The 114,777-nt window shown below is 52.6% G+C and carries 109 protein-coding genes, 2 pseudogenes and 3 riboswitches (2 of these 114 running past the window's edge); of the genes and pseudogenes, 59 read left to right on the plus strand and 52 right to left on the minus strand.

What is annotated here, in order from left to right; all coding sequences use genetic code 11:
• From moaA to BLQ17_RS00230, 3 genes are all read right to left on the minus strand, one after another.
• Window positions 1–197, minus strand: partial view of a GTP 3',8-cyclase MoaA gene (gene moaA / locus BLQ17_RS00220; protein WP_092218594.1) — the 5' portion only. 817 nt of this gene lie to the left of the window's left edge; only the first 197 of its 1,014 coding nucleotides appear in the window; it begins with the start codon at window positions 195–197; the stop codon falls past the left edge of the window.
• A riboswitch (molybdenum cofactor riboswitch) is annotated at window positions 185–309 on the minus strand. (Overlaps the previous gene by 13 nt.)
• A 59-nt stretch (window positions 310–368) precedes the next feature.
• Window positions 369–1,151, minus strand: a complete 783-nt coding sequence (locus BLQ17_RS00225) for a cyclase family protein (RefSeq protein ID WP_092218596.1) — start codon at window positions 1,149–1,151, stop codon at window positions 369–371.
• Window positions 1,152–1,171: 20 nt separating this feature from the next.
• Entirely contained in the window at window positions 1,172–1,978 is an 807-nt protein-coding gene (locus BLQ17_RS00230; RefSeq protein WP_092218598.1) for a cyclase family protein, read from the minus strand.
• A gap of 381 nt (window positions 1,979–2,359) precedes the next feature.
• On the opposite strand from BLQ17_RS00230, the gene BLQ17_RS00235 reads away from it, so the two are divergent.
• The 5 genes from BLQ17_RS00235 to BLQ17_RS00255 all read left to right on the plus strand — a co-directional run bounded on the left by BLQ17_RS00235 (window position 2,360) and on the right by BLQ17_RS00255 (window position 5,353).
• The gene (locus BLQ17_RS00235; protein WP_092218600.1) at window positions 2,360–3,571 is read left to right on the plus strand and encodes an MFS transporter; all 1,212 of its coding nucleotides are present in this window, start codon (window positions 2,360–2,362) and stop codon (window positions 3,569–3,571) included.
• A gap of 171 nt (window positions 3,572–3,742) precedes the next feature.
• Complete coding sequence (locus tag BLQ17_RS00240; protein ID WP_176761011.1) at window positions 3,743–4,252, plus strand: universal stress protein; 510 nt, start codon at window positions 3,743–3,745, stop codon at window positions 4,250–4,252.
• 4 nt (window positions 4,253–4,256) lie between these two features.
• Complete coding sequence (locus BLQ17_RS00245; RefSeq protein WP_245694904.1) at window positions 4,257–4,529, plus strand: glutaredoxin family protein; 273 nt, start codon at window positions 4,257–4,259, stop codon at window positions 4,527–4,529.
• Window positions 4,529–4,861 carry a ferredoxin-thioredoxin reductase catalytic domain-containing protein gene (locus BLQ17_RS00250; protein WP_092218604.1) on the plus strand — a complete coding sequence of 111 codons (333 nt, stop codon included), beginning with the start codon at window positions 4,529–4,531 and terminating at the stop codon, window positions 4,859–4,861. Before BLQ17_RS00245 ends, BLQ17_RS00250 begins: the two co-directional genes overlap by 1 nt.
• A gap of 54 nt (window positions 4,862–4,915) precedes the next feature.
• Entirely contained in the window at window positions 4,916–5,353 is a 438-nt protein-coding gene (locus BLQ17_RS00255; RefSeq protein WP_092218606.1) for an FKBP-type peptidyl-prolyl cis-trans isomerase, read from the plus strand.
• 143 nt (window positions 5,354–5,496) lie between these two features.
• Here BLQ17_RS00255 and BLQ17_RS00260 read toward each other — a convergent pair whose 3' ends face one another.
• The 4 genes from BLQ17_RS00260 to BLQ17_RS00275 form a co-directional block, all read right to left on the minus strand.
• Window positions 5,497–5,853: a TusE/DsrC/DsvC family sulfur relay protein gene (locus BLQ17_RS00260; protein WP_092218608.1), complete on the minus strand. Its 357-nt coding sequence runs from the start codon at window positions 5,851–5,853 to the stop codon at window positions 5,497–5,499.
• A gap of 97 nt (window positions 5,854–5,950) precedes the next feature.
• Window positions 5,951–6,205, minus strand: coding sequence for a hypothetical protein (locus BLQ17_RS00265; RefSeq protein ID WP_092218610.1), 255 nt, complete (start codon window positions 6,203–6,205; stop codon window positions 5,951–5,953).
• A gap of 258 nt (window positions 6,206–6,463) precedes the next feature.
• Window positions 6,464–7,633: a cyclopropane fatty acyl phospholipid synthase gene (gene cfa / locus BLQ17_RS00270; RefSeq protein ID WP_092218612.1), complete on the minus strand. Its 1,170-nt coding sequence runs from the start codon at window positions 7,631–7,633 to the stop codon at window positions 6,464–6,466.
• Between the two features lie 229 nt (window positions 7,634–7,862).
• Complete coding sequence (locus tag BLQ17_RS00275) at window positions 7,863–8,429, minus strand: thioredoxin fold domain-containing protein (protein ID WP_176761012.1); 567 nt, start codon at window positions 8,427–8,429, stop codon at window positions 7,863–7,865.
• A gap of 302 nt (window positions 8,430–8,731) precedes the next feature.
• Between BLQ17_RS00275 and BLQ17_RS00280 the strand changes: the two genes are divergently transcribed.
• A complete protein-coding gene (locus BLQ17_RS00280) occupies window positions 8,732–9,814 on the plus strand; it encodes a hypothetical protein (protein ID WP_143005400.1) in 1,083 nt (360 codons plus the stop codon).
• A gap of 10 nt (window positions 9,815–9,824) precedes the next feature.
• Here the strand turns inward: BLQ17_RS00280 and BLQ17_RS00285 are convergent, their stop codons facing one another.
• Together BLQ17_RS00285 and BLQ17_RS00290 are read right to left on the minus strand one after the other, a co-directional pair.
• Window positions 9,825–10,988 (minus strand): hypothetical protein, encoded by a 1,164-nt coding sequence (locus tag BLQ17_RS00285; protein ID WP_176761013.1) that lies wholly within the window; start codon window positions 10,986–10,988, stop codon window positions 9,825–9,827.
• Between the two features lie 6 nt (window positions 10,989–10,994).
• Window positions 10,995–12,398, minus strand: a complete 1,404-nt coding sequence (locus BLQ17_RS00290) for a TIGR01777 family oxidoreductase (RefSeq protein WP_342674174.1) — start codon at window positions 12,396–12,398, stop codon at window positions 10,995–10,997.
• 347 nt (window positions 12,399–12,745) lie between these two features.
• Here BLQ17_RS00290 and BLQ17_RS00295 point away from each other — a divergent pair, with 347 nt between their 5' ends.
• The 5 genes from BLQ17_RS00295 (at window position 12,746) to BLQ17_RS00315 (ending at window position 19,434) form a co-directional block, all read left to right on the plus strand.
• Window positions 12,746–13,279, plus strand: coding sequence for a Crp/Fnr family transcriptional regulator (locus tag BLQ17_RS00295; protein WP_092218618.1), 534 nt, complete (start codon window positions 12,746–12,748; stop codon window positions 13,277–13,279).
• 202 nt (window positions 13,280–13,481) lie between these two features.
• On the plus strand, window positions 13,482–14,081 hold the full coding sequence (locus BLQ17_RS00300; RefSeq protein WP_092218620.1) for a TetR/AcrR family transcriptional regulator: 600 nt from the start codon (window positions 13,482–13,484) through the stop codon (window positions 14,079–14,081).
• A 222-nt stretch (window positions 14,082–14,303) separates the two neighbouring features.
• Window positions 14,304–14,915, plus strand: a complete 612-nt coding sequence (locus BLQ17_RS00305) for a DUF6448 family protein (protein ID WP_176761014.1) — start codon at window positions 14,304–14,306, stop codon at window positions 14,913–14,915.
• Window positions 14,916–14,941: 26 nt separating this feature from the next.
• Window positions 14,942–16,312: an efflux RND transporter periplasmic adaptor subunit gene (locus BLQ17_RS00310; RefSeq protein WP_092218622.1), complete on the plus strand. Its 1,371-nt coding sequence runs from the start codon at window positions 14,942–14,944 to the stop codon at window positions 16,310–16,312.
• On the plus strand, window positions 16,309–19,434 hold the full coding sequence (locus tag BLQ17_RS00315; RefSeq protein WP_092218624.1) for an efflux RND transporter permease subunit: 3,126 nt from the start codon (window positions 16,309–16,311) through the stop codon (window positions 19,432–19,434). Before BLQ17_RS00310 ends, BLQ17_RS00315 begins: the two co-directional genes overlap by 4 nt.
• Window positions 19,435–19,860: 426 nt before the next feature.
• Here BLQ17_RS00315 and BLQ17_RS00320 read toward each other — a convergent pair whose 3' ends face one another.
• Window positions 19,861–20,280 carry a hypothetical protein gene (locus BLQ17_RS00320; protein WP_092218626.1) on the minus strand — a complete coding sequence of 140 codons (420 nt, stop codon included), beginning with the start codon at window positions 20,278–20,280 and terminating at the stop codon, window positions 19,861–19,863.
• A gap of 398 nt (window positions 20,281–20,678) precedes the next feature.
• Window positions 20,679–22,046 (minus strand): D-serine ammonia-lyase, encoded by a 1,368-nt coding sequence (locus BLQ17_RS00325; RefSeq protein ID WP_092218627.1) that lies wholly within the window; start codon window positions 22,044–22,046, stop codon window positions 20,679–20,681.
• Window positions 22,047–22,129: 83 nt separating this feature from the next.
• Window positions 22,130–22,360, plus strand: a riboswitch (cobalamin riboswitch).
• 262 nt (window positions 22,361–22,622) lie between these two features.
• Here BLQ17_RS00325 and trpD point away from each other — a divergent pair.
• The 4 genes from trpD to BLQ17_RS00345 are packed head-to-tail and all read left to right on the plus strand — an operon-like array spanning window position 22,623 to window position 26,326.
• Window positions 22,623–23,720 carry an anthranilate phosphoribosyltransferase gene (gene trpD / locus BLQ17_RS00330; protein ID WP_092218915.1) on the plus strand — a complete coding sequence of 366 codons (1,098 nt, stop codon included), beginning with the start codon at window positions 22,623–22,625 and terminating at the stop codon, window positions 23,718–23,720.
• Window positions 23,721–23,729: 9 nt separating this feature from the next.
• The gene (locus BLQ17_RS00335; RefSeq protein ID WP_092218628.1) at window positions 23,730–23,951 is read left to right on the plus strand and encodes a hypothetical protein; all 222 of its coding nucleotides are present in this window, start codon (window positions 23,730–23,732) and stop codon (window positions 23,949–23,951) included.
• Between the two features lie 5 nt (window positions 23,952–23,956).
• Complete coding sequence (gene cobT / locus BLQ17_RS00340; RefSeq protein ID WP_092218629.1) at window positions 23,957–26,068, plus strand: nicotinate-nucleotide--dimethylbenzimidazole phosphoribosyltransferase; 2,112 nt, start codon at window positions 23,957–23,959, stop codon at window positions 26,066–26,068.
• A gap of 36 nt (window positions 26,069–26,104) precedes the next feature.
• Window positions 26,105–26,326, plus strand: coding sequence for a DUF3820 family protein (locus BLQ17_RS00345; RefSeq protein WP_092218631.1), 222 nt, complete (start codon window positions 26,105–26,107; stop codon window positions 26,324–26,326).
• A gap of 23 nt (window positions 26,327–26,349) precedes the next feature.
• Here the strand turns inward: BLQ17_RS00345 and BLQ17_RS00350 are convergent, their stop codons facing one another.
• Window positions 26,350–27,879, minus strand: a complete 1,530-nt coding sequence (locus tag BLQ17_RS00350; RefSeq protein WP_218121685.1) for a dipeptidase — start codon at window positions 27,877–27,879, stop codon at window positions 26,350–26,352.
• Between the two features lie 296 nt (window positions 27,880–28,175).
• On the opposite strand from BLQ17_RS00350, the pseudogene mttB reads away from it, so the two are divergent.
• The 9 genes and pseudogenes from mttB (at window position 28,176) to BLQ17_RS00405 (ending at window position 41,077) form a co-directional block, all read left to right on the plus strand.
• A pseudogene (mttB, locus tag BLQ17_RS00355) lies at window positions 28,176–29,651 on the plus strand ([trimethylamine--corrinoid protein] Co-methyltransferase).
• 103 nt (window positions 29,652–29,754) lie between these two features.
• On the plus strand, window positions 29,755–30,552 hold the full coding sequence (locus tag BLQ17_RS00365; RefSeq protein ID WP_092218640.1) for a methyltetrahydrofolate cobalamin methyltransferase: 798 nt from the start codon (window positions 29,755–29,757) through the stop codon (window positions 30,550–30,552).
• A 113-nt stretch (window positions 30,553–30,665) separates the two neighbouring features.
• Window positions 30,666–31,325 carry a cobalamin B12-binding domain-containing protein gene (locus BLQ17_RS00370; RefSeq protein WP_092218918.1) on the plus strand — a complete coding sequence of 220 codons (660 nt, stop codon included), beginning with the start codon at window positions 30,666–30,668 and terminating at the stop codon, window positions 31,323–31,325.
• 149 nt (window positions 31,326–31,474) lie between these two features.
• Window positions 31,475–32,863: pseudogene (mtbB, locus tag BLQ17_RS00375) on the plus strand ([dimethylamine--corrinoid protein] Co-methyltransferase).
• A gap of 131 nt (window positions 32,864–32,994) precedes the next feature.
• Window positions 32,995–34,308: an aspartate aminotransferase family protein gene (locus BLQ17_RS00385; protein ID WP_092218646.1), complete on the plus strand. Its 1,314-nt coding sequence runs from the start codon at window positions 32,995–32,997 to the stop codon at window positions 34,306–34,308.
• 209 nt (window positions 34,309–34,517) lie between these two features.
• Window positions 34,518–36,110, plus strand: coding sequence for a CoA-acylating methylmalonate-semialdehyde dehydrogenase (locus tag BLQ17_RS00390; RefSeq protein WP_092218647.1), 1,593 nt, complete (start codon window positions 34,518–34,520; stop codon window positions 36,108–36,110).
• A gap of 298 nt (window positions 36,111–36,408) precedes the next feature.
• The gene (locus BLQ17_RS00395; protein WP_092218649.1) at window positions 36,409–37,851 is read left to right on the plus strand and encodes a sigma-54 interaction domain-containing protein; all 1,443 of its coding nucleotides are present in this window, start codon (window positions 36,409–36,411) and stop codon (window positions 37,849–37,851) included.
• 358 nt (window positions 37,852–38,209) lie between these two features.
• A complete protein-coding gene (locus BLQ17_RS00400) occupies window positions 38,210–39,778 on the plus strand; it encodes a BCCT family transporter (RefSeq protein WP_092218650.1) in 1,569 nt (522 codons plus the stop codon).
• A 54-nt stretch (window positions 39,779–39,832) separates the two neighbouring features.
• The gene (locus BLQ17_RS00405) at window positions 39,833–41,077 is read left to right on the plus strand and encodes a trimethylamine methyltransferase family protein (RefSeq protein WP_176761016.1); all 1,245 of its coding nucleotides are present in this window, start codon (window positions 39,833–39,835) and stop codon (window positions 41,075–41,077) included.
• Between the two features lie 63 nt (window positions 41,078–41,140).
• On the opposite strand, the gene BLQ17_RS00410 is transcribed toward BLQ17_RS00405, so the two are convergent.
• The 5 genes from BLQ17_RS00410 to BLQ17_RS00430 form a co-directional block, all read right to left on the minus strand.
• On the minus strand, window positions 41,141–41,554 hold the full coding sequence (locus BLQ17_RS00410) for a PaaI family thioesterase (protein ID WP_176761017.1): 414 nt from the start codon (window positions 41,552–41,554) through the stop codon (window positions 41,141–41,143).
• 99 nt (window positions 41,555–41,653) lie between these two features.
• Window positions 41,654–42,487 carry an NADPH-dependent 7-cyano-7-deazaguanine reductase QueF gene (queF, locus tag BLQ17_RS00415; protein ID WP_092218654.1) on the minus strand — a complete coding sequence of 278 codons (834 nt, stop codon included), beginning with the start codon at window positions 42,485–42,487 and terminating at the stop codon, window positions 41,654–41,656.
• A 38-nt stretch (window positions 42,488–42,525) separates the two neighbouring features.
• Window positions 42,526–43,185, minus strand: coding sequence for a 7-cyano-7-deazaguanine synthase QueC (gene queC / locus BLQ17_RS00420; protein ID WP_092218656.1), 660 nt, complete (start codon window positions 43,183–43,185; stop codon window positions 42,526–42,528).
• Between the two features lie 3 nt (window positions 43,186–43,188).
• Window positions 43,189–43,800, minus strand: coding sequence for a 7-carboxy-7-deazaguanine synthase QueE (locus BLQ17_RS00425; RefSeq protein ID WP_092218920.1), 612 nt, complete (start codon window positions 43,798–43,800; stop codon window positions 43,189–43,191).
• A 28-nt stretch (window positions 43,801–43,828) separates the two neighbouring features.
• A complete protein-coding gene (locus BLQ17_RS00430) occupies window positions 43,829–44,227 on the minus strand; it encodes a 6-pyruvoyl trahydropterin synthase family protein (protein WP_092218657.1) in 399 nt (132 codons plus the stop codon).
• A gap of 697 nt (window positions 44,228–44,924) precedes the next feature.
• Here BLQ17_RS00430 and BLQ17_RS00435 point away from each other — a divergent pair.
• Window positions 44,925–45,722 (plus strand): response regulator, encoded by a 798-nt coding sequence (locus BLQ17_RS00435; RefSeq protein WP_143005401.1) that lies wholly within the window; start codon window positions 44,925–44,927, stop codon window positions 45,720–45,722.
• Between the two features lie 146 nt (window positions 45,723–45,868).
• Entirely contained in the window at window positions 45,869–46,879 is a 1,011-nt protein-coding gene (locus BLQ17_RS00440; RefSeq protein WP_092218660.1) for a rubredoxin-like domain-containing protein, read from the plus strand.
• A 123-nt stretch (window positions 46,880–47,002) separates the two neighbouring features.
• Here the strand turns inward: BLQ17_RS00440 and BLQ17_RS00445 are convergent, their stop codons facing one another.
• Window positions 47,003–47,677: a CBS and ACT domain-containing protein gene (locus BLQ17_RS00445; protein WP_092218662.1), complete on the minus strand. Its 675-nt coding sequence runs from the start codon at window positions 47,675–47,677 to the stop codon at window positions 47,003–47,005.
• A gap of 417 nt (window positions 47,678–48,094) precedes the next feature.
• Here BLQ17_RS00445 and iorA point away from each other — a divergent pair, with 417 nt between their 5' ends.
• The 8 genes from iorA to BLQ17_RS22445 all read left to right on the plus strand — a co-directional run bounded on the left by iorA (window position 48,095) and on the right by BLQ17_RS22445 (window position 55,269).
• The gene (gene iorA / locus BLQ17_RS00450) at window positions 48,095–49,876 is read left to right on the plus strand and encodes an indolepyruvate ferredoxin oxidoreductase subunit alpha (RefSeq protein WP_092218922.1); all 1,782 of its coding nucleotides are present in this window, start codon (window positions 48,095–48,097) and stop codon (window positions 49,874–49,876) included.
• Entirely contained in the window at window positions 49,876–50,457 is a 582-nt protein-coding gene (locus BLQ17_RS00455) for an indolepyruvate oxidoreductase subunit beta (protein ID WP_092218664.1), read from the plus strand. The genes iorA and BLQ17_RS00455 overlap by 1 nt, the downstream gene beginning before the upstream one ends.
• Window positions 50,458–50,473: 16 nt before the next feature.
• Window positions 50,474–51,784, plus strand: a complete 1,311-nt coding sequence (locus BLQ17_RS00460; RefSeq protein ID WP_092218666.1) for a phenylacetate--CoA ligase family protein — start codon at window positions 50,474–50,476, stop codon at window positions 51,782–51,784.
• 14 nt (window positions 51,785–51,798) lie between these two features.
• On the plus strand, window positions 51,799–52,230 hold the full coding sequence (locus tag BLQ17_RS00465; protein WP_092218668.1) for an ACT domain-containing protein: 432 nt from the start codon (window positions 51,799–51,801) through the stop codon (window positions 52,228–52,230).
• Window positions 52,231–52,305: 75 nt separating this feature from the next.
• On the plus strand, window positions 52,306–53,604 hold the full coding sequence (locus BLQ17_RS00470) for a phenylacetate--CoA ligase family protein (protein ID WP_092218670.1): 1,299 nt from the start codon (window positions 52,306–52,308) through the stop codon (window positions 53,602–53,604).
• Between the two features lie 20 nt (window positions 53,605–53,624).
• Window positions 53,625–54,260: a LysE family translocator gene (locus BLQ17_RS00475; protein ID WP_092218672.1), complete on the plus strand. Its 636-nt coding sequence runs from the start codon at window positions 53,625–53,627 to the stop codon at window positions 54,258–54,260.
• A 108-nt stretch (window positions 54,261–54,368) separates the two neighbouring features.
• Complete coding sequence (locus BLQ17_RS00480) at window positions 54,369–54,731, plus strand: cupin domain-containing protein (RefSeq protein ID WP_092218674.1); 363 nt, start codon at window positions 54,369–54,371, stop codon at window positions 54,729–54,731.
• A 367-nt stretch (window positions 54,732–55,098) separates the two neighbouring features.
• On the plus strand, window positions 55,099–55,269 hold the full coding sequence (locus BLQ17_RS22445; protein WP_176761018.1) for a hypothetical protein: 171 nt from the start codon (window positions 55,099–55,101) through the stop codon (window positions 55,267–55,269).
• 72 nt (window positions 55,270–55,341) lie between these two features.
• Here the strand turns inward: BLQ17_RS22445 and BLQ17_RS00485 are convergent, their stop codons facing one another.
• The 4 genes from BLQ17_RS00485 to BLQ17_RS00500 form a co-directional block, all read right to left on the minus strand.
• Window positions 55,342–55,767, minus strand: coding sequence for a universal stress protein (locus tag BLQ17_RS00485; RefSeq protein WP_092218675.1), 426 nt, complete (start codon window positions 55,765–55,767; stop codon window positions 55,342–55,344).
• A 50-nt stretch (window positions 55,768–55,817) separates the two neighbouring features.
• Complete coding sequence (locus BLQ17_RS00490; protein WP_092218677.1) at window positions 55,818–57,104, minus strand: TRAP transporter large permease; 1,287 nt, start codon at window positions 57,102–57,104, stop codon at window positions 55,818–55,820.
• A 2-nt stretch (window positions 57,105–57,106) separates the two neighbouring features.
• The gene (locus BLQ17_RS00495) at window positions 57,107–57,613 is read right to left on the minus strand and encodes a TRAP transporter small permease (RefSeq protein ID WP_092218679.1); all 507 of its coding nucleotides are present in this window, start codon (window positions 57,611–57,613) and stop codon (window positions 57,107–57,109) included.
• Between the two features lie 367 nt (window positions 57,614–57,980).
• Complete coding sequence (locus BLQ17_RS00500; RefSeq protein ID WP_218121686.1) at window positions 57,981–59,021, minus strand: TRAP transporter substrate-binding protein; 1,041 nt, start codon at window positions 59,019–59,021, stop codon at window positions 57,981–57,983.
• A 430-nt stretch (window positions 59,022–59,451) separates the two neighbouring features.
• On the opposite strand from BLQ17_RS00500, the gene BLQ17_RS00505 reads away from it, so the two are divergent.
• The 4 genes from BLQ17_RS00505 (at window position 59,452) to BLQ17_RS00520 (ending at window position 63,197) form a co-directional block, all read left to right on the plus strand.
• Window positions 59,452–60,432 (plus strand): TRAP transporter substrate-binding protein, encoded by a 981-nt coding sequence (locus tag BLQ17_RS00505; RefSeq protein ID WP_218121687.1) that lies wholly within the window; start codon window positions 59,452–59,454, stop codon window positions 60,430–60,432.
• Window positions 60,433–60,649: 217 nt separating this feature from the next.
• Window positions 60,650–61,342 (plus strand): ribonuclease PH, encoded by a 693-nt coding sequence (gene rph, locus BLQ17_RS00510; protein ID WP_092218683.1) that lies wholly within the window; start codon window positions 60,650–60,652, stop codon window positions 61,340–61,342.
• A 48-nt stretch (window positions 61,343–61,390) separates the two neighbouring features.
• Complete coding sequence (locus BLQ17_RS00515) at window positions 61,391–62,182, plus strand: radical SAM protein (RefSeq protein WP_092218685.1); 792 nt, start codon at window positions 61,391–61,393, stop codon at window positions 62,180–62,182.
• A 52-nt stretch (window positions 62,183–62,234) separates the two neighbouring features.
• Window positions 62,235–63,197: a putative transporter gene (locus BLQ17_RS00520; RefSeq protein ID WP_092218687.1), complete on the plus strand. Its 963-nt coding sequence runs from the start codon at window positions 62,235–62,237 to the stop codon at window positions 63,195–63,197.
• 184 nt (window positions 63,198–63,381) lie between these two features.
• On the opposite strand, the gene BLQ17_RS00525 is transcribed toward BLQ17_RS00520, so the two are convergent.
• Window positions 63,382–63,579 (minus strand): heavy-metal-associated domain-containing protein, encoded by a 198-nt coding sequence (locus tag BLQ17_RS00525; protein ID WP_092218689.1) that lies wholly within the window; start codon window positions 63,577–63,579, stop codon window positions 63,382–63,384.
• 617 nt (window positions 63,580–64,196) lie between these two features.
• Between BLQ17_RS00525 and BLQ17_RS00535 the strand changes: the two genes are divergently transcribed.
• Window positions 64,197–64,457: a hypothetical protein gene (locus tag BLQ17_RS00535; protein ID WP_092218693.1), complete on the plus strand. Its 261-nt coding sequence runs from the start codon at window positions 64,197–64,199 to the stop codon at window positions 64,455–64,457.
• A gap of 74 nt (window positions 64,458–64,531) precedes the next feature.
• Complete coding sequence (locus BLQ17_RS00540; protein WP_143005402.1) at window positions 64,532–66,064, plus strand: metal transporter; 1,533 nt, start codon at window positions 64,532–64,534, stop codon at window positions 66,062–66,064.
• A gap of 183 nt (window positions 66,065–66,247) precedes the next feature.
• Here the strand turns inward: BLQ17_RS00540 and BLQ17_RS00545 are convergent, their stop codons facing one another.
• From BLQ17_RS00545 to BLQ17_RS00560, 4 genes are all read right to left on the minus strand, one after another.
• Complete coding sequence (locus BLQ17_RS00545) at window positions 66,248–67,306, minus strand: GAF domain-containing protein (protein WP_092218697.1); 1,059 nt, start codon at window positions 67,304–67,306, stop codon at window positions 66,248–66,250.
• Window positions 67,307–67,333: 27 nt separating this feature from the next.
• Window positions 67,334–68,410 carry a class III poly(R)-hydroxyalkanoic acid synthase subunit PhaC gene (phaC, locus tag BLQ17_RS00550; RefSeq protein ID WP_092218699.1) on the minus strand — a complete coding sequence of 359 codons (1,077 nt, stop codon included), beginning with the start codon at window positions 68,408–68,410 and terminating at the stop codon, window positions 67,334–67,336.
• On the minus strand, window positions 68,407–69,408 hold the full coding sequence (locus BLQ17_RS00555) for a poly(R)-hydroxyalkanoic acid synthase subunit PhaE (RefSeq protein WP_092218701.1): 1,002 nt from the start codon (window positions 69,406–69,408) through the stop codon (window positions 68,407–68,409). Before BLQ17_RS00555 ends, phaC begins: the two co-directional genes overlap by 4 nt.
• A gap of 199 nt (window positions 69,409–69,607) precedes the next feature.
• Entirely contained in the window at window positions 69,608–70,060 is a 453-nt protein-coding gene (locus BLQ17_RS00560) for a polyhydroxyalkanoate synthesis regulator DNA-binding domain-containing protein (RefSeq protein ID WP_092218702.1), read from the minus strand.
• A gap of 377 nt (window positions 70,061–70,437) precedes the next feature.
• On the opposite strand from BLQ17_RS00560, the gene BLQ17_RS00565 reads away from it, so the two are divergent.
• The 4 genes from BLQ17_RS00565 (at window position 70,438) to BLQ17_RS00580 (ending at window position 74,174) form a co-directional block, all read left to right on the plus strand.
• Window positions 70,438–70,704 (plus strand): hypothetical protein, encoded by a 267-nt coding sequence (locus BLQ17_RS00565; RefSeq protein WP_092218704.1) that lies wholly within the window; start codon window positions 70,438–70,440, stop codon window positions 70,702–70,704.
• Between the two features lie 27 nt (window positions 70,705–70,731).
• Window positions 70,732–71,376, plus strand: coding sequence for a hypothetical protein (locus tag BLQ17_RS00570; RefSeq protein ID WP_092218705.1), 645 nt, complete (start codon window positions 70,732–70,734; stop codon window positions 71,374–71,376).
• A 123-nt stretch (window positions 71,377–71,499) separates the two neighbouring features.
• Complete coding sequence (locus BLQ17_RS00575; protein ID WP_092218706.1) at window positions 71,500–72,285, plus strand: SDR family NAD(P)-dependent oxidoreductase; 786 nt, start codon at window positions 71,500–71,502, stop codon at window positions 72,283–72,285.
• Between the two features lie 212 nt (window positions 72,286–72,497).
• Entirely contained in the window at window positions 72,498–74,174 is a 1,677-nt protein-coding gene (locus BLQ17_RS00580) for an AarF/UbiB family protein (RefSeq protein ID WP_092218708.1), read from the plus strand.
• Here BLQ17_RS00580 and BLQ17_RS00585 read toward each other — a convergent pair.
• Complete coding sequence (locus BLQ17_RS00585) at window positions 74,160–74,900, minus strand: methyltransferase domain-containing protein (RefSeq protein ID WP_407919114.1); 741 nt, start codon at window positions 74,898–74,900, stop codon at window positions 74,160–74,162. The two genes, BLQ17_RS00580 and BLQ17_RS00585, sit on opposite strands and share 15 nt — an antisense overlap.
• Before the next feature lie 444 nt (window positions 74,901–75,344).
• Here BLQ17_RS00585 and BLQ17_RS00590 point away from each other — a divergent pair, with 444 nt between their 5' ends.
• From BLQ17_RS00590 to BLQ17_RS00600, 3 genes are all read left to right on the plus strand, one after another.
• Entirely contained in the window at window positions 75,345–76,556 is a 1,212-nt protein-coding gene (locus tag BLQ17_RS00590) for a multidrug effflux MFS transporter (protein ID WP_092218711.1), read from the plus strand.
• A 166-nt stretch (window positions 76,557–76,722) separates the two neighbouring features.
• Window positions 76,723–78,999, plus strand: a complete 2,277-nt coding sequence (locus BLQ17_RS00595; protein ID WP_245694907.1) for a heavy metal translocating P-type ATPase — start codon at window positions 76,723–76,725, stop codon at window positions 78,997–78,999.
• 240 nt (window positions 79,000–79,239) lie between these two features.
• Entirely contained in the window at window positions 79,240–79,458 is a 219-nt protein-coding gene (locus BLQ17_RS00600; protein WP_176761019.1) for a MoaD/ThiS family protein, read from the plus strand.
• A gap of 24 nt (window positions 79,459–79,482) precedes the next feature.
• Here the strand turns inward: BLQ17_RS00600 and BLQ17_RS22450 are convergent, their stop codons facing one another.
• Window positions 79,483–79,644, minus strand: coding sequence for a hypothetical protein (locus tag BLQ17_RS22450; protein ID WP_176761020.1), 162 nt, complete (start codon window positions 79,642–79,644; stop codon window positions 79,483–79,485).
• 229 nt (window positions 79,645–79,873) lie between these two features.
• Between BLQ17_RS22450 and BLQ17_RS00605 the strand changes: the two genes are divergently transcribed.
• Complete coding sequence (locus BLQ17_RS00605) at window positions 79,874–80,275, plus strand: hypothetical protein (protein WP_092218717.1); 402 nt, start codon at window positions 79,874–79,876, stop codon at window positions 80,273–80,275.
• A 51-nt stretch (window positions 80,276–80,326) separates the two neighbouring features.
• Here the strand turns inward: BLQ17_RS00605 and BLQ17_RS00610 are convergent, their stop codons facing one another.
• From BLQ17_RS00610 to BLQ17_RS00645, 8 genes are all read right to left on the minus strand, one after another.
• Window positions 80,327–80,935, minus strand: a complete 609-nt coding sequence (locus BLQ17_RS00610; protein ID WP_092218719.1) for a DUF3786 domain-containing protein — start codon at window positions 80,933–80,935, stop codon at window positions 80,327–80,329.
• Between the two features lie 15 nt (window positions 80,936–80,950).
• Entirely contained in the window at window positions 80,951–81,706 is a 756-nt protein-coding gene (locus BLQ17_RS00615; RefSeq protein ID WP_092218721.1) for an amino acid ABC transporter ATP-binding protein, read from the minus strand.
• Between the two features lie 56 nt (window positions 81,707–81,762).
• The gene (locus tag BLQ17_RS00620; RefSeq protein WP_092218723.1) at window positions 81,763–82,860 is read right to left on the minus strand and encodes an amino acid ABC transporter permease; all 1,098 of its coding nucleotides are present in this window, start codon (window positions 82,858–82,860) and stop codon (window positions 81,763–81,765) included.
• Window positions 82,861–82,867: 7 nt separating this feature from the next.
• Entirely contained in the window at window positions 82,868–84,040 is a 1,173-nt protein-coding gene (locus BLQ17_RS00625) for an amino acid ABC transporter permease (RefSeq protein ID WP_092218725.1), read from the minus strand.
• A 62-nt stretch (window positions 84,041–84,102) separates the two neighbouring features.
• Window positions 84,103–85,122 carry an amino acid ABC transporter substrate-binding protein gene (locus BLQ17_RS00630; RefSeq protein WP_092218727.1) on the minus strand — a complete coding sequence of 340 codons (1,020 nt, stop codon included), beginning with the start codon at window positions 85,120–85,122 and terminating at the stop codon, window positions 84,103–84,105.
• Between the two features lie 268 nt (window positions 85,123–85,390).
• Complete coding sequence (locus tag BLQ17_RS00635) at window positions 85,391–86,002, minus strand: HDIG domain-containing metalloprotein (RefSeq protein ID WP_092218729.1); 612 nt, start codon at window positions 86,000–86,002, stop codon at window positions 85,391–85,393.
• A gap of 27 nt (window positions 86,003–86,029) precedes the next feature.
• Window positions 86,030–87,052: a uroporphyrinogen decarboxylase gene (hemE, locus tag BLQ17_RS00640; protein WP_092218731.1), complete on the minus strand. Its 1,023-nt coding sequence runs from the start codon at window positions 87,050–87,052 to the stop codon at window positions 86,030–86,032.
• Between the two features lie 59 nt (window positions 87,053–87,111).
• Window positions 87,112–88,182, minus strand: coding sequence for a radical SAM/SPASM domain-containing protein (locus BLQ17_RS00645; protein WP_092218926.1), 1,071 nt, complete (start codon window positions 88,180–88,182; stop codon window positions 87,112–87,114).
• Between the two features lie 448 nt (window positions 88,183–88,630).
• Here BLQ17_RS00645 and hisD point away from each other — a divergent pair, with 448 nt between their 5' ends.
• From hisD to lpxA, 5 genes are all read left to right on the plus strand, one after another.
• The gene (gene hisD, locus BLQ17_RS00650; protein WP_092218733.1) at window positions 88,631–89,938 is read left to right on the plus strand and encodes a histidinol dehydrogenase; all 1,308 of its coding nucleotides are present in this window, start codon (window positions 88,631–88,633) and stop codon (window positions 89,936–89,938) included.
• Window positions 89,939–89,947: 9 nt separating this feature from the next.
• Window positions 89,948–90,616, plus strand: a complete 669-nt coding sequence (rsmG, locus tag BLQ17_RS00655; RefSeq protein WP_092218735.1) for a 16S rRNA (guanine(527)-N(7))-methyltransferase RsmG — start codon at window positions 89,948–89,950, stop codon at window positions 90,614–90,616.
• A 91-nt stretch (window positions 90,617–90,707) separates the two neighbouring features.
• On the plus strand, window positions 90,708–91,790 hold the full coding sequence (leuB, locus tag BLQ17_RS00660) for a 3-isopropylmalate dehydrogenase (protein WP_092218738.1): 1,083 nt from the start codon (window positions 90,708–90,710) through the stop codon (window positions 91,788–91,790).
• 73 nt (window positions 91,791–91,863) lie between these two features.
• On the plus strand, window positions 91,864–92,781 hold the full coding sequence (prs, locus tag BLQ17_RS00665) for a ribose-phosphate diphosphokinase (RefSeq protein ID WP_092218740.1): 918 nt from the start codon (window positions 91,864–91,866) through the stop codon (window positions 92,779–92,781).
• A 179-nt stretch (window positions 92,782–92,960) separates the two neighbouring features.
• A complete protein-coding gene (gene lpxA / locus BLQ17_RS00670; protein ID WP_092218743.1) occupies window positions 92,961–93,731 on the plus strand; it encodes an acyl-ACP--UDP-N-acetylglucosamine O-acyltransferase in 771 nt (256 codons plus the stop codon).
• A 26-nt stretch (window positions 93,732–93,757) separates the two neighbouring features.
• Here the strand turns inward: lpxA and BLQ17_RS00675 are convergent, their stop codons facing one another.
• Window positions 93,758–94,651 (minus strand): amidohydrolase family protein, encoded by an 894-nt coding sequence (locus tag BLQ17_RS00675; protein ID WP_092218746.1) that lies wholly within the window; start codon window positions 94,649–94,651, stop codon window positions 93,758–93,760.
• Between the two features lie 207 nt (window positions 94,652–94,858).
• Between BLQ17_RS00675 and BLQ17_RS00680 the strand changes: the two genes are divergently transcribed.
• Both BLQ17_RS00680 and ybaK read left to right on the plus strand, forming a co-directional pair.
• On the plus strand, window positions 94,859–95,626 hold the full coding sequence (locus BLQ17_RS00680; protein ID WP_143005403.1) for an MlaA family lipoprotein: 768 nt from the start codon (window positions 94,859–94,861) through the stop codon (window positions 95,624–95,626).
• 96 nt (window positions 95,627–95,722) lie between these two features.
• Window positions 95,723–96,193: a Cys-tRNA(Pro) deacylase gene (gene ybaK, locus BLQ17_RS00685; RefSeq protein WP_092218928.1), complete on the plus strand. Its 471-nt coding sequence runs from the start codon at window positions 95,723–95,725 to the stop codon at window positions 96,191–96,193.
• Window positions 96,194–96,268: 75 nt separating this feature from the next.
• Here the strand turns inward: ybaK and BLQ17_RS00690 are convergent, their stop codons facing one another.
• The gene (locus BLQ17_RS00690; protein ID WP_092218750.1) at window positions 96,269–97,156 is read right to left on the minus strand and encodes a LysR family transcriptional regulator ArgP; all 888 of its coding nucleotides are present in this window, start codon (window positions 97,154–97,156) and stop codon (window positions 96,269–96,271) included.
• 97 nt (window positions 97,157–97,253) lie between these two features.
• On the opposite strand from BLQ17_RS00690, the gene BLQ17_RS00695 reads away from it, so the two are divergent.
• Window positions 97,254–97,871, plus strand: coding sequence for a LysE/ArgO family amino acid transporter (locus BLQ17_RS00695; protein ID WP_245694908.1), 618 nt, complete (start codon window positions 97,254–97,256; stop codon window positions 97,869–97,871).
• Between the two features lie 47 nt (window positions 97,872–97,918).
• On the opposite strand, the gene BLQ17_RS00700 is transcribed toward BLQ17_RS00695, so the two are convergent.
• The 4 genes from BLQ17_RS00700 to BLQ17_RS00715 form a co-directional block, all read right to left on the minus strand.
• Entirely contained in the window at window positions 97,919–98,593 is a 675-nt protein-coding gene (locus BLQ17_RS00700) for an ABC transporter ATP-binding protein (RefSeq protein ID WP_092218754.1), read from the minus strand.
• On the minus strand, window positions 98,590–99,819 hold the full coding sequence (locus BLQ17_RS00705) for a lipoprotein-releasing ABC transporter permease subunit (protein WP_092218756.1): 1,230 nt from the start codon (window positions 99,817–99,819) through the stop codon (window positions 98,590–98,592). Before BLQ17_RS00705 ends, BLQ17_RS00700 begins: the two co-directional genes overlap by 4 nt.
• A gap of 26 nt (window positions 99,820–99,845) precedes the next feature.
• The gene (gene lysS / locus BLQ17_RS00710; RefSeq protein WP_092218758.1) at window positions 99,846–101,354 is read right to left on the minus strand and encodes a lysine--tRNA ligase; all 1,509 of its coding nucleotides are present in this window, start codon (window positions 101,352–101,354) and stop codon (window positions 99,846–99,848) included.
• Between the two features lie 115 nt (window positions 101,355–101,469).
• Window positions 101,470–102,039, minus strand: coding sequence for an NUDIX hydrolase (locus BLQ17_RS00715; RefSeq protein WP_092218760.1), 570 nt, complete (start codon window positions 102,037–102,039; stop codon window positions 101,470–101,472).
• Between the two features lie 140 nt (window positions 102,040–102,179).
• On the opposite strand from BLQ17_RS00715, the gene BLQ17_RS00720 reads away from it, so the two are divergent.
• Entirely contained in the window at window positions 102,180–102,833 is a 654-nt protein-coding gene (locus tag BLQ17_RS00720) for an HAD family hydrolase (protein WP_092218762.1), read from the plus strand.
• 101 nt (window positions 102,834–102,934) lie between these two features.
• Window positions 102,935–103,549, plus strand: a complete 615-nt coding sequence (locus BLQ17_RS00725; protein ID WP_092218764.1) for an IMPACT family protein — start codon at window positions 102,935–102,937, stop codon at window positions 103,547–103,549.
• A gap of 22 nt (window positions 103,550–103,571) precedes the next feature.
• Here BLQ17_RS00725 and hutH read toward each other — a convergent pair whose 3' ends face one another.
• Window positions 103,572–105,110 (minus strand): histidine ammonia-lyase, encoded by a 1,539-nt coding sequence (gene hutH / locus BLQ17_RS00730; RefSeq protein ID WP_092218766.1) that lies wholly within the window; start codon window positions 105,108–105,110, stop codon window positions 103,572–103,574.
• 307 nt (window positions 105,111–105,417) lie between these two features.
• Between hutH and BLQ17_RS00735 the strand changes: the two genes are divergently transcribed.
• Window positions 105,418–107,412 (plus strand): urocanate hydratase, encoded by a 1,995-nt coding sequence (locus BLQ17_RS00735; RefSeq protein WP_342674175.1) that lies wholly within the window; start codon window positions 105,418–105,420, stop codon window positions 107,410–107,412.
• A 106-nt stretch (window positions 107,413–107,518) separates the two neighbouring features.
• On the opposite strand, the gene BLQ17_RS00740 is transcribed toward BLQ17_RS00735, so the two are convergent.
• From BLQ17_RS00740 to rlmD, 8 genes are all read right to left on the minus strand, one after another.
• Entirely contained in the window at window positions 107,519–108,214 is a 696-nt protein-coding gene (locus BLQ17_RS00740) for a thiamine diphosphokinase (RefSeq protein WP_092218770.1), read from the minus strand.
• A gap of 3 nt (window positions 108,215–108,217) precedes the next feature.
• A complete protein-coding gene (locus tag BLQ17_RS00745) occupies window positions 108,218–109,177 on the minus strand; it encodes a bile acid:sodium symporter (RefSeq protein ID WP_092218772.1) in 960 nt (319 codons plus the stop codon).
• 13 nt (window positions 109,178–109,190) lie between these two features.
• The gene (locus BLQ17_RS22455) at window positions 109,191–109,364 is read right to left on the minus strand and encodes a hypothetical protein (protein ID WP_176761021.1); all 174 of its coding nucleotides are present in this window, start codon (window positions 109,362–109,364) and stop codon (window positions 109,191–109,193) included.
• Window positions 109,365–109,376: 12 nt separating this feature from the next.
• Window positions 109,377–110,027, minus strand: coding sequence for a LysE family transporter (locus BLQ17_RS00750; RefSeq protein WP_092218773.1), 651 nt, complete (start codon window positions 110,025–110,027; stop codon window positions 109,377–109,379).
• Between the two features lie 135 nt (window positions 110,028–110,162).
• The gene (locus tag BLQ17_RS00755; protein WP_092218775.1) at window positions 110,163–111,254 is read right to left on the minus strand and encodes an ABC transporter ATP-binding protein; all 1,092 of its coding nucleotides are present in this window, start codon (window positions 111,252–111,254) and stop codon (window positions 110,163–110,165) included.
• 4 nt (window positions 111,255–111,258) lie between these two features.
• Window positions 111,259–112,941, minus strand: a complete 1,683-nt coding sequence (locus BLQ17_RS00760) for an ABC transporter permease (RefSeq protein WP_218121688.1) — start codon at window positions 112,939–112,941, stop codon at window positions 111,259–111,261.
• A gap of 93 nt (window positions 112,942–113,034) precedes the next feature.
• A complete protein-coding gene (locus BLQ17_RS00765) occupies window positions 113,035–114,075 on the minus strand; it encodes a thiamine ABC transporter substrate-binding protein (RefSeq protein ID WP_092218777.1) in 1,041 nt (346 codons plus the stop codon).
• Between the two features lie 79 nt (window positions 114,076–114,154).
• Window positions 114,155–114,261: riboswitch (TPP riboswitch) on the minus strand.
• A gap of 169 nt (window positions 114,262–114,430) precedes the next feature.
• Window positions 114,431–114,777: the 3' portion of a 23S rRNA (uracil(1939)-C(5))-methyltransferase RlmD gene (rlmD, locus tag BLQ17_RS00770; protein ID WP_092218779.1), read on the minus strand. The gene runs 988 nt beyond the window's last position; the window shows 347 of its 1,335 coding nt (coding positions 989–1,335); the start codon falls outside the window, past its right edge — the gene reads right to left on this strand; it ends in the stop codon at window positions 114,431–114,433.

Below are 114,777 nucleotides of genomic sequence, written 5' to 3' on the forward strand. Positions count from 1 at the left end.
GAGGTCAGCCGGTCCAGTTCCTCGTAGCTGAGTATTTGGTCATGCCTTAAAAAAGACGCGCCCTCCGGCGGCATGCAGTATCTGCATCGCAGGTTACAGCGATCGGTAATCGCAAGGCGGAGATACGTCAGACATCTGCCAAGGTTGTCGATGAGCAGGGGAGGGTTGATAAAACCTGTGGTGATGGGTGCGTTCATGATCACTCCTTTTCAACTATCGGAAGGTTGTCCCGTTTCCAGAACAACCCTGTCGGCCGCAAACCGTAATCAGTATTGTCGTAGGTTTTTTGGCTCGGAGTTTTTTTGCGGAAAAGGGCTTGCCACCCTTTCCCGGTGTATGAAAGAATTTTTTAAAAGGTTGCGGCGCGATTACACTCCTTGTTCAAAACGAAAACTCTGGTCGGGATCAACTACTGCAAGTACCCGGACGATACAGCCGTCACCGCCGGTCCAGCGCCAGGGAAACGCCATGAAGAAACAGCGTTTGCCGGTAACTTTGTCGAGATCGCCGCCAACGTTTTCAATTCCCGGGATGTTTCCCTTGACCATCAGGGTCTTGTGGGCCGGTTCCCAGTCGGGGAAATCAACCTTGGGATCTCTGCCGGTCTCGGCCTTGTATTCGTCGATGAGGTGCGGCTGGGAGGGGCCCAGTCCGTGGTCCACCAATTTGGTGGCGATGGGATGATCGTTGGCCTGACAGCCGTAACCGACGCATTTCACCTTTTTGTCCACGAGCCATTGCGCACCGGCACCGGATATCCCGCATCCGTAGGCAAAGTATTCATCACTGTCCGCCCACTTATGATGGAAGCCGGTGTTGATCATGACGATATCGCCTTCCCGGATGGCTGGTGTCGCCTTTTCCAGGTCTTCGGGAGTGATCACGCCCCATTTTCCTTTCGGGATGGAAACAGCAACTCCGGTACCCGCCAGGCGCCACAGCGGGTATTCGCTGATGCCGGGGGTGTTCTCGGTGACATGAATGGGCGCGTCCATATGGGTGCACCTGTGCATGATGCCTTCCCAGTTTACCTGGTATAAACCGTCCTTGGCATGAAATTTGTCAATGGTGACATTGACGCCGGGACTGGAGGGCCATTCCGGCATATGTTGCTGAAAATCATGGCTTAAGTCGTATATTTCAAGGCTCACTGTCGTTCTCCTTTTCTGTGTTACTTACCGTCTGGGATCCGATAGGTACCGTCGGGATCGGTCATTGCCACCAAGCGAACGGGACAGGCGTCGCCGTGCACGAATTTCCATGGTGTGGCGACAAACGTGGCGCGTTTGCCGATCAACAGATCCACATCTCCGCCGACCTGCTCAATTGTCGGAATATCCGCCTGAAGAATTGTTTTATGGGCAATATTCCAGTGGGGATGCTCTTTTTGCGGATCGAGTCCGGTCGCCTTCTTGTATGCGCCGACCAGCCGGTTCATTGTGGGGCCGCCGCGATGTCCGGCCAGCGAGGTGGCCAGCGGGTGGTCCACCTGGGGGGTGTCCACCGCCACCATCCGGCATTTTTTGGCTACCAGCCAATCGGCAGCATCCCTGGACAACCCCGGAGATTCGCCGTAATATTCCAGTCCATCGGAGTATTTATGGTGCCATCCGGTGACAATGACGACCACGTCTCCTTCCTGTACCGACGGGGTTGCCGATTCGAGATCGCGCGCGGTAATCACCCCGTAACTGGCTTTAGCAATACCAAGCACTACGCCGTTACCGAACAGACGGTCAGGCGCGATGGCGGCAAGATCCTTTGCCCTCTGCACCAGGTGGAGCGGTGCGTTCATATGGGTGCCGGTATGCATCACGGTGTTGATCTTCCACGCGAGAACACCGTGTTGCGCATGCTTGACGCCGCGAAACATCTTGACGTCGGCCTGCCCGGGGTATGATGGCACTCCATGCCCCCATTCATGACTGAGTTCGATAAGTTGCAACCCGCTGTAGGGGTCTTTTGTGACAGCTGTCATAAGAAAATCTCCCGTTGGTTTCTTGTCCCTTGCGGACAAGCCGCAGAGGCCGGTTTGGCGGATTTCATATAAAATTACATACAAATTGCTGGTCAAAATATGATACAAGTCTATAATTACACTCATGGGAGCAGAAGTCAAGAGTTATTACATGCAATTTGGTATGTTTTTGGTGAAGAGATATATCTCGTAAAAACAATTATATATCTGCAAGTTGTTCTGGTGTTTGATCTGTATTGGTGGCAATGTCGTTGACACCGGGTAACCCTTGCCCTATAGTAGGGGAAAACGGTCGACCAATGATGATAGAACGTCAGCGGTCGGCTTTTGCCGCCAGCAACCCCGCAACAAGTTCAGCAACAACCGACAGGAACTAACATTATGGATGATATCGGCCTTTATGACTGTCCGATGCCGGAATCCTTTCGCGACAAAATCGGCCTGACCCTTTCTCTGGCGTGGCTGTTTTACCTCGGATTTGTGACCAGGGTGATCTTTGGTCCCCTGATGCCACAGATTCGGCAGGATCTCGGCCTTGGCAATGGTGATGTCGGGTATCTTTTTCTCATGATCACCATCGGGTACACCATAGCTCCACTGTTTTCGGGGTACATTTCTTCACGGCTGTATCATTCCGGAACGCTGAGGCTTTCGGCTTGGCTGCTGGGGGTTGTCCTGTTACCTTTTATGTTTGTCAACAGTTTCTGGGCCATGAGCCTCGTTTTGATGGTGATCGGGTTTACCGGTTTTCTCCATCTGCCTTCAGCTATTGCCACGATTACCGCGGAAATCCAGAAATCCGACTGGGGAAAGGGGTTGGGAGTTCATCAATGCGCCCCTCCTCTGGCCTTTGTGACGGCTCCTCTGATCGCCGCTCTAATGTTGAACTGGTTCTCATGGCGGGTAATTTTACTGTCATGGGCCGTTTTATCCCTGGTCTCGGCGTTGGTTTTCACCGTGTCCAGTGAAGGGGGGGCTTTTCCCGGCAGGCCTCTTAACCCCGGTAATGTTAAAAGAGTTGTCTCGTTACCGTCGTTCTGGCTGCTTGCTCTGCTGTTGGGCATGGGAATGGCGGGCAATGCCGGGATTCTCTCCATGCTGCCGCTCTTTTTTGTAACCGAGAGGGGATTTGATCTCGGCTTGGCCAATTCGTTAATCGGATTTTCCCAGCTTTCAGGTTTTGTGGTGGTTTTTTTTGCCGGTATCGTCGCAGACAAGGTGGGGCACAGGAAGTTTATGTGTTTTACCCTGTCGTCAGCCGCTCTTTTGACTGTCAGCATCGGGTTTCTTACCGGATGGCCTCTGGTGATCGCCCTGATTATCCAGCCCGCGGTGCTGACACCGTTTTTCCCGGCAGCTTTCGGCGCCCTGGCCAGGGTCGCCCACCCAACGTTGAGATCTGTGACCAGCGCTATTGGACCGCCTCTGGGATTTCTGGTGGGTGCGGGAGGAATACCGATGTTGATAGCTCAGGTCGCAGAACACCGATCATTCGGGTTGGGTATTGTGATTACAGGAATTTTTATGCTGACAGGCGTTCCTCTTGTTTATTTTCTTCGCCTTGGTGATTATGATGATGAAGCCGGATGCTGACAGGGACGTAGGTTCGCGGAAAATCGTCCGGCAAAAGATACCTGAATTATATGTTTATAAAACCTTGGCGCAGGATATTTTGCTGTGCCGTACTTTTTTTTCGTTATAACCACCCGGCGGGGCAGGATACCCCGCCATTTAAAATGGAGAGTTGAAGACATGATCAAGCCAATGAATAAAATTCTTTTTGCAACCGACCTTACGCCTAATTGTCAGCAGGCTTACGACTATGCAATTTCCCTGAGTATGCGTTTTCAGGCAACGGTGTATCTGCTGTATATCATCGAACCGCTGCCGGAAAACGTCGAAGGACGAATCAAGGGGCTGCTCGGTCAACACCGCTGGGAAGATATCACCCACACCAAGGAAGGGGAAGTTCGCAAGTCGCTCACCGGAAAAAGAACATCCGCCCATGTGATGAGCGATATCCAGGAATTCTGCAAGCTGGTTGGCGTTGGCAATGCGGATAGCGACCTGCAGTCCCGGGAGATAATAATCAGTGACGGAAACATTGTTGAGACCATCATCGAAACAGCGGAGAAAAACCAGTGTGATCTCATCGTAATGGGAGCCCACAAGGGGTTGCTGCATCGGAACTCAATCGGTGACAGCATCAAGGGAGTGATGCGTGAATCACGGGTTCCGGTCACCGTTGTGCCGACCGATATTGAAGGCAAATAACAATATGGATGGAACCATGGCCGGCAGCTATCCTCAAATCAAGCTGTATGCCGTGAGCACCTGCAGTCACTGCAGGGCACTCATGGAGTTTTTGCAGCAGAACCGTTTGCCGTTTGAATTTGTCTATGTCGATGAGCTTCTTGGCGAGGAACGTCGGGATACGATAAAGAAGGTGAAGCAGGTGAATAAGCGGTGTTCGTTCCCGACCACGGTAATCGGCGAAGCGGTAGTTGTCGGCTTTAAGGAGGATGAGTTAAAGGAGGTACTGGGGATCTGATGGATGCGCATGAATTGTACGGTATGTTGAAGGATGCCCAGGAAAGACAGGGGTATTTCTTCAACCGCGATGACAAACATACGTTTGGGATTCTGGACGGATTGCTGATCAATAAAGAGAGGTACGGGTATATGGCCTGTCCGTGCAGACTTGCGTCGGGAATAAGGGAAAACGATTCCGATATCATCTGCCCCTGCGACTATCGGGAAGAGGATGTCCGGGAGTTCGGCAGTTGCTATTGTACGCTCTATGTGAGTGGAGAATTCAACGAGGGCAAGCTTGCGAAGGTAGTTGTGCCGGAGCGTCGACCGCCGGAGAAGGTTAGCTTTTAATCTCGGCACCACCAAGGTGAAATATCAATTGCAATCTCAACCAACAGGCTGATTATGACAAAGAGTGCAGCAGTTGCTGAACAGGGCAGGTCAGTAACCATAAGGTATTCGGTAATTCTGGAAAACGGCAGCCGCGTCAGTGATGAAAAGACCAAACCTCTGACCTTTAAGATCGGCAGCAAAAGGGTTTTTCCAAGCCTAGAATCAGGAATTGCCGGCATGAAGCCGGGAGAGACCCGCCAGATAACAATAACCCCGGAGCAGGGGTATGGCCACTACAACAGCGAACTGGTTATCAAGGTTGAGAAGAAGATGTTTCCCCCGGACATGAAACTGGTTCCGGGGAAAACGGTCCAGTATCAGAACCGGGACGGTGAACGGGCGAATTTTGTCGTGCAGCAGGTTGATGAAGAGACCGTGGTCCTGGACGGCAACCATCCCCTGGCCGGGCAGAAGCTTGAGTATCAGGTGGAGCTGCTGGGGGTCGCCTGAACAGGTGCAAACGCAACTCCGGGTCTAAATACTGTCACCACTTTTTTCCTGCTCCCCCGAACAAGTTTTCAGGGGAGCGCTCTTTACGGTGACAGCAGGCTGCAACCTGAGCAAAACCGGGGTGCCACGTATCCGCAAACGGTTCAGCAACACTCTTCAAGCTTGAAGTTTTTCCCGTCAACCGCCACGAAGTGAATACCGTCGAGTTTTGGCAGGCCGGCTATCTTCCACGCGTTCATTGGGTTGATAAATTCGTTGTTGAGGCACTGACTGGGTTGTTTGACATGTTTGCAAACATAGTTGAGAATTGGGAATGCATGGAATTTTTTATAGTAATTTCTTAAAAATATTACTATTTCCATCTTCTCGTCATCCAGCGATTCAATACCCACTGATGTCGCTAGTTTTTGAGCCACCTCCGGGCTCCAGTCTCTTTCGTCTATCAGAAAACCATCGTCGTTTAATTTAATGTTTTTTCCCGCAACAGCTAAATTCTTCATGTTATTGCTCCCGTGTGTTCGTTCGATAAGGAGACAGTTCAACCCGCTTGCTTTCCAGTCGCGGGCAGAATCTTTCGGCAGTGTAGACAACGTGGAATTAAAACTGTTTTCCTTCCACGTTTTTTCTCAGTTGTGCTATTTCAAGACCGAGTGATACACATTTTTTCCCGTCCATACAGTCGTCGGCCTCCGGCAGGTCAAGATAGTGGCTGAGTTTATGGCTGTCTTTCACCAGCCGGACTACCCAGGCTCTTTCCTTGTTGTCGAAATCGACATCTATATCGATGCCGCATTGACCGATATCCGGATAGATAGAGGTAATTTTCTCGCATAACTGTTTTTTGTCGTACATATGTTACCTCCTGAAGAAGTCTCTTTCAGCAATCACAGCACCTTCACGGTTCGCTCTATGCGTCACCGCGGTAATGGTCTGTCACTTTTATAAGGTAATCACTGTCGGTAGTATATCTTGACAATTATTTACTGCGATAAGAGGAAGTCGGTGCGATCACTCGGCAGTCACCATCGTCCTGGGTGACAGCTTGCCGGGTAATTTCACGAAATGTAAAGTAGTAGTCTGGCTGTTTACTGGGGGCCGCCTTGTGGAGGATTATCTTGGGGCATGGTACCCATAGCTGCACCCCCCAGGTGACATAACTATTTGCCACAGCTGGTTTTTTCTTGCCCTGAATGAGCCGGCGCAGGAGAGAAGGTAGTATTTCCACATGCGGTAAAAACGCTGGTCATACGCATGCTTTTGCAGCTCGGGCCACGCTTTGTCAAAGTTGTCGAACCAGTGCATCAAGGTAGTGTCGTAATCGATACCAAAGTTGTGCAGGTCTTCGATAACAAAGAGGCCTTCCGCAGCGGTGGCTATCTGTTGCATGGAGGGCAGCATGGAATTTGGAAAGATGTAGCGGCTTATCCATTTCTCGCAGGTAGCCACTGTCCTGTTACCCCCGATTGTGTGCAGCAGGGTCAGTCCCTCGGGGGCCAAAAGCTGTTGCTGGCATTCCATGAAGGTCCTGTAATTTTTATAACCTACATGTTCGAACATGCCGATGGAGACGATGCGGTCGAATGTGCCCTCAATGTTCCTGTAATCCCGCAGTTCAATGGACACCGGCAGATCCCGGCAAAATCGTTTAGCATACTCGGCCTGTTCGTGGGAGACGGTGATCCCGACTACGGACACGCCATATTTTTTTGCAGCATAAGCAGCCATTCCGCCCCAGCCGCAACCGATGTCGAGCAGCCGCAAGCCTGGCTCAAGCTTCAGTTTCCTGCAGATAAGGTCGAGCTTGGCCTCCTGGGCCTGCTCAAGGGTTTCGGCATTGTTCCAGTACCCGCAGCTGTACATCATGTGGGTATCCAGCATACGTTGATAGAGATCGTTGCCGATGTCGTAATGGTGTTGCCCGATTTCAAAGGCCCGGGAAATTTTCTGCAGGTTGAATAATTTTGCCCTGGCGGCAGCGAGCATATCGTGCCAGTTGGTTATCTTGAGATTGAGTTCGGCGTTTAAGACTCTGAAAAAAAACTGATCCAGGGCTTCGCAGTCCCACCAGCCGTCCATGTATGCCTCCCCCAGCCCCAGGGAACTTTCGGCAATCACCCTGGAGTAGAGGGCATCATCGTGAACCTGCATATCCCAGGGGCGATCGCCGTTGATCTTTACATCCGCCAGGGAAAGAAGATTACTGAAATAGTTCTTCAGTCGATCGCTGCGGCCGCCGTTTTTGATAAATACCCGAAAAGGAAAAATTCTTCGAAAGTTCATTAAAATTTTTAACTCAACACTGTTTCAAAAAGAACCGGAATCTGGTCATACCGTGGGCAATCCATGCCCCTAATTGTCAGGTTGGCAGTATTAACCAATGATATCAGCCAGGTGTCATGATCACCATTGTGGTGATCCATGCACCTGGCAATTTTGTTGCACCGGTTCGCTCCCCCCTTTTTTACGGTTTATTCTAAAACAAGGGGCAGGTTCGAGTCAAATCCGATGACTACAAGTTAGCGTAAGGCGTCGCTCGTTTCGCCCAGCTGCTCTCCGGGTATTTTTCACCAAGGTGCTCGCAGGCTCTCCTCAGCGCCGCTGGATCATTGTGCTGTTTATAACCGTTAATGCCATGGTAAAAAATTGCTTCGGGAAGGGTGGTACTGTTCGGGTATTTTTCCATCAGTTTCTTGAACTGAACATTGGCGGCGTCGTATTCGCCGACGGCGAAGTACACCTTGGCGGTTCCCAGGAGCATGCGGGCGAGAAATGAATCGGGTCCGTGGAAACCGACTGTTTTCTGTATCTCACGTCCGTGAAAATCGAGAACGATCAGCGTGGGAGTCCATATAGTGTTGTACTCATCATACGCTTCCTTGCTCTCACTATCTATCAGCAACCCAATCAGATGATCGTTGACGAAGTTGACGACCTCTTCGGATGCCATGGTTTTCTTGTCCATTTCCCTGCAGCCGATACAATTTTTATCGTGAAAATACAGCAAGATTGGTTTCCTGGTTGCAATGGCCGAGTCCTCAGCGTATCCCAGGGTTGTTTGCCATTTAATCGAAGACATATGACACCTCACCTGTTTTATTTGGGTGTTACACGGTTTGCACATCCACGAAAAAACCGCGCCTTGTTAACGGGTTATAGTAGAGTTTGCCCAACCTTATACCTCGTGTTTTTTTTATTATATCACAGCAACCGGATGGAAAGAGAGAAAAGGACGGCGGGGGACGAAACTGAATTGTGATACAATATGTCAGCACTGAAAAACAGTTTTCCGCCGGGCGGCTTTTACTTATTGTGCAATAAAAAACAATGAACCGTAACTTTCTTATGCAAAAATTGTTGCCGGCTATAACGGTGGCTGTTGTGATGACGCTCCTGCCGATGTGTGGAATAGTGTTGGTAAACGGTGATCTTGGACCGGTTCTTGATTTTTTCCCGTTGCCAGGTTGTGTGGTGCATGCTGGATTTTCATGGTTGGTCTTTGTGGTCATGGCGTCGATTGTTGTCGCGGTTATCACGCCCCTGGCGGTGAAAGTGGCCCTGAGCCGTACCCCGCCAAAATTACTCCCGAGAAATCCTTATCCCCGGTGGTGGCGTGGCGCTGTCCTGCTGTGCCTTGTCTCCTGGATCCTGGCCTGGACCAGGTTCGACTGGTTTGCCCGGGTGCAGCCGTTTACCTTTTTCCCGTTATGGTTGGGATATATAGGAGTGGTCAATGGCGTTACATACAGGAGGTCGGGCAGATGCATGTTGACCCACCGGTCAGGTTATCTCGTCGGGCTTTTTTTATTCAGCGCTCTGTTCTGGTGGTTTTTCGAATACCTGAACAGGTATGTCCGAAACTGGTATTATACAGGGGTTGACGGGTTGTCATTGATCCAGTATGCGCTGTTTGCAACCTTATCCTTTACAACCGTCCTGCCGGCTGTACTGTCCACCTATGAGATGTTCGTCACTTTCCCGGGATTGAGCGGCGGGCTTGACAACTACCTGAAGGTCGATATCAGGTATCCAAGGGTTGCGGCTGGGGGTGGTGTCTGTATTGGCTGCGCCGGATTGTTGGCAATCGGCATCTGGCCGGAATATCTTTATCCGCTGTTATGGCTCTCCCCCCTGATCATCGTCACCGGCATACAGCGGCTGCTGGGCCGTGCGACCATATTTACTCCACTGAAGCACGGGAACTGGAAACGGCTCTTTCTGCTCGCGATTTCCGCTCTTTTCTGCGGGCTGTTCTGGGAAATGTGGAACAGTTTCAGCTACGCAAAATGGATCTATTCGATTCCGTTGGTGCAGAGATTTCATATTTTTGAAATGCCGCTTCTGGGGTATGCCGGCTATCTCACTTTTGGCCTGGAGTGTGGTGTCGCAGCCGACCTGCTGCACCTGGAAAAGGCCCCCTCACCAGTTCCTTTCGACAACAGTTGCCGACCGCCCGAACTATAAATACGGCAGTTTATCTGGTAACGGTATCGGATTGCTTCGGGTTGTGTCCCAATACCCTGTCTTCCATTGTTACGACTCCGGTGTCGACCTGTCCGCTGTTAAAAAGCAGGATATGCAGCAGCCATCCGTATCCGATCACCGCGAGTGCACCAAATACGGGCAGAAAATAGCCCAGCGGACAGAGAATCAGTACGGTCAGCCAGTGCAGGGCGATAACTTTCTGGGAATGGAGCTTGATTGGAAAGTCGCCGTGACGGCTGATTACCGCAAGGCCGCTGAGGTTCCAGCCGTACAGTGCGGTGAAGGCGTGCATTCTGAGCAGCGGCAATGTTCTTTGCGGGTCGTAGTCCTGGGAAAAGGCGAGCAGGATATAGATGATGCCGGTGATAGAGGTGACCACCAGAAAAAGAATTCCCGAGGTGAGAAATGTTTTCTGCTGCAGACGTATTCCCAGTCGGTAGTAAAGATAGAGAATCAGGGTCACTGTTATGAACAGGACCACCGAGATAAAAACCTGGGGAAGAAACCATCCTGCGAGAATAAACAGAAAGAAAACGATGACCCCGAGATTGATAACCCAAAATGAAAACTCCTTGAGATAGTCACCTGTCGGAGTCGTGTGGTTTTTCATCAGTGAAAAGATGACCGACATGCTGATGAGCGATATGGGAAAGGAGAACCCGAGAAAAAAAGTGTCCAGTTTGAGCTTTTCCAGACTGAACCAGTGGGTGAACTGGCTGTTGAGTATGGCAATACTCGATATGGTCAGTCCCAGTGACAAACAGAGCAGGGACGCCTGATGGAATTTCCTGCTGGTTGCTTCATTGCTGTCAAACAGGGCCATCGGCAGCCATCCGCCGAAGTGTTCGACCCGGACTTTTTCAATAATTAGCGCCAGTATCAGGGGGATGACCAGGGTCGGTTGGTACCACTGGAAAAATGCACAGAGGGCAAACAGGATCGCAAGAACCAGAAACAGTACCCCCCGGGGGCTGAGCTTTTTTCGGTCTTCGGTAAAATAGATGAGCAGTGTTCCTCCGCTCACCAGGTTGAACAGGAAGATGTGCAATCGTTCGAAGTTGATGACATCAGGAGCCACAATATGGTGAAGAAAACCACACGCAAGGGCCGTGGTCATGATTATCCAGAAAATTGTTTTAAGCGATGTTGTCACGGGAGATCAGCAAGGTTTGAGGTTGTTTTTACCAAGTAGCTGCCGCAGTGCCGTTTCCAGGGTGGGGTGTCGAAAACGATATCCCGACTGCTGCAGTTTCACTGTTGACACATGACACCCCGACAGTAGTATTTCCGAAGCCATCTGGCCGTAGGACAGTTCCAGCAGCTTGCCGGAAACCGGAAAAAGCAGCGGACGGCCCGTCAGCCTGGCCAGGAGTTTTATGAACTCGGTGTTGGTAACCGGTTCCGGTGCCGCGATATTTACCGGTCCATCGAGCTCGGGGCAGGTAAGGCAATGGAGCATGGCCGAAATCATGTCGTCAGTGGTTATCCAGCTGATATACTGGGTTCCGGGGCCGAATCTTCTGATGAAGCCGAGGGGAGAGTGGCGCAAAATCGTCTGCAGAGCCCCGCCCCGGGGGGTGAGGCCGACTCCCAGCCGCAGCAAAACGGTACGGATTCCGCTTTCTACAGCTTGCTGCGTTGCTCCCTCCCATAGTCTGCATACTTCGGATATGAAATCACTGCCGGGAGGCGATTCTTCGCTCATCTCTTTTTCTGTCGAGTTTCCGTAATAGCCTACAGCAGACGCGCAGAGCAGTACTTCAGGTTTTTTCTTCATGGCGCTGATAACGCGGCAGAGCAGCCTGGTTCCTTGCACGCGGCTGTCGATGACGCGTTCTTTTTTCTGTTTCGACCATCTCGACAGTCCTATATATTCTCCGGCAAGGTGTATCACCCCGTCAATTTCCGGCAGCTGCCCCGGATCCAGGAACCCCCTTGCCGGGTCCCAGAATATCTCCTGGCAGTTCGGGTCGGGCTTTCTTCTTACCAGTCTCCAGACGCTATGACCGCCGGTGGTGAGCAGCGGGATAAGTTCGCGGCCAAGCACGCCGCTTGCCCCGGTAACCAGCAGGCGCAGCGGCTTGGTACTGCAGCGGCTGTGCAGCCTGATGTCCTGCTGGAGCAGAAATTCCCGGTGCGCAAAAATCCGGTCAAGGCTTTGCTGGACTTGGCGCAGTGCGAATCGCGGCCAGAATGGCTGCAGGGGAAGAGTGTATGCGATCTTGTCGGTAAGTGTCGAGCCGGATAGGGTGTCGGCGAAAAGGTGGCTGTGGGACCAGCTGGAAAATGGGCCTTTCTCCTGAACATCCCGAAACATGACGCCCGGAATATTGTCGACGTGATGGGCACAAAAGGTAAACCCCACCGGGCCGTTGTAAATTTTGAGCTTTACCCGTGTTCCGGTCTCGATGTTGCCTGTGGTCCGCACGATGGCTGTTTTCTGCCAGGGAGGCAGCAGGCGGTTGAGTGCACCGCTGCGTGAGTGCCAGTCGTAGAGGCGGCGTGCACTGCACGGATAATGTGAGGTTCGTGAATATTCTATTTCTTTCAGCCCTTTTTTTATTGATAGGTATCGATGGTGTCCGGTATCGCAAGACTTTACGGTTGCACCTTTGGTTTTTTAAGCAGTGGGTCGGGGCAATGCGATTTATTCGGATTATATGACGACCGTCACCACGCCGCTTTTTTGTCGATTATGTAGAGTAACAACAAAAGGTTCCGGGGGCAACCGGATATATGGCCATGGGTGGCTGGTGGGGGTGCAAACCTTGCGGGCGGACCTTGTGGTGTTTATGAAAAATATAGTGGTGGTGTGATGCACCTGGAAAAATAGAGTAAAAGACGGGCGCCTGCGTTACCGCTGATTCGAGTGTTGTTGAGTATAACTGGATTATTTTCGGAGGCACGGGTATGGAAAAGAGTAAATTACTTGCTGAATTTTTTATTTTTGAGGATTTTTCCGGGGAACTTCTGCGAGAACTCACCGACCAGGTTGAAATAATGGAGTTTAAGGCGGGGCAGGATGTTTTTGTCGAAGGGCAGGAGGCTGTGCGGCTCTACGGCTTGATGAAAGGGACGGTGGAACTGGTTGTTGCCGTCAGGGATAAGGTTCTGAAAACCGATATCAGGTTTGAGGATTATTCCAGGCGCAAAACCGAAAGCGCCGACAGGAATATTGTCGTCACGACAATTGGCTCCCATGAGATTTTTGGCTGGTCATCACTCTCTCCTGCAGGTCGCTACACCTCAAGGGCGGTTTGCGTTGAACCTGTGACCGTTGTAGCGATTGCAACCGACAAGCTGCGCGAGTATTTTACCAGGCGGCCAGAGGCGGGATATCCCTTTATGGAAAAAATTCTCGGGATAGCGTCCAGACGGTTTACCGAGACAAGGGATAAGCTGGCAGAAGGCTGGATTGAGGCGTTCAGGGTGGACAGGGTCTGATTGCTCCTGCTTCTTTTTATCTATTTCCAGCAGCTGTAGAAAAAGTAGTATGACGGGGACGGCCGGCTGTCTTTTATGGAGGCTTCTGTCTGCCAGAAAACAAGAACGGGCAAGACCCGGCGAGAAAAACAATTCACCCGATCTTGACAGCAGGAAAAAACTTGCTTAATGTGAAAATAAATTCACATAGGGACCGCAACAATTGACGACGGAAAAATTACCCACTGAAGTCAGGAAAGAGCAGATTGTCGAAGCCGCGCTGGCGATTCTGGGCGACCAGGAGATAAAAAAGCTGAAAATGACCGATGTCGCCCGCCATATGGGACTGGCACCGTCGGCGCTGTATAGGCATTTCAGAAACAGGGACGCCATGCTGAGCGCCGTGCTCGAACATATTCGCGCCAGACTCTACAGCAATCTGGAACAGGTGAGACAGCAGACCGACAATTGTGTTGACCGGCTAAAAGAGATGCTCTTTCGCCACGGCCGGTTGATCAGTCGGCAGCAGGGGATTCCTCGGATCGTTTTTTCCGATGAACTCTGGGGCCAGAAACGGGAGAGACGGCAGCGGATGTACCGCATAATTACCGGCTACCTTGCGGAAATAGAGGATATTGTCAGAGAAGGTCAGGAGCGGGGGCAAATCAGAACAGATATTGATGCGCATGTTGTTGCCGGAATGTTTCTGGGCATTGTTCAGCCTGCTGCGCTGCTTTACCATATGGGGGAGGGCCGGTTTGATGTCGACGGCCATATTGGCGGCTGCTGGGTGGTGTTGCGCGAGATGATAGTAATGAAATAATTTTTTTTACCCGTTATGTGAAAATATATTCACATTGGTAGTCGGCAACAGCGGGAGGTGTCGCCGGTTTTATCCTGAAGCAGGGCCGGTCGTCTCTTTAGCCTGTGTGCCTTGATGCTGCACCACAAAAGCCGGGAAGCAACAACGCCCGTTTTGATCCTGTCCCGGGGGATAGCGAGGACGAAAACGGAGCGTTTTATCGCAAACAGCGAAGGGGGGATTATGAGAACGTTTACTCTTGCAGAAAATATTGCTGCACTGGTGCTGGTTGGCTTCGTTTTTCTGGCGATGCCGAAAAAGAGTTTTGGTCATTGCGACACCCTGGATGGTCCGGTAATCGCTGATGCCAGAGTCGGATTACAGTCGGGCAATATCGATCCGGTCCTCAAATGGGTCCGGTATAAGGATGAAAAGGAGATACGCGCAGCCTTTGCCCATGCGCTCGAAGTGAGAAAAGGGGGAAAGGCCGCGTTAGAGCTTGCCGACAAATATTTTTTTGAAACCCTGGTCCGCGTTCACCGTGCAGGTGAGGGGGCAGCATATACGGGGCTGAAACCGGCCGATGACGTTGACCCGGTAATTGTTCTGGCGGATGAGGCGCTTGCGGACGGTTCGGTCGATAAAATGGCTCGGCAACTCACAGCAGCGGTGGAGGGTGCGATCAGGGAGAAGTTCCAACTGGCTCTTGCCGCCAGGGAACGTGCCGATGAAAGTGTCGTGGCGGGCCGAAAGTACGTTGCCCACTACGTCGATTTTACCCATTTTGCAGAAAGTCTGCACGGGTTGCTCAGGCACAGCTCGGACGGTCATGACAGCGAAGGTGCAAATCATTGAAAAAACATGTCGTTATGTGAGGTGCCGTGAACGGTAACAGTTTTTTTCGCCGCAAAACAGTTGTTTTCATACCGCTTGTTGCAGCCGTGCTGGTGGTCGCTTTACTGGTCGTTTCCAGGAGCGGACCACCTCGGAAAGAGGTCGGGGAAACTGTTCAGGCGGTGCGGGTCATAACCGTTGCCAAAACCGGGTTTGTGCCAAGAACCTCGGGGTACGGTATTGTCGAACCTGGCAGGGTGTGGAGGGCGGTTGCCGAGGTTCGCGGACCGGTGAAAATGATTCATCCCGAGTTGAAGGCTGGTGCAATGCTCTTTAGCGGCGACGTGTTATTGACCATAGAACCGGCTCAATACGAGTATGCGGTGGCCGCAGCCGTTGCCGCTCTATCGGAGGTTGAAGCCGGCCTTGACGAACTGTCGGTTCAAAAAGAAAACACACGCCTTTCCCTGAATATAGAGCAACGTTCGCTGGAGCTTGCCGAGCAGTCGCTTAAAAGAAAGAAGAACGCCCTAGACAAGAATACCTTGACCCCTTATGAGGTGGACCTTGAAGAACGCAATGTCCTGCAACAGAGGCAGCGGGTGCAGGATCTGAAGAATACCCTGAGGCTGATCCCGTCCAGGCAAAAAAACCTTGAGGCTAAAAAAGCCTCGCAAAAGGCAAAGCTGGAGCAGGCCGAGCTGGAGCTGGCCAAAACCGTTATCAGAGCCCCGTTCGATTGCCGTATAGGTTCTGTGGCGATCGAGCCTTTTCAGGTTCTCGGGGTGGGACAGATGCTTTTTGAGGCGCACGGCACCGACGTGGCGGAGATAGAGGTTCAGGTGGCACCAGAGCGGCTTCGCCACCTTATCGGCATGCAGGATGAGAGTGGTAGTCAGACTCTGGGATACCCGGCAGCGATGGACAGGCTCTCCCGGCTGGCGGCGGCGGTGCGTATAACGAGCGGCGACTGGCAGGCCCAGTGGCGGGCACGGGTGGATCGGTTGCGGGAAACGATCGATCCAGCCACCCGTGATTTTCGGCTGGTCGTCGCGGTGGATGAGCCGTACCGCAAGGTTATTCCCGGTAAACGTCCGCCTCTGACCCGGGGCCAGTTCTGCGAAGTTGAACTGCAGGGAGCAGCCAGGCCCGACAGTATCGTCATCCCCAGGAGTGCGCTGCACGGCGACCGGGTTTTTGTCGTCGATGGTGACAGCCGGCTGCAACCGGTTTCGGTTCAGCCGCTTGTCGTCCTGTCCGATCTGGCGGTAATCGCATCGGGACTTGGTGGCGGTGAGACCCTTGTCGTCTCCGATCCCGCTCCGGCTGTTACCGGAATGAGGCTGGTACCTGTTGTCGACGAGCAGCTGCAGCAGCGCATCGTGGCCCAGGCGGAAAATACCTGGAGAGACCCGTGATCGCCAAATTTGTCGGACACCCGACCGCCGCCAATCTGCTCATGCTTATTTTCCTGGTCATGGGGCTTTTCAGCCTGCCGCAGATACAGCGTGAGACTTTTCCCGATTATTCTCCGGATGAGGTGTTGATAACTATTGTCTATCCGGGTGCTGCGGCAGAGGAGGTCGAGGAGGTTGTCTGTCGGCGCGTGGAAGACGCTCTTGACAGCCTGACCTTTGTCAAGGAGATTCGTTCCGAGGCCAGGGAAGGTTTGGCCCTGACTACGGTTGAAATGGCGGAAGGCGGGGATCTCCAGGTTTTTATGGATGAAATTGATCAGCTGGTTAAAGGTGTCGACGATTTTCCGGTCGAGGTTGAAACTCCGGTTGTAACCGAGGTCGGCAAAACCGACCCGGTGGTTTCCGTCATCGTTTCCGGGCCGATGAGTATTACCGATCTCAAAACGTATTGCGAGGAACTCAAGGACCGCATGCAGGAAGAGGGTATTTCCCTGATCGATATCGAAGGTTTCTCCGCTCGCCGGTTCCGGGTCGAGGTGTCGGAAAGCGGATTGCAAAAGCTTGGTATGAGCGTAGTTGAGCTTGCCCGGGTTATCGGTGCCCAGAACATCGATCTGCCGGCGGGCAGTATAGAAACAGGGCAGCACGATATCCTCCTGCGCTTTGCCAACCACCACCAGTCTGTCTTAGGCCTGGAGCAGCTGGTCATCAAAACGGGCAGCGGGGCGGGAGAGGTTTTGCTGGGTGATGTGGCGAAAATCCACGATACCTTCGAGCTTGCCGAAGAAAAAAACATGGTGAACGGCAGGCGCAGCGCCATGCTCAATGTCATGAAAACCGGGGATCAGGACACCATCCGCATTGCCGACCGGGTGAAAACTTTTATCGCAGCTGAGCACCAGCGTCATCCCCAGGTTGAGCTCTCCATCACCCAGGACAACTCGGTCATCCTGGCTGATCGGCTGCGGATGCTTCTGGTCAACGGCTGGGAGGGGCTGCTGCTCGTTTTCCTGGTCCTGTGGCTTTTTTTCAACCTGCGCGTCTCTTTCTGGGTGGTCGCCGGCCTGCCGGTCTCTTTTCTGGGCGCTTTTTTTTTCCTGCCCTATTTAGGGCTCACAATCAATATGATGACAATGGTCGGGCTGCTGCTGGCCCTGGGGTTGTTGATGGATGATGCCATCGTCATCGCAGAAAATATCGCAGTTCACCGCCAGCGCGGCAAAAATGCGCTGACCGCCGCAGTCGACGGTACCCGGGAGGTGGCAGCCGGCGTTGCCTCGTCATTTATCACCACTCTCTGTGTGCTGGGGCCTCTGGCTTTTATCGAGGGACAGATCGGCAAGGTGCTCAAGGTCGTTCCCATGATCTTGATCCTGGTGCTGGCGGTGAGCCTTGTCGAGGCGTTCTGCATCCTGCCGGCGCATCTGTCGCACTCCATGGATCGGTACCGACAAAAGAGCAGGAAAGGGCTGAGACAACGATTCGATTCCTCTATTGATTGGATGCGCGAGCAGCTTGTCGGCCGCACCGTCGATTTCGTTGCTGCCTGGCGGTATCTCTTTGTCGGTTGCGTGGCGGCACTCTTTGTTGTTTCTGTCGGCCTGGTCGCCTCCGGAAAAATAAAGGTGATAGGTTTTCCTGAGATTGAAGGAGATGTGGTGGTCGCACGGCTGCTCATGGGTCAGGGAACCCCGCTTGAAAAAACCGAAGCGACGGTAAATCGTATCCTGCAAGGCCTTGCTGCGATGAACGATCGGTTTAAAAAGATCCAGCCAAAAGACCAGGATCTGGTGGTAACCGCGGCTGTCCAGTTTAATAAAAACGATGAGGCGTTTGAAAAGGGGCCCCATGTGGCCACAGTAACCGTAGACCTTCTGGCTGCGGAAAAAAGGGTGGGGCGGATTGACGATTATCTGGCTGTCTGGCGTAAGGAGACCGGTCCCTTGCCCGATGTCGTCAGCCTGACAATGAGTGAGCCGGGGTTTGGCCCAGCCGGCAGGCCCATTGAAATCCGTTTGCGCGGCGATGACCTCGACCTTATGAAAAAGGCTGCACACCAGATGCAGCAATGGTTTGCCGGATTTGACGGCGTACTCAATCTTGATGATGACCTGCGGCCGGGAAAACCGGAAGTAAAGCTTCGTCTCAAAGAGGGAGCGACGGCTTTGGGAGTGGACGCGGCGACGCTTGCGGGACAGCTGCGGGCCGGATTCTATGGGATAACGGCCGATGAAATCCAGGTTGGCGATGCAAGCTACGAGGTTACCGTTCGTTTTGCAAATCAGGACAGAAGCAGCCTGGACGACCTGGAAAATTATCACGTAGTGGTGCCCGGTGGAGACAGGATTGCCCTTGCCAATCTTGCCGACTGGGAGATAGATCGCGGCCGGGCAAGAATAGCCAGGTTCAACAATATGCGGGCCGTGACCCTCAGGGGCGATATCGATACCCGGATAACCAATGCCAAGGAGTTGCTGGCGCTATTTGAACAAGATTTCCTGTCCTCGTTTCCAGACCGCTATCCGGGTATTGGGGTAACCATTGGCGGAGAGACGGAGGAATCGAAAAAGACCCAGTTCTCCATGGTACGGGCTCTTGGAGTGGGGCTGATCGGCATTTTTATTCTGTTGAGCTTCCAGTTCCGCAGTTATATGGAGCCGCTTGTTGTCATGATCGCCATCCCATTGTCGTTTATCGGTGTTGTCTGGGGACATTTCCTTATGGGGGTGGTCATCAGCATGCCGAGCCTGCTTGGGTTCAGCGCCCTGGCAGGTATTGTCGTCAACGACTCGCTCCTGCTTGTGCTGTTTCTGAAAAACGGCAGAAGTGCGGATATTTCACTTGTTGTTGCTGCGGGACAGGCAAGCAGGAGCCGTTTTCGGGCTGTGCTCTTGACTTCCGCCACAACCATTGCCGGTTTGCTGCCGCTGCTGTTTGAGAAAAGCCTCCAGGCGCAGATCCTTATCCCGCTGGTGGTGAGCGTGGTCTTTGGCCTGGTCGCCTCGACCCTGCTTGTCCTGCTGGTCATCCCCTGTCTTTATCTGATATTGAGCGATTTCGGCCTGCATGAAAAAAAATCTGCCGATGAATCTTTTCGGCTGTCGGGCAATGGCGTGGAGTAAGATTGAAATACAGCAGGACTCGGTAAGCAGATCAAAAAAACGGGATGATAGAGTTGTCAAAAAAATAATATGAGCTTACATAAGTCATATAAGCCCGCTGCAAGAGGTCTTGCACATACAACCTCTTTTTGCGGAACCGGTGTGAAAAAATGGGGAAATTTTGGAACTTTTTAAAAGGTGAAGTGGTTGTTGAGCCACGTCTGCAGGCGAATTAAACGGGGTGTGATGACCGCAAACAAGGTGTTGTATGGACAAGGACAAGAAAAAATGTTGCGAGAAATATAAAAAGAAGAACAGGTGCTGTAAGACCTGTCCCAAGTATGAATCATGCGACACTGGCAAAAATGGTGGTAAAACTCCTGGTCGATAGTTACGACTGCCCTGTCGGTGTAACCCCCTGATGGCCAAAAGGTCCGATTCTTTGGATCAGGATTTTCGTAATCGTTCTGCGCCCACCCTGCGGCCGTTTATGGCTCGGATCACGTAGGCTGAAGAACCGAGAAGTTTAGGGTTCCAGGGGCACCTGAATTCGATCCTTTCGCCGACAGAGAGTTTTTTGAGCTCTCTGAATGGTAACTCGAAGCCGACCCCCCATGTCGAGATATCGAGAAGATTGACCTCCACCACCGACCTGTCGTACCGGGTTAACAGGACTTTGCCGAACTGCTGCTCGCGAATAGTTTCCCGCCTGTTCAGTGTGCAGCTGACGACTGTTGAGCATTTATGGCATTTGATCGACCGGTTTTTCAGGTGGGGAGAAACACCCACCAGTCTTCTGGTATGGCATTCCGGACATACAAAATTCATCCGGCCGTCGACAACCCGGTATGTTCTTTTTTTAGCCATTGGTTATGTCCCTTTATCTCAATGTGTAAAACCGCCTCTGTTTTTCAGGGCTCCTCCTGCTGTCCCGGCCCCTTGATACCCTGTGGCTCGACAGGTAGTCTTTACGCCTGGCCTTCTGGCGCGGCCGCTTGTATATCACCCGGTAAATTGACTGGTCCTGCTACTGATAATACCAACCCGCTGCAACAAACTTCAACGGCTAATCACGCCAGCTGTAATTATGTGTTAAAAATGAGATCAGCCCTTGATCTGCTTGATGAGACGTCCTGGCTGTCTGGCAATGCAGCTTGCAATTTCCTGGTTAAGCACCCGCCTGAACCTGTGGCCGAGGCAGAGCCCGAAGAAGATCATGACATCGCTGCAATAAGGCCTGGTTGATATCTGCAGGCGGGAAAAACCTATTGCTGGTCGATTTCAAGGAGTTGTTTTCCTCTTTCGTAATATCCGCTCATTTCACCTTCGGGGACCATGCTTCCGCCGGTTCCCCATACCAGGTGGGTGGCCCTGGCGGCGATCTCCTCGCGGTGTTGCGGGCTATTGGTGGAGAGCAGGGGGTGGCTTTGGGCCATTCGTACGATCCCGACCATGCCGGCAAGGGCCGACGGCTCCATCCTTATGTTCTCGGTGTCTGCCAGGAGGGCGAGCATCCGGTACATGGTGGTGTCATTAACGGTGAATAGTCCGTCGACCAGTCGTCCCATGATCTTGCCGACAAATCCGGAAGGTCTGCCGACCGCAAGCCCGTCCGCATCGGTGACGTTGTCAAGGCCGAAGTCGGTCACCGCCACCCGCTCGTGTAATTTGGTGTAGAGACCGAGAAACATGCAGGGGGCGTGGGTCGGTTCGGCAAAATAGCAGTATACGTTGTGGCCGAAAACATGCTTGAGTCCGAAGGTGATGCCTCCCGGGCCTCCGCCTACCCCGCATGGGAGATAGACAAAGAGCGGGTTGTTGTGATCGACCGCTATCTCCTGTTCGGCCAGCTGGTTTTTCAGGCGCAGGGCGGCAACGCTGTATCCGAGGAAGAGATCTTTTGAGTTCTCGTCGTCAATAAAATGGCAACGGGGGGCATTGGCACAGTTTTTTCGCCCCGCGGCAACGGCTGCCGAGTAGCTGCCTTTGTGCTCGACCACTGTCACTTTTTTCTGGCGCAGAAGATTTTTCTTCCAGGCACGGGCATCGTGGGACATGTGGACGGTTACCCGAAAGCCAAGAGCGGCCCCGATGATGCCGATGGAAAGGCCAAGGTTGCCGGTGGAGCCGACCGCGATGGAATAACGGTTGAGAACCGCTTTTGCCTCTGGCTCGCACAATTTTGCATAATCGTCTTCAAGGCTGAGGAACCCCTTGGCAAGGGCTATTTCCTCCGCCAGCTTAAGGACCTCGTAGATGCCTCCGCGGGCTTTTATGGACCCTGAAACCGGCAGCTGATGATCGCATTTGAGCAGAGCCGTTCCCGGCAGCTCCATGGCAAAGTGATCTGTCATTGCCTGCTGCATGGTGGCGATTCTGCGAACACCGGACTCGATGATCCCCCCTGCTGCTGCGGTCTCGGGAAAAGCCTTTGCCAGAAACGGCCTGAAGCGATGCCATCTTTTCTCCGCTTCAACCATATCCTCAAGGCTCGGGGCAGAATCGGGCAGGCTGGTGGTTTCTGCCGACGCTTCGGGGTTGTGCCAGGTCAGTTCACGGTAGTTGACAAGATCCTTGACAAGGGGGTGGGTTCTGCACCATTGATCGACTGATTTTTCTGTTTTTTCACGCAACTCTCCCCTCCAGTGTTTTTTTTGATTTTATGTTATCTGTTGTAGAACCTTATCTCACCGTTGATTTTCACAGGGTACCTGGAGTATAACAGGTCCTGTCAGGTGCGTATACACGATAATAGGAAAGACGGTGGGAGTCCGTCACAAGCCAGTCCTTGCTGTATTCGAAAGCTGCAGAAACTGGAGGCTTACAACGCTCCATCACCCCGATTGCCGGTTTACGGTTGCGGGGGTCGTCACTGGAAATTTCCGGGAAGGCGGTTGCTGCAGAATAATTCGTGAGTCAGAAAGCCTGCCTGAACAGGTGGATGTGATCATATCCGCCTTCAGAGTCAACCACTGGAGTTCTCTGTTTCTTGGCTTCTGGCCCTGGTGTTGTTGCGCCGGGGTGTGGATAGGTCGGATATGGGAGAACCCTGGCGGGGTCCGTGCAATTTTCTCTGTCCGGCAATGAAAATGACTATCCGGGTCGGGAACAGTTTCGTTCCGGCCTCTCATTGTTAATTGCGTGGTGCGCGTTTATGGCTTTTGCCGGACATGCGGTTTCGGCTCAGCAGACTGGAGATAGCGATGGAAATGGAAAAAAACAGACAACTTGGACAGATTATAACCCAACTGGTCAGAAAAGAAGACCTGTCCCGCGAGCAGGCCTATGAAGCGTTTCGGATGGTTCTTGCCAACGAGGTCAATGATATGCAGCAGGGAGCATTTCTTGCCGCGCTGACCACCAAGGGAGAGACCGCCGACGAGGTCGCCGGGGGCTGGAGTGCGGTCTACGATCTCGATACCAACAAGGTGGACCTCGACGGTATGGAGGTAGTCGACAACTGCGGGACCGGCATGGACAGTTTCAAGACCTTCAATATCAGTACCGCCGCCTCGCTTGTCGCGGCCGCCGGCGGGGTTAAGGTGGCAAGACACGGAGCCAGGGCGATTACTTCTGCCTGCGGGACCGTTGACATGGCGGAACTTCTCGGGGTTGATGTCGAATGTCCTGTGGAGACGGTCGCCGGCAGTATAAAAGAAGCCGGAGTCGGCCTGTTCAACGGCATGAGTCCGCTGGTCCATCCGATGGCGCTGGGGCGCATTCTTTCCCAGATATGTTTCGGCTCGCCGCTGAATATCGCGGCTTCCCTTGCCCATCCGGCGCTGCCGCGTATCGCGGTAAGAGGTGTCTATGCACCCTCTCTTGTAAAGCCTGTTGCTGAAGTGATGCAGGCCATAGGCTACAGCGATGCCATTGTTATCTACGGCGGCATCAACGACAGTGACAGGGGGATGGACGAGGGATCGGTATGCGGCAGGAGCCTTGGGCTGCATCTTCATGACGGCAGGTTCGAGGAGATAACGTTTGTACCAGAAGAGGTTGGGCTTGGCACCTGGAACCCTGAGGAGCTTGCCGCCGATGTTGACAAGGACGATGCCGCCCTGAAAATGTACCGGCTGCTTGCCGGCAGGGGAGAGGGGGCGCGAAATGATGCGGTTATCCTCAACAGCGCCCTGATTTTCCACGTCAGAAAAGTGGCAGCAACTCTTGACGAGGGCGTGCGGATGGCCCGGGAAATCCTGCTTTCAGGAAAAGCTCTTGACGCGTTAAGGCGATGGGTGGAGAAGCAGAATGACAACCCTGCAAAAGGTCTCGAAAAACTGGACGCTCTGGCGCAAAAGGCTTAAGGAGCGAAAATGATAGAGCTGATTGTTGTAAAAGCCGGAGACGACTATTTCCGGTTTACCCAGGACGGGTTTACGCGTTGCAGCATGAACAAGGCGTCTGTCTATCCGCTTGACCATCTTGACCAGGCAATAAAAGGACAGGCAGAACTGAAGAAGGCGGGACTGGATGGAAAACTTATGAAACTTGTTATAACCGAAGAGCCTTTTGAAATCGCAGAAGAAGGGGAGTGAACTCAATGAAACTGGTACTCAACCGGTCGGAGTCCATGGGGCTGTTGCATGACGACTCCCGCCCTGTTACCGGGCCGGGACGGGCGGTGCTGAAGGTTGTCTGCTGTGCGGTTTGCCGGACCGATGCGAAAATGTGGCGTCAGGGACACCGGGACCTCAAGCTTCCCAGGGTTCTGGGGCATGAGGTGGCGGCCGTTGATGAGGCGACCGGTGCCCTCTATACGGTATGGCCCGGCGAATCCTGCGGAAATTGCCAGTATTGCAGGGCGGGAAGGGAAAATCTCTGCGATGAGATGAAGATCACCGGTTTTCACACAGACGGCGGTTTTGCAACCTATCTCAGTGTTGCAAAAAGCAGCCTGATTGAGGTCAAAGAGAGGATGGAGCCGCGTTATGTGACCTTCTGCGAACCGGTAGGATGTGTCATCAACGGGTTGTCGCTGGTCTCTGCACATCAGGGCGGAAAGGTCGTCGTCTACGGCGGCGGAGTGCTGGGGGTTCTTGCTGCACTGGTGCTGCGGGAGAAGGGATACCGGGTGGTGGTGATCGAGAGGAGTCAGGAAAAGATCGGCAGGATAAAGGTTGTCTGCGACACCAACGGAATATCCGTTGTCAAAGACAGCGTGGAGGCCGATTTCGATCTGGCCATCAATTGCTGCGACAGTCATATCGCCTTCAGCCTCTGTATCACCAAGTTGAAAAAATCGGGCAAGCTGATCTTTTTCAGCGGATTGAAGAAAAACGAAGAGCTCGACACCAATCTGCTGAACCTCATTCATTACAAGGAGCTGGAGATATACGGGGCCTATGGCCCGAGAAGAGAGCATATGGTTGAGGCCCTTGCGTTCTGTAGTAGACAGCAGGATAACCTTGCAATGCTTGTTGAGGAGGTGATCCGGGTTGAGGAGGTTGAAAGGGTTCTCCCCCACGTACTCTCCGGCAACAGCCTGAAATATATCGTCGATCTCAAGAAAGCGCCTTCAGCCGAAGCGGACAGCTGGGTGCAGCCGGAGGACAAGACGTTTGAACCCAGGGTAAAAAACGATCTGCCCGGCTTTCTCGGTGAGATCGCGGCCAAGATAGAACCCCTCTCCGACGAGATGCGCCACAGCGCCAGGAAAAAGGTCGATCTTAAGACCAAACCGCTGGGAGCCCTTGGCACCATAGAGGAGCTTGCGGTCCAGCTGAGCACCATTCAGCAAACTCTCGACCCGGCAGTGCCGTGCCGGCGGATGTTTGTTTTTGCAGGCGATCACGGCATTGTCGAGGAAGGAGTCTCCGCATTTCCCGCCAAGGTTACCGTGCAGATGGTGGATAATTTTCTCGACGGCGGGGCGGCTATCAACAGTTTCTGCCGCCAGTACGGAATCGAGCTTTCGGTGGTTGATATGGGGGTAAACGGCGACTTTGCCGCCCATCCCCTGCTGATTGATAAAAAAGTCGCCTACGGCACCGAAAATTTTGCCCTGGGCGACGCCATGACAAGGAAGCAGGCTCTTTGCGCCATCGAAAACGGGGCGAGGGTGTTTCTTGAGAAAAACCAGCAGTCGCCCTGTCAACTTGTTGGTATGGGAGAGATGGGGATCGGCAATACCACCAGCGCGTCGGCAATCATCTGCGCCGCGACTAGGCTTACCCCGGAACAGGTTGTGGGTCGGGGAACCGGGGTGGACGACCGTGGACTGGAAAGAAAGCGCGAGGTGATCGAAAAGGCGCTGGATCTGCACCGGCCCTCGGGGGATAACGGGCTGGAGCTGCTCTGTAAAATGGGTGGATACGAACTGGCGGGAATCTGCGGGGCGACCCTTGCCGCCGCTGCCAGCGGATGCTGCGTGGTGCTGGACGGCGTCATATCGACGGCGGCAGGGCTTGTCGCCTGCCTGATCTGTCCCGCCGTCGGCCCCTACCTGATTGCCGGCCACAAGTCCATCGAGATCGGACAGCGGGCGGCTCTTGAGCTGATGGGGCTTGAGCCGGTTGTTGATCTGGGGTTCCGGCTTGGCGAGGGAACCGGCGCCGCAGTGACAATGAACCTTGTCGACCTTGCCTGCAGGATGATGCGGGAGATGGCTTCTTTTGAGGAGGCTGGGGTGTCAACCGGAAATGACCATGGCTGAGCTTGGCTGGGTAACATTTTTTATCGATGAAAATTTATGAAAAAGCAGGAGTATGACCATGAGGCGCTGCTCAGGCTTGCGGCAATGAAGATGCCTTTTGGCAGATATGCCGGATACCGCCTGGTCGATCTTCCCGAACCTTACGTCGTCTGGTTTGCGCAGCAGGGGTTTCCGGCAGGAAAGCTGGGACAGGCGCTGGCCGCCGTCTATGAAATAAAAGTCAACGGTCTCGAATACCTGTTTGCCCCGCTCAAATAAGGTACGCCCGCAGGGTAATCTTTTCAGGTGATCTCCTTGAGAAACAGGGCAACCGTCTTTATACCGCGGCGAAACTGCTCAAGGCTGAATTTTTCGTTGGGGGCGTGCAGGTTGTCGTCGGGCAGGCCAAATCCCATAAGGATGACCGGGATCTGCAGGATCTCGTTGAAAAGGGCGGCAACGGGAATAGAGCCGCCCTCCCTTGTTAACAGGGGGCCCTTGCCGTAGGTCTTTTCAAGAGCCCTGACGGCAGCCCTGAAATAGCTGTTTTCCGGATCGACAGCCAGGCCTCTTCCGATATGGAGAATTCTGGTCTCCGTCTCGTATCCTTGCGGGCTGTTGTCGCGTACGGCCTTGGTAAACCATTCTGCCACCTTGTCCGGATCAAGACCGGGAGGCACCCTGAGACTCACCTTTGCCAGCGCTTTTGCCGGGATGACGGTTTTCTCTCCTTCGCCGACGAAACCACCCCGTATGCCGTGGATTTCCAGGGTGGGGCGCAGACCTATGCATTCAAGGGGCGGCCGCTCAGTTTCCCCGACCAGCTGTGTAACCCCCATCGTCCGGCAGAGCTCTGCCCTGATGGCGCGACCATTCTGCTGCCAGTAATCAAGCTCTGCCCTTGTCGGCGCAGAAGAGTCGTCAAGGGCTTTTTGCAGTTCGGGAATCCTTATCACCCCGTCTTCCTGCTTGAGTTTGCCAAGCAGCAGGCACAGTCCATGGACCGGGTTCGGGGCAACGCCGCCGTAACTGCCGGAATGAAGGTCCGAACTGGCGCCGGACATGGCTATTTCACTGTATACGATCCCCCGAAGACTGGTGATTATCGACGGTTGGGTTGCGCTCATCATTGGGGTGTCGCAGATCAGCACTGCGTCCGCGCTGAACATTTCCGGATTGGCCGTCACATATTTCTCGATGGCATCACCGCTTGATTCCTCCTCGCCTTCGAGCACAACTTTGATATTGACCGGTACCGCCCCCGCTGTTCTGGTCCACGCTTCTATGGCAAAAAGAACAAGGAGAACCTGACCCTTGTCGTCGCTTGCGCCGCGGGCGTAGATTGCGCCGTCCCGGATATCGGGGGAAAACGGCGGGGTTATCCATTCCTCAAGAGGATCCACCGGCTGCACGTCATAGTGGCCGTATATGAGCAGGGTTGGCAGGTCCGGGTTGACCAGCTTTTGACCGAAGACCAGCGGATGCCCTTTGGTCTCTATAACGGTCGCGTCGTTAAGGCCGGCAGCTTCAAGCTGATCGAGTATCCAGAGCGCGGCCTCCGATACTTCTTTCCTGTTAGCCGGCAGGGTGCTTATCGATGGAATGGACAGCCACTGGGTGAGCCGCTTAACGAACAGCTCGAAGTTGTCGTCAATGTAGTCGTGTAATTTGTTGAAAATATTCATATATGTCGCGAAGTTTGTGGTGTTTGCATTTTTATTGCGGCTACTTGTCGTCGAGGCGATCGCCCTTGTCCTGCACACCTTCATGTCGGGATCTGGTGATGATACCCAGGTTTTGCCGGCAATGGAAGGCAATTTGTTCCCGGACACTTCTGTCTGTATTTTATCTGTATGAAAATATGGGGAAAAGATAGGTTGTGACCGTATTTGGGACAAATATGTCCTGAAGTATAGCCGTGCGTGTCTGTCCGGTAGCAGATGAATGTTCGTGTGATTGCAGCGGGTTATTGATGGAAACGTTATGTGGCATATTAATTGCTTGGTGAGGGTAAAACCCTTTCTTTTTCATTCTTTTGCCGGGATAACCGGTGAGGTGCCCGTAAAGAGCGAAAATAGGGATGGCTCAGTGCAGTTTTTTACTGCATATCACTCAACCGGCAGGAGGTATGATTTTGCGAAGAAACTTGTTGGCAGGGAAACGTTCAAACAGCGGGTTCAGTCTCAACTCGCTGACAGATGATGAATGTTATGAACTTCATCTCGCCACCCTGGAGGTGCTCGAAAAAACAGGGATGTTCGTTGAAGATGAAAAAGCGCTGGAGATATTTGGCGATAACGGTGCCGATATCGATCGCGGCAGGAAGATCGCCAAGCTGCCTCCCTATCTGATTGAAGATGCAATCGACACCGCGCCGCCGAAGATTTTTCTGGCCGGAAGAAACCCGAGAAACGACTTTGTCATGGAAAACAACCGGGTCGGTTTCACCAACTTCGGTGAAGGGGTCAATATTGTCGATCCGGAAACAGGCGAGCTGAGGAAGACCACCAAGCAGGATGTCGCCGATACGGCAAAGGTAGTCGATTATCTTGACGAAATAGACGTCTACCTGAGAGCGGTCGGGGCGCACGAGGTGCCCCAGGAAGTCGCTCCGCTGCACAACGCCGAAGCCTTTTTCCCCAACACCTCAAAGCACTGTTTCATCGGTCCCATCGACGGCTTTAACGTGAGAAAACTGGTTGAAATGGCAAAGGTGGTGGCCGGCGGGGCTGAAAATCTTAAAGAGCGTCCTCTGCTGTCGTTCAACACGTGTCCGGTGAGTCCGCTCAAGCTGGTGAAGGACGCCTGTGAAATTATCATGGAGGGTGCGAAAAACGGCATTGCCGTCAATGTACTCTCCATGGCAATGGCGGGGGGGTCGACCCCGGTACATATGGCTGGTACCCTGGTCGATCATAACGCCGAGGTGCTGACCGGCATCGCCCTGGGGCAGTTGACCAAAAAAGGCACGCCGATGGTTTACGGCAGCTCGACCACCGCAATGGACCTGCGGTTCGGCACCGCCTCGGTCGGGTCAGCCGAATGCGGAATGATCAATGCCGCCGTTGCCCGTCTCGGCAATTATTACGGGTTGCCGACCTGGGCGGCGGGCGGATAGGGCGACAGCAAGGTATGCGATGCCCAAAGTGGTCACGAGAAGACCATGACCGGCCTGTTGGCAGCGTTAGCAGGGACTAACCTGATTTATGGCCCGGGAATGATCGAAAGCGGAATGACCTTTGACTATGGGCAGATGGTAATGGACGCGGAATTTGTCCGGATGATCAAATTCGCAGTAGGTGGAATACCGATAAACGACGATACTCTTTCCGTTGATCTCATCAAGGAGGTGGGACAGTTTAAGGATTATCTCGCGCACGAAAACACCTTTAAAAATATGCGAATGTATCCGCAGCCAAAGCTTATGGACCGCAGGAGAAGGGGAAGCTGGGAAGCCGACGGCAGCAAGGATCTCTATACCAGGGCGATGGAATTTGCCAGGGATATACTGGCAAAGCATCAGCCGGAACCTCTCTCCGACCATGTTGCAGAGGAGCTTCGGGCAATCGTCAAGGGGGCTGAAGAAGAGCTGAAAATATCGTGAGGCCGGCGGTTGGATATGTCGTTATCAGTAATAAATAAATCAAAAACAGGGAGCTGAGTTCAATTAAAGACTCTTGGAAATCTCTGAACAAGGAGCAGGTTCGATGATTGTCGTAGGAGAATTGATAAATGCCAGCCGGAAAAAAATCGGTCAGGCGATCATGGACAAGGACGCCGAGTATATCAGGTCCGTTGCCAGGAGCCAGTATGAAGCCGGCGCCGATTATATCGACGTGAATGCGGGTATTTTCGTTGAGGAAGAAGCCGATTATATCAAATGGCTGGTGGAGGTGGTTCAGCAGGAAGTCGATGCTCCGTGCAGTATCGACAGCCCCAGTCCCGCCGCGATCGAAGCTGCCCTGACCATGCATCGGGGAACCCCGATGATCAACTCCATCTCGCTGGAAAAAGAGCGGTATGAAACGCTGATGCCGATAGTGGCGGGGACGGATTTCAAGGTTGTGGCCCTGTGCATGAGCGACGAAGGGATGCCCGAGACCGTTGACGATCGTCTGGAAATTGCCGACAAACTGGTCAACGGGCTGCTCAGGAACAACGTCGATATCGATAACATCTATGTCGACCCGCTGGTTCAGCCCATATCGACGAATAAGGACTTCGGAACCGGCTTTCTCAATTCGGTTGAACAAATTATCAAGCGATTTGAAGGCGTTCATACCATGTGCGGGCTGTCGAACATCTCTTTTGGCCTGCCGAACAGGCAATTCCTCAACCAGCTTTTTGCGGTGATGGCGATAAGCAAGGGGCTTGACGGATTGATCATCAATCCGCTTGACCGCCGGATGATGGCCAACATGATCGCGGCTGAAGCGCTCGCCGGAAGAGACCAGTACTGCGCCAATTATCTGCAGGGTTTCAGGCAAGGGCTTTTTGATATTTGACTGTGCTTGGCTGTTGGGTCGGAAAAACAGTGGCATGAGTGGAAAAGTTTGTGCAGGACGCGAGGTTTTTGTCCGGGCTTTTCCCCGATAACAGAAAAAGGAGACGTTACAAGATGATTGAACAGGGCGTTGTTGAATCTGCAGGCCAGTGTCTGATTAAGGGCAGCAAGGAAGAAGCTGTCTCGCTTGCCCGCCAGGTGATCGACGGGGGGGCAGACCCGGTAGAACTTATGAACCTGGCGTTTATCCCGGCTATCAACGAAGTTGGTGACCGGTTCGGCAGGGGCCAGCTGTTCCTGCCGGAACTTATCACCGCAGCGGACGCGATGAAGGCGGTAACCGACGTGGTAAACGAGGTCCTGAGTGCTACGACCACGGTCAGGTCAAACAAGGGGACCATCCTGATTGCCACGGTAAAAGGAGATGTTCATGATATCGGCAAGTGTATCGTCACCTCCCTGCTGCAGGCCAACGGTTTTAGGGTGCATGACATCGGCCGTGACATCGATACCGAAAAAATAGTTGAACAGGCGGTACAACACGACGTCGACATTATCGGCACCAGTGCGCTGCTGACAACCACCATGCCGCGCCAGAAAGAGCTCGAGGAACTATTGAAGGCCAAAGGGCTGAGGGAAAAATTCAAGACGATGGTCGGCGGAGCCCCGGTGACGCCGAGGTGGGCGCAGCGTATCGGAGCGGACGCTTATGCTGAAGACGCCCAGGACGGGGTCCGCAAAGCGGAGCAGCTGCTGGCAATCGCCGTGAGCTGAAAAAAACATACAGGAGTGGTCGCAAAAACAATTTCCGCGGATTTCAGCTGACGTTTTCAACACCATTTAAGCCAGCTCAAGGAATAAGCGGGTGAAATCCGAAACAGAAACTGAAGTGAGCTTACCAGAAGCTGACGAAGGAGATACACATGTCAAAGATTCTGACCAGATTTGGTGACGGCTACAAGGTCGAACTCACCGAAGACGAGGTGAAGGCTGACATCGAAGAGGGCTGTAACGATGCGGCGTCCCGGGCGGGAATTGAGCCCCTTGCCAGGGACGAGCAGGAACATATCTTCGAGATGTTCAAAAATCAGGACACCCTGGTCGGCATAGAAAGAGGCCGGGAGGTGGTAATGACCTACGACGGTATGTCGTCGAAGATCAGGCGGGCGCATATCGTCATAGACAGGGTGCAGTCCCTGCAGGTATTTGAGAGGGCTCTTGGCGCGGATACCCTTGAGTTGAGTCACATAGACTACAGCTTCAAGCCGTGCAAGCCGATAAACGGGTTTGAGCTGCCGGATCTTGACCTGCTTCTTAATTCCACTGTCGCGCCGGTCTATTACGGCGCCATGCCCAATCTCGGACTGTACAGCCAGCCTGACGGTCCGTGTCCCAATCCGGCGGACCTCCTGCCGCTTGGTAAAATAGATGAGGCCAGGCAAGCCTATGAAGAAGCGATAGAACACGCGGTAAGCGATATCGTTTTCGTGGCTTCGGCCATGTACGAGGCCGGGGTGGACGGCATCAATATAGATACCGTAGGGGCCGCGGGTGACGCAGACTTCCTGACGGCCCTGAAGGCGACCGAGATTTTGAAGGAAAAATACCCGGCAATGGGCATCGAGATGGGTATGGCGGGCGAATTTGTCCTTGGCATGCACGGGAATCTCAGCTGGCGCGGGGTAAAGCTTGCCGGCCTCTACCCCCAGGATCAGGTGAGACTTGCCCAACAGGCCGGTGCCACAATCTTCGGTCCGGCGATCAACATAGTAACCAGCGGTACCCTGCCATGGAACGTCGCCCGTTCGGTCACTTTCTGCAAGGCATGTTCCGAAGTGTCGGAGATTCCTGTGCACGCCAATCTCGGCATGGGTGTGTGCGGTATTCCCCTGACGCTGACCGTGCCGGTGGACGCCTTGTCCAGAGCCACCAAGGCGCATGTGGAGATCTGCCGGCTCGACGGGTTGTAGGTAGGCGTTGGTGATCCTTATGGGATGCATGCTGCACATGCACTTGTTGCGGGAATGGGCGGAGTACGCACAGCTGGAGATCTGGTAGCGCGTATGCAACTGAACCGCGGCATGAGAATTGACGCAGCCAAGAAATATGTGGCCGAGAGTCTGGGTGTAGCCGTTTCCGATCTCAACGACCCGATTGTTATGGGAGAAGTCCGTGACGATAAGAATATCTTCTGGATCTCCGAGGGACAGACTACCGTTGACGGAATTGCAGCGAAATACAATATTTCAAAATTACTCGATCTCGATATAAACTGTGTCAACCGTTTCCTGAAAAACACGGGCCTGGGTTGACAGGTCGCGGCCGGTAGACTGTCGAGTCGTGGCCGCTCGTTCTGCCCCCACCGCTCTTCTCCCTGTACCAGCAGTCTGTTACGGGGAGAAGAGTTTGCAATAAAAAACAGCTACAAAGGAATGTTTAGCCCATGAATACCTATAAACCGATCACGACCGACTGGGACTATCAGGCGACCCTGGCCCGTCGGCACCGGTATATGTCGCCGTCGCTTGGCACCTTTACCGCGTTTTCCAAGCCCGTTGTGCTCAAGCGCGCCCGGATGCAGTACGTATATGACGAGAACGACAGGAAGTATCTTGACTGTCTCGCGCAGAATCTCTGTATCAGCGTCGGCCACTGCCATCCCCTTGTCAACCGGGAGGCTAAAAAGCAGATCGATGAAATGGTGCACTGCACTACCATGTATTACCAGGCGGTGCCGGCCCATTTTGCCGAAGAACTCGTGGCGACGATGCCTGCGGGTGAAGACTGGGTTGTCCATTTTGTCAACAGCGGGGCGGAGGCAAACGATCTGGCACTACTTATGGCAAGGCTGTATACCCATAATTACGAAATACTCTCCCTGCGCAACAGCTTTCACGGGCTGCAGGGTCCGGCAATGACCATGACCGGAATCAAGACCTGCCGTCAGTCGATTCCGTCGGACGGCGGCGTTGTTCATGTCCATAATCCCGATCAGTACCGGGGGGTTTTCGGTGCTACCGTCGATCCCTATGTGAACGAGATAGATATTACCATCAACAGCTCCACACCCGGCCAGGTTGCGGGATTTATCGTTGAGCCGATACAGGGGTTCGGCGGCGTTATCCCGATGCCCGACACCTACCTTGCCAAGGCCTTTGCGCAGGTGAGGGCGGCTGGAGGGGTGTGCATCGTGGATGAAGTACAGACCGGGTTCGGCCGGATGGGGTCGCATATGTGGGGTTTTGAGTCCCATGGCGTCACCCCGGATATCGTGGTCATGGCCAAGGGCATCGGCAACGGCTACCCGCTTGCCGCAGTCGTCGCCAAAAGAGAGATAGCTGAAGCTATGGCGAAGAAAAAATTCTTCAACACCTACGGGTCCAATCCGGTGTCGTGTGCCGCAGGGCGCGCCGTACTGAGGGTAATCGCCGACGACGACCTTATGGGCAATGTCATCGAGGCGGGAGACCTCCTTGAATCAAGGATGATTGCATTGAAAGAGAAATACAGTTTTATCGGCGACTTTCGCGGTCGGGGATTGATGCGCGGCATCGAGTTCGTAAAAGACAGGACGACCAGAGAGTCGGCACCTGAAGAAGCGGCCATGGTTGCGGAACTGAATAAGGATAACGGGTTGATTGTCGGCCGCGGCGGCGTACACGGCAACATTATCCGTATAAATCCGCCGATCTGTGCAACCAAGGACGATATGCAGTTTGCAGCCGAGGTGATAGAGCACAGCTGCTCCAGGATATGACCAACACTTTCTACCGGGTGCATGAACCCTTGAACGACTGGTTCAAGGGTTCCATCGGAGCCGCGCCATAACGACGCCTGACGATAAATAGCAGGCTGCTTGCTGTTTGGCGCAACTGCCTGCACCACTCTTTGAAGTGGTAACCGGGGCCTGCGACCCTGATTCCGTGAACCACACCATTGATGAGACCAATTCAGGAGGATACAGATATGTCTGAAGTTGAAGATACACGCTACTTTTTTCCGGTGGATGATCCGGCCCTTGAAAGCGATGCGGTAAACCTGAAGTTTTATGTGAACGGACAGTGGCATAAATCGGCCAGCGACAAGTATATGCCCTGCTACAATCCGTCTACCGGTGAAGTGATCGCCTATGCCCCGCAATGCACGGCTGATGAGGTTGAGTCGGCAATTGTCGCGGCCCAAAAAGCTTTTCCCCAATGGGCCGATACACCGGTGAGCAAGAGGGTTCAGGTGCTGTTCAAGATGAAGTCACTGATCGAGCAGCATATGTCGGAGCTGATCCATCTGCTGGCCAGAGAGCAGGGGAAAAAATGGATGGAAGCCTATGGGGACCTGATCAAGGTTATTGAGGTGATCGAATTCGCCTGCGGTGCCCCGACGCTTATGTCCGGATCGTCGCTGATGAATGTCAGCTCCGGGTACGATACCGTTCAGTATCGCCACCCGGTCGGCGTTTTTGCCGGTATCGCCCCGTGGAATTTTCCGGCGATGATACCCCATGGCTGGATGGCTCCCATATGCATCGCCACAGGAAACTGCATGGTGCTAAAAGCCGCCAGTTTCGTGCCACAGTCGTCGATGCGGCTGATGGAGCTGTGGAGTGAGGCGGGATTGCCCCCGGGGGTGCTCAACGTGGTCACCGCCGGGCGAAACGAGGCGGAGATCCTGCTCAAGCACGAGGATATAGCCGGGGTAAGCTTTGTAGGCTCTACCAAGGTCGGGCTGCATATTTACGCTACTGCTTCTGGTTCGGGCAAACGGGTCCAGGCCCTGACCGAAGCCAAGAATCACGCCCTGGTTCTGAGCGACTGCAAGCTCGAGCGTGCGGCAAAGGGGATAATGAACGCCTTCTGCGGCTGCGCGGGAGAACGCTGCATGGCTCTGCCGGTGGTTGTTGTGGAAAATAAAATAGGGGACGAGCTGGTGGCGCTTTTGAAGAAATACAGCTCAGAAATAAAACTTGGCCCAGCCTATGACAAGGCGACCGACATGGGGCCGGTGGTCAACCGCGGCCATCAGGACTTTGTTGTCAGCTGGATTGAAAAAGGGATTAAAGAGGGGGCCGAGCTGGTGCTTGACGGCAGAAACCCCGAAGTTCCCCAAGGCTGTGAGAACGGTTTCTTCGTAGGTCCGACCATCTTCGACCATGTCACCGAGGAGATGTCGATCGGCCGTGAAGAGGTTTTCGGCCCTGTTCTGTGCATAAAAAGAGTTGAAAATTTTGATGAAGGGTTAGCCATAATGAACGGCAGCAGGTTCGCAAACGGTTCGGTTATCTATACCCAGAACGGTTATTATGCGCGTAAATTTGCCAAGGAAACCGACGGCGGCATGGTGGGTATCAATGTCGGTATTCCGGTTCCGCTTGGAATCTTCGGCTTCACCGGCCATAAGCAATCGTTCTTTGGCGACCTGCACTGCATGGGACGCGACGGCTTTGCTTTCTATACCGAAACGAAAAATGTCACCGCAACCTGGTTTGCCGAGGATGAGGTCGTCTCCAGTGAAGTAGACACCTGGGACGGAACTGTAACTTCTCTTCCAGAGGAAATCGACTAGTCTCGTCGATAACAGCCAATATGTCACCGGTTGTTTTAGCACTATATTGGCTGTTATCATAAAAAACAGTACTTCTTTACACCTCTTCTCTTGTGCTTTTTAAAACAAAGCCTGCCGTAACCCCGCCGGAACTGTTTTCCGGCAGGGGGCCTTCGATCCTGTTTTTTCTGGGTAACGATTGTAAAGTTATTTTGTTGGAGTTAAAGTTTTTATAATCGGTATGTAATGCGGCAGGTTTATCCTGCTGACCACCCCCACCACCGGGAAACACCGGGCATGTACAAAGGATGTGTCTGAGATGATGAGGAAAGTCGAGGAAAGTGAGATCGCTTTTTCGGAACTTGTTCGGGAAAATCAGGACCTTGCTGATCGGTTGAAGCAGCTGTCGTCGCTTCTGGACAACCTCCCCGGGATGGTTTTCCGCTGTTTGTACGACGCCGACTTGACCTTTGAGTATGCCAGTAAGGGATCCAGTACCCTGATCGGTTTTTCGCCGGAAGAGATAGTCTCCATCTATGCGTTTCGGAAGCTGGTCCATAAGGACGATCAGCATGAAAATATTAAAGTCATAGAAAGACTGACCCCTGAGAACAACCGGTACGATCTTGTCTACCGCATGCGTTCTGCCTGGGGAGAATATCGCTGGATCCATGAACAGGGAAAAGCGATTTTTTCAAAGGCCGGGGTGTTGAAAGTGATCGACGGTCTTTTGACCGACATAACCGAGCAGAAAGAAGAGGAGTTGAAGCTTCGTGCCGAAAACAGCCGGCTGCGTTTTTCCACGAAGGAAAGATACCGTCTCGGGGAGTTGATCGGCAAAAGTGATGCGATACAGGTTGCCTATGACAGAATTGTCAAGGCGGCCGGTACCCTGGTGCCGGTAATTATCCATGGAGAATCGGGAACCGGCAAAGAGCTTGCCGCCAGAACCATTCACCAACTCAGTGAAAGAAAGGATCACCCGTTTGTTGCGGTTAACTGCGGGGCCATCTCGGAAAATCTTCTGGAGAGCGAATTCTTCGGTCACGTACGCGGTGCCTTTTCCGGAGCCCATGCCGACAGGGAAGGGTATCTTATGGCCGCTGATAAAGGCACTCTTTTTCTTGACGAAATCGGCGAAATGTCAATACCCCTGCAGATTAAACTGTTAAGGGTTCTTGATGGGCAGGGGTTCATTCCCGTCGGCAGCAACAACAAGTTGAGCTCAAATTTCAGGCTAATTTCCGCAACCAACAGGGATCTTGCGCAAATGGTCAGGTCGGGCATGATGAGGGAGGATTTTTACTACCGCATCAATACGGTGCCGATACTCATGCCCCCGCTGAGGGAGCGTCTTGAGGACCTGCCGCTGCTGATAGATCACTTTATCAAGATCTTTGCCGAGGAGCTGGGCGAAGAGATCCAGCTCTCACCAAAATTCTACCATACGCTCGAAAGCCATAACTGGCCAGGCAATGTGCGTGAACTGTTCAACGTCTTGAGGCGATTCGTAACCCTTAAGGAAATCAGCTTCAATCCGTCGCTAAAGCCAGGCGAGTCAGATACGAGGCAGACTCCTGCTGCTCCCGTAAACCTGTTACCTACTTCCAGCCAGGCGAGTGAAGAAATAGCGCAGTTCGAAAGAAATATGATCCTCAATGCCCTCAATCAAAATAAGTGGCACATGGGACGCACTGCCAAGGATCTGGGGATCAGCCGACGGACGTTGCAGAGAAGGGTAAGCAGGTACAAGCTGAAGTAGACTGCGCCAACTATGTCTTTGTTTATGTCATTGAAATACCAATATATTTTTGCTGCGTGGCTGTAGATCGGCCACATTTGTCCTGTTTGTCCGGTAAAATGGTGTCCACTGCTTCCATTAGTGTCGTTTTTGTCTATCTTTTCAAGGATATATAGAATTTCTTGGAGATGGCATAACTGTTGCAACGTCTTGTCGCAACAAGGTGGCGACAGCCTCTCACGCGCGGTCGGCATGCTTGATTGGCGTTCTTAATCGGGGTCTCCAAGGCAGATAACCTTTGATTCTCAGCGCCAAAAGGTGGATCAGGAGCTAGAGAGCTTACCCCATACCGAAACCTGAGAATGAACAAGGAGGGAACATGAACAACAGTCAACAGTTGGAAGCGGTTGCCGCTCCCCCGGTAGAACCGGTAGTAAAGAACGGGTTGGAAAAGTATTTTGGAAAGATGGATCCGGTGATTTTCTGGACAACCGGGGCCATTATTGTTGCCGCCGTTATCTTTGGAATCATCGCACCGGCACAGTTTGACGGAATGCTCTCCAGATTCCAAAAATTCATAACCGGCTTCAGCTGGTATTTTATCCTGTCCGTAGCCATCTATCTCGGCGTCTGTGTCTATGTCGCCTTCAGCAAATATGGTGATCTGAAACTGGGAAAACCCGGTGAAAAACCGCAGTTCAGTTATTTTTCATGGATTGCCATGCTGTTCAGTTGCGGTGTCGGTGTGGGGTACGCTTTCTGGGCTGTGGGTGAGCCGATAATGCACTACATGAACACACCCTATCTCGCCGAGCCCCAGACGGCGGAGGCGATGCCAGTTGCCATCCAGATCGGCGTAATGCACTGGGGCCTTCATGCCTGGGCCATCTTTGCCCTGGTCGGGCTGGCAATAGCCTTTCCCGCTTACCGCATGGGAAAACCGATGAATGTCTCCATCTCGCTCTACGGGCTTTTCGGTGACAAGATAACAGGAAGCTTTTTTGGCAGATTCGTCGAATTCCTGGCGGCGTTTGCAACGGTCGCCGGGGTAAGCACCGCTCTGGGTCTTGGTATTATAAGTATCAACGCCGGCATCAAACACATTTTCGGCACCGGCCTTGACACCTTCGGCATGGTCGTCTTTATGATTTTTCTCATCGCCTGCTACATCCTTTCCGCTGTGTCGGGAATTGAGAAGGGAATCAAGAATTTAAGTAATATCAACGTATACGTAGCGTTTATCTGGGGTGGTTTCATCCTGCTGATGGGCCCGACCAATGATCTGCTGAACCTGATGGTGCAGACAACCGGCAGCTATATCAATAACTTTGTCTACGTCACGTTCTGGACCGATTTCCATGACAAGACGCCCTGGCTCGGCTGGTGGACCGTCTTCTACTGGATCTGGTGGATTTCCTGGGGGCCGTTCTGCGGCGGCTTCGTAGCGCGTATATCAAGAGGTCGAACTATTCGCGAGTTTATCCTCGGAGTCGCGCTGGTCCCGACCCTGGTTGCGCTCGTATGGTTCAGTGTTGTCGGCGGCGCGGCGCAGTATGCACAGATTAATGGCACCGCACCCATGGCCGAGGCGTTAAAGGCCGATATGGGATCCGGTATCTATGTTCTGCTGTCGAGTTTTCCCGGTGGCGATATAATGGGGTGGATTGTTTTTATCAATCTCCTTATTTTCCTTATCACTTCTGCCGACTCGGCATCTTTTTTCGTCGCCATGCAGATGGCCCGCGGAAGTATGGAACCCGGCACCATGATGAAACTCATCTGGGGCGGCTTGATCGGTTCACTCGCCTTGGTGCTCCTGATAACAGGCGGTTTACAGGCACTGCAGAAAGCAGCGATTATTGCCGGAGCACCGTTTTCAATAATTATTTTTATGATGATCTTTTCACTGTTGAAGATGCTTCGCCAGGCATACAACGAACAAGAATGATCAGCGGCAACAATTATCTGACAACAAGCGAGGTTCAGCATGCAGCAGACGGTCGTGTCCAAATCAAAACAGCAATATGGCAACGAAACATTATACAATCAAATCCAGGAAGATGCCCTGCTTCTCATAGAGTCTTACGGGGTTGCTGTTTCGCCGGTGGCTGCAGCTAAGCTTCTGGCCGCCATGCCCCGGGGAGAAGCAGCGCAGATCGTCTATACCGAAGAAACGGGCAGGTTCTACATCTCCAGGGAGACGGTGGAAAAATGTCTTGACCGGACAAGGCAGGGGATGGAGTTCTGGCCTGCGGGATTCGGTACCGGCGGGATGGCCGCCTACATAGTAGACAACGATACGCCGCGCTCTCCAGACAATCGTGATATGAAACGTCTGGCCGAATTGTTCGGCCGGACTGACATTCTGACCAATCTGCAGTCATCATTTAATATCTGCAGCCGGGTGAAGAAAAATGATATTGCCACCCGGGAGCGTACCGAAGTGACGGCAATCGATGATATGGTTGCGGCGGCGGACGGTAAGTTGATCATGCCTACCGTTTACTCAGATGCGGCCTATGACCGCCTGAGATATTTTTCAACCCAGGGACACAGGGTCGGGGTGGCGCTGAGCATCATATCCACATACATGAGTGTCAGTGAAGAGATGGTCGACCCCTTTTTAAAAGCGGCCGTCAGGGGACTGCCCTACATAATGAACTCCATGCCCATAGGCGGGCTGACCGGTCCTTACAGCATGAGCTCGCTTGCAACCCTTGCCCAGGCCGAGAGCGTTTTCGGCCTGGTGCTGGGCCAGCTTGTCAACCCGGGGATAAAGTGTATCAACGCGGCAATGCCGACGATAGCGGACATGACGAAAAAGGATATGCCAATGATGTTCGGCTCGGTTGCCAACGCCATGCTCAATATCCTGCTTGCCGAGCTCAACATGCACCTGGGCATTCCCACCTGCCAGAGCGCCTGCAGTCACCACAGGGATAGTCTTGACGACGAGGCCGTGAGAAGAAGTGGTGAAATATACAGTCTTGTCAACCAGTATGACTTCCATATCATGCGGCACCTGTTCGGCTTTTCTTCTCAGCTCAACGATTTCAATATCGACAATATGGAACAACAGATCGAGCTTTACCACCAGATTTCCAGGCAACCGCTGCCGGTCACTCTACCCCAGTCCCCCGAGTACGATGCTGAAGGTTTAAATGCAATTTTCGAAGGATTTGACCGGCAGGATTTCAGAGGTCTCGATCACACCCTGCAGAACATAGGGCACTCTTTCCGGGAATAGGCAAGGCCGTCAGTTAACCACAACGGTGCCGGAATTCACGGTAGCCTGCACGGTCGGTGCAGGCTATCTCTGCATAAACTTTGCCCTGGCCTTGCAGGCCAGGCGATCGTCCACCAGTATTTCCGCCCGCAGGTGAAAAAGCGGGGGCAGCGAACTGTCCACCCACGCTCTTATGCTCAGCAGGCTGTTGCATGCGACCGGCTGGTAGAAACGTATGGTCAGTTCTCCTGTCAGCGCCTCGATATTCTGCTTGAGCAGACATTGGGCCATCGCTGTATCGAGAAGGGCGGACAGCACACCTCCGTGAACAATCCCCTGGTATCCCTGCAGGTTTTCATCCGGTCTGAAGGTTGCCGCGGCAATGTTATTCGAATCGAGTTTAAAGTCGAGGCCGAAGGAGAGGGGGTTGTCGCAACCGCACATCAGGCAATATCGGTGAGATGAGACAGCGTGGCGGTCGGGTACGTGCTTGGTCATTTCTTTCTCTTGGTGATCAGGTGATGCTGCTATCATTTTTCAGGCGTAAACGACTTCTTTAATACCACTCCGGGAACAACACTTCAAGGGGCTGGGTCGTTATTGACGCACGAGTCTGTGGTTGGCAAACGGGGTTTGCGCACTGCTTCTGCAGGGGTTTATGTCGACGCCGCCTCGCCTGGTAAAGCGTCCGCTTATGGTCAACGAGTCGAGCAAAAGGTGTTCCATCAGGTGCACATAAATGGTTTCCACACAGTTTTCATGATAGCCCGTATGGGTCCTAAAGGAGACCAGGTAAGCCAGCAGCGAAGATTCGTCGATTTTGTTGCCGCTGTAGGTTATCTCCACCGTGGCCCAGTCGGGCTGGCCGGTAACGGGACAGTTGGTGCGTAAAATATTGGAGCAGAGAGTTTCATTTTCCGCCTTCTTGTCGCTGCATCTGAGAAGGGCGGGGTCGACCCTGTAGACATAATCTCCGGCTTCAAGATCGTCTATGCAGCGTCCGCGGGGGACGGTTGTCATCAGCGTCTTCCTGTCATTGCAATCGAAAATGCGCACCTGGACCTCTGTTCCGGCGGTTGATGAAAGATCCGCACCAATAATCTGTGCAACTTCTTGCTGATCCTTGAACCGGCTCATATTAAAGGAGTTGAGATACAGTTTGAGCGATTTTGATTCAATTATGCATTGACTGGTACACGGTATCCTCAGTTCCATGACCGCCGATATGGGTTTGCCCCGGTCATTGAGCCAGGAAAGCTCCCAGCAGTTCCAGATATCTTCACCGAAAAACGGCAGGGGACGGTTTCCCCCGAGTCCTAGAGTTTCGCGCCCCACTGTTCTGGGAACGGGAAAAAGCAGCTCGGGGTTGTAGGTAAAAGTATATTCGACCTGTTGGCCCAAAGGATTTGTTCTGTTGCTGTCTGGCTTCATAATTGTTGTCTGGGGTGGCGGGTAATGTTTTATACCTGTTACCTTGCATAAATCGTCGGATCTTTCCCTTCGTCGAAGCGCAGCGCGTATTTGCGCTCGTCGCAGGCGCCGCAGGTGCCGCAGTGGACCTCGCCTCCCTTGTAGCAGGTCCAGGTACTGGTGAAATCAACACCGAGGGTGTGTCCGAGATCGCCGATCTGCCGTTTGTCCAGCCGGGCAAAAGGAAACTCGATTGCGACCTTGCCGTCAGTGCCCATACGGACCGCCCTGGAAAAAGCGTCGTTGAATTCGGGCCTGCAGTCCGGATAGATGAAATGGTCGCCGCTGTGGGAAGCGAGTACGACCCTGGAGGCCCCGAGGGATTCCGCATAGCCCGCCGCAATGGAGAGCATTATTCCATTGCGAAAGGGAACAACGGTGCTTTGCATGGTTTCAGCGTCATATGCGCCATCGGGCACCTCTTCTCCCGATTGAAGAAGGGTGGAAGAGAACAGCCGGTTGATAAAAGGAAGCTCCACAACGGTATGGGGAACCTTCAACAGTTGGCAAAGCGCTGTTGCCATGGCCAGTTCGCAGTCGTTATGTTTGGCGCCGTAATCAAAACTTATCGCGGCGCACCGGTGAGCCTTGTTTATACAGTCGGCTAAAAGAACGGCGGAGTCCATGCCGCCGGAGAGGACTACCAGGGTATCACACATGGGTTATACTCCTTTTTTCTGATCAAAACAGAGAATATGCAGCCTGGCCGAAAGGCGGTAGCCTTTTTTGACGCAGTGCTCCCAGAGAAACTGCAGCAGTTCTGTCTGTTCCTTTCTTGTTTTTCCTTTCGGCATGAGCCATACCCGGTCCCGATCGATCCCGTGTTCGGCGATAAAGGCGTCGATGAAAAAGATACTTTCTCGGCAGGCAACAAATTTAAAAGCATCGGCGCGATACATTGATTCCCTGGCCAGATGCCATTTGCCTGACAGGTATTTGGGTGAACAGATCACTTCGCCGCGCACCTGTTGCGGAATGGCAACCTTACCCGACGTTTCATACTGCACCTCTATTTTCATCTCGGCAAGTTCGCGGTCAAGGCGGGAAAGTCCGTCGTCCCATTGCAGGAAGGGTTCTCCTCCGGTGATTACCACAAACCTATGGCTTTCCCTGACGACTTTTTGGATTATGTCCTCAATACTTGCAGGACTTCCTCCAAACCATGCGTCCTTGGTGTCGCACCAGGGACAAAAAGGTTCCAGGCAGCCGGAGAGCCTGATGAAAAAAGCCGGACGCCCGGTGTGGGGCCCCTCTCCCTGGAGGGAGCTGAACATTTCGTGACACAAAAGCATGAGGTATGGATCAGGCTGTGACTGTTGCCCAGGAGTCTGCCGTTTCGTAAAGACGTATCCTGAGCAAAGTCAGATCGTTGAATTCGGAAGCTTTTGACAGGGTCCTGAAAATATGCAGGGCCATGTTCTCGACCGTCACCACTTCGTTGCGGTATTCCTCGAGTTCGTTGAGGTATGCATGGTCGTACCGGGTTATGACCAGGTCCGTTACCAGCTTTTTAAGCTCGGTAAAATTGATGATCATCCCGGATTCGTCAACGGGCCCGGAAACGGTCACCTCAAGGGTGTAACTGTGGCCATGCAGTGCTGAGCACTTGCCGTATAGAAGCTGGTTTTCCTGGTCACTGAGCTCCGTCCGCTCAAGTTTATGGGCAGCGTCAAAACGAAATTGTCTGGTAATGGAAAGCATGACTACCTTGTTGTTTGTTGTACATCACCGGGCAGCCACGCATCGCATCAGGGATCTGTTCAAAATTGTGGAAAGCCACATGCCGGATAGCCGGCCGGTGAGGGAGAATTTGTAATGCGGGTTGCCTCTCGTCCGCATGGTGAAGTCACCGTAATAACGTAATTGAGACCGGACATATAGTCGATCACTTAGCTTGGCGCAATGTTTTTTGTAAAAAAGCGGCCGGTTGGTTTTTACGGCCGAATGCGTGGTATACATGCGCAGGTCAATGGACCGGGCGCCGTCTTCTGCAATGCGGCAAATGGATATCACCCACGGGCGGGTTGTTGCTGTTAGTAACTGCTTGTTTTTTGTAAAATAATTACATTTACTGAAAACTTACTCGAAGATTTTTCCACCAATAATCCAGGGGTTGCCGTCTGGCCGGGGTAATCTTTTGGAACAGCTTCACGTAATATCTCAAAAGCCGCTTGACATTATTTAGAAACAGCTGAGATAATTGTTCTCAACAAGTTCTGAAATACCGTTGTTGCTGTCTAAAACTGTTGACTGCAGCACTGGAGGATTGCCTGACGGGCATACAGGTACAACAAACGATCAACCAGAGGAAACTAGCCGTATGCTTTGTCGGAATTGACTTTTGTTGGTGGAATATCATGTAGTTTCAAGGTAGTTTCATAAAAATGGGAAATGTACAGTGAAGTCGGACAGACCTGTGTTGTTAATCGCTGAAAGCGATACTCTTACAAGGACATCCATGATCGCTTTCCTGAAAGCCGAAGGTTTCAGGGTGCTCAAGGCGCTGACCGGGCCGGAAGCGCTTGAGAGTATAGAAAAAGGGCGGCCGGACCTGGTGCTTGCAGATCTGAATATGCCTGAGATGAACGGGATGGAGTTGTTGAGAACAATCAGTGAACGGTTTGTCGCATTACCGGTGATTGTTGTTGCCGATACCGATTCCACGGGGTTGGCGCTGGAGGCTCTGGACGCGGGAGCCAAAGGTTACCTGGCTAAACCGATAGTGGATATGGGGCTTCTCAAACATTCGGTGGAACTGGTTCTCTCCCATACCCGTCTTGTGTCGGAAAATCAACTGTATCGCAAAAGGTTCGAGCGGTTGGTGGAGAAACGAACCGCAGATCTGTGGAAAAAAAATATCAAGTTGATGAAACAGCTTGACGAAAAGAGAAAAAAGTCGGCTTTCGGTGCCGCGTCGCGGTGTGCAGACGATATCGAGAACTCCGTCGGTGTTGTCGCCGACTGTCTCAATATTCTGGAACAATCCTATGATGCCGTGGCAAGATTTATGCTGCGGTGCTCAGACATGAAGCAGTCCGAGCCGGAAGGCGGCTCTACTTTTGAAATTTTCAGTGAGTTCAGGAAGCTGACTGAAGAGCTTTGCCGAAAGAGCGATGGGCAGAGAGTTCCCGATGCTTTTGATAAAAGCCGGAAGAGCCTGCTGAGGATATCTTCCATGGCCCGGTCCATAAAATAACTCTTTCTCAAGGGTGATGTTTGCCGTTTTGCCAAAAGGGAATTGATGTTCTTTCAATTTCTTGTCTTGAAGTTCTTACGCGGATTTTTTATTAAGAGGGGGGAACCGTATGGAAATTCAGGAATAACCGAGAGAGAGAGGTATATATGAGTCATTGGGAATGTGGAGTGTGCGGGTACGTTCACAAGGAGGAAAAGCCGCCTGAGGCGTGTCCGGTCTGTGAAGCACCGGAAAAGATGTTTACGGAAAAACCGGCTGAACCACAGCAGGTTGAACCACAACAGGCAAACGACAGCGGGACAACCGCAGTAACAACCAACAGGAGCGAACCGGCTGATCCGCCCAAGCAGGTCAAGACCTGGCGATGCACTGTCTCCGGGTATCTGCATACCGGTGTCGAACCACCGGAAAAATGCCCGATATGTGAGGCGACCGCCGACCAGTTCGAGGAAGTAACCGATACCGACAGTCATCTCCCTGTCGCTCAAACCGAAAAAGAGACCGCGGCACGCTGGAAATGTACCGTATGCGGATATATTCATGAAGGGGATGCGCCCCCGGCGAAATGTCCTGTATGCGCGGCGCCCGCATCCATGTTCGTTCCGATTGATGAGGAAGGCAACGATCTGGCCGAACCTCCGAAAGTGGCTGTTGAGCCGATTAGCCTGCCGATCGGCGGGAAAAAAAAGAAAAAGATTGGAACCAGGATCCTTGGCTGGCTGGCATCGCTCAGCCTGAAACTTCACCTGCACCCGATCAGTGCCCATTTTCCCAATGGAATCTTACCCGCGGTGGTCATCTTCTTGCTGATGGCCGTGTTTTTGGAGAATGCGGTTTTGGGGACTGTCGCTTACTGTAACCTGATCTTTACACTGATCATGCTTCCCCCTGTGCTGTTAACCGGATACCTTGAGTGGCAAAAGAGGTACAAGGGGATCAAGAGCGCGATCTTTATTACCAAGATCACCTGCGCTGTTATCGTTCTTTTCTGCGTTAATATCCTGGTGTTCTGGAGAGTGATCGACCCGCAGGTCCTGGCCCCGGAATCACCGTACCAGCTCGTCTATCTGGCAACATCCGGAGTCATGATCGCTGCTGCGGCCATTGCGGGGCATCTTGGCGGAAAGCTTGTTTTCGGTACAAGAAACAGTCAGTAACCCTGGATAACTGCTGGTTTTTCCAGCGGGCCGCATACAACCGCAACACCGATACAGCTTTACCCGCCCCGCCGGGTAAAGCTGTATCGGTGCGCCACTTCCACCAACCTTCGCTGTCGCCCCTTACGTGGTGGGGAGATAGGGGGTGATGTCTTTTTCATACTGGGTTTTCACTTTGAATCCCTTGGCGGTCAACGCGTCCACGGCTTTGGTTCCGTCGGCCGATCCGACCCGGATGAGCAGCTGGGTTATTCCCGGATAATCCTCCTCTGGCCAGCAAAAAAGACTGAGTATGTTCACTCCGGCATCCCTCAAGGTGGCCGACACTTGAGCCAGCTGTCCCAGGGAGTCGACCACAAACAGGCCGAGCCTTAACGAGTCGTCGCTGATGCCGATCGCTTTTAGCAGCACGCTCATTACGTCGGTACTGGTGATAATTCCCGCGAGCTTGTCGCCCTCCATGACCGGAAGGGAGCCTATCCGGTGCTGCTGCATGATAAACGCTGCGCGTTCTATGGTGGTACTGGTGGGCACCGTTACTACGGTCTTGATCATTACCATCGACGCTGTCACTTTTTGCAGCAGGTAGTTGAGTTCATGGGTTGACAGCGAGGTTGCCGGAGAAGCCCAATATTGTTTGATATCGCGATTGGCGACGATACCCACCAGCTTCTGGTTCCGGTCGACGACCAGCAGGTGGTCGATCTTCTTTTCTTCAAGAAGATTCCTGGCGTCCACCAGGCTGGTGTCCGGAGATATGGTGATCAGGTTGGTACGCATTATTCTACCGATATACATGACGATTATCCTCCATGAGAGATTGCCGGCGGCGCCTGGGCCGTTTATAAACCAACAACTCTATCCCGGGTAACGAGTCAGGCGTCCAGAGTACAGTTGCCGGGGAGTTGTCAGAGTGAAACAATTATCTGTATGTTATGGTAAAAATACATCATTTTCCAAAGGATAAAAGACCCTGGCGACAGTTGTCAGGTTGTTTTTACCGACAACTAATGCAAAATATATGGCACTATTCAGCCGGGTGAAAAAAAACTTGCCTGATAGGCGTTGTTCGGAGTAGTCTGCACTGTTATTCTCAGCGGTATGTTTCCTTCGTTTGCCTGCAGGATGAGCGGAGGGTATGGCTGGTAACACCCCAAAGTCAATTTTATTTTTTCAGGAGAAGATGTGGCTACAATAAATGATGATCTGCTCTGGATGTCCGGTAACGAGGCGATCGCTCTGGGAGCGTTCGAGGCCGGGGTAACGGTCGCCTCAGGGTATCCGGGGACACCCTCTACAGAGATAATGGAAAACCTCTCCACCTATGAAGGGGTATATACCGAATGGGCGCCGAATGAAAAAGTCGGGCTCGAGGTGGCGATCGGCGCAAGTTTTGCCGGCGGCCGCGCTCTTGCAACCATGAAACATGTGGGTGTCAATGTTGCTGCCGACCCGCTTTTTACTGCATCATATACCGGAGTGTGCGGTGGTCTGGTACTGGTAAGTGCCGATGATCCGGAAATGCACTCATCCCAGAACGAACAGGATAACAGGAACTACGCCTTTGCCGCCAAATTGCCGATGCTCGAACCTTCCGATCCCCGGGAGGCAAAAGAGATGGTCAAGCTGGCCTTCGAGTTGAGCGAAGACTTCGATACGCCGTTTATCCTGCGGATAACCACCAGGGTATCCCATGTGAAAGGTGTTGTCGGCAAGGGCGAAAAACGCGATTCCCATGCCCAGTGCAACATCAACAAGATTCCCGGCAAGCTGGTCATGCTGCCAGCGGTGGCCAGGAAAAGAAGAGCGGTCGTCGAAGATCGGATGGCAAAACTGCGTGAGTTTGCCGAAACGTTTCCCTTGAATCGCATCGAGGAAGGGGACACCAGCAGAGGGATCATTACCTCGGGGGTATCGTATCTTTATGTTAAGGAGGCTTTCCCCGATGCGGCAGTACTCAAGCTCGGCATGAGCTGGCCTCTGCCGGAAAACAAGATACGTGAGTTTGCCGAAACGGTTGACGAGCTCATTGTGGTGGAAGAGCTCGATCCGTTTCTGGAGACCCATATAAAGGCGATGGGGATAAAATGCAAAGGCAAGGAGCTGATCCCCAACCAGGGGGAACTGAACACTTCCATTGTCAGGCGGGCGCTTGATCCCGGTTATGAGCAGGATCTTTTCGCCCCAGTGGAACTGCCCAACAGGCCGCCGAATATGTGTGCCGGTTGTCCCCACAGGGGAATATTTTTCAACCTGTCCCGGATGAAAGTCTTTGTTTCCGGAGATATCGGTTGTTATACCCTGGGCTTTCTGCCGCCTCTTTCGGCCATGGATTCATGTGTCTGCATGGGGGCTTCCGTCTCCATCGCCCACGGCATGGCCAAGGCGCTTGGTGAGGGCGGTCATGACAAGGTGGTTTCCGTTATCGGCGACTCCACCTTCATCCACTCCGGCATAACCGGGCTGATTAACTCGGTGTACAACAAATCCGCCGCAACTCTTATTATTCTCGACAACCGGATCACGGCGATGACTGGCCAACAGCAGAACCCGGCCAGCGGCTATTCCATCAAGGGGGAGGTTGCCCCGGAGCTTGATCTGGAGCAGTTATGCCGGGCGGTTGGGGTGAAACATGTCTACAAGGTAAATCCGCACGATATCGTCGAAACCAGGAAAGTGCTCAAGGAGGCCGTGGCTCTCGACGAGCAGGCGGTTGTTATCTCCGAAGCTCCCTGCGTGCTGTTGCCGGAGATGAAAGAGCGGCAGCCGGTGTCCTATTTTACCAACCAGGAAAACTGTGTCGGCTGTATGTCCTGCATTCGCCTCGGATGTCCGGCTATCAGCTGGACTCCATTTGCCGAAGGCGAAGCCGAACAGCGCGGTTATCGTAAGAAGCAGCAGGGGTTGTCAAAAATTGATGAAATCATCTGCAACGACTGCGGACAGTGCGCATCGCTGTGCAAATTCAATGCTATCACCCGTGGGGAGGAAAAATAATGGAAGAAACAGGGAACATCCTCTTTTCGGGGGTTGGCGGGCAAGGCATACTCCTGGCCAGTGAGGTAACGGTATACGCGCTCCTTGAAGCGGGGTATGACGCGAAAAAAAGCGAAGTGCACGGAATGGCGCAGCGGGGTGGCTCGGTTACCGCCCAGCTGAGGTACGGCAAGAAAGTGTACTCGCCGCTTATCGAACCGGGTGGTGCGGATATACAGATGGCTTTTGAGATGATGGAGGCTGTTCGTTACCTGCCCTACCTTCACAAGGGCAGCAGGGTAATCGTCAACACACAGAAGATTCTCCCGCCATCCGTGGCAACGGGGCAGGCGGAGTATCCGGAAAACGTGCTGGATCAATTGACCGAGCGCAACATAGAGGTCGTTGTCGTCGACGCATTTGATCTGGCCCAGGGTGTTGGTGAGGTGCGTACCGCCAATGTTGTTATGGTCGGTGCCCTCTCTACTTTTTTGCCGATCGACCCCGGCGTGTTTGAAAATGTGATTCAGACCAGGGTTCCGGCAAGGTTTAGGGAAGTTAACCTGCGCGCTTTTGATGCGGGCAGAAAAGCCAGCGAATAACAAGGGGGGGGACGAAATGTCATTGACGTATTGGGAAGAAGAAATAGAAACTCTGCCCAGGGTTGGTCTTGAATCGATACAGCTCAGGCGGTTGCAGCACCTTGTCGCCAGGGTTTACCGGACGGTGAAACCGTATCGCGTTAAAATGGAAGAGGCGGGGGTAAAGCCAGAGGATATTAAGACGCTCAGCGATTTATCCCGGCTTCCCTTTACGGTTAAAAATGACCTCAGAGACAACTATCCGTTCGGGCTGTTTACCGTGCCCCTCGACGAGGTTGTACGGGTACACGCCTCTTCTGGAACAACGGGCAAACCGACGGTTGTCGGGTATACCCAGAAGGATATCGAGACCTGGTCCAACGTGATGGCAAGAGCGCTGTGCTGCGCCGGCGCTACCAAGGGGGACATGGTCCATAACGCCTACGGGTATGGACTTTTCACCGGCGGGCTCGGAGCCCATTACGGCATCGAACGTCTGGGGGCTACGGTAATCCCTGTGTCCGGAGGAAATTCCAAGCGGCAGATCAATATCATGAGGGATTTTGGTTCGACGGTGCTGCTGTCTACTCCTTCCTACGCGTTGAACCTGGCCGATGCCATGGACTCGATGCATGTGGATCCCAAGTCTTTGTCTCTGCGTGTCGGTATTTTCGGGGCGGAACCGTGGAGCGAGAACATGCGTGAAGAGGTTGAACGCAAACTCAACCTGAAGGCAACCGATATCTACGGCCTGTCGGAAGTGATGGGGCCCGGAGTCGCCCAGGAGTGTCTGCACAGCGACAGGGGAATGCATATTTTTGAAGATCATTTTCTTCCCGAAATCATTGATCCCGACACCGGGGAAGTGCTGCCGCCGGGGGAAAAGGGTGAGCTCGTCTTCACCACTCTCACCAAGGAAGCTTTCCCGATTATCAGGTACCGCACCAAGGATATATCCAGACTCTATTACGAGACGTGTGCCTGCGGTCGCACCCTGGTAAGGATGGAGAAGGTGACCGGCAGAACCGACGACATGCTCATCATTCGCGGAGTCAACGTCTTTCCGTCACAAGTAGAACATGTACTGATGGGTGTTGAAGGGGTTGAGCCCCATTACCAGATAGTGGTGGAACGCGAGGGCAACCTCGATACCATGGAGGTACAGGTTGAGGTGAGTGAAGGGCTGTTCTCCGATGAAATCCGGGTTCTTGAAAAGCTCTCGAGACATATCCAGAAAGAGATCAAGGATCTTCTGGGGGTGACCTGTAAAGTGAAGCTGGTGGAGCCCAAGAGCATCCAGCGGAGCGAAGGCAAGGCGCAGAGGGTTATCGATAACCGTAAAATCTGAAAAGTGAGGAAATCATGCTGGTAGAACAAATTGCGGTTTTTTTAGAGAATAAATCGGGAAGACTTGCTGAAATCACGACCGTCCTCGCCGACGCGGGTGTCAATATCCGGGCTCTGTCGGTCGCCGATACGGCCGATTTCGGAATCCTGAGACTAATAGTCGACAAGGTGGAAAAGGCCAAGGAGGTTCTTCGCGACAAAGGTTTTACCGTGGGTAAAACCCATGTTATCGCCGTTGAGGTGGAAGACAGGACCGGCGGACTCGCCAAGGTTCTGTCCTGTCTCAAGGAGGCAAATATCAACGTGGAGTATATGTACGCCTTTGTAAACAGAACCGGCGAAAATGCAGTGTTGATCTTTCGCTTTGAGAAAATGGAAGAAGCTATCAAGACTTTGAAAAAAGGCGGTTTTACCATTATCTCAAGGGAGCAGATTTGTGCTCTTTAGCAGGGGGTAATTCGTCTTACGAGTCCTGCAGGTTCGTGTAGCGTTTAGGTTAATTCAAAAAAATGTTGGATACGCATGTATTGGCAAAAGGAACAAGAGTGTCTGGCCCGTCCCGATCTTGAGAAACTTCAGCTTGAAAGGCTTGTCAAAACCCTGAAACGGGTCGGAACCAATGTGCCGTTTTACCGGAATAAATTCCAGGAGCAAAACCTCGATCCGGAAAAAATCACCTCGTTAGAGGATATACGCAAATTTCCCTTCACCATGAAGCAGGATCTTCGGGATAATTATCCCTACGGGCTGTTTGCGGTACCGTTGCGCGATGTGGTGAGGGTTCATTCCTCTTCCGGCACCACCGGGATGGCAACAGTTGTCGGCTACAGCAAGAAAGATATCGTCACCTGGTCCAATCTTGTGGCCAGAATTCTCTGCGGCGCCGGGGTTACCGCCGACGATGTCATACAGATCGCTTTTGGTTACGGTCTTTTTACCGGCGGATTCGGTCTGCATTACGGAGCCGAGCGGTTGGGGGCGTCTGTCATCCCGATATCCGCCGGTAACACCAAGCGACAGATTCAGATCATGCAGGATTTCAAGACCACTGCCCTGGTCTGTACCCCGTCCTATGCGCTGAAAATGGCCGACGTGATGATGGACATGGGGATCAACCCCAACGGCCTGTCGCTGCGCTATGGACTGTTCGGTGCCGAGCCGTGGTCCGAGGGGATGAGAAAGGAAATCAACGAACGGCTGGGTATCAAGGCCACCGACAATTATGGTCTCTCCGAGGTGCTGGGACCCGGCGTGGCCGGTGAGTGCCAGCAATGTAATGGGCTGCACGTCAATGAAGACCACTTCCTCGTTGAGATCCTCAACCCTGAAACCCTGGAGCCTGTCGCTCCGGGCGAGGTCGGCGAGCTCGTCATAACAACGCTCACCAAGGAGGCTTTCCCGGTGATTCGTTACCGCACCAGGGATCTTACCCGGCAGATCGCCGAACCGTGTCCCTGCGGACGCACCTTCATCAGGGTGTCGAGGATGATGGGCCGTTCCGACGACATGCTGATCATCAAGGGAGTAAACGTTTTCCCGACCCAGATCGAGTCGATACTGTTCGATATAGAGGGTACCGAACCTCACTATCGCCTGATCGTTGAAAGAGAAAACAACGAAGACAAGCTTACAGTCATGGTGGAGGTTGTCGAGTCGCTTTTCTTCGACGAGATGAGAAAGCAGCGGACCCTAGTTGAAAGCATCAAGAGACGGATGGCGTCGGAGCTCGGGATCGGGGTGCAGATAAAGCTTGTTGAAGAGAGGACCCTTGAGCGATTTGAAGGCAAGGGCGACCGGGTCATCGATAAACGGAAGTTGTAAAAAAGGGTCAGGAGTAATTGATGGATTTTTTACACGGAATTCTGGTGCTGACCCTGGTGCATACCCTGGCCGCAGCTGCACCCGGACCCGATTTTGTTTTCGTCACCCAGCGGACACTGTCAGGCGGCAGACGCGCCGGGTTGCTGACAAGTCTTGGGATCGCCCTCGGACTTTCGGTGCATATAACCTACTCAGCTTTCGGGTTGGCTGCCGTTATCGCCCATTCGGCTGAACTGCTGTGGTGGGTGAAAATCGGCGGCGGCTGTTACCTTATTTATCTCGGGATAAACGGGTTGAAATCAAAACCAAAGACGGGCTCGATCGCCTGCGGGGCGCCGGGATCCGGCGGATCAATGGTCAAGACCGTCGGGGCGGGGTTTCTGTGTAATGCGCTTAACCCGAAGGCTCCGATATACTTCGTATCTCTTTTTACCCTGGTGCTGTCTCCGGACATGCCGGTGTTTCATGTCGTGGTTTACGGGGTGTGGCTCATGATCATCCAACTGCTCTGGTTTTCTTTTGTGGTCGTGGTGCTGTCTATTCCGGCGGTCAATGAAAAGGTTCTGCGTACCGGGCACTGGATTGACAGGTTGTTGGGCGGAGCCATGATTGGTCTTGGCATGAAGCTGTTGTTTTCCCGTGCGGCTTCTTCGTAACCAGGCTTGTCGCAGCAGTTTGCAGTTTTTTCCAGGGCGCCCGGCCCATATTGGTAAAAGACCGGGCGTTTTGGGGGAGTTGGTGTAAAGCAGTTGAGGAAAATTTAAATGATACGTTTAATAGATCAGCCGATACTTATTGAGGTAGATGGCGATAGACCAAAAAGAATTGAAGAGTTTGTAGGGCGCGTGAACAGCGACACCTCCGAGTTGAGCATCGCCCGGATGAGATCTGTTTCCGGCTGGAGCAAGCCTGGCCAGACCCATGAGTTCAACGAGTATATCGTCGTTTTAAAAGGTATGCTTCAGGTTGAGACCAGGGCCGGAGTCCGAGAGGTACACCCGGACCAGGCCATAATCGTCACCAAGGGGGAGTGGGTGCGCTACTCCACCCCCGGAGAAGAAGGCGCCGAATATATCGTCGTCTGTCTGCCCGCTTTTACTGCCTCAAAAGTCAACCTCGACGAGTGAGTTCAGCCCTGTTTGTAAACCCTTGTAAAAGAGATTTTCCCTGATCCCCTGACGAGTGTGCCCGGGCAAATTTGCAGCTTCTGCAGTGTCCCGGTATATCCGTCAGGAGATCTCCCCCAGGTGTTTCTGTAGTCTTACAAACCAAACGCTAAGCGGTCAGGGTTACAGCAGGGTGAGGTCCGCCCGTTGCGGCGGGCAAGCGGCAGGAGCCGCTCAAAAGGTTTGCATAGGATCAGTTGCACCACGCTGAAAACAAGAGGGTGAGTTTTACCTAGACCCGGAAGGAGTGTGTCTTTTTTTATAAAGCTCAGCTTTGGGATACTGAAAAAAACTGGCAGTTGTTAATAAACAAGAGGAGTTGTTTGCTATGGTTTGGTTGTCCGGTTATGTAGTGATGTTGTTGTTGATGTCCGTTGCCGCCCTTATTGCTGTACCTGTTACGGTGCTTGGGGTTTCCCTGGTGGTGAAGGTGTTCAGCAGGAAGCCGTACCACAAAAAGGCGGTGAAGAAAAACGGTTTCAGAATCTGTATCATATAGAGGCGCGTAATCCTCCGGCCTGCCCCTTAAAACCGGGCAGGCCGGAAAACGGCGTGTTGTCGGCGGCCCGTTCTAGAACAGCAGCACCGGGCAGGCAACGTTGTGCAGTACGTGGTTGGCGACCGAGCCGAAGATCACGTCTCTGATTTTCCCTCCTCCCTGGTGACGGCCGATCACCAGCAGATCAAAAGCCTGGTCGTTGGCAATGGCCGCTATAGTATAGCGAGGTTCGCCGAATTTTAGAATGATATCAACACCAAATCCCTCTTTCTCCAGGTCAGTTTTCGCCCGCTCAAGAAATTTTTTGCCAGCCTTCGTCGCATTTTCCTTGACCATATCTACCTGAAGATCGGGTATCATCCGGTAGGCGAGCTGATCGGTGTCGATAACGTGAAGCAGCGTCAGGCTCGTTGCGAACCTGTCTTTGAGTTCGACGATGTTTTGCAGCGTTTTCCTAGCTGTGGGTGAATCGTCGATCGGTACCAGAATTTTAGGCATGTATCGGTCTCCATATATACTTGGTTTTCATTGCTGATCTTTTTTAATTATCAGCCGTATATTAAACGCGGCAGCAATAAGACGATGTCGGGGCAGAAGGTCAAAACAAACAGAAGAGCGATCTGCAGCACCAGAAAAGGAAGCACTGCTTTACTGACGTAGACAATATCTTTACTTACCGTTGCGCCGGAAATATACAAACTCACCCCTAGCGGCGGGGTGCAGTAGCCGATCCCGAGGTTTATGGTCATAAGGAGGCCAAAGTGCATGGTGTCGATACCGAACTTGGCCAGTAGCGGAAGAAAGATCGGGGTCAGGATCAGGGTGGCCGAGATTATGTCCATGAACATGCCGATAAAGAGCAGCAGTATATTCACCGCCAGCAGGAAAATCCACGGCGAGGAAATGTTGTTGACCACAACGGTGGCTATTTTGGCGGGGATCTGTTCAAAGGTAAGGTATTCGCCGAACACCGAGGCTCCGGCAACGATAATCAAAAGGGTTGCCGAAGTGATGGCTGAAGAGACCACCACCCGTTTCACATCCCCAAGTTTCATGTCGCCGTGGATGACAATCTCAACGAAAAATGCATAAAAACAGGCGACCACCGCCGCTTCGTTGGCGGTGAAGAGCCCGGAGTAGATCCCGCCGAAAATGAGCAGCGGCAGCATCAATGCCCATATCGATTCCTTGAGGACGGATACAATTTCGGAAAACGAAGGACGCGGCAGGGGGGGCATGCCCATCTTCTTACATGCAAAATAGGCGTAACAACTCATTGTTGCCATTATCAGCATTCCGGGGATGAACCCGGTAAGAAAAAGAGCCTCCAGTTGGTCGTTGCTCACCATCGCATAAAGAATCATTGAGATTGACGGCGGGATAATAACCCCCAGAATCGGCGCGGTGGTCATCAATCCGACTGAAAATTTCTCCTCGTAACTGTTGTTGATAAGCGCCGGAATCATAAACCCGCCGATAGCCACCACGGTGGCAACGGTTGAACCGGAGATAGCGCCGAAAAAACCGCAAGCGAGTACGCCGGCCATGGCCAGTCCCCCGGGAAGAAAACCTACCATGACATTGGCAGTCTTGATCAATTTTTCAACAATGGAGCCAGTGGTCATTATGTTACCGCAAAGGACAAAAAACATGACAACAACCAGGGCGAACTTGTCCATGCTGCGGTACAGCACTTCGATCACAATCTGCGGATCGATTCCGACGAGAAAAACAAGGCCGGCCGCGCCAGTGAAAAACAGCGCCATGAAGACCGGCACGGTTGAGGCCAGGCAGCCGAGCAGAAGGGCGAATATGAGCAGGTAGCTGTTGTCCATTCTCAGTCCCTCCCCCTGGTTGAGGCGGCGGACCAGTCGTCGCAGATGTTGATGGCCGTGCGGAGAAACATCATGGCACCGGTCAGGGGGAGGATTGCGTAAAAAAGATATTCAGGTATCTGCAGGGTCGCCGTCCGGGCATATTCGTCGCCATACATCATCGTTGTCATCGACCAGCCGAGATACACCATCACTGCGGAAAAGATCAGGATGGAGATGTTGGACAGCAGGGTGAGCGGTCTTTTCAGTGCCGGAAACATTTGCGGCAGCGCATCTATTCGTATCAATGAACGGTGCCGAATGGCGGCAACGCAACCCATATAGGTGGAAAAGAAAATGACTTTGCGTACGACTTCGTCGGACCAGTAGAGGCTGAGATCACTCGTTGCCTTACGCAGAATGACATTGGCCATTGCCGTGAAAAGGGCGATGCAGACGGTTAAAAAAAGAGACCACTCCTCTAAATGCTTGAAGAAGCGGTCAATGGTCGTGAAGGTTTTTTTGAACATGACTGTCGTGGATTAAAAATTTTGCACGTTTGGACCAACGTGGCGGTCAAATGGGTTGAACCCGGCATCCGGGCGTTGCTTTTTGTTGTTGTTCGGCGCCTGAAAAAAAAATCAATCAGTGGAATATACAGATAAAAACGTTACAGAACACTGTTTTTTCCGCACTTTGCCCAGATAGTCAAGAGCAAACTGGAGATTGCTTTGTTTTGACCAGGATGCAACCTGTATCGGAAGGGGGGGCAAAGCGTGGTCAGGCTGGGGCGGTTGAGGAGGTTTTCTCAGGACAAAAAAAACAGCAAGGAAAGGAAGCGGGTTAACGCTTCTTGTCCTTGCTGCGTATGGGTCAATAGCAAGAGGAGATGGGAGGCTACTGATCCAATTGGGTGCGAACCGTGCCCAGGTATTCCGGACCGATTTTCTGGCCCCATTTTGCCAGGACCGGTTCTGCGATTTCTTTGAGTTTGTCTATTTCGTCGTTGCTGAGGCGGGTGAACTCGACCCCGGCATCTTTAGCGCTTGCAATCTGTACTTCGTACTGCTGGCGCGTGAGCTGCCTGGTTTTGGCGCTCTCTTCCTTGATGACGTCAAGCAGGATCTTCTGGAGATCATCGGGCAGTTTGTCAAGCCAGCGTTTGTTGACCAGGTGAACGAACAGTCCCTGGGCATAGTTGAGTTCTGTAAATGATTTGGCGATGGTGAATTTCTTAGTGATATTGCAGACTATGGCGGTATGGTCGAGCCCGGTGATGACTCCGGTCTGCAGCGCCTGGGGTACATCCGGCCAGGGCATCACGGTAAACTTGAGCCCCCACGCTTTGTAGATATCGGTATTTACAGGAGCCTGGGCTATACGAAAATTGGTTTCCTTGGCGTCGGCTATGGTCCTGACAGGTGTGGTGGTGGCCCATCCATAAGGCCCATATCCGGTTATGTCGGCGACCAGCAGCCCCTGTTTCTGCGCTCCGTTTGCAAAAGGTTCCCAGAGAGCCGGCGTGTTGCGGAACTTGTCGAGCTTGTCGAAAGTGTCGACAACGTAAGGCAGGTTCACGATTCCGAGTATGTCTGAAATATTGGCGGCGGCAACCGACGAGCTCATCATTCCCTGGATGGCGCCAAGCTTGAGCTTGGAAATCACGTCCTTTTCCCCGCCTAGCTGACTGAGCGGACGAAAGTCCACATAGAGTCTTCCGTTTGACTTTTCCCAGACTTTATCGCGAATACGATACCCCACGCCTACTCCTTCGATGACCGGGTGGGAAACGTTGGAGAGAATATAGGTATATTCGGCACCGCTCGGATCAAAAGACGGCTTCCAGGCTTCCAGAGGGTTTTTCTTGTTGTCCGCGCAACTCCCTGTCATGGGTGCCAGAAAAGTAAAAAGTACCAGGATGAGCAGTAGCTTTTTCAAAATTTACCTCCTTCGAGGCTGTTGCAGCCTTTTTTATGGGTTCGCCCGATTGTCAGCAGGTCGTTGAATTGTTGTGTCAGTCCTGCTACTTCAATACCAAAAAAGCTTATCTGCGTAAACCTTTTTGTTTAATAAAATACGATTTTTGTTACATGATTGCGTAGTATGTAAAGCGTGAATTGTTGGATTGTGAATAATATTACGAAGAAAATAGTTTACGCCTAATTGTGATGTTTATACGCCGACGCGGTCGGCGAGCGCCGTTTCCGGGCAAATGACTCGAATCCTGTAAAAAACCTTGCATTTTCAAACCGTTCTTCGGTATTCTTCGGGCCCTGACTTATGAACTTGAAAAGGAGGAGTGATGAAGAGTTGCAAGGTGGTTTTGCTGGTTTTGGTTTTTTTGGTTTGTGTTTCTTGCGGTGGTGATATGGTCTGGGGCAAGGATGATCCGCTTGCGCGGTGGCAGCCCGATTTCGATCCGACCGGCGCAAAATATGTATACCTGCTCTCCTGTGTCGGTCATCCGGCTATTGAGGGAGTGGCGGCCGGCTACCGGATTCGCGACAGGCTGTGGCGGGAGACCAACGGGCAGCTGTACGTCGATTTCCGTCCGCTCAGTCAACTCGGTGGGGAAAAGGACGTGATCAACAAGCTTAAATTCGGTGCCGTCCAGGGAATGATGAGCTCGTCTGTCGCAGCCGCCAATATTGCGCCGAAACTGGGGATCGTCAACCTGCCGTATGTTGTGGATACCTTTGAAAAGCTCAATGATTTCAGAAATAACGAGAAACTCTGGGGACCGTTTCGGGATGCGGCGCTGGCCCAGAATATCCAGGTACTTGATTTTACCGGTTACGGCAGTTACGGCTGGGCGACAACAACCCCGGTAGCCACGGTTGAGGAGGGACGCCGGGTAAATTTCCGGATCGCCCAGGCTCCGGTAAATATCGATTCCTACAAAGCGTGGGGCCTCAAGTTTTCTGTTCTTCCCTGGCCGGATGTACCCCAGGCGCTGCAGACCGGTGTTATCGACGGACTTGACCATACGCCGATCGTCTGCAACATTTCAAAAAAGTTTACCGTGGCCAGGTACTATACCGAGTTGAACTACGCCCAGGGACTTTACGTTCACTTGGTAAACAGAAAGTGGCTGAACAGCCTTCCCGAAGAGCTTCGAAAAATATTTCTTGCCGTGGTGAAAGAGGAGAGCCATGATGCCCGCGAAATGACGAAAAAACAGCAGCTTGCCCAGGTCGAGGCAGCCAGGGCCGACGGGGTGACTTTTCTAAAGCTTAATCATGAATCGGATGCTTTTATGAGGGAAAAAAGCGAACAGGTCTATCGCATCTGGGAAAAAAAGGTAGGACCGTCCTATCTTGAGCTGGTGAGAAAAGAGCTTAAAAGGTAGTACCATCGCTGCGGCGGAAGATGGCGAACACCTTGATATCTCAGGCCCGGCACTTATGGTGCGTCGGGCCTGAGTCTGTTTAAGTGTTCGACCTGCAGGACAGACGCCTTGTAATAACATGAACCGATGAGGTGGTTTCTTATTCATGTTAGCCGTAACGTCCAGTTTGTGCTATAGAGCTGGAAAAAACTTCATGGGAGCGACAAGCGGATAAGTTATGCGAAACGACAACAGAACAAATGAAGAAATGCGGCGGGCTGTTATAGAGCGGGGCATTCAACCCCAGGCCGACGGATCTGTCCTGATCAGGATGGGAAACACCCATGTGATCTGCGGCGTGTCGGTGGAAGAGAACGTCCCGCCGTTTTTAAGGGAGACCGGCTCAGGGTGGATAACCGCTGAATATGGAATGTTGCCCTGTGCCACCGGGAGCAGGTATCGGCGCGAAACAAAGGGGCAGTCGGGACGAACCATGGAGATCCAGCGTTTGATCGGCAGAAGCCTGCGCGCTATGGTCGACCTGCACAGTTTCGGGGAGAGGACCTTGCGGGTGGACTGTGACGTTTTGAACGCCGACGGCGGAACGAGAACCGCATCCATAACCGGCGCAGCGATCGCGGTGGCCGATGCGTTTAGAAAACTTGCAGGTGACGGTCGTCTTGAAAAGATGCCCGAGATAACTCCGGTGGCCGCAATATCCTCCGGAATCGTAAACGGCGAGATCATGCTTGATCTTGATTATTCCGAGGATTCACACGCTGAAACCGATGCCAATTTTGTCATGTCGGCAAACGGTAACTGGATAGAAATACAGTCCACCGCCGAAGCCGAACCCTTCGATGACAGTTCGTTTCTTGCCATGATGTCGTTTGCCCGCAAAGGGTGCCGGGAGCTTTTCAAGCTCTGGTGAGCAACAGCTGTCATGGTCTATTAATCTCCCGTAACCACTTGTCATTTAATGAATACCAAGCCGATCAAGGGAACAAGAGAGTGGGCGGTTGCTGAAATCAACTGCAGCCTGGGATGCCCCAACGACTGCAGGTATTGTTACGCCAGGGCGGCGGCGCTTCGCAGCGGTAAAATCGCTGGTCCCGGAGAATGGAAAGAATGCGTGGTGCTTGCGCAGGATCCTGCTCTTGCGGCAAGACGATATGGCGGACAGATCATGTTTCCCTCGGTGCACGATATTGTTGAGGAAAATATAGACGCTTCGGTAAAGCTTCTGAAATCGCTGTTAGGCGCCGGCAACCGTGTCCTCATCGTGTCGAAGCCACGTCTTGCTTGTATCAAGAGCCTGTGCGCCGAGTTGGTGGAGTTTCGGGATAATATCCAGTTTCGCTTCACCATCACCGCAAGAGATGATGCAATTCTTCGGTTCTGGGAACCCGGTGCCCCGTCTTACAGGGAGCGTGTGGCAAGTCTTGAGTACGCTTTTGCCCATGGATTTACCACCTCGGTGAGCGTTGAGCCGATGCTCGATTTTCCTGATGTGGTCGCTATGGTTTACCAATTGCTTCCATATGTATCAGCAACCGTCTGGCTGGGAAAGATGAATAAAATCGACGAGCGGATCAGAACCGATTCCGCCCGGACAGAAGAGGAGATAGCGCGGATCAAGAAGGGGCAGGCGGACAAGAATATCTGCGCCCTGTACCACCAACTGAAGGAACTTGCTCAGATCAGATGGAAAGAGTCGATAAAAAGTGTCGTCGGGCTTCCGCTGGTACAGGAACCGGGACTGGATATCTAAAACCAAAATAGCCGCGCCGCCTTACAACTGATAAAAAACTGTAAAAAGACCTATGTTTCGTGCATTTTACAAAACCAAGGAGTGGTGTGTCTGGGCATACGGGGGAGGATTGTTTTTACTTCTGGCCCTGGTTGTCCAGGTGGAGCTGACGGTAAAAATCAATGAGTGGTACGGCATGTTTTACGATATGCTGCAGAAAGCCACCGATCATGAAGTCTCCGAATTGTGGGTCGAGATGCTGATTTTCTGCAAAATTGCCTTCCCCTACGTGCTTATCGCCACGGTGACTGGGTATTTTACCAGGGTTTATGCTTTCAAGTGGCGGGAGGCGATGACCTTTTCCTATGTTGCCAAATGGCAGCTGGTGGAAGGGGATGTCGAGGGGGCGAGTCAGCGTATCCAGGAAGATATATACCGTTTTGCCCGTATCGTCGAAAGCCTTGGGTTGCAGGTCATTCGCGCTATGCTGACGCTCATTGCTTTTTTGCCGATTCTCTGGGGGCTCAGCAGGGGCGTGGATATAGAGTTGATAAAAGCTGTCCCCGGCAGCCTCGTGTGGGTGGCCCTTATCGTTTCGCTGGGCGGGCTGCTGATCTCCTGGTTTGTCGGGATTAAGCTGCCGGGACTTGAATACAACAACCAGAAAGTGGAGGCGGCATTTCGCAAGGAACTGGTCTATGCAGAAGATGATAAAGTGAATTATGCCAAGACAGAGACTCTCGTCGAGCTCTTCACCGGTCTGAAGTTCAACTACAACAGGTTGTTCCTCCACTACGGATATTTTGATATCTGGATCAATTTTTTTGAACAGTTCATGCTGATTGTTCCTTACCTGATCATGGGGCCGGGATTGTTTACCGGCATAATCACTCTAGGGGTGCTGGTGCAGGTGTCCAACGCCTTTGCCAAAGTCAGGGAGTCGTTTTCGATTTTTATAGCCAACTGGACCACCATTACCGAACTGCGGTCGATCCATAAGCGCTTGAAGGAATTTGAAACCAACATCAACTATTGAAAAGGCGAGCAGCTGTCATGACCCCGCTACCGGGTGACTGCGCCGTTTATTCGCTGTGGCGTTGGCGTTCATTCATCGAGATGAGCCGACGAACCGGAGCCAGTGGTGAAGTCCCCATGACCTGCCTTGATCATCCCGATGTCTGTTGAATAGCCGGGGCGATTTTTCTATTGCCGGTTGGGAGTCAGTCGAGAACTTCGAACCCGATACCAGTAATAGCTGCTTTGATGTCGTCCTGGGATGCGCCGTCGTTTTCAAACGTCGCCTTGCCATTATCGAGATCGACGGACACTTGGCTGATGCCTTCAATTCCCTGCAGGGCTTTTGTAACCGAGCCTACACAATGTTGGCAGCTCATTCCCTTGATCTTGATACTTTCCATTTTACCTTCTTCTTATGAGATTAATGGGTTGCGGCGTGAACTTGACCCGGGTCAGCCCGACGCCGGTTTAACGTAGTGTCAAACAACGTTTTTACCTGCAGGTCTTGCAGGTTACACTCAAGACTCAATAATAATCATTGGTCCGGTTCGCTCAAGATATTATTGTTCGCTTTTGCGCAGCCCTGCAAGTGAGACTCTCTTCCGAAGGAGGTGTGCGATAAAGGTGCCGACCTGTCCGCTACCTAGCTGGGCTCCGGTATCAAGGGGTTTGAGCTTGCGCTTCTGTAGGGGAAATTTCAAAAAATATTTTTTAAAGTTATGTTTTTGCCAGAACCACGCTTTGTTACATTGCAACAATAATAATGATGTTCTGGCCGTTTCCCTGTAAATGTAATATCTTGTTAATTTGATGTTTTTTTTATGATGTTTGGTTGGTTCAGGGAGATGTTGGTGTATTGTGCAGCGCAACAATTTATTCTTGACATAGTGTTGTTCGTTGCTATAAATATGACTCAGAATCAGGGTCGTACCGTGGCCTTGGTAAAAAACGGGAAGGACACATTTCATTTTTAGGCTGCGGTTGCCGTTAAAGGAAAAAAACAGACAAGGAGGTTACAATGGAGACTGCAAAACTTGCCAAGCAAACCCTCGCATTTCAAAAGACCATGTTCGATAACAGCTATAACGCCATGCTCATGGTCCAGGATCAGTCTGAGAAAGTTCTCAACAGCTATCTTGATCAACTGCCGTGGGTAACTGAAGAGAGTAAAAGTTCACTCAAATCATCAATCGATATGGCAAAACAGGCCCGTGATGATTTCAAAAAAGCGGTCGAGGATGGTTTTGCCAAGTTTGAAGAGCTGATCGAGGAGAAGTAATTCCATCCTTCTCAATGTGTTGGGGGCTCCGTGGAGTTTGTGTGCGGGGCTTCTGCACTTACCTGCCCTCCTATATGAATATGAACGATAATCATATATCGCTTGCTCGGATAAATAAAATTCTGCTCTCCCAGATCGTCGCCGCCAAGTATCTCACCGAGGGGTTGGCAAGCTACGGCGATGACTTTCTCCTGCCGCTGTTAAATGCAATCAGGATTTTCAACAAGGTTGAAGTCGAGCGAGTTCTCACCAGGACGCCGCAGCAGAATTTTACCGCGTATTACGATCTGTTGAACTTTAATGTCGCGTTGTTCACCCGTTATGCCCAGGGATGTGTTAACGTGCTGGAAAACTACAATAAAAAAGAGAGCGCCAGGTTCCATGACGCTTTGCTTGCTACCTTGAATGGTAATACAGATAAAACCCTTGATGAGTATTTTCTGAAAAATGAGGAGGTACTGCATCGGGTTGTTGTCGAGTATCCCCAGGCGATATTGGATATCGAAAATGAGTACGGTTTTCATTTTGAAAGGGATCCGGAAAGTCTGATTGCGGAAACGGACAGGTATTATCTCTACCAGACCAAACCAAACAGGGACCATGTAGAAGTCGATAACAGCCTGAAGCCGGTGCTCATTATTCCCCCGTTCGTGCTTGGTGGAAATATTCTTGGATTTCTTCCGGGTGAACACAAAAGTTATGCCCACGCCTTTGCCAACAGATCGATTCCGACCTATATCCGGCTGATGAAGGATATTCACGAAACTCCGGCAGTGCAGACTATGACTCTTGAGGATAACGCGCGAGATACCCGTTATTTCTGTGAAAAGATAAAGCAACGTCACGGTTTGCCGGTTACCTTGAATGGTTACTGCCAGGGTGGTTATTCATCCTTGTGCAATATCCTTTCCGGAGAACTGGATGGCCTGGTGGATGCTTTCATCACCTGTGTGGCGCCAATGGACGGAACTCGGAGCAAGGGGCTTGGTACGTTTTTAAAAAGCCTGCCCAAGGAGTTTAACGACCTGGCTTACGGTACTAAAGTCCTTGACAACGGTAACAGGATTGCCGACGGTGAACTGATGGGGTGGATTTACAAACTGAAGAGTATTGAAACGTCGGGGCCGCTTATTGCTCTTTTAAACGACATGATGATGCTTGACGGCGGAAACAGTAAGCGGGGCGGTATCAAAAATAAAACAGTCGCGGCTATCAACTACTGGCTTGCCAACGAGCGATCCGACCTGCCAATGGCCGTAACCGAAATGAGTTATCTTTCCTACAATGTGCCGATAGATGATGACGGCACTCTTCCGGTACGGCTGTTTGGCAAGAGTCTCAACTTAAAGGCATTAAAAGAAAAAAATATTACCTGGCTCCTCTGTTATGGGGAAGATGATGACCTTGTCGAAAAAGAGGTCGCCCTGGCTCCTTGTGACTATATCGATATCGAGGTAACCCCTTTTCCAAAAGGGCATGTCGCCATTGCCACGTCCTGGTCCGACCCCAATTCAAGCTGTGCGCTTGACAGTGTCTTTGGCAAAGAAAACTACAGGGGGCCTGTCAGGTTTCAGCTTGACCTTTCGAAAAATGGGCAAAAACAATGAAGGTGCAGGTTGGAAATGATATGGCAGCTGCAGTCGCATCAGCTCTCGTCATATACCATTACCGTTAACACCACCCCGGACAATCTGCTTTTGTGGAAAATGCAAAAGTTTTGAAAAATTTTCCTAGTGCTTTATTTGTGCGTTTTCCGGCATGATTCGTCATGGGACGATCGATGTTTTTCTTCAGAACCAGGATTTGTGACCCCAGATTTCTTCTTCCAGGCTCTTTTTTTCCTCTTTAAGCTGGAGGTACATGGATGCGTTGTGGATAGCAAGGCCGCATTGGGTGGCAATCGACCTGGCCAGCTTGATGTCATCCTCGGATACCGATCTTCTCCTGGTGGCGTATAGCCCCATCAAGCCGATGGTGTTGCCCTTTATGGTAATGGGGAGATGCAGCATGGAGGTAATGCCTTCCTCGATCCTCTCTTTTTTGTAATCAATATCGTTTTGTTCCTGCACATCTTCTATATACTCTACTTTCTTTTCGAAAAACGCTTTTTCTCTTGTTGCCGAGATGGGCCCCTTGTGCAGATATTTGTCGCTGAGACCATAGCTTGACACCAGCTTCAGCTCGTTGCTGCCGTTGTCGAGAAGTCTGATGGTAACTCCTTTCAGTTCAATGGCCCCGGCGATTTCCGAGGTCATCATTTTGAGCACCTCCCTGATGTCAAGAGACGAACTCAAGTGTTCTGACAGCGCAGCGAACAATCCGATATCGCGTTTGATGCGGTAATCCTTGTGGGCGCGGACAATGGCGAGCCCCCCCTGATTTGCCAGCGCTGCCAGAAAATCTATTTCCGGTTTGGAAAAGTCCCTGCTGTCGGCGGTATAGAGGGCTAGAACGCCGATTGGTTTTCTTTCAGCTTTTACCGGCACAACCAGTAGAGATGCGATGCCTTCGCGTTTTTTGATCTCATGATTTTCAAGACGCGGGTCGGTTGTTGCGTCTCTGGATATAAGGTAGCCATCCTTTACCAGGGTCTCCCTGATACTGTCTATTTTGTGCGATGAAAGGCCGGTGTGGATATAGGATTCGGAAAGACCTGTATTGGCCACCGGGTAAAACGGTTCATCCGGCTCTTTGGTGCTTTTGATCATGAATAGGGAGCAGGCCTTGGCGTTCATCGCCTCGGCAGCACTTTCGACGATGAGCTTGAGTATTGCCTCCCGGTCCGGCTGTGTCTGGATGGCTTCGCTTATTTTGCAGAAAACTTTGAAATAATATTCTATCTGGGGCATTTTTAGATCTCCGTGGCGTATAGAGTACTAGTTGTCCCGTTGTGACAACCAATGGGCAATCTTTGGAACGAATTCTTTTTGACATTTCGAGCTGACGTAGATGCCGATATGGCCTGTCTTTAAACAGATGTCTTCCTTGTCTGTTGAGCCGATTTCCGATGTGAACCGGTCGCAGGCTTCGGGCGGGACGAGGTGGTCGAATTGACCGTAAAAATTAAGAATCGGTACGGTGATTTTTTTAAGGTCGACGCGTTTGCCGCCTATCTCCAGCCGGGACTGTATGAGGAGGTTCTTCTTGTAAAAGTCGACGATGAACTGCTTGAACGTTGCCGCCGGGACATCCGGGCTGTCGAATATCCATTTCTCCATGCGGATAAAGTTCTCAATGTAGTTTTTGTCATCGATATTCTGGAGAAAACCAACATATTTATCTATCATCAGCCGTGCCGGGTTGAGTAGCAGAAAACCCAGATTCATGATATCTCCGGGCATATTCGCGTAGGCGTCGCCCAGAACCTGCGCATCGGTCTGTTTCATCCAGACGTTCAGCAATCCCTTGTCTGTCTCGAAATTGGTGGGAGTGACCGTCGTCACCAGATTGCGAACCCTGTGGGGATGCAGGGCGGTGTATATGATGGAAAAGACGCCGCCCATGCAGATGCCCATGATATTGACCTTATCCACCTCTTTTGCGGCGCAGATATGTTCTACGATATTGGCAATATATCCGTTGACATGGTCGTCGATGGTTTGATATTGATCCTTTCTGGTGGGGTAACCCCAGTCGATCATGTATACCTCGATCCCTTCTTTGAGCAGCAGTTCCACGACGCTTCGGCCCGGCTGGAGGTCCAGCATGGTTTCACGATTAATCAATGCATAGATAATAACCAAGGGCGTCCGGCATCTTATTTTTTCGGGGATGTAGTGCTTCAGCTTTACCCGGTCTTCACTGTAGACTGTTTCATAGGGGGTTGTGGAGATGTCCGTGTCAAGTTCGCCGGTCAGGACGCCAAACCCTTTTTTCAGCTTACTCGTAGCAGCATGCCTTTCTTCGTCGATCTTCTGCAGGATAAGATCGACAGGTATTTCTACCTGGCTCATCTTGCCTCTCCTTTTTTGCTATAGGTCTCTGACAAGTTTTCCTCGACAGGCGCCGCGGGAGATTTTTCCTGCAGCATCTTTTTAAGCTCTATAACTTCGGTGCGCAGAGCGTTCACCGTTTTTTTCATCTGATACAGATCTTTGTAAACTTCGTCCATCTCCTTGTTGGTCGGTATCTGCAGCTCTTTGAGCATAACGGCGGCAACGTCATCCTTGGCTTCCTTATACATGGCCAGGGACTGGATGGTATCATTGAGAGCATGGGTATACTCAGAGGACTTCAGCAACTCCATGTAATATCCTTCAAGGATCTTTACCCATTCCTTATAGCCTTCCTGGAGATCTTCCGATAGCTCACCCCGCTCGATCATCTCATTAATTTTATCCTGCATTGTCCTGTTGGCTTTTTCCAGTGGAATTGCAAAGAGGTAGAGCAGTTCGGCGAGATGGGAATTGAAAAGAGAAGATCTGTCGACAAAACGGGAGATTCGCTCCTGGTACTCTCTTGGCAGCCCTATCTTGGGTATCTGCAGATATTTCTGAATTTCCGTTCTGTACAGCTCTCGAAACGATTCAAAGGAACCATGGTCAAGATCATCAAAGTTATATGTGCTGTGTTTATTTATCTTGGCAAAAACCTGCAGCAGCTGATTGTGGAAGGACGTCAGGTTTTCAAAAGAATCAGTAGCCGCATGCATGAGTGCATCTGCAAAGGTGGCCCCGCTCTTCATAATCACCTCCCGGTTTTCCGGTGTTGTCATGTATTGCAGAAACAACAGGAAATTGTTGGTTGCACTCTCCCAGCTGCGGTAGGCTTTGTGTTCCTCGTCCCGTATTTTTTCCTCATGGAAACCGGGGTGGACGGTTTGAGAGGTTTGTTTTTCGCTGTTCGTCTTTTCTGCTGAAAAATCATGCCAGAACAGTTTGGTGGTTTTTATCCATGTTTCAAAGAGACTGGTTATGTCGCTGGCATTTTGCTGGGTATCGGTGTCCCCCATGATCAACTCCTTCGGTTTTTGCTGGTAGCCGGGTTCAGTAGAATGTTTTTATCCTGTCAAATTCCTGTCAGACTTTTTGGTAAAAGGGCGGGCAGGGGGGGCTCCTGCCACGGCGAGGTGTAAGGTTCCGGTTGAGTGTGGCGCTGGTTTGCGTAAGGGCTTCATAACGGAGGGTTCGCCTGGGAGGCATGAATGAAAATTACTTCTTCCTGGTAAAATTTTTATAGGATTCACTGAAGACATTCATTGCTTCAATATCACGGAGGGTTTTTTCCGCCAGACTGGAAAAATCCATGCCCATATCAAGATAGGCATTAACCTGATCGTCCATATTCTTTCGGTAGACCAGATAGCTTTCCATGGTTTTCTCCAGGTACTTGTCGAAAAAATCATGCAGCAGGTTTTCTCCGAACTGGATTACCAGATGCAGCAGGGAGACTGGGAGCAATTCCTGGTTTTTCTTTGCCTTGTCCATGATGATCTGGGTCAGAACCAGGGCGGTGACATCGTAATCCGTGGTCACATCGGTGACCTGCACCCTGAATCCCTGCTTGATGAGGTCGGCTACGTCGCTGATCGTGATGTAGCTGCTGGTATTAGTGTTGTATAACCTTCTGTTGGGGTATTTTTTAATGTATATGATGTTTGCCACAGTCTCTTCCTTCCAGCTTTACCGTTTTATTTCCCCTCGCTCTTCAAGAGCGGAGAAACGGTTGGTACTTGTCTTGTTTTTTGCCTGTATCACAATGGTATTATACCACCATTCGATTAATGTTACACTGCAACATTAATTCTGTCAAAGAGAACAGAGTGGTATGAAAGAAGTAAGGTAATTGTAAATAGAAAGGCATCTAGAGGCTGATTTTTCTGGTTGTGATTTTGTGTGCGATGATTGTGCAATGCACAAAAATCAGGTTGACAACAGTTTTGCCTAGGTACATAATCATATTGTTGCATCGGGGACACCACTTTTTAGGTAATGGCCGAAGGGTTTATTGTGCAAGTATAAATCATATCGATGGAGAAAAAATGGAATACCAGAAAATCACCAACCAGATGATCAGTTTTAACAAGGCAGTGTTTGAGAACACCTTTACCACCATGGATGTCTTGCAGGACTATTCAGAGAATATGGTTAACGGTTTTTGGCGTCAATTTCCGTGGATGACGGAGGATAATAAAAAACCGCTGATCGATACTCTTTCCCTGATGAAGAAAAGCAGGGAAGATTGCAGAAAGTTGATGGTAGAAGGGTTCGAAAAGTGGGAGCAGGTGGCGGCGCAATCCCGTAAGTAATCTTGTTTAGTAAGGGGAACAGTAAAGATGGTGAACAGAGATTGTTATTCCAGGTTGCTCAAATATCAGAAAACGGCATCGGATAATGCTTTCGATCTGCTTGAAGTTATGCAGGACAACTCAGGGAAGCTGCTTGAAAATACCCTGGAGAAGTGTCCGTGGCTGCCGAAGTTTGGTAAGGATGGGTGTCTCTACTGGAGCAAAGGCTTGCAGCAGACGACCTCCAGTGTAAGATCGCTTTTCGACAGAGGATATTCCGAAGCGGAAAAGCTTTTTCCCGGTACCGAAAAAAGCAAGGACGAAGAGGTGAAGACATCACCCAAAAAAAACAATCCGGCCAAGCCTGGGGTAAACAGTAAAAAGAAATCTGGCAGGGCCAAGACCGGGCAAGCCAAAGTCTCCGCCGGCAGCAAAAAAACAGCCGTCGGTTCCTCCAAGGCAGAGCCAGACAGAAAAAAAACCGGCATCAGTGTCAAAAAAATAAATGAAGCTGATAGTGCGGCTGTAGAGACGAAAAATAAAGAGCAAAAGATAAAAGAGACTCCTGCGGTAAACAACGCGGCAGGCACCATTGTTGCTGTAGCCGCAGATAAGAAGACAGCTTCTGAAGCGGCCGGGGTGTTGGCCGGCGGTGCGGAAAAAATACAAAAACCGGTAGCCGGTGATAAATAACGTATCGCTTTGTAAACCAGCAGTTGCAAGAGTGCATATTCCTTCAGTACTACTGTGGCGTATGCACCCAAGTGCGTTTATGGAACAAGTATGAGGAGTTGTTGAAACTTCAGGAGAAGAAATATGCTTGATATTCAGGGGGCGGTTGCCGTTATAACCGGGGGAAGCGGCGGAATAGGACTCGCCTTGGCCCGGCATTGGATTGCCTCGGGCGGTAAGGTGGTGATTGCCGATATCGATGGTGATGCGCTTGGTCGTGCCCAGGAGCAGCTCGGTGATGATGCTGTAACTTTTGTCTGCGACGTAACATCTGAAGAGGACAATGGGGCGCTTGCCGAATTTGCCATAAAACAATACGGCCGGATCAATCTCGTGGCGCCATTTGCCGGTATCATAAAAGATGGGATGATGGTCTCTGTCGACAGGGAATCAGGTAAGGTGACCAGTAAAATGCCGCTGGAGGATTTTAAGAAGGTAATTGATATTAATCTTACCGGCGTCTTCCTCACTGTCAGGGAGTGTGTCGAGCAGATGGTCAATCATGAGTGTCGGGGGCTGGTCTGTTTAGTTTCCTCAACAGGTTCGCTGGGAACGGCCGGCCAGATAAACTATTCGTCCACCAAAGCGGCAATGAGCGTCATTCCCAAGGTTTTGACGGCTGAATTCTTCCGGAGAAAACTGGCCGATAAAATCCGCTGTGCGGCAGTAGCTCCCGGGTATGTGGGAACCCCCATGGTAAAAAACATGAATCAGAAAGCACTGGACAGGGTTCTCGGTGATATACCTATAGGCAGACTCATCGAGCCTGAGGAGGTGGCTGTCCTGGTTTGCGATATTTATAAAAATGAAGCTCTTGCCGGAGAGACGTTTTTCATTAACGGCGGCCTTCGCCTTGGATCAAGGGGGTGACAGACACCAGGGTCATTGTCGGCTAGACCGGTGGATTCACCGCCGGTCTAGCCGCCGGGCCATTGCCGAGCGATAAATATTTACCGTTGCCCCTGATAGCTGTTGACCGTCGAATATATCTATCTGTTCTCGGCTCCAGTTATTGATACATTTTCTTGAAAACGTATGATGCTGTTATGAAAAATGCGGGATAATCCGGTTGCGACGCTTTTATGGAAAAGCAAGAGATCATGCAGCTCAAACAGCTCCTGGGGCGGTTTTGTCAATCGGGAACAGGTGTCATTGATCGCAGTGTCTGTGAAAAGGCGATAGGTAATTTTGCACAAAACAGGGGGGAGGAGAAATTTTGTCGCCTCGCCGCTTCCCTGCTGGTGGCCCTGGCGAAACCGGAAAACGCCTTGCCGGGGTCGCTTAAGCGTTACGAATTATTAGTTCGGGACGGTGTCACCATGTTTCTTTCCCTTCTCTCCGTCCCCCGTCTGCAAAAAGCACTTCTTGACCAGGCCCTGCTCAAGACAGATTGTCCCGTTGCCGAACGTTGCGTCAATCTTGCGATGCACTTTCCGACACTGCACAAACTGGGACAGATAGTGGCACGCCATCATCCGGGCCATTCGTTATTGCATGGCTGGCTTGCAAGCCTTGAGGACAGCGGCAGCAAGGCATCTATTGGCGCAGTCAGGAACCATGTCCAACGGGAGTGGGATCGGCTCGGCCATTCGGGCCATCTGGAACTTGGCACCACGATTCTGGCCGAGGCGAGTGTGGCTGCTGTTTTGCCGTTTTGCTGGCATCAGAAGGCGAAAAACAAGCAGGTGGATGGTGTCTTTAAGGTTTTGAAACCAGCCGTCAGGGAGATGGTGGAAGAAGAGCTGCAGGTCATCGGCCGGATGGCAAAACACCTGGAAAGTAACAAGGCAAGATACGGGCTGGGGCTGATGCGGGTGTCGGGATTGTGTTCCGAGTTGCGGGAAGCGCTGGAAAAGGAAACGGACCTGGTTGCCGAACAAAAAAATCTGAGTGAGGCGGCAAAACTTTACCGGAGCCTGGATCGGGTATCGGTGCCCGAACTCACAGCATTCCGTTCTTCCGCCATGACAGGCATGCAGAGAATCAGGGGAAGAAAGATAACTGAGGTGCGGCTTTCACCGGGTGAGCGGCTGCACCTTGCCTGCAGGCTCTTTACTGCACTTGTCTGCGTTCCTCTTTTTAGCCATGAGGAAAGTTCTCTTTTTCACGGTGATCCCCATGCGGGGAATCTTCTGGTGGTTGAAGATGATAAGGTCGGTCCGATAGTAGTGGTTATCGACTGGACGCTGGTCGGGCGACTTGGAAGGCCGCTTCGCATAAACATTGCTGCGATGATGCTCGCTGCTGCAACGGGTGAGGTGGCGGATCTGAGCCGATCAATCAGTGCCATGACACGACTGGCGAAAAGCCCCGTTTCACCCGGGGAGATAAAACATATTGTTGCTTCATTTTTTCGGTCGGAGAAATTCTGCGCCGATCCGCTTCAAAAAAGTTTCCGGTTGCTCGAACGGCTGACTTTTGAGGGAATACTTTTCCCGGGAGATCTTATTCTGTTCAGGAAAGCACTTTTTACACTTGAAGGCGTACTGATCGATTTTTGTCCATCGTTTTCCATGGAACAGGCCATGAAGACCTATCTTGGTGAAGTCTTGATCGAGGAGATGCCTAGGCGGATAACCAATATGTTTGTTCCCCTCCTGGAAAAAAGAAGTGAGTATCGGAGCCTGTTGACCAATGAGGAGGTCGCCAGGCTTTCGCTTAGCTCGTCGTTAGGATACCAGGATGAGCTCGCCGCTTATGGCCGTTGGCTGCAGAAGACCCAGATGCAGTTCGTCGCATCGATTCTACCGTTCTTTTAAAGCCGAAAAAATTGCCCCAACGGTGTACAAGGAAGTTTTCACCGGCGTAAACGCGACAAGTCTTGTCTCTTTGAATCCCGCGTTTTCAAGAAGGTTGAGCTGATCCCGTCCAGGGATCGCGCCGCCAATTCATTCCGACCATGCCTGCGAGCTTTTCTTAACCTCCGGCGGGAGATCCTTATCGAGGATGATATCTGCAAACTGCAGCCGACCTCCGTTCTTGAGGACCCTGAATATTTCATCGAACAACTTGTCTTTATATGGGGAAAGATTGATCGCTCCATTGGAAATAACGGTGTCGAAACGTTCGTCGTCAAAGGGCAGGACTTCGGTGTCAACAAGGTGGACTCTGCAGTTGTCAAGACCGAGATTTTGCAGGTTCTTGCGGGCCTTGGCAACCATCTCGCCGGTCAAATCCACCCCTTCCACGGTTCCTGACATGGTGGTGAAGGATGCGGCGACATACATGTCGAAGCCGGCTCCGCAGCCGATATCGAGCACCGTCGAACCGCATTTTATGGGACCCGGAAGAAACGGATTGCCGACACCACAGAAACTTTCAACAAGATAATCGGGAGCGCAATCAACAATCGCATCTCTGTATCCGAGGTTTTTAGCCCCCTCCCTGCCCACCGGATATTTAAAGAAGCCGGCGGCGGTGCGGGAAACGTTCTTATATTTTTCTTTTATTGCACTTCGTATCCGTGCAACCTCTGTTGAAGAGATAGGCGTGCCGCTAGAAGGGTTTTCTCCCCCTGTCGGCAGGATGTCCGTTATTACCTGGTGACCACCAGGTTGTTCCACCTGTCAGCCGGAAGATCCGAGCAGACACCGATCTTTATTTGTCATCTCTGGTCGTGGTAAAAGTGAAAATACAATTTGTTACAACTGTGTGCTACAATGTGACATATGTTCTATTGTACCCCGATACCCACCTGATTTGCGAACTATTTTTTCCTGTTTGGGGGTATATTTCCCGCACCTGCCATCACCTCTCGTTTTGGGTGTGGTTACGGTGCTGGTTATGTTACTGTAGCGCGTTATCTGCTTAACAGCGGACTTGCTTCAGTTTGGTTAGCTGCTGCGGTTTCCGCGATATGTGCAGATGGTGCCCCGTGTCTATGATGTCACGGGTCTCGTTGGTATTGTTGCTTGGCGAGTCTAAATGTTATGAACAGCGAACGATCTTCTGCAGGTTTTATTCTAAGAGTTGTTGCAATCACTTCACTGGTGGCGTTGAGCATGGATGCCATGCTGCCCGCACTGCCCCATATCGGGCAATCATTGCAGGTCGAAGATCCAAACGATTTGCAGCTCGTAATCACCCTCTTTATTTTCGGAATGTTTTTCGGAGAACTGTTTTTTGGCCCTCTCTCTGACGCCATAGGAAGGAAAAACTGTCTCCTGGTCGGGGTGGTGATTTACTGCTGCGGCACTCTTCTTTCCATGTTTGCGCCAAGTTTGGAACTGCTGCTTGGAGGACGGATCATCCAGGGAGTAGGGGTCTCCGGTCCGAAGATCATATCACGGGCCATGGTGCGCGACCAATTCTCCGGAAACCCCATGGCGAGGGTGTTCTCCTTTATCCTGACTGTCTTCATCTGTATTCCGATGGTTGCTCCGGCCCTGGGACAAGGTATCGCATCCCTGTGGGGATGGCGGGTGGTTTTCCTCTTTTTACTTGTTGTCGCGGTCTGTTCGACGGCATGGATCATGGTTTGTCAACCGGAAACGCTGCCGCCGGAAAAAAGGACCAGGATTCGGGTCGGGCCAGTTTTGAGAACTTCCCTGCTGATCCTTAGTAACCGGTCAGTGAGCTGTTATGCGACAACCGCCGGTCTTATTTTCGGCATTCTTCTGCTCTACCTGAGTACATCTCAGGCGATGTTTGCGCAAATCTACGGGAAAGACAAGAGTTTTCCTCTCTATTTTGCCATCTTGTCCACCGGGTTTGGCGCTGCCGCCCTGCTAAACAGCAGGCTGGTTTTCAAATACGGTATGCACCGTCTCTGTCTTGTCGCGCTTATCGGTCTTGTGCTGTTGGGCGGATTTTTTTTCTTTGGTGGTGAAGACGGGGTGGTGTCGTTTTCCCTGTTCATGATCGGCTGCTATACCTTGATGTTTTTTCTCGGGTTGTTGTTTTCCAACCTCACCGCGCTGGCCATGCAGCCGCTGGGAGGTGTCGCCGGTCTTGGAGCTTCACTGGTCTCCGCTGTATCCAGTATCGTTGCCGTGGCGATATCGGTGAGCTGCGGGCGATTTTATGACAATACCCTCTATGTCCTTATCTCTGTGCTGGTTGTTGGTGCGCTGTTTTCGCTCATTCTGCTTTTTGGCGCACAGCGAAAACAGGCCGAAACGGTTGACCGTTATGTCTTGTGATCCGGCGGGGAGGCGTCCGAATACCGGCTTTGGTGTTTCTTTATGTGTTGTCCCTTTTTTAAAGCTGTACCGCTCTCCCTTTCAATGGGTGGTTTCGATGCTTATGTTGATGCTATGGTCTTAACAACTCTTATTTTTCATGGCCAGGCCATACAGGAGAATAGTCTTGCATAAAAGTATCAAGGTCAACATTACCGGTATGCATTGCGCCGCATGCTCAAGCCGAATTGAACGGGTGGTCAGCAATATGGAGGGCGTGGACCAGTGTTCGGTAAATCTGGCAACCCAGAAAGCGTTAATTGCCTTTGACCCGGCACTGACATCCGTTACAACTATTGCCGATCGCATTTCCGGCCTCGGATTCCACGCAGAAGAGGCGGCAGAGCAAGACCACGGTCAAAAGCTTGAAGAAGCCGGGAGTGAGCTGCTGAGGATAAAAGCTAGGCTGTTGCCGGAATTTGTCTTGGCCATAACGATCATGGTGCTCTCCATGGGACCTATGGTCGGGTTGCAGCTGCCCAGGATATTTGACCCGGACCTTGCGCCTCTGCGTTACGGTCTGGTTCAGTTCCTGCTTGTTCTCCCGGTTCTCTACCTGGGACGGAATTTTTATCTCAATGGGCTGCCGGCCCTTTTTCGCGGCGTGCCGAACATGGATTCGCTTATTGCCATCGGCACCGGCGCAGCCTTTGTCTATTCCACCTGGAACCTGGTGGAAATCGCGGTGATTGGTGACGTCCATCTTGCCCATGATCTCTACTACGAGGCTGCGGCAATGCTTATCGCTCTTGTTTCTCTTGGAAAATACCTGGAGGCTAGGTCTAAATTCAAGACAACGGGGGCCATACGCGGTCTCATGGAGCTGGCACCGGACCGGGCGATCCTGCTGGTCGGAGAAAAGCAAAAGGTGGTGGCGGTTACCGATATCCGGGTGGGAGACAGGATCCTGATAAGACCCGGAGAGCGTATTCCGGTCGACTCGGTTGTTGTCGAGGGAAACAGTGTCGTCGACGAGTCAATGTTGACCGGAGAATCGATGCCGGTGGGTAAAAAGGCCGATGCCAAGGTCTATTGCGGCACCCTGAACAAGAACGGGACGTTGATCCTAAAAGCGACAAAAGTGGGCCATGATACCGTTCTGGCTCGCATTATCCAGCTGGTTCAGGACGCCCAGGGTGCCAAGGCGCCCATAGCCGGGCTGGCCGACAGAATCAGCCTCTATTTTGTCCCGGCGGTGATAGCTATCGGCCTGGTTGCCGGAATCAGTTGGTTTTTTATCGGAGGGGCGGATTTCAGTTTTTCCCTGAGAATATTTATAGCAGTGCTGGTAATCGCCTGTCCCTGTGCCATGGGGCTGGCTACGCCGACCTCGATTATGGTCGGAACCGGACGGGGAGCGCAGCTGGGAATTTTGGTGAAGACCGGGGAGGTCCTGGAACGTGCCAAGAATGTGGGCTGCATGGTTTTTGACAAAACCGGAACTCTCACTACGGGCAAGCCGGAAATTACCGACATTGCGCTATATTCGGATCTCAGCGAAGAAATGGTCCTTCGCCTGGCAGCCGGGGCCGAAAGCCGGTCCGAGCATCCCATTGGTCAAGCCATCCTGACAACGGTTGCAGAAAAAAACTATGAGCCAGCCGCCGTCAAGTCATTTCTTGCCCTGCCCGGAAAGGGAATAGAAGCTTCACTTTTGGTGCAAAATGACAGCTATGAGCTGCTTTTGGGGAACCACTCACTGCTGCAGGAAAAAAATGTTTCCGGTGTCACACAGGCGGCGACACACCAGGCAGCAGAACTTTCACACCAAGGAAAAACCGTGTTGTATCTTGCTGTAAATGGAAAATTCTGCGCTACGCTGGCCGTCGCTGACAGGCTCAAAGAAGAGGCCGCAGCTATCGTGGCCAGGCTCGATGCGCTTGGGATCCATACGGTGATGCTCACAGGGGACAATGAAGAGACCGCCGGGGCGGTTGCGAGGCAGAGCGGTATCAGCGAGGTCATTGCGGGAGTGTTTCCGGAAAACAAGGCCGAACAGGTCAGGCGTCTGCAGCTCAAGGGATATGTGGTGGCGATGGTCGGCGACGGCATAAACGACGCCCCCGCACTTGCCCAGGCAGACGTCGGAATAGCCATGGGGACCGGGATCGACGTGGCTATGGAGTCTGCCGATATCGTGCTTATGGGCGGACGCCTCGAAGGTGTCCTGTCGGCAATTGGCCTGAGCAGAGCCACCTTGAAAAATATCTATCAAAACCTGTTCTGGGCTTTTGGCTACAATGTGATAGGTATTCCCGTGGCGGCAGGAGTCCTTGCACTTTTCGGGGGGCCGACCCTGAACCCGATGATTGGCGGTGCGGCAATGGCGCTGAGTTCCGTATCGGTTGTCTCAAATGCGCTGAGGCTTCGTTTTTACCAGCCTGAAAAGCGATATCGGGTGTGAACCCTGGCAGATCCGGGCCTGACGGTTATATGGTATTTCGGCAAACAGGCTGGTGCAGTGGCCTTGCCTTGAGCGTATCCACTATTCGTCTTTTCTCTTAAACAGTCGGTGAAAGGGCTGGTAACCGGCTGAACATGAAATAGAATTTGAACCAGGGCTTGATTTTTGGGAAATTTTGGGGTTAATCAGCGATGACGCCAAGGTTTTCTGGAATAAATTTATGAAGTAATGCGGTACAAAATGGTAAAAATAAATTTTAAGCTCATTGAACCGGGAATGGTGGAGTTGGAGCTTGACTGTCCAACCTCCTGGGAAGAAGTTTTTTCCCGGTGTGTTCAAGATAGCGGTTTAAGGACGAAAAGCGTGCTCGCCATTCGTCGCGGCGCGGTGTTGCGGCCCGATGACCGAATCGAGGATGGAGACCAGATAGAGGTCTTTCCCGCACTCTCCGGCGGATGATCAGCGGGCCAAAATCGGTCCTGCCTATTTGAGAGGCTTCTTCTTTGTTCCATACTCCTTGTAATTCCATTCAAGGAGTTTTTTTACCCAGTCTACGATAGTGTCTGTCACGGTCTGTTTTTCTGGAGTTGCTTCGGCTGTTGAGACGAGGACCTGGTCGTTTTCCTGCTCTATCGTTTTTTCCATCTTTTTTTCCATAGTATTATGTACCGTTTTGATTAAGAAATAACTAACAGCTAAAATGTAGCAAATTTGGCAAATTTGCAACATAAAAAAGGTGCTGCCGCTATCTTCTCCCGCCTGGCGGTTGCGAAAACCACGTTCTGGTCGCCGACACCCATCTTGAATTTTTAACGATCGGTATCATGGTTTGGTGAAAACAAACAGAGGCAGGAGCCGGGAGGAGCGAAAAAGTATGGCGATGAAGATTAAAGCGATGAATAAAGTGAGTGTGGTGATTGTTGAAAAAAGCGGCAGGGAAGATGGTGGTTGCAGGAAAAAACCGGCTGCGTTTGATTTCATCTACTCTATTAGAAGTGAGGGCCTGACCCCGTTTGAGGTCGCCCTGGCTGACAAGAAGGCAGGGGAGTCGGTATGTTGCTGCGAGCCCGGGATGAGTGCCAAAGAGTTTTTCGGCCATCTCTTTGTCCCTGTGCTTGCCCAGACGAAGCTACCGATTACACCTGACAGCAGCGTCTGTTTTGCTATCACCATAGCCGATGTTGCAACCGCTGATAACAGGGAAATTGTCCGGGCACTGGCCGGTGCTGTCGGTCATGGCGGCTGCGGCGGAGGTTGCGGCTGCGGCTGTGGATAAGGCAAGAACTCCGCATGGCGCATCGCATGTGTTTTGAAAGATGCTACGATATTACCTGTTTTGTCGCACGGGAAGAGAGATTCGGTGGCAGACCTCCACAGCCAGGGCGAAAACGACATCGAGGGTGAGCATTTGCTCTACGGATCGGTCATAGAGCACCCTGGCTTCGGCCGGGAAATCATCGTCTCCGATCCAGTAGAGGACCGCTACCCGGATACCCGGAACGATCGTGAATGAAAAAGCGCCATCGGCAAGGTTGATAGGTTGTCCCTGCAGCTCGGTGCACCTTTTCTTGAATGCATCGAGATCGTTGGCAAACAGGTCGCTGATCTGCGAGGTGGGGATCGCATGCGGTCCCCGGAAAAATGTCGGGCCTCCCGCAAGGTCTTTTTCAGATATCCATTCGTGGCTGTATTGTCCCGGTTGTGTCCGCAGGAGATAATAGAGAAGAAATACACCGAAATAGTCATGCATGGGCGGGGCCGCAGCAGATGCCGCCCGGATCTCTTTTGTCCCAGGTAAAATGAGGTATTCCTGATCCCAGGCCTTTATTCGCCATGCTGCGGTGACAGGGTCGAAATAACAGTTCTTGTCCTGTCCTGTTGTTTCTGGCGAACACTGCAAGAGTTCCTGAAAATAGCTGTCGTCGATAATTGACATCGTACCGCGCCCGATTTATTCAAGGATCTGACTGAGAAAAAGCTTTGTTCTCTCGTGTTGCGGTGCGGTGAAAAATGCGTGGGGTTCATTTTCCTCAAGAATTTCACCGCCGTCCATAAAGAGCACCCGATGGGCCACGCTCTTGGCAAACCCCATCTCATGACTGACCACCAGCATGGTCATCCCGTCCCTGGCAAGACTGATCATGACGTCGAGCACCTCCTTGACCATTTCCGGGTCAAGGGCGGATGTCGGTTCGTCAAACAGCATGACGTTGGGCTTCATGCAGAGGCTGCGGGCTATGGCGACCCGTTGCTGCTGGCCCCCGGAAAGCTGGCCGGGATATTTTTTCGCCTGCTCGGCGATACGAACTTTTTCCAGATAGTACATTGCCGTCGCTTCAGCCTCTTTTTTCGGGGTCTTGCGCACCCATATCGGCCCGAGGGTCAGGTTTTCAAGAATCGTAAGGTGGGGAAACAGGTTGAAGTGCTGGAAAACCATGCCGACTTCGGCCCGGATTTTTTCAATGTTCTTCAAGTCGTTGGTCAATTCTATACCGTCCACTATGATTGAACCGCGCTGGTGTTCTTCCAGGCGGTTGATGCACCGTATCAGGGTTGACTTGCCTGATCCGGAAGGGCCGCAGATAACTATTCGCTCGCCTCTTGTAACGGTAAGGTTGATGTTTTTCAGGACATGAAAGTCTCCATACCATTTATGCATATCGTCAATGGTAATTATGGCGTTGTTATCTGTCTGCGTAGTGTTCATCCGTTTAGTTCCCGGTTGCGTATTGATATGGTAATGATACGTGAAGTCGTCGAGTTTTATCTGCTCGTGTCCAGTTCTCTTTCCAGTTTCCTGCTGTAATTCGACATGAAGAAACAGCAGACGAAATAGATCATTGCAACAAAAATGTACGCTTCGGCCGAATACCCCATCCACTTGGGGTCGGTAAGGGTCGTCTGGGTCGTTTTCAGCAGGTCGTAAAGGGCGATTATCACCACCAGGGAAGTATCCTTGAAGGCGGAAATCAGGATACTGACCGAAGGCGGGATAACAATCTTCAATGCCTGGGGCAGGATAATGAGCCGCATTGTCTGGAAATAGTTGAGGCCGAGCGCTTCGGCAGCTTCGTATTGTCCCCGGTCGAGACCCTGCAGGCCGCCCCTGACCACCTCGGCGATATAAGCTGCGGTAAAAAGGATGATCGCCACCTGTGCCCGGAGGATCTTGTTGATCACCATCCCCTCGGGAAGAAAGAGGGGGAATACCACTGACGACATGAACAGCAGGCTGATAAGCGGGACCCCCCTGATAAGCTCGATATATACCACACAGAAAGATTTTATAACCGCCATTTTGGACTGCCGCCCGAGGGCGAGGAGGATGCCCACCGGGTAGGCGGCCGTAAGGCCGAATACCGACAGCAGCAGCGTCAGCGGTAATCCGCCCCAGTTGTTGGATTCCACCGGCTCAAGGCCGAAAAGCCCTCCCTTGAGAAGAAGCCCCATGACAAACAGGCCGACGAGCCAGCCGTAGAACAGGGATTTCCTCCAGTGGCTGCGGTTCCTGCTGTATACCAGGAGGAGCACCAGGATAACCACTGCAAGCAGCGGCCGCCACTGCAGGTCGTGGGGGTAAAAGCCAAACAGGATAAAGCGGATATTGGCCGTGATCACCGACCAGCATGCACCGGCGCCCGCCATCTTGCACTGTTCGCTGTTGGCCGCCCAGCTACTGTCGAGAAATGCCCACTGGATGAAAGAAGGGGCGGCCAGGTAGATCAGGTAGATGACAATAACCGTCAGTAGTGAGTTGAACCAGCCGTTAAACAGATTTGCCTTGAGCCACCCGAGGATGCCTATATCCGTTGCCGGAGGTTTTACCAATTCTGCAGGTTGCGTAGGTAGGGTCTTTTCCATATTCTTCTTATCTTTCCACGAGAGCTATTCTCTTGTTGTACCAGTTCATATACGCCGAGGTCGAGAGGCTGAAAATGAGATAGACGATCATGATCAGGGCGACCCCTTCTATGGCCTGGCCTGTCTGGTTTATTGTCGTTCCGGCTACCGAGACGAAATCCGGATATCCTATGGCAACCGCCAGGGAACTGTTTTTCGTCAGGTTGAGCATCTGGCTGGTGAGCGGGGGCACGATAACCCTCAGGGCCTGCGGCAGGATAACAAGGTTGAGAACATGGGCGGGCTTGAGGCCGATAGACATGGCGGCTTCCCGCTGACCCTTGGATACAGACTGGATTCCAGCCCGGACCACTTCTGCCACAAACGCCGCGGTATAGAGAACCAGGCCAAGCAGCAGCGCTGTGAACTCAGGACTGATGGTGACACCGCCCTTGAAATTGAACCCTTTGAGCGCCGGCACGTTCATTTCGGCAGGTGCGCCGCCAAGCAGCCAGGCAAGGAGGGGGGCGCCGACGAGAATGACGGCTGAAACCCTTATGAGGGGAAAGATTTTGCCACTCTCATCCTGGCGTTTATGGCTCCACCTGGTGATGAAAATCACGCAGATTATGCCGGCGCCAAAGGCTATCGCGGCGTAAATATAGGCAAGGTGGAAGTGGGGAACGCCGAAGATAAGGCCGCGGTTGCAGAGGAACACCCCCGGCAGCGGGGCCAGTGCCTGCCTGGGTGTAGGCAGGATTTCATAGAAGAAGGCATACCAGAAAAACAGTTGCAGAAGGACCGGGATGTCCTGGAAAACCTCAATGTAGATCGCCGATAATTTGGCCACCAGCCAGTTTGAGGAGAGCCTGGCGATACCGATAACCGTTCCCAGCAGTACGGTGAGTGTGATGCCTATAAACGAGACGATCAGGGTGTTGAGAAATCCGACAATGAGGGCCCTGCCGTAGGAGTCCGCCGCCGAATAGTCGATGAGCGATTCACCTATTTCAAATGCCGCTTCTTTGCCGAGAAAGTCAAACCCGGTTGATATCGATTGTCTTTCCAGGTTGGCCAGGGTGTTGCTCACCAGGTAATAGCTCAGCAGTACAACGCCCAGAAGCGTCATTATCTGGTAAAAAACGGAGAGCTTGGACGGATCCCTGAAGAACGGGATCTTGTCGGGGACTTGTGCGTTCATGGTCACCTATAAGCAGTGCCCGGGAAGAAAAACTCCCGGGCAAGGTTGATTTATAGTGTGAATTACTTGAAGGGTGGGGAGTACATGAGACCGCCATTGGTCCAGAGAGCGTTGAGGCCCCGTTCAATCATCAGCGGCGTGTTTACCCCTACGTTTCTCTCGAACATCTCGCCGTAGTTGCCCACTTGCTTGATGATATTGTACGCCCATTTCTCGTCGAGTCCCAGGGCCTTGCCGTTGCCGGGGCTTACGCCGAGAAAACGCTTGATTTTCGGATCTGTGGAGGCCATCATCTCATCGATATTTTTTGATGTTATGCCAAGTTCCTCGGCGCCAATCATGGCCAGCACGGAATAGTTGACAATATCCTTCCACTGGTCGTCGCCGTGCCGTACTGCCGGAGCCAGGGGCTCTTTGGAGATAATCTCGGGAAGAATGACATAGTCGCCGGGATTGGGCGCCACAGCACGGATGCCGGCAAGCTGTGAGGCGTCGGAGGTCATTACGTCGCAGCGGCCTGCAAAAAAGGTCTTAGAGAGTTCGGCGGTGTTTTCGATAACCACCGGATTCATGCTCATCTTGTTGACGCGGAAAAAATCGGCGACGTTCTGCTCGGTGGTGGTTCCGGGGAGAACACAGACCGACGCTCCGTCCAGTTCCTTGGCACTTGTCACCCCGAGAGCTTTGGGAATGAGAAAACCCTGGCCGTCGTAGAAATTGACCTGGGCAAAATTGAGGCCAAGGGCGGTGTCTCTTCCGAGGGTCTGGGTGGCGTTACGGGTGAGTACGTCTATCTCTCCTGACTGGAGCGCTGTAAACCGGGTTTTGGCGGTGAGTGGGGTGTACTTTACTTTGTCCGCATCGCCGAAGACCGCTGCTGCGATTGCCCGGGCGGTATCGACGTCAAGGCCTTTCCATACTCCTTTTTCATCCGGCTTGGCAAAACCGAAAAGGTCACCGTTCACACCTGCCTGGATAAATCCCTTGGCTTTGACGTCGTCCAGTGTTCCGGCCGCAGCAACTGAAGCACTCAGGCAGATTGCTGCAACCATTGACGGTATAATTCGCTTTACGTGTCTCATCAAACTAGCCTCCTTGTGGTTGTGAAAATGATATCTGCTACGTTGCGGCTGCATGGAGCAGCCATGGCAAAAGCTGAAAAATGATATTTTCAATATATGCAGGAAAGCTTCGGTTGAATCTGATTCTATTGTTATCCCAATATTCTACGGAGGTGTCAAGAACTTTGGCCTGTAATTCAGGTCAGGTGACGGAATCGGGTGGGACTGTTTTCAAACAGTAGTCAGGAGAATACCCTGTTGTTGCCGACAGTGCATCCCGACCACGAAGTCAGTCCCGGATGTTGAGTTCTTTAAGCACTGTTGAATCGGCAAGTAGTTGTTTGAGGTCGTCCGGGGCAAAGGAGAGATATCGAAACAGATAGTCCTCGAACTCAACGGCTTTTTCAAAATTGACCCGGATGTGATTTTCCCGCACGGCATCATTATTGCCATACCTGCCTATGATGTAGTCAAGTCGTTGCGGTAGCGAAACGATCTGGTCATGGCGGACGCGTTTGTCGCCGTAAAAGACAAGCTCCTTGGCGCCAAATGATCCCTGCCGGTATTTTTTATCGGCAAAGGTCTTCAAAATGACATGTTCGGCGACAATCTCGCCGATTTCAGGGTACCCAAGAGAGTTGCAGATCAGCTGACCCTCTTCGGCATGAAGCCCTCCGTCCTTGATGCACTTGGTCTTGGCGATATCATGGAGCAGGGCTCCTGCAATAACCGTGTCCCTGTCGGCTACCGGTTTCCGGGTGATTCCCGCCCTGCGCAGGTCATCGACAATAACAGCCGACACCCGGGCCACCATGAACGAATGTTCTCTTATGTTGTCGAGCATGTTGTACTGCTTGATATAATCGAGACATTGTCTGACAGATGGTGGCCTTGTGACCATGTGCGTCACCCCGGGGGTACCGTTGAACTATCGTTTTCGACTCAGTTCATGGACCGCGTCAACCGCTATTTTTGCCTGTTCGGGCGGAGTGAACTGGTGTATGCCGTGGCCGAGATTGAAGATATGCCCCTTGGCGTCCTTGGCGTCATCAAGCAGCGAGGCGATTCTTGCCCGGAGTTTTTCCTCTGGCAGCAACAGGGAAAACGGGTCGAGGTTTCCCTGGACCGCCTTGTTGCCTACCCTGGCGATGGCGTCACCTATGTTGAGGCGCCAGTCCAGACCGATGACATCGGCCCCCGAGGATACGGATAGTTCCAGCAGGGTGGCGCCGTTGTTGGCAAAATAGATGAGCGGGATGTCGAATTGCTGCAGGGCCGCGATGATCCGTTTGACATAGGGGAGGGCGAACTCCTCGAAATCGCACGGTGCAAGCACTCCTGCCCAGCTGTCGAAAAGCTGCAGGGCCTGGGCTCCGGCCCTGGCCTGGGCCTGCAGGTATCCGATGGTTGCCCGGGTGATTTTATCCATCAGACCGTGAAACAGTTCCGGGGCGGTGAACATCATCTTTTTGGTTTCCCAGAACACCTTCGAGCTGCCACCCTCAATCAGATAGGTGGCACATGTGAACGGAGCGCCGGCAAATCCGATCAGCGGCACCTTGAGTTCTTTTCTGAGCAGCCGGATCGTTTCCATTACAAAGGGCATCGATTCGTCTGCATCGGGAACGATCAGCCTGTTAAGTGCGGCTTGATCCCGTACGACTTCCCTGAATACCGGTCCCTGTCCGTCGTGGAATTCGAGCGGCGCACCCATTGCCTCCATGGGAATGAGAATGTCGGAAAACAGAATGGCCGCATCCATGTTCAGGATATCGATCGGCTGGAGTGTTACCTCGACACAGAGTTCGGGGTTCTTGCATAGTTCGAGGAACGTTATGTTGCCGCGAACCTTCTGGTATTCAGGGAGGTAACGGCCGGCCTGGCGCATCATCCAGATAGGGGTGTAGTCGGTTTTTTCGCCCCGGCAGGCCTTGAGAAAGGTGTCGTTCATAATATGCGGTTACTTGCTTGAGGGTTGAGTTGTTCGGTAAAAAACAACAAGCGTTCCGGTCAGGATTGACCGTTTTTCATCTTGAGCGGCACATAGTTGCAGAAAGGTTCCTGGGCGAGGAAGTCGCCGGTCATCGAATAGGAACGGGCCCTGCATCCGCCGCAGACCGAAACATATTCACACTTTCCACAACTGTCTTTATACCCTTTAAAGTCACGAAGTTGAAGGAAAAGTTCTGATTTTTCCCATATATCTTTAAATGAGGTGGTTTTTACGTTGCCTGCCGATTTGGGGAAATAGGAGCAGGGCTGGACTTCGCCGTCGACATCGATGAGGCAGATCAGCTGTCCGGCAAGGCAGCCCTTGGAGCCGCCGGTGGAAAATTTGAGGTTTCTCCGCACAACCTTTTCCCCTGCCTGTTTCGCTTTTTCCCTAATTATCCGATAGTAGTGCGGTGCGCAGGTCGGCCGCATGAGCAGCTCGTTCTCCTCTTTCTCCACCTGGTAGTGCCACTCAAGGATCTCGTCGTACATTTCCCTGGGGATCAGCTCATCCATGATATCTTCCCCCCGTCCGGTGGGAACGATCATGAACATATACCAGGCGGTGGCGCCGAGACTCTTCACCAGCTTGTAGATATCGGGTATCTCCTTGCGGTTTCTCACGGTAAAAGACGAGTTGACGAGAAACGGGATATCATGCCGTCGAAACAGGTCAATTGCATTCATGGTTCCTTCGAACGCCCCCTGCTGGTTTCTGAAATTGTCGTGTGTTGCGGCCTTGGCCCCGTCAAGGCTCAGGGAGACCATCTTGATGTCCGCCGCTTTGATCTCCTTACAGGTCTTGTCTGTTACCAGGGTTCCGTTGGTTGCCAGGCACATCCGGAAACCCTTGTCGGTCCCGTAACGGGCAATCTCGAACACGTCGTCGCGCAGCAGGGGCTCGCCGCCGGACAAAACGAGAACGGGGCTGGCGTATTGGGCGATGTCATCCATTATCCGTTTGCCCTCTTCAAGGCTGAAGTCCGGATGGCCAGTTATCTCGATTTCCGATGAGGACCTGCAGTGCACGCATTTAAGGTTGCATCGGCGGGTTATTTCCCAGGCTATCCATTTGGGTTCAAATTCCATCAATTGCTCCAGGGTGAAAGTAAAGTGGTTGACATCATTGTGCATATATGTAACCACAGATAATACCAGAAAGATTTTCGATGTCCAGCCGGGTGATCCGTTATCACCCAGGTTTGTAGCAAAATGGTAACTATCTTTTCTGTGGAAATAAAGGGCGAGATCATCGCACTCATCCCCGCCGGGCATCATCGCGCGTCTTGCACCCTGTGTTCTTACATGGTGGCGGCTTTGTCGAGGCCCCCAAAAACCTGGTGCCGGTGAAAATAAATCGCTGGTGCTTGAGATAAGCGGGATGAGTAACTTTATAATTTCTTACAAATGGCGTATAGTGCATCCGCAGTTACAGGGATGTGCTGTGTTGTAAAGTCGTGGCATGGTTTTTACCAGGCCAACCAGATAGATGTGAGGCAGGAAGCAAGTTAAGAGAAACAGTAAAAGAAGGCGAAAAATGATAATTACCCCCGTTACCCTGGGAACCCCTGAAGGCGAAGCAGTGCTCAGCCGTCTGCTGGAGAGGTTTGAGGCTGCCGATACCAGCTGTCGCGATGCGGTTGCAAAGATTCTTGAAGCGGTAAAAACACGAAAAGACGAGGCTGTGGTTGAGTATGGCCGTAAATTCGACTGTCCCGGATTCACCGCCTCTGCACTGCCGGTAAGCCTGCAGGAAATGACCGAGGCGTACCAAAAGGTTGACGATGAATTCCTACACACCCTGGAGCTTGCCATTGGACGGATCCAAAGCTTCCATGAGCGGGAGATGGAGGATTCATGGATCCAGACCAGGGAGGACGGCACCGTGGTCGGACGTCTGGTCAGGCCGGTGGATGGCGCCGGGCTTTACGTTCCCGGAGGAAAAAGCGGAAAAACCCCGCTGGTATCGTCGGTCCTGATGAACGGTATCCCCGCCGGTATAGCCGGAGTAAACAGGAGGGTTATGGTTACCCCTCCCGGGGAAGACGGTTCGGTATCCCCGCACCTTCTGGTTGCGGCCCAGGAGATCGGTATCTCCGAAATCTACAAGGCGGGTTCCGCCTGGGCGATCGGGGCTTTGGCCTTTGGCACCGAATCCATCCCAAAAGTCGACGTGATAGTGGGACCGGGTAACCAGTATGTAACCGAAGCCAAGAGGCAGGTGTCGGGGATGGTGCGCATCGATATGATCGCCGGTCCTTCGGAGGTGTTGATCGTCGCCGACGAAACTGCAGACCCGAAAGTCGTGGCCGCGGACATGCTTGCCCAGGCGGAGCATGATACCCTGGCGCTCGCGGTGCTGGTCACCTGTCATGAACCTCTTGCCGCCCAGGTCCTCGACCAGCTCGAACAGCAGCTGGTGGTTCTGGAAAGGGAGGATGTTGCCAGGACCTCACTTGAGAACAAAGGGGTCATTATCATTACCGAAAATCTGGAGCAGGCGATCGATGTGGCCAACGATGCGGCTATCGAACACCTGGAACTCGATATAGACGATCCGTGGTCCCAGGTGCCCCATATCCGACATGCCGGGGCGATTTTTCTCGGCAACAATACCCCCGAGGCTGCCGGAGACTATTTTGCCGGCCCGAATCACGTCCTGCCGACCATGGGAACGGCAAAGTTTGCATCCGCGCTTGGGGTGGAAACCTTTCTGAAGAAAAGTTCTCTGATCAGTTATGGCAAAACGGCGCTGCGAAACGACGGCGAACACATAATGCGCCTGGCCAGGCTTGAGGGGTTGACCGCTCACGCCAACTCGGTTGCGGTACGGCTGGAGAAATAAAAGAATCAGATGGAAAAAGAACTGCGCAGGCTGCTGCATGAAGGTGCCACGCGACTTGCTATAGAGTTCGGTGACTCTGGTCTTGACCGGCTTGAGCTTTATTTTTCCGAACTGAAAAAATGGAACAGAAAGGTTAATCTGATTGCCCGATCGGTCTCTGACGCCCAGATTCTCGAGAAACATTTTCTCGACAGCTTGACCCTGGTCTCGATGCTGCCCCGGAGTGGCGCTCACCTGGTGGATGTCGGTACCGGGGGCGGATTCCCGGGACTGGTCTGCAAGGCGGTGGTTCCGGATCTGACACTTTCCCTGGTGGAGCCGCGGCAAAAAAGGGTGAGTTTTCTAAGACACATCTCAAGAAAACTCAAACTTGAGAAGCTGCGCATCTATCCGGCCAGGCTTGAAGAGTGCCCCTTGCTGCTTGAGGACGCAACGGTAACGCACGTTACCTCGCGGGCGGTAACGGAAGTGGGGCCGTTTCTGGAGATGGTGGAAAGGTTTGGAGGAACCGGGCCGGAACTGCTGCTCATGAAGGGTCCCCGCTGGCAAGAAGAGGTGGAAAAGGCGCAGACCGTAATTGACCGTTCACCATATGGGTTGACGGATGTCGCGGAGTGGGTGCTGCCTTTTTGCGGTGCCAAAAGAGCCATATTACGGTTTAACGTCAAAGGTTCATGAAGGCCGTTTCAATGAGCGTGATCCGGTTCTTCGTGACAAATCAATGTTGATGCAGTTTGATACTTGTAAAAATATATAAATAGGTGATAATATGAAGAAAATAGCGGTACTCCCTGGGGATGGAATCGGTCCTGAAGTGATGAAAGAGGCCATAAAGGTTCTTGATGCGGCACAGGAAAAATATTCCTTCGAGCTGGAATATGAATACGCCGACGTCGGCGGCATCGCCATCGACAACCACAAGACGGCACTGCCGCAGGCGACTCTTGAGCTGTGCGAGAACAGCGATGCTGTCCTGTTCGGCTCCGTGGGCGGCCCGAAATGGGAGAGCCTGCCTCCGGATCAGCAGCCGGAAAGAGCCGCGCTGCTGCCGCTGCGCAAGCACTTCGATCTGTTCTGCAATCTCAGGCCGGCAAAGGTCTTCCCCTCCTTGACCAAATCGTGCCCCCTGCGTCCTGATATCGTCGGTGATGGATTTGATATCCTCTGTGTGCGGGAACTGACTTCGGGAATATATTTCGGAACCCCCAAGGGCCGGGAAGGCCAGGGACCGGATGAGTTCGCTTTCGATACCATGCGGTACAAGCGTTCGGAGATCGAACGCATAGCCCGGATGGCTTTCGATGCGGCACGGCTCAGGAACAAGAAAGTGACCTCGGTCGATAAGGCCAACGTGCTCACCACCATGGTGCTGTGGCGTGAGGTTGTCATGGAGGTTGCCCGGGACTATCCTGATGTCGAGCTCAACCATATCTACGTAGATAATGCCACCATGCAGCTGGTTCGCTACCCCCAGCAGTTCGACGTCATGCTCTGCGGTAACATGTTCGGCGATATTGTTTCCGATGAAGCGGCAATGCTTACCGGCTCGATGGGGCTGTTGGCTTCCGCGTCGCTTAACGCCGACAAATTCGGACTTTATGAGCCTGCGGGCGGATCGGCGCCGGACATAGCCGGCAAAGGGATCGCCAATCCGATCGCCCAAATTCTTTCCGGAGCGATGATGCTCAGGTACAGCCTGGGACAGGATGACGCGGCCGATGCAATCGATGGTGCTGTCGGTGCAACCCTTGCAAAAGGAATCGTGACCGCGGATCTGACAAGTGACAGGGAGAGTGCGGTTACAACCGTGGAAATGGGTGATGCGATCGTCGCCGAACTGCTGGCCCGATAAACGCAAAAACAGATTCATGCCGGTCTGTGGATAACTGCGACCATCTGCAGACCGGTTGCTCGAAGGGGGGTATATGTCAAAAAAAGACAACGTGGTTCTTGTGGCAAACCAGGCCTCCACACCTCTTGGCCACAGGGTTGCCGAGCGAATGTGGATTCCTTTTACGGAGATGATATACAAAGAGTTCGCCGACGGTGAGCGGTATCACGCATTCCCCGAACCCATTGCCGGAAAGGATCTCGTTATCCTTGGAGTAACCCACGACGACAGATCTCACCAGGAACTGATTGATCTCATCTCGGGCGGACGGTTCTGGAATGCCAACTCGATCAGCGTCGTGATCCCCTTCCTCGGCTATTCGACCATGGAACGGGCAAAACCCGGTTCCCAGGAAATCCCCAAAGGCATCACCAGGACCAGGCAGATCTTCAGAGCCCGGCCCAACTATGTCGCCTTTGTTGATCTTCATTCGGAGGCAGTGCTGCACGCCCATGCCGGAGAGGTCAGGACCAGTCATATCTGGACCGATGAGCTGGTGGCGGAAAAGATCAGGAAAACCGGGTTGACCGATTACGTGCTGGTTTCCCCCGACTACGGTTTTTCAAAACGGGTGGCCAGGCTTGCCAGTCTTCTCGACTGCCCGCACACGGCGGCCGATAAAGACCGGTACGACACCGACAAGACCATAGTCGGACAGGTGTCGAGCGTGGTCAGGGGAAAAACGGCGATCATCTGCGATGATATGATCCGGACCGGGGGATCTATTATCCAGACGGCCAGGCGCTGCCTTGAGGCAGGGGCAAAGGAGGTAATGGCCCACGCCACCCATCTGGTAATGGCCGGTCAGGCGATGGAAAAATTCGCCAGGGGGCCGATCACCAGGATTCTCGGTTCAGATTCGTACCCCGAAAAGCAGGAGGGCGCATTGTTCGACGTCTATTCGATTGCGCCGCTGTTGTCCGATGTCATCGAAGACCACCTGGACATTTGATCCGGTCCATGAGCTCAAAAGCTTGTCTTTCACGGTTGGATCGGGTAGATTCGGATTCACTTTGCGCCCCTGCTTGCAGGTTGGGTGTAGATGAAAATATCCTTCTGCCGCCATCCAGGAGCGGCTCGTACGTTCCACTATATTGAAAAATCTTTTGTATAGATATAAAAGGCATACGCATGATTCATGAAACCGCAATCGTTCATCCGGCAGCTGAGATTGGTGAGGGCGTCGAGATAGGGCCGTACTCCGTTATCGGTGAAAATGTCAAGATAGGAAATGGCTGTTACATAGGCCCCCATGTGGTAATTGAGGGATGGACTACCCTGGGTGAGAACAATCGTGTATTTCAGTTTGCCTCGGTGGGGGCGCAACCCCAAGACCTGAAATTTGCCGGAGAAAAATCCGAACTCATCATAGGCAGCGGTAATACCATCCGGGAGTCGGTCACGCTCCACAGAGGGACCAGCGGAGGCGGCGGGGTGACCAGGATTGGCGACAACAACCTGTTCATGGCCTATGTCCACGTCGGACATGACTGCCATATCGGCAATTTCTGTGTTTTTGCCAACGTCGCAACCTTAGCGGGACATGTAGTCGTTGAAGACTATGCAATTCTCGGCGGGGTCTGTGCGGTCCATCAGTTCACCCGTATCGGGGCTCACGTCATGGCTTCGGGCGGTTCCATGATCGCCAAGGATCTGCCTCCCTACACCATGGCCCAGGGAGACCGGGCAAGGGTTATGGGGATTAACGTTACCGGGCTCAAACGCAGGGGATTTTCCGCAGAAACAATTTCTGTTATCAAAAAAGTCTACAAGCTCTACTACCGGTCCGGACTTCTTGCTGAAGAAGCACTTACAGAAATCGAGAACTTGTTCGGGGACATCAAGGAAGCTATGGCCTTCTGCGGGTTTATCAAGGCAAGCGAGCGCGGGGTCACCAGATAACATCCTGGCGGTTGCCGCCATGGACGTTACCTGAACTCTTCGATATTGAAAAAAACGGCGGCGTTTTCCGCACAGATTTTTCGCAGATTGTCGCCACCAGGGACCTTGTCCTGCAGTTCTCTGAGCTCCCTGTCCCAGGCGTAGGGGATATTGGGAAAGTCCGAGCCGTACATGATTCTGTCGGTACGATAACGGACAAGCTCGATCCTGTTGTCAAAAGGCAGGTAGTCGGTTATCACCATGGCCGTGTCGAGCCACAGGTTGTCGTATCGATTGCTCAATTTATGATAGTGGCTCACCTCATCCACGCCGAGGTGGGGCACACAGATTTTCAGGTCGGGAAAATTGCGCAGCACCTCTTCCAGTTTTTCGGCCTTGCAGATTTTATAGGGGTCGCAGGGGTAGGCAGGGCTTTTGGGCTCCCGGCCGATATGCATCAGGAGGGGTTTGTCGTTTTGTATGCAGCAGTCATACAGTTCTTCCATGGAAGAATGATTTATGTCGAAACATTGCACGTGAGCGTGAAGCTTTACCCCTTTCAATCCTGAGTCAAAAGCTTCCTGAAGGATATTCACCGCATCCTCTTCGCCGGGATAGACTGTCGCCAGGCCCGTGACCTGTCCGCTGAACATTTTGCACTGTTCGGCCATGTATCCGTTTAGTCCTCTTGCGATACCTTTTTTATGGGCGTACTGCAGCGCAACTATGTGTCTTACGCCTCGAGAGAGCAGGTAGTCGAAAACTTCCCTTGTGCGCAGGCGGTATCTTATGGTCCAGCCGTGGTCGTCAAACCATCTCCGGACCGCAGCGAAAAGGGGACGGGGAAAGATATGTACGTGGCTGTCGATTACCGGCGGCAGCCTGCTTGGTACATAATGTCCTTCCGGGTCGTTTAGTGATTTCATCTGCGGATTCAGCATAGCGTGAACCCTCCTTGTGGTTGAGATAATTATCGACGATGTTCTAACAACTTTTTTGCTGCATATTTATCGCCTAACTTCTATTATAAAACAGATAGTGAAAAATCTGAGCCGCTTGTTTTGCAACTTTGTAAAGAGTATATATTGTGTTACCCTGTCTGGGTTTTTTGGCAGTTTTTATATAAACACTACCCCTTGGAAATCAGGATGAAAACTATTCCAGCGATACTATGTTCCGTTCTGCTCTGTTTTTCAACTTCAGTGTATGCCATCGATAAAATGACCACTGAAATCGATATACCAGACCTGCTTGACAGCGAGATGCAGGATGGTGAAGAGGAGTACTACGACTACAGCGAAGAGGTTACCATAAACGATCCTCTGGAGCCTGTTAACCGCATGTTTTTCAAGTTCAACGATAAACTCTATGACTGGGTGATGAAACCGGTCACCGATGGTTATACATGGGTTGTTCCCGAGGATTTGCGGGAGAGCTTCGGCAGTGCCTTTCAAAACCTCGGAGCACCTGTCAGGTTGCTCAACAGTCTCCTGCAGGGAGAGTTGAAGCAGTCGGGAATTGTGCTTGAGCGTTTTCTGATCAACTCGACCATAGGTGTGCTCGGACTGGTCGACATAGCTTCCAAAGAGTTCGACCTTCAGCCGACCAAGGCCGATTTCGGTCAGACACTCGGCAAATGGGGGGCGGGTGAGGGTATTTACATCTGCTGGCCTTTTTTGGGTCCTTCATCTGTTCGTGACGGGATTGGCCTGGCCGTGGACGCTTATACACATCCGATTCCCTATCTGTACAACGACCTGGAAGTTGACCTGATTTACTATTCGGTCTACCGGATCAATGACCTTTCACTGAACCCGGATATTTATGAGGATCTGAGAAAATATTCCGTCGATCCCTATGCGGCATCCAGGCAGGCGTACTATGAGTATCGCAAGGCAATGATAGAGAAGAAATAGCTGCTGCACAGCTGGGGAAAAATGTGTCAAGCTGTGGTGTTGCTCCGTCAAATGTTGGATAAGTAAATAAACAGTGAATTGAGCTGTGAGGTTGTTGTGACACCCGCGATAAATATATTACGGAAAAAGAAGATTCCTTACAAAATACACGAGTATGACCATGACCCCGCAAGCAGTTCTTACGGGATGGAAGCAGCTGAAAAGCTGGGTGTGAAGGAACAACGGGTCTTCAAGACCCTCGTCGTGGGGCTCGGTGACGGGGGAGATATGGCCGTGGGGATTATCCCGGTGGCGTGTAAATTGAACTTGAAACAGATGGCAAAGGCGGCCGGAGCCAAAAAAGCCTTTATGGCCCCGCGCCAGGATGTCGAGAGAGCCACCGGCTATATCCTGGGCGGTGTCAGCCCCCTGGGCCAGAAAAGAAGGTTGAAGATGTATCTCGACAGTTCGGCAAAAAACTTCCCAACTATCTTCATCAGCGGCGGGCGGCGCGGCCTTGACGTAGAGCTTGCACCAACTGATCTTGCATCCGTGACCGGCGCGCTTTTTTCCGAGCTTTGCCGTTAACCTTAATAAAAAGTTGTTTCCAGCCAATGTGACCGCTGTTGCCGCCAGTCTTGTGCGGTATGCGGATGCGTCAAGTCAGGTGTCAAGAAGCACCTTCGCCTGAAAAATCAGTAACCGTGAGAGCTTGTCAAGAAGTTTTGACTGCAGGTTCCAGCAGTGCCAGTAGAGGTCGATATTTATGGTGCTGCCAGGGGCCAGGTCGACCAGGCACCCGCTTTCAAAGAGGTGGCGGGACTGCTGAAAAGGCACCATTCCGTACCCCAGCCCCGCAACGATAAAGTCCATGAATGTCTCGGTTGAAGGAACATAGTGTGCGGGAACGGTAATTGTCTTGCCGAACATGCGGGAAAAGAGCGCGTCGTGCAGCTCGTCTTTGCGGTTGAAGATTACGGCAGGTGCCCGGCACGCATCCGGTACCGTGAGTGCTTCCGGAAACCATTTTGCTGCAAATTCTGGGGTCGCGCTCATGTGGTAGGTCATTGTGCCCAGGAAAATGGTGCGGCATCCCTGGATAGGCTTGCTCTTGGTACTTATACATCCCACCACGTCACCGTTTTTTAACAGTTTGTGGGTCTGGTCCTGGTCATCTACGGCAAGGTCGAGCAATACCTTTTCCTCCCTGGCAAAGGTTGCTATGGCCGGAAGAAACCAGGTGGCGAGACTGTCGGCGTTAAGAGCTATACCAAGAGTGGTAAAGTTGTGCTCTGATTGCTGAAAATTATTCGTCAACAGATCTTCTTCAAGATGCCTGACCTGCTGGTAGTGAATCATCATCTTTTTCCCGGCGGCGGTGGCCTCAGGTGGTGAAGAACGGATAACCAGGACCTGGCCGGTCAACTCCTCCAGCTGCCTGATCCGCTGGGAGACCGCAGATTGCGTAATATTTAAAACTCTGGCCCCCTTGTCGAACCCGCCCTCGCGTATAACTGCCGCCATCGCTTCAAGAAGTTTGTAGTCAAGCATGGTTTGATTAGAAAAATTAATAAAATAACAAATAAATTAATTTTACTTTTTATTACATCGTCGATAATTTCTCAAGGTCTAAACAGGTAGAGGAGCGATGATGATACACTCATTTTTTCACGGGTTTGCAACGTCGGGTGGACTGATAGTTGCGATCGGGGCCCAGAACGCATTTGTGTTGTCCCAGAGTGTTCGGGGAAAACACTATGTAATTATTTCCATAATATGCATATGTTGCGACGTTGCACTCATATCAGTAGGTGTTGCCGGGGTCGGCAAAACGGTAGCGGCAAATCCGGCTCTTGCCAGGTGGGTGAGCTGGGGCGGGGCGCTGTTTCTGTTCGGCTACGGCTGGCGCTCTTTGCAGTCGGCTCTGCGCGGTGGCACCCTTGAGTCATCAGAAGAGCCGGTCCAGTCGTTGAAGCAGGCGGTACTCATGGCATTTGCGGTAACGCTGCTCAACCCCCATGTTTATCTTGACACTGTTGTGCTGATCGGTGCAGTGAGCAGTAAATTCCAGGACCGGACCCTACTGCTGTTCTGGCTCGGGGCGGTGTGTGCTTCTTTTACGTGGTTCGGCTGTCTGAGTCTTGGCGGCAGGGTGCTGGCCCCGATTTTGGGCAACCGTCGCTCATGGCGGATTCTTGACAGCCTGATCTGTGGGGTGATGTGGACCATTGGTGTATCGCTTGTAAGACACGGTGCGGCCGTCTGAACCTGGTTTTAAAGGGACAGGAGAAAAAAGGTCGTGATGCAAAAAGATCAGGAGTTGAGAAGACCGTCTTTCAGGGTGCGACAAAAATCCATCTGTTCGGCCAGCCTGGTGTTGTGAGTCACCAGCACGGTTGCCAGGTTTCGATTTCTGCTGAGCCGGTGAAGCAGGGAAAAGACGATATCGCCGGAACGGGAATCGAGATTGCCGGTGGGCTCGTCAGCCAGCAGCAGGGTCGGGTTCATGACGAGGGCTCGTGCCAGCGCGGTCCGTTGCTGTTCTCCCCCGGAAAGTTCTCCAACCTTGTGGTTTGCCCGGTGTGACAGTTCCACCTGGGCAAGCAGGTCCAACGCTGACGCAACTATTGCTTTTGGCCGTATGCCGCCTATCAGTGCCGGCATCATCACGTTTTCCAGTGCAGTGAAATCGGGTAAAAGGTGGTGAAACTGGAACATGAATCCGATGGAGCTGTTGCGGAAACGGGCAAGTTCGTTGGCGCTTTTATCCAGCAGCTTCTCTCCCTCGTAATAAATCTCTCCCCCCGACGGGGTGTCGAGGGTTCCGAGAATCTGGAGCAGGGTGGTTTTCCCCGAGCCGGACGCGCCGACGATGGCAATCATCTCGCCGGCCTGCACCGTAAGGTTTACACCCTTGAGGACCTGGAGGCTATTTCCTCCGCTGCCGTATACCTTGGTAAGGTCCCTGGTCTGCAGCAATATGGTCATGACAGGACCTCAGCCGGCTGTACCTTGGACGCCTTCCACGACGGGTAGAGGGTGGCCAGCAGGGTGATGGCAACGGAGCTGGCGACGATGATGGCAACATCGAGGGGGAGCACCTTGATCGGCAGGGTGGTCATCGGGTAGACGTTTGTCGGAAGTTCGATAAACTGGTAGCGCGAGAGCAGTTCGCAAAGCCCGAGGCCGCCGCCCAGTCCTAAAAGGGTTCCACCAATCGCTATGAGCAGGCCCTGAAGAAAAAATATCTTCATGATCGACACCGAAGTGGCGCCCATCGATTTGAGGATTGCTATATCCTTGCTCTTTTCCATGACCACCATCACCAGCGCGCTGATAATGTTAAGAGCCGCTACCAGGATGATCAGGGTCATGGCGATGAACATGCCGATCTTTTCAAGCTTGAAAGCGGCGAAAAGGTTGCGGTTCATCATCATCCAGTCCTTGGCGATATAACCGTTGCCAAGTTTTTCGGTTATTGCACCAGCAACCTGGTCGGCGCGGTCAAGCGCCCTGCTCTTGACCTTCACCTCGATCCCGTGGACCACGTCGTCGAGACCGAGGAAATTCTGTACAGCCTGAAGGGACATGTAGGCGAGCGAAGAATCGTATTCGTACATTCCTGTTTCGAATATTCCCGACACTTCGCAGGTCTTGATCTTGGGGATCACTCCCATGGGCGTGAGCGGACCCGAAGGAGAAACCAGCCGCAACCGGTCTCCCACCCCCACTTGCATTTGTGCGGCAAGGTTTTTGCCGATGATGACGTTTGGCACCGGATCGTTGCCGGTGGTGACCAGGTCGTGGATCGAGCCTTCAAGCATCTGGGACGAAAGACCGACGACATGTTCGGCCGTCTCCGGATCCATCCCCCGCAGAACTATGCCGCTGCCGCCGCCGTTACCGCTGAGCAGGGTCTGGCTGTAAAGATACGGGGTGGCGCCGACGACGTTGTCGACGCTCAGGATACGGTCGCGGACCAACCGGTAATCGTCCATAGGCCCGCTGAACTTCTGGACAATGATGTGGGAGTTGACGCCGAGAATCTGGTCCCTGAGGCTGGTGGTAAAGCCCGTGTACACGGCGAGAACGACAATGAGCGCGGTCACCCCCACCGCTATGCCCGCAACCGAAATCAGGGATATGAGCGAAATAAAACCGTGTTTATGTTTTGCCCGCAAATACCGCAGTCCAACAAACCATTCAAACGTCATAATCTTTTTACTGCCCGGGTTGTCCGCTATTGACTGTCGGCCTGCGGCTTCGACTGCTGTTCCGGCTTGAGATGGGGAAACAGTATAACGTCTCTTATGGACGGTGCATTGGCCAGGAGCATCACCAGCCTGTCGATACCGATTCCCTCTCCTGCCGCCGACGGCATCCCGTATTCAAGGGCGCGGACATAGTCCAGGTCGACTTCGGGATGGATTTCCTCATCGTCGCCGCGGTCGGCGACCTGTTTTTCAAACCGCGCCAGCTGATCCATTGGATCGTTGAGTTCACTGAAACCGTTTGCCAGTTCCCGGCCGGTGATAAAAAGTTCGAACCGGTCGGTTATATCCTGGTTGTCCTCATTTCTTCGCGCCAGAGGCGACACCTCGGTCGGATATGCGGTGATGAAGGTGGGGTTGATCAGTTTTTCCTCAACCAGCAGTTCGAACAGTTCTGTCTTGGCCTTGCCCGGTCCCGCCAGAGGTTCGAGCTCGATCCCTTTTTCCTTGGCCAGGGCCATCACCTGCGCATCGTTTTTGAGAATGTCCGGGTCGATTCCGGCTATTTCTACCAGCGCCTGCTCCATGGTCAGTTTTTTCCAGGGCGGGGAAAGATCCACCATGGTACCCTGATACTCAATTTTCATCGAACCGTTGACCTTTTGACAGATCGAGGAGACCATATCTTCGGTGAGCTCCATCAGATCTTCATAGGTGGCATACGCCTGGTAAAATTCGAGCATGGTAAACTCGGGATTGTGCCGGGTGGAGAGACCTTCGTTACGAAAATTCCTGTTTATCTCGAAGACCCGGTCGAATCCCCCGACCAGCAGTCTCTTGAGATAGAGCTCCGGGGCGATCCTGAGAAACAGCTCCATGCTGAGCGCGTTGTGATAGGTCCTGAAAGGCTTGGCCGTCGCGCCGCCGGGAATTGGCTGCATCATCGGAGTCTCCACTTCCATATACTCCTTGGAGTTGAGGTATTCCCGCACCAGCCGAATGATCTCCACCCTTTTTTTGAAGACCTCGCGGCTTTCCGGGGTGACGATCAGGTCGACGTAGCGCTGGCGGTACCTGGTCTCCACATCGCTCAGTCCGTGCCATTTGTCCGGCAGGGGACGAAGGGATTTGGAGATCATCACCAGCTCTTTTGCCTGGATCGACAGCTCGCCTACCTTTGTCTTGAAAAGAGTTCCCGCCAGGCCGACTATGTCGCCGATATCCCATTTTTTAAACGATTCAAAAAGTTCGTTGCCAACGACGTCCTGCTTTATGTAGATCTGGATCTGGCCGGTTTTGTCGGCGACAGTGCAGAATGCCGCCTTGCCGAATTTGCGCATGGCCATGATCCGTCCAGCCACCGAGTAGACATCGCCTCCTTCTTCTTTTTCCTGGGGACCGAGATGTTCCCCCTTTGGGTGGAGTTCTGCTGCGGTGTTGGCAGGGGAAAAACCGTTGGAATAGAGCTTGACGCCGAGTGCTGCAAGAGACTCGGCTTTTTCTTTGCGTTGTGCCAGGGTCAGGTTTTCTTCAGTCATTGGATTTGTGTTGGTGTCAAAACTATAAAAAAAGCGGCAGGATCCTGCCGCTTGGTTGTCTCGTTACAATAATGTTGCAGTAATTACTTAGATTTTGGCTTTCTGTCAATTGTTTTCAGAAAAAGATATCCGGGCGGTGGGTCATGAAATAGAACAGCAGTCCGTTGAGAACAAGGCCGTGCGTAAGCGTGCCCTGCTTGACCATGTTCATGACCTCGTCAATAGCCATCGGTTCGACCGAAATATCTTCCATTTCGTCAAGGTTCTGTGGCGATATCCGCTGCACGTTCTCAACCAGTACCGTGTAACAACTGTTGTTCTGCAGGGCTGGGTTGGGGCATACGGAGCCGATGATTCTGCCGTTTTCTCCTTCGTATCCCGTCTCTTCAAGCAGCTCGCGCAGACCGGCCGCAAGAGGTTGTTCACCGTCTTCGACCGCTCCGCCGGGAATTTCCCACTCCATTTTACCGGAGCCGAACCGGTATTGGCGTATCATCAGAATTTTTTGTTCCGGAGTGAGGGCGACAATGTTTACCCATGCCGGAAAATCGAACCGGTAGAAGTTTTTTTCCTTGCCGCTACGGCTGCAGGTAACCCTTGACGTCAGCAGGTTGCCCACAGAGGTCTGTATAAGAGCTTGCGGTTGTGATTCCCGCCACCCTTCAGTGTTGTTTCTGGTAGTCATAACTTTTTGTATTGTCAGCGCATTGGGGTAAAGCACGATTGGCCTTTACCGCGACAGTGAAACGGTATATGGTCTTTAATGTTACAGTGGCCTGTCACAACACCAATAATTGATTTTTGCCCGGGTAACAAGTCATCGGTATGAAAAACAAAAGACTGGAAGCAATTTTTTTCGATTTCGACGGGGTCATCGTCGACTCCACCGCTATCAAGACCGAGGCCTTCAGGACGCTTTTTGGCGCCTACGACAACGAAACGGTCGAAAAAGTTCTGCATCATCACCGGCTTCACGGCGGAATTAGCAGAATAGACAAGATCGCCTATGCCCACAGCGAGATAATAGGCAAGCCGCTGACCAGACCCGAGGTTGACAGGTGGGCCGCGGACTATTCGGGGCTGGTGGTGGAGCGGGTGATCGCCACATCGCTGGTGGCGGGGGTGGAGCAGTTTTTTCAAAAGCGTCCCGGGCACCTGAAAATTTTCCTTGTCTCGGGTACGCCCGAGCAGGAACTCAAGCATATTGTCGACAAACGGAATCTGGCAGGTTTTTTCGATCAAATCCTGGGGTCGCCGACAAAGAAGCCTGTGCATATCAGACACCTGCTGCAGCGGTACGATCTTGATTGCAGCCGCTGTGTCTTCGTCGGCGATGCCACCACCGATTACGAGGCGTCACGGGAAACCGGCCTCGATTTTATCGGTATCCAGAGCGATGTGGATTTTCCTCCGGGGACGGTGGTTCTGCCCGACTGCAGCCTGCTGTACGACACCATTGACAGTAATTACCAGTGGTAAGTCATTGTTTTCGTAGTATATGTTTCTTTTCCTTTCGACGTGAAAACCAGGCGAACCAATATTCCTAAATTTTTTTATAAAGTTGAGGCAGGGCAGAGGTGATGGCGGAAAATGGCCGTTTTCTGGTGGTAACAGAGGATGTGGTAACGGAATTTTATGAAAAAAAGAGCCGCTTTATATCCTCGCTGGCCACCGCCGGGTCGAAGGTGGATGCGGAACGGTTCATCAAAAATATCAGCAGTCTTTATCCAGGGGCCAACCACAACTGCTTTGCATATATCGTTGGAGATCCGTTGTCGCCGCTGGACATTCACTGCAGCGATGACGGAGAGCCTTCCGGCACCGCCGGCAGACCGATGCTGTCGATTCTCGAACGTAACAGGATCGGCAACGCGGTCGTGGTGGTGACCAGGTATTTCGGGGGGACCAAGCTCGGTACCGGAGGACTTGTACGGGCGTATTCCAGGGCGGTGAAAGAAGCTGTCGAGCAGGCGCAGCTGGCGGAGTACGTTGAGCGGGTCACCGTCACCTGTTCTTTTCATTATCAGTTTGAAGCGGGGGTAAGAAACCTTGTCGCGACCATGGGCGCCTGCCTTGAAAAGTGCAGCTACCTCGATTCTGTCACCTGCACCATAACCATGGACGTGACGGTTCGCGACCTGTTTATTGCCGAGTTAAAAGACCTTACCTCCGGCCGGGTGACGGGGCTTGAGTAGCGGGCCGGCCGGTGCTGCAGGTTCAGTTGTCCTGGGTGCTGGGCAGCAGACCGGGCAGGACCAGGGTGTTGAAGGCGCCTGATAAGACCAGTTCGGTGGCTTTGGCAATATCCGGGGCGAAGTAGCGGTCCTTGTCATAGAAGGGAACTTTCTCCCGCAGCATCGCTTTCGCTCTTTCAAGAGGCTCGGAGGTCTTGAGGGGAGCCCGGAAATCGATTCCCTGGCAGGCGGCAAGGAGCTCTATGGCGAGAATTCCCGCCGTATTTTCTTTCATCTCGCGAAGTCTTCGCCCGGCAAAAGTGGCCATCGACACGTGGTCTTCCTGGTTGGCCGACGTCGGCATGCTGTCCACCGATGCGGGAACCGCGTACGATTTGTTCTCACTGGCAAGTGCCGCCGAGGTGACCTGGGCGATCATGAAGCCTGAGTTGAGTCCTCCTTTCTCGACGAGAAAAGGTGGAAGCCCGGACATGTGGGTGTCGATCAGCAGGGCTATCCGTCTTTCCGAAAGCGCCCCCATCTCGGCAAGCGCGAGAGCCAGGTTGTCGGCTGCCATCGCCACCGGTTCCCCATGAAAATTACCTCCGGATATAATATCCCCCTGGTCGGCGAAGACCAGCGGGTTGTCCGACACCCCGTTCGCTTCAACACCAAGGGTTTTTGCCGCATTCCTGATCTGGGTCAGGCACGCCCCCATTACCTGCGGCTGGCACCGCAGTGAATAGGGATCCTGGACTGATTCACAATTTTTGTGGGCAGCTTCTATCTCACTGTGACCGAGCAGCATCCGGAAATTACAGGCTGTGTCTATCTGGCTTTTATGCCCGCGAACTTGATGGATCAACGATTCGAACGGGCGCCTGCTTCCCATCGCCGCATCGACGCTGAGGGCACCGGTGACAAGCGCTGCAACAAACAGGTCTTCTGCCCCGAACAGTCCCTGGAGGGTAAACGCCGTCGAGGCCTGGGTGCCGTTGAGAAGGGCCAACCCCTCCTTGGGTCCTAAGATTATCGGGTCAAGACCCGCGATGCGCAATCCCTCGGCCCCGGAGAGGGTCTTGCCGTCGTGCCGCACTTCGCCTTCCCCAAGCAGTACGGTGCTCATGTGGGCAAGGGGCGCAAGGTCGCCCGAGGCGCCCACAGAACCCTTTTCAGGGATACAGGGGTATACCTCCGCGTTCAGCAATGCCAGCAGGGCTTCTATGACCTCCAGCCGTATTCCCGAATATCCCCGCGCCAGGCTGTTGATTTTCAGGGCCATCATCAGCCGTACCGTTGATTCGGACATGAATTTTCCAACTCCGGCAGCATGGGACAGCACAATGGAATGTTGCAGGTGTTTGAGCTCATGATCTGGGATTATGGTTTTTGCCAGCAGCCCGAATCCCGTGTTGATACCGTATATGACCCGGCCTTCGTCTATGGCGCTGCGTACGGTCTCAACCGATCGTTCGATGTGGGGGACAGACGACGGCGCAAGGCGCAGCTTGGTGGTCCCATCGTTGATCATTCGGAGCTGGTGCAGGCTGAGCTCTCCGGGGTTAATCAATATTTCGTCCATGATACCTGCCTTTGCTGGTGGTAATGCGGGGCTGTAATCTTGCTTCGGCTTGTGTAGACCTGTTTCTATTGTATTGATAAGTAAGCTCCCCGACAAGATTTTTTGTGGTCATATCCGGCCGAGGGAAAATGGCCGGTTTTATGGCGTGAGCTGGGTTTGTTGCTGATATTCCCAGTCGTTTTGCCAAAAGGGGGAAATATCGGGACTGGCCGCAGCTGTGATATAATAGAGTGGATGAAGAGGGTGCGAATAAATGATATTTTCCTGTGGAGCTGCCATGAAAACAACAGTGGGTACTGCCGGGTCGATGAGGATAACGCTTGGGGAGGATTTACCGGAAAAAAAAGAGTTTGATCCGCGCGTGCGCCGCGCACCAGACAGGGGGTTTCGGCTGCGCAGGTCGCAGACGGTGACCGCTTTGAAAAATGCGCTGAGGTATGTACCCAGATGGCATCACGCTGTGTTGCTGCCGGAGTTTTCCAAGGAGTTGTTGAGGTACGGGAGAATCTACGGTTACAGGTTTCGCCCTCACGGCCCCATTAAAGCGAGGCCGGTGGATCAATATCGGGGAAAATGTCTGGCTGAAAAAGCTTTTCAGCTGATGATCGACAATAATCTTGATTTCGACGTAGCACTCTACCCCTATGAGCTGGTGACCTATGGCGAGACCGGTGCCGTCTGCCAGAACTGGATGCAGTATCAGCTTATCAGAAAATACCTTGAAAACCTGACCGAGGATCAGACTCTTGTGGTCCAGTCGGGGCATCCGCTCGGTCTGTTCCGGTCAACCCCCGCGGCGCCGAGGGTAATTATTACCAACGGTCTTATGGTCGGCCTCTATGATAATCCCCGCGACTGGGAAGTGGCCGCGCAGATGGGGGTGTCTTCCTACGGGCAGATGACCGCCGGTGGATGGATGTATATAGGGCCCCAGGGGATAGTGCACGGAACTTACAACACCCTGCTGGGCGCCGGCAGGAACATGTGCGGAGTTGCCGAAAACGGCAACCTGGCCGGTCTGCTCTACGTTTCATCGGGGCTTGGCGGAATGAGCGGCGCACAGCCAAAAGCGGCGGCTATAGCCGGGGCCACCTCAATTATCGCCGAGGTCGACCTGTCGCGGATTAAAACCCGCCATCAGCAGGGCTGGGTCGATACCTATTCCGACAACCTTGCGGAAATTGTCGAAATGGCAGCGGAATCAGCTGCAAAAGGCAATAGCAGATCGATCGGATATTACGGCAACGTGGTCGATCTCCTGGAGTACCTGGATGAACAGAATCTCGCTGTCGACCTGCTCTCGGACCAGACCTCCTGTCACGTGGTCTATGACGGAGGGTACTGTCCCCAGGGGGTGACGTTTGAACAGAGGAGCAGGCTGCTGGCAACCGACCGCAGGAGGTTTGCGGTTCTTGTGAACCGAAGTCTCAGACGCCACTTCAATGCCATCACCAGCCTGACCGGCAGGGGCGCGTTCTTCTTTGATTACGGCAATGCGTTTTTAAAGGCGGTGTTTGATTCAGGGGTAACGGAAGTAGCAAGAAACAAGGTTGATGATCGGGACGGTTTTATCTATCCGTCCTATTTTGAAAATATTATGGGCCCGATATTCGATTACGGCTTCGGGCCGTTTCGCTGGGTGTGTCTCAGCTGTGATCCCAGGGACCTGAGCAGAACGGACGAGGCGGCAATGTCCTGCATCGATCCCCGGGCGGGATCAATCGACAGGGATAACTATAACTGGATCCGTGATGCAGAAAAGAACAGGCTGGTGGTCGGGAGTCCTGCTCGAATACTCTATGCCGATGCGTCCGGCAGGACCAGGATTGCGCTGCAATTCAACAAAATGGTCAGAAACGGCGAGGTCGGGCCGATAATGGTCGGCCGCGACCACCACGACCCGGGTGGAACCGACTCCCCCTTCAGGGAGACGGCAAACATCAGGGACGGCAGCAATGTCTGCGCCGACATGGCGGCCCACTGTTTTGCCGGAAACAGCGCCAGGGGGATGTCGCTGGTCGCGCTGCATAACGGCGGAGGCACCGGGATCGGCAAGGCCGTCAACGGCGGTTTCGGACTGGTGCTTGACGGCAGCCTCAGGGTTGATGAGGTAATCGTATCGGCAATGAACTGGGATGTGATGGGCGGAGTCGCCCGCCGCAACTGGGGCAGGAATCCCAACGCCATGGAAGTCTCCGCTCGATACAATTGCGAAAACACCAACGGCGACCAGATAACCATCCCGTACCTGGCCGACGACGCTTTGGTAGCCGCCTGCATAGACAAGATATACTCATCCTGAAGCGTGGTGCGCACAGATCGTTGCGGCAGGCAAGCTCTGGGGCATCGAAGAAGTCAACATCCCGGAAGAGAGGAAAAGCCCCTGCAGCGCCAGCTCCCGGTGGTTGTTACTCAATTTTCGTTGGAAAACCCTTCCGGGGAGAAGAGGAGTCGTGGTCCTCGTCATCTGTGCGCTCCGTTACGCAGAGCAGTATCCCTTCAGCGTGATATATCGCACCGCTGGGCTGAACCAGCAGGTTGCTGACGCCGATGGTAGAACCGAATTGTATGTCGTAATCGTCAAGGGGATACCTGAACCCCGTAAGCCTTACCCCTGTAACATCGTTTTTCAGGGGCAGCAGCGATACCCGCTGGCCCTGCCTGCCGCAGACCCTGTTGTCGCCGGGGTGCAGGATACTGATGGTCGAACAGTCAGCGACGATTGATATCTGCATTTTGCGGTACTTCTCGTTGGCCATGAGCAGGATGTTGGCAAGGCTCATATCCCACCTGCCGCCCAGGGCGCTGCTGACGATAACGCGCGTTGCGCCCTTGGCAAGGCAGTGGACAAGAGCAAGTTCCAGATCGGTTGCGTCCTTGTCGACCGGGTGTCTGTCCACGGTGACGCCGGAACGTGTAAACTCCCCCAGCAGTTCTTTGTCGGTCGAGTCGAGGTCGCCTATGACAATATCGGGGGTGATTCCCAGCAGGCGGCAGTGTCTTGTTCCGCCGTCGGCGGCAATGATATAGTCAACTTCGGCAAGCTGTTGCTTCACTACACTTGGTGAAACAGGCTCGCCGTTTGCGAAGATGAGAATGACCACTTGCTACTCCATTTTCCTGAGATGCTTGATAAGGTAGGCATCCATCACCAGATGGATGATATGGTGCATGACACAGACCACCAGGGCCAGTCCGTACTCGGGAAAGACCGATACCTGGATTATGACCGAGAGCGGCAGCGTCTTCTGGCCTCCCATGAGGATCACGCTTTCTCTTTTGTGTTTGGGGATCCGGAAAATCCGGGTAAGAAAAAGGGCTGCAAGTACCAGGGCCAGGTGAAAGGTGAAAACCGCACCGATTACCGAGGGGATGGAACCCAACTCGCTGACAATGGCCGGCCTGCCGCCGCACAGGGCCATCAGGACAATGGCGAGAATACCCAGCTGGTTGCAGGTGGAGGTGTAGGGAAGAAACGGCTGCAGGCTGGCGCTGAATATTCGCCTGAGGGTTATGCCCGCAATGAGCGGAATCAGGACCAGGGTACCGATCTTGATCATGATCGGCAGCTGGCTGATCTCGACGATGCGGCTGTCGCCGGTGAACTTGAGCAGTAGGGCGAGACAGACGGGAATGGTAACGACGGCCAGGGTGTTGGCAAGAATGGTTATCAGCAGCGAGTGGACCATGTTGCCGCCGGCAGCACCGCTCATGACCACCCCGCTGCTGAGGGTGGTCGGCATTGCCGATACGAGAAATATCCCTATCAGGATGCCGGGCTGCAGGGGAGCGGCGGAGAAGCAGAGGGCCAAGAGAGGCGCGATCATGAAAATCAGCGCAAGCGCAACCATGGTTCCCCGGAAGTCCGATACTCCGTCCCTGACCTGTCTGGTGTCGAGGGAAAGCCCTGAAAGAAGGAAGATGATGACGATAACAACGTCGGGACCCCGGTGCTGCTTGAGCCACAGTCCGGGCGTCACAACAATGCCGGCGCTGTCGGCGACAACAGTCAGTGCCACGGCGACAAGGCCGAGCATAAACCAGTTTTTTTGTAAGACGGTTACCATGTTGTACAATGCTTCAGAACCCTATAATCTTTTCCAGCCGTTCTATTTCCCGCTCTATCTTTTTGCGGTCCGCCTCGCAGAGCCCGGGGGCCTGGAGCTGTCTCTGCAGCCCCAGCAGGATCATCTCCTCCCGGTAGTCGTTGCAGGTGTACTTATTGTGTTGCGCGGGTCTTTTTTCTTTGTCCATCGTTTCTGGTGGCTATGTTGAGATGACTGTTATGAGTCTTGTTATCCCGCTGTAGAAAAACCAGCCGGAGAAGAGAATAAGGCACAGGGCGCAACCGCCTATTATCCGGCGGTAGACAGTGTCTGAGAGCAGTTTTTTCCCTTTGGCTATACCAAAAGAGACAAAGCCGTACCAGCCGAAATCGGCAAGAATATGGCCCAGGAAAAAAGCGCAGACACCGAGCATGCCAAAAGCCAGTGACTGCATGATATAACCGGTACCGATGGATGCCCACCAGATGAGCCAGTAGGGGTTCACCACACTGAGAACAATCCCCGTTACCACCAGGTTCTTCGAGCCCGGTGCCGGGTTTTTGCCAGTCAAGGTCAATCCGGGGAGTTCGCGCACCATTGTCGTTCCCATAAAGAGAAGAACCGCACCCCCTGCAAGAGCGATAACGATAAAGGTGGCATCGCCGGCCAGAAAAGGGGCCAATCCAGAAAGCAGGAAGAAGATAAGCGCAAGCTCAAGAAGGGCGTGACCGAAAATCATGACAGGGCCGGCCATTGCCCCTTTTCTGCTGCTCTCGCTGATGGTCACGGTAAGCAGGGGACCCGGCATCAATGCGCCGGACAGGGTGATGACAAAGGATGTCGCTAAAATTGTAAAGAAAGCCAGTTCCATAATAACCTGTCGGTTGCAATAAAAAAACGCTAATACCATAACTGGTCGATATCCATTAAACAAGCAAAGAGCAACTTTTTTCCCGGGGACGCAGCAATTATCGCCGCGGGGCCTGGCTGCTGTCGTCCTGCGACGCTAGCCACCGGCGGGGTCGTCGATACAGACAAGAGCAGAGGGCGCCAGGGTCAGGTTGATGGTCTCTCCCGGTTCCGGCGGCTGCGGATAGAGGGGTAGGGTGAAGGTGAACTCGTTGTCTTCTGAAAGAAGCGTCACCCGGTATCCGCCGCCGAGATAGGATTTCTCCGTAACAATACCGCAAAGCTGAAACGGGTCGATGCGGCTACCGGGCGTGACGCCGCGAAATACGGCTCCTTCGGGGCGAATCAGAAGGGTCGTTTCCGGGCGGAATGACGATTTCGCACGGTTTACCGGGAATCTTAATTTTCCCGAGAGGGATTGAAAGAAGGTGCCGCTGTTGTCGACGGTACCCCGGATCAGGTTGGAAAAACCTAGAAAGCGGGCGATTTCAATATTGGCGGGAGTGGTGTAAACGGTTTCCGGGCGGTCGAACTGTTCCAGCCGGCCATTGTGCAGCACCCCGATCTTATCAGCGATGCTGAATGCCTCATGCTGGTCATGGGTAACGAAGATCGCGGTAACGCCAAGTAATTTCAGAATCTTGCGGATTTCTGCCGTGAGCCTGTCGCGCAGGGTTCGGTCAAGCGAGCCCAGGGGTTCGTCAAGAAGCAGCAGCCTCGGCTGCGGGGCAAGACTTCTGGCGAGCGCCACCCGCTGCCGCTCGCCGCCGGAAAGCTCGTCCATGTTCCTGTGGCCGAATCCCTCAAGGCCCACCAGCTTGAGCATTTTTGTTACCTGCTTGTCTATTGCGGCGGACTCCATCTTTTTCATTTCAAGGCCGAACGCGATATTTTCCTCGACATTTTTATGCGGGAACAGCGCATATTCCTGGAACATCATGCCGAATTGCCGCTTATGGGCCGGGGTTGAACGGATATCGCGATTTTCAAACAGGACCGAACCGGTCTCGACGTTGTCAAGCCCTGCGAGAAGCCGCAGCAGGCTGGTTTTCCCGGACCCGGAAGGTCCGAGCAGACAGAGAATCTCTCCATACAATAGTGAAAAACTGACGGAATCGAGAATAGTGTCTTCCCGGTATTTTCGCGACAGATCGCTTACCTTGAGAATGGTCTTGGCTGGGGTGGACATGAATCTATTTTACATAACGGGTGTCGGCCAGGCGGGCTTCAAGTTTTTCCGCAAGCCAGAAAGAGATACAGGTGACAACCATCAGGATTGTCGACATTGCCATGGCCTGTCCGTAATTCAGGCTGCCTGGATGACTGAGAAAACGAAAAATTGCTACGGGCATTGTCGGGGTATGGGGACGTGCGACAAAAGCTGAAGCGCCGAATTCCCCCATGCTGATTGCAAACGCGAAAATGGCGGCGACCAGGATGGCCTTGCGCAGCAGGGGAATGTCTATCAGCCGCCATACCCGGAACGGGGAGGCACCGAGAAGGGTGGCCGCCTCGCGCAGATCAGCAGGAATCTGCCTCAGTGAAGGCAGCAGGCACCGCACCACGAAGGGAAAAGCGACCAGGGCGTGAGCCAGGGGGACCAGCAGCAAAGAATCCCGGAGGTTGACCGGAGGCTTGTTGAGGGCGACAATATAACCAAACCCCAGAGTTACCGCTGAGGTTGCGAGCGGGAGCATGATAACGGCATCCCAGAAGGCGATGTTCTTTCCCGAGTTGTCGCTGAGAAAAGTAGCCGCAAGAAGTCCCAGCGACAGGGCGATGGACATGGCGCCGAAACCGAAAAGAATCGAGTTTTTCACCGAAGCGATTGGTTCGACCATGAGCAGCGAAGTGTCGTCCCGGGTAAAGAGCGTGGTGTAGTAGAGCAGGGTGAACCCGTCCTCGCCGCTGAATGACCTGATTATAAGAGCGATCAGCGGCGTGGCTAGCAGCAGGATCATGAACGAGAGGTTGAAAAAGGCGAAGCTACGTTTTGCCGCGCTCTCAGGATCCGACTGGGTGTTGCTCACATCGCCTGCGAAAAATGAGACCTTGGTCCGTTTGGCAAGCCGGGCATGAAGCCACATGAGCAAAAAATTAAAAACAAGCTGGATTATGGCGAGGGTGGCAGCCATCGGCAGATTGAAAAGCTGCACCGTCTGTCTGTAGATCTCGACTTCGAGGGTGGAAAAGCGTGGTCCGCCGAGAATCAGTATTACCCCAAAGCTGGTGAAGCAGAAGGTAAAGACCAGCAGGGCCGCCGACCCTATTGCCGGCATCAGTAACGGCAGGGTTACGGTGCGGAAAGCGGCCATGGGCGAGGCGCCAAGCATGCGTGCGGCGGCGACGACCTTGTGGTCGATTGTGGACCAGAAACTGCTTACCATCCGTACCACCAGGGTGTAGTTGTAAAAAATATGGGCCAGAAGAAAAAAAACGATTGTCTGGTCGATATCAATGACCGGTTCAGACAGGCCAAACATTGACATCGACCAGTGGTTAACCAGCCCGTTTTGGCCAAGCAGAGCCCTGAAAGCGGCCGCGGTTACCACGGTGGGCATAACAAAGGGAACCGTCATGAGCGCCTGGAATACGGCTTTGCCCCTGAAACTGTACTTGGCGAATACATATGCGCCGGGCAGCGCAAAAACCAGGGTCAGGATTGTGGAAAGGGCTGCCTGCCATATGGAGAACCAGAGGATCTTGCCATAGGTTCCACTGCCGAATAGTTTTTGCAGGACGGTTGTCTGCAGCCCGCCGTCCTGGGACAGGCTGAGGCCGATAATCCTGCTCAGGGGGAAAAAATAGAAGACTGCAAGAAACAGCAGCGGCAGCGAAAACAGCAGCCATCTTATAACAGGTCTACGCAGCACCACGGCAGACTGCTCCAGTTCGATAAAGGTTGCTGACGGCTTCCGGCAACCGGCTGATTCCAAATGAACCGGGGTGGTGTAGTAACGATTGGGCCATCAGCGCAGCACCGCCTCGGTCCATGCCTCGATCCATTTTTCACGGTTCATCTCTATGGCATCGGGGCTTACGGTTGCCGGATCTTCGGCCACTTTTGCATGTTTGACAAAAACCTCCGGGAGGGTCGCTTCGCTGTTGCTTGGAAAAACAAACATCTTCAGCGGGATGTCTTCCTGGAAACTGCGACTGAGCATGAAGTCGATGAATTTTTCAGCCAGCGGACCGTTCTGGGTGTTTTTGAGAATACCGGCGAACTCGATCTGGCGAAATGCCGATCCCGCGGTCACAACTGCTGCAGTCGGTGCTTCCGCAAGCTCCTTTTCGGCGTAATAGACTGCGGCGGGTGGGCTTGAGGCGTAACTCACGACGATCGGCCGGTCGCCCTTGGATGCCGCCGTAAAGTGTCCGAAATATGCGTCTTCCCAGCCTCCCGTCACCAAGACGTCGTTGTTTCGTAATTTTTTCCAGTACGCGATAAAATCGTCTTCACCATATTTGCCGACGGTTGCCAGCAGAAAGGCCATGCCCGGTGACGAGGTCGCCGGGTTCTGCACAACGGTAAGCCCTCTATAAGCGGGCAGAACAAGATCGTCCAGTGATGAGGGGGGGAGCAAATCATGCTGCCTGAACCACTGTTTGTCGTAGTTGAGACAGACGTCGCCGTAATCGACCGGCAGCAACCGGTGTTGCTTATCAAGCTGCAGTTCGGCAGGGATCTTGGCCAGCAGGGGAGAATTGTAGGGTCTGAAGATATCGCCTTTTATGGCTCGTGAAAAAAAAGTATTGTCAACCCCGAAAAACAGATCGGCCATCGGGTTTTCCCGGGAGAGGATAGCCTGGATAAGCGCTGCTCCCGCATCTCCTGCCTTGAGGATGCGCACCTTTACCCCGTGCTCTTTTTCAAAGCCTGCAAGCACCTCTTTTGAGACGTTGAAACTGTCGTGGGTCATAAGGGTCAACGATTTTTCTGCCGCCGCAGGCTGCACACAAAGCGCAAAAAGTATGACCAGGACAGGGACTGATCGAAATAATGCTGTCATAATTTTCCTCCATTGATTAATCGGTGACGATCCCGGCAACAACCTTGATAACCAATAAAAAAAAGCCGCCTTTGGAAGAGACGGCTACGTTGCGTTTCCCTCCGCCGGCATTACCCGGATCAGGTTCTGCGGTCGGGTTTGCAACCCCTCTCAGCCCGCCACTATCGAGCTCCCGCAGGGGCGATTATACCATATGGTATAGTCGGAACCAATGTAAGAATGACGGAGGTTGCAAAAGGATGGGGAGAGTTGGTTGAAAAAAAGATGCCTTGATATCTGGCAAGGCTCAGCGGGAGAGCCGAGGTTTTCCCCGGGATACGCGGGCAGCACCGCAGGCAGATTGCGGGGGGAGAACTTATCTTTGCAGCAGCACGATGGTCTCGATATGGTGAGTTTGCGGAAACATGTCGATAGGCTGTACCGTCGTTACGGAAAAACCTTTGGCGCAGAGGTTTTCGAGGTCCCGGCACAGGGTGGCCGGGTCGCAGGATACATAGATCAGTTTATCCCTGGTCAGGCGACCAAGTTCTGCGCTCAGGTCGGGAGCACCCTGCCTGGGGGGGTCGATGATGACGCAATCGAACCGGGCACCATCCTCGATCAGGCTGCGGCAACCCTGGTGAACAGGGCTTTTGATGAATGTGCAGTTGGTAATATCGGCTACTTCTGCGTTTTTTCCTGCGCTGCGTATGGCGCTGCCCT

This window comes from Desulforhopalus singaporensis (assembly GCF_900104445.1).
Classification (GTDB): domain Bacteria; phylum Desulfobacterota; class Desulfobulbia; order Desulfobulbales; family Desulfocapsaceae; genus Desulforhopalus_A; species Desulforhopalus_A singaporensis.

Bases quoted from the DNA above. Each gene is read 5' to 3' on its own strand.
- BLQ17_RS00230 (WP_092218598.1), bottom strand. From the start codon at position 1,978: ATGACAGCTGTCACAAAAGACCCCTACAGCGGGTTGCAACTTATCGAA.
- BLQ17_RS00235 (WP_092218600.1), top strand. From the start codon at position 2,360: ATGGATGATATCGGCCTTTATGACTGTCCGATGCCGGAATCCTTTCGC.
- BLQ17_RS00240 (WP_176761011.1), top strand. From the start codon at position 3,743: ATGAATAAAATTCTTTTTGCAACCGACCTTACGCCTAATTGTCAGCAG.
- BLQ17_RS00245 (WP_245694904.1), top strand. From the start codon at position 4,257: ATGGATGGAACCATGGCCGGCAGCTATCCTCAAATCAAGCTGTATGCC.
- BLQ17_RS00250 (WP_092218604.1), top strand. From the start codon at position 4,529: ATGGATGCGCATGAATTGTACGGTATGTTGAAGGATGCCCAGGAAAGA.
- BLQ17_RS00255 (WP_092218606.1), top strand. From the start codon at position 4,916: ATGACAAAGAGTGCAGCAGTTGCTGAACAGGGCAGGTCAGTAACCATA.
- BLQ17_RS00260 (WP_092218608.1), bottom strand. From the start codon at position 5,853: ATGAAGAATTTAGCTGTTGCGGGAAAAAACATTAAATTAAACGACGAT.
- BLQ17_RS00265 (WP_092218610.1), bottom strand. From the start codon at position 6,205: ATGTACGACAAAAAACAGTTATGCGAGAAAATTACCTCTATCTATCCG.
- cfa (WP_092218612.1), bottom strand. From the start codon at position 7,633: ATGAACTTTCGAAGAATTTTTCCTTTTCGGGTATTTATCAAAAACGGC.
- BLQ17_RS00275 (WP_176761012.1), bottom strand. From the start codon at position 8,429: ATGTCTTCGATTAAATGGCAAACAACCCTGGGATACGCTGAGGACTCG.
- BLQ17_RS00295 (WP_092218618.1), top strand. From the start codon at position 12,746: ATGGAAAAGAGTAAATTACTTGCTGAATTTTTTATTTTTGAGGATTTT.
- BLQ17_RS00305 (WP_176761014.1), top strand. From the start codon at position 14,304: ATGAGAACGTTTACTCTTGCAGAAAATATTGCTGCACTGGTGCTGGTT.
- BLQ17_RS00320 (WP_092218626.1), bottom strand. From the start codon at position 20,280: ATGGCTAAAAAAAGAACATACCGGGTTGTCGACGGCCGGATGAATTTT.
- trpD (WP_092218915.1), top strand. From the start codon at position 22,623: ATGGAAAAAAACAGACAACTTGGACAGATTATAACCCAACTGGTCAGA.
- BLQ17_RS00335 (WP_092218628.1), top strand. From the start codon at position 23,730: ATGATAGAGCTGATTGTTGTAAAAGCCGGAGACGACTATTTCCGGTTT.
- cobT (WP_092218629.1), top strand. From the start codon at position 23,957: ATGAAACTGGTACTCAACCGGTCGGAGTCCATGGGGCTGTTGCATGAC.
- BLQ17_RS00345 (WP_092218631.1), top strand. From the start codon at position 26,105: ATGAAAAAGCAGGAGTATGACCATGAGGCGCTGCTCAGGCTTGCGGCA.
- BLQ17_RS00365 (WP_092218640.1), top strand. From the start codon at position 29,755: ATGATTGTCGTAGGAGAATTGATAAATGCCAGCCGGAAAAAAATCGGT.
- BLQ17_RS00370 (WP_092218918.1), top strand. From the start codon at position 30,666: ATGATTGAACAGGGCGTTGTTGAATCTGCAGGCCAGTGTCTGATTAAG.
- BLQ17_RS00385 (WP_092218646.1), top strand. From the start codon at position 32,995: ATGAATACCTATAAACCGATCACGACCGACTGGGACTATCAGGCGACC.
- BLQ17_RS00390 (WP_092218647.1), top strand. From the start codon at position 34,518: ATGTCTGAAGTTGAAGATACACGCTACTTTTTTCCGGTGGATGATCCG.
- BLQ17_RS00395 (WP_092218649.1), top strand. From the start codon at position 36,409: ATGATGAGGAAAGTCGAGGAAAGTGAGATCGCTTTTTCGGAACTTGTT.
- BLQ17_RS00400 (WP_092218650.1), top strand. From the start codon at position 38,210: ATGAACAACAGTCAACAGTTGGAAGCGGTTGCCGCTCCCCCGGTAGAA.
- BLQ17_RS00410 (WP_176761017.1), bottom strand. From the start codon at position 41,554: ATGACCAAGCACGTACCCGACCGCCACGCTGTCTCATCTCACCGATAT.
- queF (WP_092218654.1), bottom strand. From the start codon at position 42,487: ATGAAGCCAGACAGCAACAGAACAAATCCTTTGGGCCAACAGGTCGAA.
- queC (WP_092218656.1), bottom strand. From the start codon at position 43,185: ATGTGTGATACCCTGGTAGTCCTCTCCGGCGGCATGGACTCCGCCGTT.
- BLQ17_RS00425 (WP_092218920.1), bottom strand. From the start codon at position 43,800: ATGTTCAGCTCCCTCCAGGGAGAGGGGCCCCACACCGGGCGTCCGGCT.
- BLQ17_RS00430 (WP_092218657.1), bottom strand. From the start codon at position 44,227: ATGCTTTCCATTACCAGACAATTTCGTTTTGACGCTGCCCATAAACTT.
- BLQ17_RS00440 (WP_092218660.1), top strand. From the start codon at position 45,869: ATGAGTCATTGGGAATGTGGAGTGTGCGGGTACGTTCACAAGGAGGAA.
- BLQ17_RS00445 (WP_092218662.1), bottom strand. From the start codon at position 47,677: ATGTATATCGGTAGAATAATGCGTACCAACCTGATCACCATATCTCCG.
- iorA (WP_092218922.1), top strand. From the start codon at position 48,095: ATGTCCGGTAACGAGGCGATCGCTCTGGGAGCGTTCGAGGCCGGGGTA.
- BLQ17_RS00455 (WP_092218664.1), top strand. From the start codon at position 49,876: ATGGAAGAAACAGGGAACATCCTCTTTTCGGGGGTTGGCGGGCAAGGC.
- BLQ17_RS00460 (WP_092218666.1), top strand. From the start codon at position 50,474: ATGTCATTGACGTATTGGGAAGAAGAAATAGAAACTCTGCCCAGGGTT.
- BLQ17_RS00465 (WP_092218668.1), top strand. From the start codon at position 51,799: ATGCTGGTAGAACAAATTGCGGTTTTTTTAGAGAATAAATCGGGAAGA.
- BLQ17_RS00470 (WP_092218670.1), top strand. From the start codon at position 52,306: ATGTATTGGCAAAAGGAACAAGAGTGTCTGGCCCGTCCCGATCTTGAG.
- BLQ17_RS00475 (WP_092218672.1), top strand. From the start codon at position 53,625: ATGGATTTTTTACACGGAATTCTGGTGCTGACCCTGGTGCATACCCTG.
- BLQ17_RS00480 (WP_092218674.1), top strand. From the start codon at position 54,369: ATGATACGTTTAATAGATCAGCCGATACTTATTGAGGTAGATGGCGAT.
- BLQ17_RS22445 (WP_176761018.1), top strand. From the start codon at position 55,099: ATGGTTTGGTTGTCCGGTTATGTAGTGATGTTGTTGTTGATGTCCGTT.
- BLQ17_RS00485 (WP_092218675.1), bottom strand. From the start codon at position 55,767: ATGCCTAAAATTCTGGTACCGATCGACGATTCACCCACAGCTAGGAAA.
- BLQ17_RS00490 (WP_092218677.1), bottom strand. From the start codon at position 57,104: ATGGACAACAGCTACCTGCTCATATTCGCCCTTCTGCTCGGCTGCCTG.
- BLQ17_RS00495 (WP_092218679.1), bottom strand. From the start codon at position 57,613: ATGTTCAAAAAAACCTTCACGACCATTGACCGCTTCTTCAAGCATTTA.
- BLQ17_RS00505 (WP_218121687.1), top strand. From the start codon at position 59,452: ATGGTCTGGGGCAAGGATGATCCGCTTGCGCGGTGGCAGCCCGATTTC.
- rph (WP_092218683.1), top strand. From the start codon at position 60,650: ATGCGAAACGACAACAGAACAAATGAAGAAATGCGGCGGGCTGTTATA.
- BLQ17_RS00515 (WP_092218685.1), top strand. From the start codon at position 61,391: ATGAATACCAAGCCGATCAAGGGAACAAGAGAGTGGGCGGTTGCTGAA.
- BLQ17_RS00520 (WP_092218687.1), top strand. From the start codon at position 62,235: ATGTTTCGTGCATTTTACAAAACCAAGGAGTGGTGTGTCTGGGCATAC.
- BLQ17_RS00525 (WP_092218689.1), bottom strand. From the start codon at position 63,579: ATGGAAAGTATCAAGATCAAGGGAATGAGCTGCCAACATTGTGTAGGC.
- BLQ17_RS00535 (WP_092218693.1), top strand. From the start codon at position 64,197: ATGGAGACTGCAAAACTTGCCAAGCAAACCCTCGCATTTCAAAAGACC.
- BLQ17_RS00540 (WP_143005402.1), top strand. From the start codon at position 64,532: ATGAATATGAACGATAATCATATATCGCTTGCTCGGATAAATAAAATT.
- BLQ17_RS00545 (WP_092218697.1), bottom strand. From the start codon at position 67,306: ATGCCCCAGATAGAATATTATTTCAAAGTTTTCTGCAAAATAAGCGAA.
- phaC (WP_092218699.1), bottom strand. From the start codon at position 68,410: ATGAGCCAGGTAGAAATACCTGTCGATCTTATCCTGCAGAAGATCGAC.
- BLQ17_RS00555 (WP_092218701.1), bottom strand. From the start codon at position 69,408: ATGGGGGACACCGATACCCAGCAAAATGCCAGCGACATAACCAGTCTC.
- BLQ17_RS00565 (WP_092218704.1), top strand. From the start codon at position 70,438: ATGGAATACCAGAAAATCACCAACCAGATGATCAGTTTTAACAAGGCA.
- BLQ17_RS00570 (WP_092218705.1), top strand. From the start codon at position 70,732: ATGGTGAACAGAGATTGTTATTCCAGGTTGCTCAAATATCAGAAAACG.
- BLQ17_RS00575 (WP_092218706.1), top strand. From the start codon at position 71,500: ATGCTTGATATTCAGGGGGCGGTTGCCGTTATAACCGGGGGAAGCGGC.
- BLQ17_RS00580 (WP_092218708.1), top strand. From the start codon at position 72,498: ATGGAAAAGCAAGAGATCATGCAGCTCAAACAGCTCCTGGGGCGGTTT.
- BLQ17_RS00590 (WP_092218711.1), top strand. From the start codon at position 75,345: ATGAACAGCGAACGATCTTCTGCAGGTTTTATTCTAAGAGTTGTTGCA.
- BLQ17_RS00600 (WP_176761019.1), top strand. From the start codon at position 79,240: ATGGTAAAAATAAATTTTAAGCTCATTGAACCGGGAATGGTGGAGTTG.
- BLQ17_RS22450 (WP_176761020.1), bottom strand. From the start codon at position 79,644: ATGGAAAAAACGATAGAGCAGGAAAACGACCAGGTCCTCGTCTCAACA.
- BLQ17_RS00605 (WP_092218717.1), top strand. From the start codon at position 79,874: ATGGCGATGAAGATTAAAGCGATGAATAAAGTGAGTGTGGTGATTGTT.
- BLQ17_RS00610 (WP_092218719.1), bottom strand. From the start codon at position 80,935: ATGTCAATTATCGACGACAGCTATTTTCAGGAACTCTTGCAGTGTTCG.
- BLQ17_RS00615 (WP_092218721.1), bottom strand. From the start codon at position 81,706: ATGAACACTACGCAGACAGATAACAACGCCATAATTACCATTGACGAT.
- BLQ17_RS00620 (WP_092218723.1), bottom strand. From the start codon at position 82,860: ATGGAAAAGACCCTACCTACGCAACCTGCAGAATTGGTAAAACCTCCG.
- BLQ17_RS00625 (WP_092218725.1), bottom strand. From the start codon at position 84,040: ATGAACGCACAAGTCCCCGACAAGATCCCGTTCTTCAGGGATCCGTCC.
- BLQ17_RS00630 (WP_092218727.1), bottom strand. From the start codon at position 85,122: ATGAGACACGTAAAGCGAATTATACCGTCAATGGTTGCAGCAATCTGC.
- BLQ17_RS00635 (WP_092218729.1), bottom strand. From the start codon at position 86,002: ATGGTCACAAGGCCACCATCTGTCAGACAATGTCTCGATTATATCAAG.
- hemE (WP_092218731.1), bottom strand. From the start codon at position 87,052: ATGAACGACACCTTTCTCAAGGCCTGCCGGGGCGAAAAAACCGACTAC.
- BLQ17_RS00645 (WP_092218926.1), bottom strand. From the start codon at position 88,182: ATGGAATTTGAACCCAAATGGATAGCCTGGGAAATAACCCGCCGATGC.
- hisD (WP_092218733.1), top strand. From the start codon at position 88,631: ATGATAATTACCCCCGTTACCCTGGGAACCCCTGAAGGCGAAGCAGTG.
- rsmG (WP_092218735.1), top strand. From the start codon at position 89,948: ATGGAAAAAGAACTGCGCAGGCTGCTGCATGAAGGTGCCACGCGACTT.
- leuB (WP_092218738.1), top strand. From the start codon at position 90,708: ATGAAGAAAATAGCGGTACTCCCTGGGGATGGAATCGGTCCTGAAGTG.
- prs (WP_092218740.1), top strand. From the start codon at position 91,864: ATGTCAAAAAAAGACAACGTGGTTCTTGTGGCAAACCAGGCCTCCACA.
- lpxA (WP_092218743.1), top strand. From the start codon at position 92,961: ATGATTCATGAAACCGCAATCGTTCATCCGGCAGCTGAGATTGGTGAG.
- BLQ17_RS00675 (WP_092218746.1), bottom strand. From the start codon at position 94,651: ATGCTGAATCCGCAGATGAAATCACTAAACGACCCGGAAGGACATTAT.
- BLQ17_RS00680 (WP_143005403.1), top strand. From the start codon at position 94,859: ATGAAAACTATTCCAGCGATACTATGTTCCGTTCTGCTCTGTTTTTCA.
- BLQ17_RS00690 (WP_092218750.1), bottom strand. From the start codon at position 97,156: ATGCTTGACTACAAACTTCTTGAAGCGATGGCGGCAGTTATACGCGAG.
- BLQ17_RS00695 (WP_245694908.1), top strand. From the start codon at position 97,254: ATGATGATACACTCATTTTTTCACGGGTTTGCAACGTCGGGTGGACTG.
- BLQ17_RS00700 (WP_092218754.1), bottom strand. From the start codon at position 98,593: ATGACCATATTGCTGCAGACCAGGGACCTTACCAAGGTATACGGCAGC.
- BLQ17_RS00705 (WP_092218756.1), bottom strand. From the start codon at position 99,819: ATGACGTTTGAATGGTTTGTTGGACTGCGGTATTTGCGGGCAAAACAT.
- lysS (WP_092218758.1), bottom strand. From the start codon at position 101,354: ATGACTGAAGAAAACCTGACCCTGGCACAACGCAAAGAAAAAGCCGAG.
- BLQ17_RS00715 (WP_092218760.1), bottom strand. From the start codon at position 102,039: ATGACTACCAGAAACAACACTGAAGGGTGGCGGGAATCACAACCGCAA.
- BLQ17_RS00720 (WP_092218762.1), top strand. From the start codon at position 102,180: ATGAAAAACAAAAGACTGGAAGCAATTTTTTTCGATTTCGACGGGGTC.
- BLQ17_RS00725 (WP_092218764.1), top strand. From the start codon at position 102,935: ATGGCGGAAAATGGCCGTTTTCTGGTGGTAACAGAGGATGTGGTAACG.
- hutH (WP_092218766.1), bottom strand. From the start codon at position 105,110: ATGGACGAAATATTGATTAACCCCGGAGAGCTCAGCCTGCACCAGCTC.
- BLQ17_RS00735 (WP_342674175.1), top strand. From the start codon at position 105,418: ATGAGGATAACGCTTGGGGAGGATTTACCGGAAAAAAAAGAGTTTGAT.
- BLQ17_RS00745 (WP_092218772.1), bottom strand. From the start codon at position 109,177: ATGGTAACCGTCTTACAAAAAAACTGGTTTATGCTCGGCCTTGTCGCC.
- BLQ17_RS22455 (WP_176761021.1), bottom strand. From the start codon at position 109,364: ATGGACAAAGAAAAAAGACCCGCGCAACACAATAAGTACACCTGCAAC.
- BLQ17_RS00750 (WP_092218773.1), bottom strand. From the start codon at position 110,027: ATGGAACTGGCTTTCTTTACAATTTTAGCGACATCCTTTGTCATCACC.
- BLQ17_RS00755 (WP_092218775.1), bottom strand. From the start codon at position 111,254: ATGTCCACCCCAGCCAAGACCATTCTCAAGGTAAGCGATCTGTCGCGA.
- BLQ17_RS00765 (WP_092218777.1), bottom strand. From the start codon at position 114,075: ATGACAGCATTATTTCGATCAGTCCCTGTCCTGGTCATACTTTTTGCG.